This is a genomic window from Sphingobacterium sp. UBA1897, assembly GCF_002337775.1.
GTDB lineage: Bacteria > Bacteroidota > Bacteroidia > Sphingobacteriales > Sphingobacteriaceae > Sphingobacterium > Sphingobacterium siyangense.
The window spans coordinates 235,184-317,819 of the sequence record NZ_DDGR01000031.1 but is presented as its reverse complement, the minus strand read 5'-3'; the positions used below and the strand labels follow the sequence as shown (position 1 = coordinate 317,819).

Below are 82,636 nucleotides of genomic sequence, written 5' to 3'. Positions count from 1 at the left end.
TAGGGGCTTTTTATTTATGGTTTGCGATCCGCCATCAACAGTGTGGATGGCGTAAAAGGAAGCCAATGTACTTTTTTATTGACAATTTTGTTCCAGCTGGGCAGGCTGATCAACATTAAGTCATGGTCCCGCCAGGTATCACTGTTTAACTCTTTTTCCGTTATTGTGAGATGGTTGGGAACAAGTTGTTCCAATTGCCTCAATTTCTCCTTGAAGCTTTCATTGGTTTTCAGCACTTGATTCAGATCCCATACGATGATCTGAGCATCCGAATGCTGAATAAGGCGCTGTATGATTTCACATAGAAATTCATCATTTTTCAAAACAACAGGAACGATCACTCGCTTCGCCTTCACAAAGTCTTTATCAATTAAAATGCCTACCATTGCATTCACTTTGGCGTTGATCTGCTGATTTCTATCAAATGTCGTAAAGGGAGACTCGGCATTTGTAACCGTATGGAATAACTTTTCAGGATTTACAATCCGCGTAGTAAAATCTAAAAATCGCCCCAATAAACTCCCCTCATAGATGGATTCGCTGACACCCAAAAGTAATAAATCCTGATCGCGTTCATTGGAAGTTTGAACAATCTCACTATCGATATCACTAGAAATTTTAAATACTGTCTGAATAGGCTGTTCGAGTTGCTGAGCGACCTGCTTGATTTCACGAAAACTATCCAGTTCCTGGGTTTCCACCTCATAATGATGTAATTCGTTTGAAGGTTCAATATGTAATGCAGTAATTTCAGCATTCTTTTTCGATTTCAACGTTAAAGCATCAGCTAGATACAGTAGCGAAATCCCAGTATTACTTTTCGCAAAAGACAATAGAATCTTAAATTTCGATTTATCCTGGATATCTTCCTGCAATAAACTCTTCTTTGGTCGATAGAGAAAATTGATGAGATCTAAGGATGGCCCTGTCATAAAGGTGGTCACTAAGGCCATAACGACCATCATCGAAAATAATTCAGCACTTAAAACGCCAAGATCGTATCCAATATTGAGGACGATAAGTTCCATCAAACCCCGCGTATTCATTAACGCGCCGATACTCAAACTATCTTTCCAGCTTTGACCCACAAAACGCGCCGCCAACGTACTACCTGCAAATTTCCCAATAACCGCGACCAAAATAATACCAATGGTAATCATCCATAACTGAGGATCATTAAGTAGACCGATCTGCGTACGCAGTCCAGTATAGACAAAAAATAAAGGCAACAATAACAAAGTAGAGACATCTTCGATTTTTTCGATGAATGCTGTTCGGAATCGACTTCCTTCGGGCATGATTGCTCCCGCCATAAATGCACCAAAAAGTGCATGGATACCGATTACTTCGGTTGCATAAGCAGACAATAACAGCACAATAAAGAAAATAGCAACAACAGGTTTACTCAAAGCTTCCTTACTACCTTTCACCTCTCCTACGCGCATCAAAAATGGGCGCACGATCTTAATCATAATGAGCACATAAGCAACAGCAAGCCCTATTGTATACAACGCACTAGCGAAATCACCGGCTTTGACGATTGCAATTACGACAGCGAGTATACACCAAGCCGTAATGTCGTCTGCAGCCGCGCAGGTAATCGCCATTGCACCTAGCTTACTTTTTTGCAATCCCCTTTCTTGTATAATTCTGGCAAGGACAGGAAATGCTGTGATACTCATGGAAATACCAATAAACAAGCTATAGGATAGAAACTCTACATTTGTAGGTGGATGGAATAGGTATAAAAAATAAGCCAATGAAATTCCCAACGTAAATGGGATCACAATGCTTGCATGAGAAATGACAACAGCATCATGCGCTTTATTTCGCAGCACATTCAGATCCAGCTCCATTCCAATGATAAACATAAATAAGATTAGCCCAATTTGACTCAAAAACTGCAAATTACTGAGCGATTCTACAGGAAAAAGTGTATGCGAAAATTCAGGAAAATAGAGCCCCAGCAATGATGGTCCCAATATGATACCTGCGAGCATCTCTCCGATTACCACAGGCTGCTTAATCTTAATGCAAATCCAGCCCATAATACGTGCCGCGATAATGATCGTCACGATTTGAGCCAATAATATCGCTAGCGGATGCTGCAGACTATGGAATAAAGTTGATGTAAAATCCTTCCAGGCACCTTGACTTGTTTTCTCCCCACGCAGTAGCTCTGGAGCCTCTAGCTGTGCCCCCAAATGAATCATCCAATACATCACCCCAAGTAATGTACCAACTAAAACTACATAGAAAATTGTATTCCTATATTTCCTCATCTTCAATAGCAATTAAAATAAATATAATGACAATAGCATACTAAGTCCCGACCAATATTCTCTAAACAAGGAGGGATAAAATACAGTCTCAACAAAAATATAATTCTGTAAGAGTTTTAGTGCTTTTCAGTTGCTAGGTGGAAGGAAATATGTAATGAAACAAAAAAAAAATGTAATCAACTGAATTTCTCGAAAAACATTTTCTTGTACGATTCCCCCAAATTAAACAAAAGAGGCATATCTTGTTCGTCAAACAAGTTGCTTGTTATTTGATCAGCGGAGAAAAATTTAACGATCTTGGTTGCAATGATCTCTTTTTTATTGATGCGTATAAAGTCATGCTCAGGCAAAATCTCCATCAACTTATCGAAGCTTATATTTTTCAACAAAATGAACGAACCATCAGCCAAATAAACTGTTTTATCACGGCTGTCTACTTCAGCTATTTGAACATAGTTAATCTGATCGAAATACAATACCGTTTTTCCTTTATTCGTATTAAACTGTGCAAACGAGACAATTTCAGCTTTATTATTGATTATTTGTTCTACTTTCATAATGGCCTGCTGAAGACGTTGCAGAGATATTGGTTTACGCATGTAATCTACAGCATTAATATCAAAAGCATCGCTCGCATATTGTTTATATGCGGTAGAAAACACAATCGGAAAATCCTTGAGTTCTCTGGCTACATCAAATCCATTAAATTCCGGCATTTCAATATCCAGAATACAAAAATCAAAACTTAGTGAACGGTATTCTCTCAACAATGCTGCTGGTTCATTAAAGGTTTTCACCACCTCTACCCCTGGAATTTGCTCACAGAGCATTTTCAAGAACCTCAAGCTTGGTATTTCATCATCCAGAAGAACACATTTCAAACTTCTTTCAATCCGCATACAATCTGATTTGAAGGTGGGCACTATATACATCATTCTCTACAAACCTGCGCAGGTGATGTCTACCTGGATAGTACAACATGAGCCGTTCTTCCAACGTTTTGCTGCCTATTCCACTTTTGGCCTTTTGTAGGGGCGAACGTTTTGAAATTCGATTGCTCACAATGAGCTCCAGCAAACCATTCTTAAAGGTCAGCATGATAGAAATAAAAGAATCAGGGCCATGGAAATCTGCATGTTTAAATGCGTTTTCAATTAAATCCACAGAAATCAAAGGAACCAATGAAGGTGTATTCAATAAGGAACTATTTAGTTCATCAATATCAAACTTAACGCGTATATCAAATAAGGGACTCAGTTTTACCCTATTAATCTCAATGAGATTACGCGCAAAATCAATCTCTGCTTTAGGTGAAACGAGTTCATCTTCACTTTCATACAAAACGTAGTCCAATACCATGGCCAACTTGTCCATGGTATAATAGGTCTGATAGGCATGTGAAAGTATTCCGTTCAATGAATTTTTAAGCAAGTGGGGATTTAATTGGGCCCGATGGAAATCGTCAATCTTCTGATTGTCCATACGATTAAAAAGCTCCTTTTGTCGTTTATTTTCTACCTCAAGTTTCCTATATTTTTGTCTTAACAAGAGGTACAAACCCGATATTAAAGCAACAATTGCCAGCAATAACAGGATGATTATATTCGAGGTCTCAGTCGTCATGTTCATTTCAAACTTACTTAAAATTTCTATACCAATGAAAACGTCGTATTAGAAAATCCGAAATCCACATATAGACTTGTTCGATTACAATAAAATGAAATCCGGTGTTTTAAAGGCAATCTAACGACTATAAAATTTCCATATATTTATTACAAAAATTAACAGTTTCATTACAATTTAGTCATTTCAAAGCATTAATTTAAGATTATTATCCTTATATTGAGACTATTGTAATTAGCCGATCAAATGATTGTCTACGCTATTTTGGTTAAACCCGCCTGATTTTTAATCAGGCCTAATATGAAACACTATGGAAAAGCTCATTTTCGAAACTAATGCACAACATCCCAGTCTTGTAGACAAAATCAAACAAGCTGTTGAAAAACTGAATGGCATCCACGAATGGAAGATCGACTTGGATTCTATTTATAATCTGTTAACCATAGAAGGCATTCGACTCAACCCAACGGAAATCGAATCAGAACTGGCACTCCATGGAGTCGAGGCAAGCCGTCTATATGAGGAGTAGAAGTACGACCTTGTATAGCAAATAAAATAAGTTTCCAGGAAGCTATGTGGTTAAAAACACCCGAATTCAATAAGCGTGAGCTTCTTCCAGATAAAATTAAAGCAATCTTATCTGGAAGAAGCATCAAATCTTTTTAATAATCATTGCAGAGGCACCACCGCCACCATTGCATATCGCTGCCAGCCCTACTGATCCCCCCTCCTGTCTTAAGATGCTGCTTAGTGTTACAACAATTCTAGCGCCCGAACATCCCAATGGGTGCCCCAAAGATACCGCTCCTCCATAAACATTTACTTTGTTCATGGGTAAACCCAAAATTTGTGCATTCACCAAAGCCACCACGGAAAAAGCTTCATTATATTCAAAATAATCAATGTCTTCTAGTGTCAATCCCGCTTTTTTTAACACCTTTTCCGTGGCTACACTTGGTGTAGTCGTAAACCATTCCGGAGCCTGTTCAGCATCAGCATAAGCAATAATCTCTGCTAAGGGGACAAGTCCAAGTTCTTCCAATTTCTCGCCAGATATGAGCAGCACCGCAGCAGCCCCATCACTTATTGTCGATGCATTTGCGGCAGTTACAGTCCCCTCTTTTTTAAAGGCAGGCTTAAGCTCGGGTATCTTATCAAAATTGACCTGCGAAAACTCTTCGTCGCGCGAAACGACGACATCTCCTTTACGACTTTGTATCGTTATAGGTTGAACCTCGTTTAAAAACTTATTTTTTTGCCAAGCGTCCAGGCTTCTTTTATAGGAACTTATCGCATAAGCATCCTGTTCTTCACGGCCAATATGATATTTCTCGGCACACAACTCTGCAAACATTCCCATTGCATCATTCGAATAAGCATCGCTCAAACCATCACGTTGTAAACCATCAACCAGACTCTGAGCTCCAAATTTGGCTCCCCAACGCATACTATTCGTATAATATGGCACCCTACTCATGCTCTCCATCCCACCAGCAATCACTATATCAGCATCTCCCAATAGAATGCTTTGCGCAGCAACAGCTATTGCTTTCATTCCACTAGCACATACTTTATTAAGGGTCGTTGCAGCGGTATGATCCGACAAACCTGCTAACCGGGCTACCTGCCGGGCAGGCGCTTGTCCCAAATCAGCTTGCAAAACAGCACCAATAATAATCTCATCCACTATATCGCGGGAAATACCCGCCTCATCAACTACAGCCCCAACAACCTGGGCCGCAAGACTTGGCGCCGAAATAGATGACAAGGCACCACCAAAACTTCCAATTGGTGTGCGTTTCGCTGCAACGATAAATACACTCTTTGACATGATATAAAAAGTTTATAATTGTTCTGCTAAAATTTTGAGGGCTTATTGCTAGCATATCCCCAACAACCCTTCCTAATCTTAAAGATAAAAAATATAACAGATAACCCACAACAAGTCGGTTTTATTTTTTTTATCAAAACAGAATAAATAGAAAAAAAATAATGCAAAAACTTCCCTACTTAACCAATTGAACGAAAAATAAAGAATAAAAATTTGCAAAAAGCCAAGGCTTTTCGTTAAATTCGTTTAGATAACATCCTACTAGATGGTCATTCAAAAGACCGCCTTACATAAGATAACCAAAAGCAAGATAAACGATTATGCAGACAATCAAGTTTACAGCTGAGCATCAGATTTTTCGCGATACACTTCGCGCATTTATTCGAAAAGAAATTACACCTTACGTCGATGATTGGGAAAAACGGGGTGAGATCGACCGAAATGTGTGGAAGAAAATGGGTGATATGGGATTGATGGGACTCAATTATCCAGAAGTTTATGGTGGACTAGAGCTTGATTTTTATTATTCCTTGATACTCTGCGAAGAATTATCGTATTGTTTTTCTGGAGGATTTACCATTTCCGCACTTGTCATTCAGTTTATGTCGGCTCCATACCTACTGAAATATGGATCAGAAGATCTGAAAATACGCTATCTTAAACCAGTTATTGCCGGTGATATGGTCAGTGCTGTTGCTATTACTGAACCCGGGGCTGGTTCTGACGTAAAGCAGATCAAAACAACAGCTGTCCGGGATGGCGATTTTTATATTGTCAATGGATCTAAAACATTTATTACCAACGGTTATTACGGTGATTTCTTCATTACAGCAGTCAAAACTGCTTCTGATCAGGGAACAAAGGGTATAAGCTTATTACTTATTGACAGAAATGCAACTGGGGTCTCGTCAAGCAAAATCAATAAACTAGGCTGGCACGCCTCTGATACCGCCGAGCTAGGGTTTAATAACGTACGAGTCCCTATTTCTCATCTCATCGGCATGGAGGGAGAAGGATTTCGCTATTTAATGGATGGACTTCAATTGGAAAGGCTTACCGCAGCTATCCATAGTCTCGCTACCGCAGAATCCGCATTTCAGTATACACTTGATTATATCGCACAACGTGAAGCCTTTGGAAAAAAAATCCAGGAATTTCAAACAATACGGCACCGAATCGCACAAATGGCAGCAGATATCGCTACCACGAAAGCCTTTGTCTACCATTGTTGTGATCTCCAGGACCAAAACGAATATGCAGTCCAAGAATGTTCCATAGCGAAGCTACAAGCAAGTGAGCTCGCCGTCAATGTCGTAAACCAATGTCTCCAATTATTTGGTGGTTATGGGTTTACAGAAGATTATAAAATCGCACGTTTATATCGCGATGTCCGTGTCGGCACCATTATCGGGGGAACCTCAGAAATCATGCTTGAAATTATCGCGAAAATGACAATAGATCATGTGACTTATCGATCAGGAAAGTCCAAACAATAGAACGCTTTTTAAAAACTATCACCAAGCACAATGGATGAAAATAAATCTTATATGACCCACACGCTCTTTCGTGTAGAACAGGATAATCATCACATCATTACAATCCATCCGCTATCGACAGCAGCTCCCGCGCAGCTGGATATTATAGACTATCTCACGCAATTTGTTGATTTGGTTACGTTCATTCTTGAACAGGAAGATACCATAGGTGTCGTATACAGCTGCCCGATTCAAGACAAAGAAATCGAATATACGCAATTATTTGAGCAGTTTTCTTCAAGCCGCTCAAGACCTTCTGACTTATACAAGCTTACATCAAAAGTATTGCATTGGGAAACGTTTAAAAAACCCATTGTATCTATTATTTCAGACAATTGTACAGCTATTGCCCTAGCGACCATGCTATGGTCTAATTGTCGTATCGCCTCCGAAAAACTTCAGTTTGGCTTTCCGGAGAGTAAGTATGGCTTGTTTACAGCTTTTGGTACAACGATCTATTTACCAGCATTGATAGGTACTGAAAATGCCCTAAATCTGCTGACAAAAAGCAAACTTCTGAGCAGTGAAGAAGCGTATAAACTTGGGTTAATCAATGAATTGGCGCAGAAGCCCAGCGACAGCCTATCATTAGCAATAAACTGGATACTTAATCTACCCACTACCAATGCTGGCCATCACACAGAACAAACTGACGAACTGAATCCTGAAGCAATTCTTGCTATCCAAAAAAAAGCACGCGGTTTGTACCCCGGCACAAACGCAGTTATTGAATTATTAAGAAAAAACCCGTCATCTACAGCGGTTGAAGCTAGTGAAAGAGAAGCAATTTTATACCTGGAAGTCTTCAATTGCCCCGAACCACTCAGCATGGTCCGTACACTTCACTATGCTGTCCAATTGGCAAAATCACCCAATAGAATAAAACATCTCGACAACTATAAGTTAAATAAAATAGGTGTACTGGGCGCTGGGATGATGGGCTCGGGGATTGCTTATGAGGCCGCCCGAGCAGGAATAGAAGTTGCTTTAAAAGACGTTACACTTCCCCAAGCCGAACGGGGCAAAGCCTATTCTAGCCAGGTTTGTGAAAAATCATTGGCTTTAGGGGCCATGAACCCATCACAACGGGAGCAATTGCTTGCACGCATAAAACCAACTGACCAAGTCGATGACCTTAATGGATCTGACTGCATTATAGAAGCTGTATTTGAAGATTTCCACCTAAAGGCTGAGGTCACAAAAGAAAGCCTACCCTATTTAAACCAAAATGGCTTTTTCGCTACAAATACCACTTCGTTGCCTATTACTGAGCTTGCTAAAGCAAGCAATGATCCTAAAAAATTTATAGGAATGCATTTCTTTTCGCCTGTTGACCGCATGCCCCTTGTCGAAATCATCTGCGGTAAACAAACCGAGCAAAAAACCTTAGAGAAAGCACTTATCACAGCTTTACGCCTCAATAAAATTCCAATAGTCGTGCAGGATGGTCCGGGTTTTTTCACCTCGCGTATTTTCTTCAATTATTTACTCGAAGGTATTACAATGGTACTGGAAGGCATCTCACCGACACTGGTCGAAGAGGAAGCGATGGCTGCAGGATTTGCCGTGGGCCCATTGGCAGTATTGGATGAGATATCATTGGAATTGATGCTACACGTTTATGATCAATTACCCGGTCTGCATGCCAGCCAAAAACGCGCATATACCTACCTCAAAGGAATGGTCGATCAGGAACGAAAAGGAAAAAAATCGGGCGCTGGATTTTACGATTATGACGTTGAAACCAAAAAGAAAACCATTTGGAAAAACCCTGTAATTGCATCTGCAAAGGAAAATGTAACACCTTCAATTATCCGGAAACGTTTGTTGCATGTCATGGCATTGGATAGCTATCGATGTCTCGCAGAAGGCGTACTCAACCAACCCATCGATGGCGATATTGGTTCTATTTTAGGTGTAGGGTATGCATCCTATACAGGTGGAGTATTTGGACATATCGACCGTACAACGCTTCCTACTTTCATTGCTGAATGCGAAGACTTTCAGGCCAAAGGTGAGCAATGGGATATACCAGAATCTTTAAGAGAACTGGCAAAAAAGAATTTCAAATTTTACAGTGATTTTGACTCAAATTGGCGATAGATTAGTCAATCTATATTCTTTCGTCTAAAGAAGCGTACATAAGCTGTTTAAGTGCACTAAAGTATCAGGTAATCATAAAAACAACAAAACAAAAGGTTGCGACCTTAAAAAGAATATTCGGTATAGTTAACGCTGTAATAGAAACGAAAGCAGGGGTGACAAAACAAATAGTTTGATCACCCCGCCTCTCTATATCATTAGCGCACAAACAGATCCATCAGCTGCGAGACATCCTGTTCGAGAAAAGTATCGTAGTCCAAAGTAACTGTAAGTATTTCCTTTTGCTGTTTTTCAGAAAATACCCGCGCAAGATTTGTTTTGTATTTTTCGATTAATTTAGGAATTCCCTCCGCCCTCCTTCTTGGATGACCTATCGGATATTCAACGACCAATTCAGGCAATATTGTACCGTCAACCAGTTCTATTGTCAAAGCATTTGATATGGCACGTTTCTGTGGGTCGTGATAGTCAGCGGTGAATTGAGCATCTTCCACGCAGGAGATCTTATCGCGCAGTACATCAATTCTTGGATCCGAAGCGATATGATTTTCATAGTCATCAGCCGTCAAACGTCCAAAGATTAGAGGCACAGCAACCATATATTGAATACAGTGATCACGGTCGGCAGGATTATGCAAAGGCCCCTTTTTATCAATAATCCGGATAGCCGCTTCATGTGTACGAATGGTTACACGGGCGATATCTGAACTGCTTTTTCCAAATTCTTTCAGTTGTTGATGAAGTTGCATAGCCGCTTCGGCAGCTGTCTGTGCATGGAATTCTGCGGGAAATGAAATTTTGAAGAGAATATTTTCCATCACATAAGATCCATATCCCCGCTGAAACTTAAATGGATTCCCCTTAAAAGACACATCATAAAATCCCCATATTGGTGCTGTCAAAACAGATGGATAGCCCATTTCTCCAGTTTTTGCGATCAAGGCCAATCGGACAGCACGCGAAGTTGCATCGCCGGCTGCCCAAGATTTTCGGCTGCCGGTATTTGGCGCATGCCGATAAGTCCGTAGGGCTTGTCCATCAACAAAAGCCAAAGAAACCGCGTTGAGCAGCTCTTCTCTTGTGAGGCCAATGAGCCTACCTACGACCGCTGTTGAAGCTACCTTCACCAAAATAACATGGTCTAGCCCCACTTTATTAAACGAGTTTTCAAGTGCTAAGACACCTTGTATCTCATGGGCCATAATCATTGCCTCAAGAACCGTCCTAGCTTTCAGCGGTTTTTGCCCATTCGCAATATTCGTTCGGCTCAACCAATCTGCCACTGCTAAAATTCCCCCTAGATTATCGGATGGATGTCCCCATTCCGCTGCCAGCCAGGTATCATTAAAATCCAACCATCGAACAATCGTGCCGATATTGAATGCTGCCTGAACGGGATCCAATTGAAAATCTGTACCCGGCACCCGAGCACCGTTCGGCACAATGGTCCCGGCCACAACTGGCCCCAACAATTTGGTGCAGGCAGGATAGGTCAATGCTTCCAAGCCGCAGCCAATGGTGTCAAGAAAGCAGTAAAACGCCGTATTCCAAGCGACCTTTCCCTCAATTTTATAATTTAGGACATAGTCCACAATGTCCACTAAAACCTGATCCGGTTGTGGTCTTTCATTTGATATTGCTGAACTCATTCGTGTATTTCGTATAAGACTCTCGTTCTATTTATTAATATATTTCGTTTTTTCCTGCGCTAAGTTCTTCCTCAAAGCCCTCTGTTCAAAAGCACCTTTTAACGCCTTTTCCCGATCCAAAATTACCGTTCGGAAAGAGGTACAAACGGTCTGTCCTCAGGACCAACATAGTTTGCACTTGGTCGGATAATTTTTCCATCCTGACGTTGTTCGAAAACATGCGCTGACCAGCCTGTAATACGCGAGAGGACAAATAACGGGGTAAACATCTCTGTTGGAATGCCCATAATATGATAGGACACCGCAGAATACCAGTCCAGGTTCGGAAACATTTTCTTTTCTTCCCACATGACTTTTTCCAACCGCTCAGCGATCAGGTAGAGCGTCATGTCGCCCGCTTCTTCCGACAGCTCTTTTGCCACTTGTTTTATCACTTGATTTCTTGGATCCGAGATTGTGTATACAGGATGGCCAAAACCAATAATGACTTCTTTGTTTGCCAGTCGCTTCCGGATATCCGCTTCCGCCTCATCAGCATTTGCATAACGACTCTGAATTTCGAAAGCAACCTCATTGGCTCCGCCATGCTTAGGTCCACGTAGCGCACCTATCGCACCAGCGATGCAAGAATACATGTCTGATCCTGTACCAGCAATTACCCGAGCTGTGAATGTAGATGCATTAAACTCATGTTCGGCATATAAATTGAGTGAAATCTGCATCGCTCTTACCCAAGAAGACGATGGCGATTTTCCGTGTAGCAGATGCAAAAAATGCCCACCCAACGTTGCATCCGATGTCTCTACCTGCACCTCACGTCCATGCTGACTAAAATGATACCAGTACAGCAGTGCTGAGGCCATTGAAGCCATCAGGCGAGTAGCAATGTCACGGGCACCAGCAATGGGATGACTGTCTTTCTCGGGCGAAACACTGCCGAAAAAAGAAACATAAGTCCGTAAAACATCCATGGCATGTGCCGTCGATGGCAACTGCTTGAGGACCTGTTGAACAGTAATAGGCAGACCACGTTGACTGATCAGCTGACTTTGATAAGTGACGAGCTGGGCCTGTGTTGGTAGACTTCCATAAATAAGTAAATAAGCGACCTCTTCAAAACTTGCCTGATGCGCCAGATCTAAAATATCATAACCCCTATAATGCAGATCATTACCACTTTTTCCGACAGTGCTCAAAGCCGTATTACCAGCTGCTACACCAGAGAGTGCTACACTTTTTTTGGGCTTAAAACCTGTGCTGTTTGTCTCTTCCATCTGAATATAATTATTTGTTAAACAATTGATCCAATCGATTTTCATAGGCATAATAATCGATACTTCTGTATAACTCTTCTCTCGTCTGCATGTCGTCGATTACTTTAAGCTGCCCACCGTCTTCCCGAATGTGACGATAAACAGTTGTAGCCGCTTTATTAGCGGCGCGGAAAGCAGATAGTGGATAAAGGACAATAGAAACATCGGCTTGACGTAGTTCATTCAGGCTAAACAACGGTGTTTGTCCAAATTCGGTGATATTCGCCAAAATGGGAAGGCCAGTTGCCGCACTAAATTGAACGTATTGCTCCAAATGATGTACTGCTTCAGCAAAAATAAAGTCCGCTCCAGCTTCTTTATAAGCCACCGCTCTTTCCAAAGCAAGTTCAAGGCCTTCAGAAGCAAGTGCATCCGTACGTGCACCAATGGCAAAATGCTCGTCCGTTCGTGCATCCACGGCCGCCTTTAGGCGGTCAACCATTTCAGATCGCGAGACGAGCTCTTTCCCAGGCCGGTGACCACAACGTTTAGCCCCCACCTGATCCTCCATGTGAACTGCCGCCGCGCCCACTTTAATTAAAGACTTTATTGTACGTGCCACATTGAATGCCGAAGGACCGAAGCCAGTATCAATATCCACCAGCAAAGGAAGCTTACACACATTTGTAATGCGATCCACATCAATCAAAACATCCTGAAGTGTTGTAATCCCAAGATCTGGAATTCCAAGTGAACCTGCCGCAACACCGCCTCCAGAAAGATAAATAGCTTTAAAACCAGCCTGCTCAGCCAAAAGCGCATGATTAGCATTAATCGCTCCAACAATTTGTAATGGTTTTTCATTCTTGATCGCTTCCTTAAAAAGGAAGCCCGGGGATTTTATCATAATATCGAATTTGAAATTCCAAGCCCTATAGCCTTCTCTAGATACAGGCTACAGTGACTACTTAAGTTTACTTAGTCTGAAGGACGCCTTTTTAGGCCCTTCCTCTTAAAGATAGGAATTATCAATGCAATAAAACAAATTATTTTCTACATTCAAGGTAAATAACAGAAGAAAATACGGCAATACTCCCTATTAATTATAAATAAATTATTTCAGCGGCCAAAGCCTTCCCGCAGTCTGCTAAATGGCTTCAACAACCGTGTATTCTTTTTTGTAAAGGAGGATACATGATCAATCAAAAAGCCCCAACTTTTGATGTTGAGGCTTTATCCGACAAGTTAACAGGACTCCTTACTCCAAAGGGGAGGAAATTTTCCTCCAAACGAGCAAAAAAAAGCGGGATCTTTCGATACCCGCTCAATAAAGCATTTCAAACTAATTTTTACCGTTATTTTTAGCCCACCACAAGCGTTTTCCCCAATTATAATCCACAATTCCTTGCGCAGCTGCTGTAACGTTATCCTTATTATATAGGTATTCATTATTCGGATAAGGCAATCGCCATGGTTGATCTGTATGTGGCGTTGCTGAATTTTGAATTTTTGAAGGATAGTTGGTGCTAGGAATTCCCGTCCTTCTGTACAAACTCCAGGCTTCAAAATTTTCTTTAAACAAAGCGACCCACATATCCCAATAGATACGGTCCTTCGTTCCATCAAATTTTCCCGCTCCGGCCAAATAAGCATTCGCAGCTGATTCAGCAACCTCATTATCTTCCATAGAAAGCCTAACAGCTGTTTCATAGGCTGTTTGAGCCGTAATTCCAACATTATAACCCAATAATGCGGCTTCTGCCAACATGTAATAAGTTTCACAGGCTTTATAAAAAGGTACTGCCCCAGCAGGGTTATTGATATAATGGAGTCCAATCCATGAAATTGACGTTGATGGAGAAGGATTGGTCAACGAGCCATTAACAAAACCAACATATTTACCGGCATTATTTTTTTGAGCGATAGACTCAATCCGAGGGTCGTTCGTTTCCGTTAAATGATTGATAAAAATATCGAACATTCCCCAATTGTTGATGCGTTTACCGTAAATACCAGACTCATACCAAGGCTCCATATAGGGCAGCGTTCCAGGGAAAAACATTTGGCAACTCTCCGCATTGGTTTCAATGATTGGATATTTCGTTTTATTTCCAGCAATTTCCTCAATCGTAGATTTAGCCAAAGCCGGGGCAACAGAAGAAATACGTATTGCCATCCGTAAGCGCAGCGAATTACAAAACTTCTGCCACCTTAACATTTGTGTTTTTACATCCAGACTACCACTATTAGCCGGTCCATAGATCACGTCATAATTACCAACATCATCCGTTCCAATACCAGCTGCCAACTCATCAGCAATGGATTTAAGATCCGCCAATACTGCAGGAAAAACGTCCTCCTGTTTATCGTATTTGGCTTTTAATACCGAACCATCTTCTGGCCGACCTTTAAATGCCTCTGAATATGGAATATCACCCCATCCGTCCAATAAATAGGACCACATATAGTTATTCCAAATTCTTGCTATAGCCCTAGTATTTTTATACCCTTCAGCTTTATCATCTGTCTTTTTAAGCAAGTCTTTCATTTGGGTGATATTATAATAACAAGCGGCCCAACGATTGCCATAGGTATTATTTGTCGGAATCAATCCACTCAGGTTATCGGGATATTGAATTTTGACAATATATCCAGCAAATGTACCATAACCATCAACGTCGCCACCAAATTGGTCTCCGGCATTTCGCATCACGTTGACCAACATATTTTGTGGCGGAACATCATTTAATGCATCGGGATCCGTATTAATTTTCTCAAAATTCTTGGTACAACCTGTCACCAAAAGAACGGCTAATAAAGGCGTGTATTTTAATTTTTTAATAAAAGTATTCATAATCATAATTTTTTGAGGGTTCTATATCTTAAACTCTATCTGTCGATTAAAATGTAAAACCAAGTTTAAGACCTATACTTCTTGAGTTTGGAACACTGGCTTGCTCAAATCCTACACCTCTAGAATCGCTAGATACACCTCCGCCTTCCGGATCTAATCGCATCGTATTCGATTTATGCACCCAAAGCAACGCTAAATTGGTTCCTGTAACAGAGATATTAGCACGCTTAATCCCTTTTATTTTACTATACAAATGTTTGGGTAAATTATAAGAAATATAGGCCTCTCTTAATTTCAGAAAAGAACCATCAAAAACATACATTTCGGCAATGCCTCCATTTTCATACCAGTCTTGTGCTGAAGTCTCAATGGTATTTGCAACCCAGCCTCCTTTTCCGTCCGACATTGCAAACCGTTCGTTTTTCATCACGTCACGACCGGCAAGAATAGCACGTTCACGAATCCCGTCGGCAGCAGTAATTTCCGCTATACCCGTCGCATAACCATGGGACATTGTTTGTGACCAAATATCTCCCCCCTTACGGAAATCGAGCATAAAGCCGAATCTAAAATCTTTAAAGGTGAAGTCATTACGCATCGAAGCCAAGAAGTCCGGCACAGCATTACCAATCACTTGACCATCAAGTGGTGTAGAAACCAGACCGTTGGAACCCACTTTAATAGCACCTTTCATCGGTCCATCTGTTACACGATCATAACCTGGCCCAACCAAACTACCCCAAGGGTGCCCAACAGAAGCCATATTGGAAATACCCCAAGTCCAACCCTGCCTCAAATCATCCAAGTCTAATTCCGGGTAAAGTTCTATAATCTTATTTTTATCCTTTGAAAAGTTGACAGTCGTTGTCCAATTTAACCCATCTTCACGCTTCAGGATATCACCGCGTAATTGAACTTCAATCCCCTTGCTCCGAATTTCTCCCGCATTTAAGAAGATACTGCTGAATCCAACCACATTGGAGGTAGGTACAGAAAGTAATTGTTTTTTATTTACTTTTTGATAATAGGTAAGGTCCAAATGAAGACGGTCTTTGAATAAACCCAGCTCAGTACCAATTTCATAAGAAGTAATGGCTTCAGGTTCTAGGCCTTCAATCGCATAGACCATGCTTTTATACATTTGCGCCAGGTTATTATAAGCGTCTGTTTGTGCATAATAATAGTTTCCATTTTGATAAGGTTGTGTAGCGTTACCTACTTTCACCAGATTAAATCGCATTTTCCAAAAATTCAAATAATCACTTTTCAGACCTTCAAATGAAGCTGTTGGGATCCAGCTTAAACTTGCCGAAGGATAGAAAAAGGATTTCTTTAACGTTGAAGACCAATCATTCCGCGCTGTCAAATCTAAATACAATTGATCTTTCCAGCCCAAATTAGCCTGTCCATATACCGAATTGGAGCGGCCTTTTGAATGGTCCATAAAGGTGTAAGCATCACCAATTTTATTCGAAATGGTATAGACACCCAATACATTTAATCCTTTTGCACCTATTGTATTTGTTTCAAATTGATAATCCCGATAGTTGGCTCCCAAAATACCGGTTAAACTCAGATCGCCAAATTGTTTATTAAAATTTGCAATAAAATCTGCATTAAAATCAGAATTGCTATTTTTTATTTCATTGAACTTACCATCTTGGTTATCAAAGTTAAAATAGGTCGTTTCAAACATATGGGTATTATAGTAATCCAATCCTACACGCCCCTCGAATTTTAAAAAATCAAAAGGTTGATAATATAAGGAGGTCTTACCGAAAACACGATTCATCTTCATTGCATTGCGCGATTCATGCATCGTATAAAAAGGATTCATATGGTAAGCGGAATTCCAATTGTAATAGGTATAATTCCCTTGTGCATCTTTTTGATCCCAATTTTTTTTCAGGTCCTGCATATCCACCTGACGGCCAAACCAGATCAGGCCATTCATCGGATTGGCAGCATCATATCCCTGCGTGACCAAGTTGTTACTTTCTGTACGCGTAAAATTACTCATGATATCATAAGATACTTTATCACTGACCTTATATTCATTGTTCAGCTGCGCGGTATATTTTTTCTGATCTGTATTGGGAACCGTTCCCTTTTGATCCCTAAAGGAAATAGATGCGCGTGTAGACGATCGATCTGATTTGGAAAGTAATGAAACATTATGGTTTTGAGAAAAACCGGTTTGAAAGAACTCTCTAACATTGTTTTTATGTGAATTCCATGGGGTTGCCTGGCGTACACCATTCACAACCGGACTGTTAAACTGTGGTATCAACAAGCCAATGTCCATGCGAGGACCCCAAGATTCATCGATATTATCATTAACCCCAATGTTTCCTGTACCATCAACATAACTGAATGAATTCTGCGTTACATAATCCTGATAGGATAGATTTCCGCCAAATTTCTTAAAACTGTATTCATCCCCACGTGATCCCTGACCGTATAAATTTTGGTACTTCGGTAAATTGGCCGCCCTGTCGATGGAAAAATTTCCGTCGTACGAAATCTGCACTCCGTTTTCGGCGCGTTTTCCAGATTTTGTCGTAATCATAATAACGCCTGTACCAGCACGCATACCATATAATGCTGCAGCCCCACCTTTCAGTACGTTGATGCTTTCGATATCATCTGGATTAATGTCGTTTAAACCCGAACCGTAATCCACCCCAGTATACGTATTATCACCACTACGCTGAGAATTATTTGTAATAGGAATACCGTCCACTACAATAAGCGGCTGCTGATTTGCCTGCAACGATGTATTTCCACGAATTGAAATACGCGCTGAAGAACCTATCGCTCCACCAAATTGGTTCACCTGTACACCTGCAACTTTACCCGCCAATGCTCCTGTTAGGCTATGTTGCCCGGCATCTGTCAATTCTTTCGCTTTGACCTCCTGCGTGGCATAACCCAACGATTTTTTCTCTCTTGTGATACCTAATGCGGTAACCACGACTTCATCTAAATTCTCTGCTGAAGATTCTAATGTAACGTTTAAATTCGTTTGATTATTCAGTTGAAACTGCTTGGATTTGTAACCAACTGCAGTGACATTTAAAACTCCTCCACCTGTATATGTTAATGAAAATCCACCATCAATTCCTGTCTGCGTGCCGGCACCGCCTCGAATGGTTACCGATACTCCCGGTATTGGTTTGCCGTCCTGATCCAACACTTTGCCTTTAAGTGCTGTTTGGGCATAAAGCGCAGAACATACTAGTATATTGGATGCTAGTATTGCAATACTTCTTTTGTTCATAAGCTAGTCTCTGTTAGTTAGTTTAAAATGCTTTTATAAAATCTAATTTATGCAAATGTTAAAACAGAGCTCGCTATGATATTGACCAATATTACCCATATTTTAACCTCAAATGTTAAAATATTACAACCTCCGCACAATAAATCCATTTCATCCAGCTTGAACAAACAAACCGCAAGTAACTATTAAACAAGACAATACCACTAAAAAAAACAAACCCTTGCCAACATATTGGTAAGGGTTTTCGCTTGAGTAAAAACAATACAAATTACTTAATTTTCAATAAATTTCTGTCCAACAAAGACCCGTTTCGCCTGTCCCCGCGTCACCTCGATTTGGTTTTTCCATTTTTGTTCTTTGGCCGTTTTTAACTCAACACTTTCCAAATCCCGCAGACGTGCAGCCAAGCGCAGCATTGCGATCTCTTTATTCTGCAATTGCGATCTCGTATCCATCACCTGAACACTTATCCCTGTCGGAGCATGCGTCGCTCTAACGCCAGAACTTACTTTATTGACATGCTGTCCACCTGCACCGCTACTTCGCATCGTTTGGAAATATACATCCTTCACATCCAACACTTTTTCCTTTTCACCCGGATGATACGTTTTAACTTCGACAAACCAGTTCTTCCGTTTGTGTAAAGGACGAAAAGGGCTTTTACACACCCAACAGATTGTACCAATCCAATGATCAATCAATTGATCCATATCTTTTCCTCTCAATCTGACAATCAACGAACAGGGCAGTCCATCAACTTCTTCTGTTTCTATTTCCGTGACCTCAACTCCTACTCTACGACATTCAGAAGAGATTCTGTCGACTACCAACCTAACGGCCATATTACATTCCTTAGGACCTCGTCCCGAAGAAATTTGTAAATACCTTTCTTTCATAAACTTATTTGTCCATACGTACAATCTTCGGACTGAACGTTCCGAGAACAGTTACCAACTCTTGTTGTAATTGCATCACCCGATGAATATCTTTATACGCACGTGGTGATTCATCCAATGCGCCGCCAATCAATTCCACACCATGTGCTTCCAGATCTTTCAGCATAGCGCTTTTTGTCAAATTATTTTTGCAGGCAGATCTCGACATGACACGCCCAGCTCCATGGGATGCAGACTGTAAACTTAAGGGGTTTCCCGTTCCCTCCACAATGAACCCTGGCGCTGTCATCGAGCCGGGAATCACCCCTAGCACGCCCTTGCCTGCAGGTGTTGCTCCCTTCCGATGAACAATGCATTCCTCCCCATTCACGAATTCCTTCCATGCGAAATTATGATGATTTTCGATCGTTACCACGGGATTACCGCCAAGTGCTTTCGCCAAACGTCGGTGGATGTCTGCATGACAGGCCTGGGCATACTCTCCAGCCAAATTCATTGCCATCCAGTATTCTTGTCCTTCTTGGCTTGCTAAATCCAACCAGGCCAAATGTTGGACATGACGCGGTAATGGACATTGTTGCGCCGCAAGGCTTGTGTAATGCTTAGCGATATTCGCCCCCAAGCCTCGAGAGCCACTATGGGATAAAATCCCCAGATACTGTCCTGGATTTATCCCCCATTCCTCCCGCACGGTTTGAAGCTCAACAATGCCCAATTCGACAAAGTGATTTCCACTACCGGAAGTCCCAAATTGTCTGTAAGCTTTACCCAACAGGGATTTTAATAGTGGGATTTCCTGAAATTCAGTTCTACTGAAAACAACATGGTCATGCTTATCACGATGTGTGTCATTTAAACCAAATTTGGTATTTTCCTTCAATATATTTTTCAGTTGGAATTCCCTTCCTTTGAAATAACTACCCGGTAAATCGAATATCGACAGGCTCATCCGACAACCAATATCTACTCCTACACCATAGGGTATAACGGCATTTTCTGTGGCCAGTACTCCGCCGATGGGAAGTCCGTACCCTGTATGTGCATCCGGCATCAGTGCACCTTGCCTTGAAATAGGCAATCTCAGTGCATCATACAACTGTCTTTTTGCCTGCTCATCAATTTCATTTTCACCAAATATGCTAAATGGAGCACAATGTGAATGAAGCTGCTGCATGCGTACTTCAACAGGTTTAACAAGTCCTTCAGAGACCTTTCCCCATATTTTATGCCCCATAAATCGCTCCGGAGCTTCTATCAACTCAGTAAGTTCAAGAAGAATGGTTTCTTTATTTTCCTTCTTTCGATACCTTGTGATCAGCCCTAAAGCTGTATTAACTATATTATTTTGTGGGAAACCTATTTTTACTAGATCTTTTCCCGCTAATTTACTTCCCATTTTTATAAAAAATATAAATAATTAGCCATCAATTTCCTCTTGGAAATCGGCAGCATTGTTGAAAAAATTTCGGGAATATTCTTTTGGGGATTACGATTCTATTAAGCATTTTTTCTTAATGCACAGTCAATTACTCCTATAGAGTCGAACGCACCTGTTTTTCAAAAACGCTGCAGCCCTGAAGAGCTTTGACTATCTAAATAGAAACGAAAATCCGGAAAATTAAAAAGCCCGAATGAACTTCGGCTTTTTCATCTGTATAAATTGGTTTTTCAAAAGAAGTAAAGCGACCTGTTATTCACTCCAGCGGATTGAACAGACACGATGCACTCCTATTTCGAAGAATATCTTAAATAAAACGAAAAGCACGAAGATTGCTTTCGACAAATCCATTTGCCTTAAAAGCTTGCTGTGTTATTATTCTAGCGACCAACATATCTTTTCGTGTTTAAATTATTAAAATATTATTATCAAGTGCAAATATAAGTAAGTTCAGTTTAAAATAGCAAAATTAGCAAAAATTTAATCCGAGTTAAATGGAAGCGGATCCTTTAACACAAATTTAAAGTCGAGTGTCTTCTCGCCTCTGGTCACTCGAAAATGCATTTCCTTTCCCTCTTCTGATTTAAAAAGATTGTGAATTGACTCCAGGGAAAATGACGATGCAGCTCTACCATTGATCCGTACAACCTTATCTCCGGGTATTAGTCCTGCGATTGCCGCAGGCGAACCATCACGAACAGTCGCAATTTTGTACATATTTCGAAGTACAAAGCGATACTGTACGCTGTTACCCATTCTTACCTCTGTACCGCCATCTTTTTGCAGAACAACAGGTATTTCTTCTTTTTCGTATTTAATACCATCATGTATAATCTCCAAACCACTCATATTCAGATAATAAAAGCGATCAAAATCTTTATTCTTATGAAGATATATCGACTTGTTGGGATAATCGAATACGACCTTGAATCGGCGTAACAACTCGTTTCCAATGGAACCTATTCTTTCGCTCACAAATGTTGCATGCTGTAACGAACTCAATTCAGGATAGGCTACCAAGGGGTAATTCATTGTAAACGGCCCAAGTTCGAGCGATCGGATTCGATTTCTTTTTCCATAAATCTCACCGTTAAATCCCTGCCCTATGTAGTCATCAATAAACGGAGGCTTAATATCAAAATTGTTTAGCTTTGAAGGAATAAGCATTAAGGCATCGCTATTTCCCATATCGATCAATACACGACCATCAATAGAAACATCCCCCTGTTTAAAAGCAACCGAAGTATAGGGACGACTATTTAAAATATCCAGCGGCAAACGCTGCATCTTGTCAAGTCCCTTGGGTCGGTTCGCCTTGGCATATAAGGTAATACGATGTTTTTGAAAATCCATTTCCATCATTTGGTTTTCAAAAAAGCGACTTCCCATAATTCCATTAACTTCCACTCCTATCCGGGTAGAGATATCAATATGCGCATTTTGAAGAATATAGATCGGTTGATCTAAATCTTCATATACCCCAGCAATATTCACCTGATTATGTATGGATAAATAGCCATCCAACCCCTCTTCCCTGCCCAATCCCTGAAATTTATTAACAAAAACAGCGCTATCAATTGACTTTAATGTTTCGCCAAATATCATGGTTTCTTTAACCCCCGTATCCAACAGGAAGTTCATCATATATCCATTCACCTGTACAGGTATAATCACCAGGTTATGTACGAAAAGAAAAGGAATTTTAACATTCTTTTTTCCGTTTAAGACAAACCCCACTTGCCCATGAGTAATGAAAAAACACAGCAGTGCCAGCGATAAAAAAACTGTTTTCATCCAAGTTTATATTTGGTATTTCCAATTTAAACAAGAATATTCAGATTAAAGAACGTTTATAAAAAAAAGCCCATCTTATTACCAATTCTACGGTAGTCAATTTATCTTTCTTATCTACAAGTCTGGTTCAAGATTACACCTACTTTACCGTTTCTGTGCTATTTCTTTGCTGTTTTATTGCTGTTTTATCGTTAAAATACCAAAGAATAAACAAAGAAATACCAAAGAAACGGCAAACGAATACCGAGGAAGGTCTAATGAAAGTAGCTACAATAAGCGAAGAAACACCAAAGAACAAGCAATAGCTGCAGCACCTTAGAATCAAATAGTGACCAAATTAGATTTTTAGACAGTGCTTATTCAGTGCTTGCTCAGTGCTCGTTCAGTGATTGTTCAGTGATCATTCAGTACAAATTGAATAAGCACTGACTGATCACTGTCTAAAGAATGATTGAAAATTGTTATTAGATATAAGTTGATATTAGGATCTATCCGTTTTAGTATCTACCTTGATTAGCTATAATCCGGAACTTGAGGCGATCTTCAGGTCAGATGCAGCATAGACGCACAAAAAAAGCCTCTTTACAGTAAGTAAAGAGGCTTTTAGTACCCGGAGCCGGAGTCGAACCGGCACGGTTTCCCACTGGTGTTTGAGACCAGCGCGTCTACCAATTCCGCCATCCGGGCATATCCGTTTGGGATGATGCAAAAGTAGGTTTTTTATTGAAAAGGAGAAAACTTTTTGAACAAATTTTCAATGAAAACCAATATAGAACTGAAATTCAGTCGAATAATTTTTCATTAGTTACTCAAAAAACTTGCTTTAACCGTGATATTAGCTGTTTTTTTTCTTGAGGTTGTATTAAATGCACCGCCAGAAGAGTACTCTTCGTTGTCGTTTTGTCCTGTTATCTGAAAAATTCCGAGATCGGCCTTTACCAGATTACCTAATCCGGCATTCGATTCCTTTGCAATATTTTCTGCACGTTGATGTGCATTTTTTGAAGCCTGTGAAATAAGTTCTAATTTCAGATCCTCTAGCTTGGAGTAATAATAATTGGGGGTGCTGGAGCTAAGTTCTATCCCTTTGGAAATTAATGTCGATATTTCTCGTGACGCATTGTCCACTTTATTTAAGTCTTTGGATTCGACACTTACGGCCTGCGATAATGTATAACCGGAAAAAGTATTATAACCATTCCCCTTTCCATCTGTATGATATTCGAAATCTTTGGCAATATTAACGGCCTCGAAACGGATTTCGTCGGCTTTAACCCCTTGTTGCACTAAAAAATCCCGCACCAAATCACGATCTGTGGCCAGTTGTGCTGAAGCAGCACTCAATTCATAATTCTTTCGGCTAAAAGTAGCACTCCATTTGACTAGATCAGATTCGAAATCTTTTTTGGCATTACCATTAACAGTGATTGTCTGCGTCGATTTAAACTTATAACGATAAGCTGTACCCAATATCCAGGTGCCAAGCAAGAGCACAGCGCCCATTATAATCGAAATAATAACAGCGGATGATGATTTCATAACCAGTTTTTTATGTTTACGTAACAATGAATATACCAAAAAATCGATGTTTATTTATTTTTTATGAATAAATTGCGACAAAAAGGTTTAAAATATGAATAAGAAAAGTATCTGTATTCCATTTTGTTTTCTGGCAGCATTCGCTGCCCATGCACAAAAGAAACCATTGGATCATACGGTATATGATAGTTGGCAAAGCGTATCATCGCCCTATATCAGTAAATCGGGAAAATTTGTCCTGTTCCAGGTCGTTCCACAAGAAGGCGATAATAAGCTTTTTCTAAAAACCAAAGAAAACAAAGAACTCATTCAAATTCCCCGTGGATATAATGGAAAACTGACAGATACCGAAAACCATCTGCTAAGTTTGGTCAAAGCGCCATTCGCCGTAACCCGAGAAGCCAAAATCAAAAAGAAGAAAGCCGAAGAACTCCCAAAAGATTCATTGGCGATCTACAATTTAACAACTTCATCCCTTGTCAAATTTGCGCAGGTAAAATCCTACAAAATTGCCGATCAAAACAACAATTTCGTCTCTTTTCTTTTCGACAAGGAAATAAATGAGAAATCTGAAACAAAAGCGGTTAATGATGCCACATCAGCAAAGAAAAGCAGCGATAAAAAGAAAAAAACGGTTGCAACGCTTGCTTTATATGATTTAAATTCCGGTGATTCGGTACAATTTTCATCCGTAGATCAATACGAATGGAATAAAAACGGATCAAAAATTGTTTTTTCAAAAAAAACGGATTCGAAAGATAGCCTGTCAAAAGAATCTGGAGTCTACCTCTACGAAATAGCAACTAAAAAGCTTAAAAAAATATCAAATGGAAAAGGCAATTATAAAAATTTCAAATTTGATGAATCAGGCAATCAGCTCGCTTACCTAGGGGATCTCTCCAATGAAAAGGCATTGCTGAAAAATTATAATTTATATTACTATTCAAATGGTATAGATACAGCCCAATATCTTGCAACAAAAACCAGCAATGGTATACCTAAAAACTGGGCTGTTAGCGGGGATGGGGATATCCGTTTCAGCAAAAATGGAGAGAAGTTATTTTTCGGCATAGCACCAATACCGCGTGTTAAAGACACCACTTTGGTTGATTTTGAGCATGCTAAAGTAGACGTTTGGAACTGGCAAGACGATTATTTACAACCCATGCAGTTGGTAAATTTAAAGAAAGACCTTGCAAGAAACTTCTTAGCGGTCACTTACCCCAAATACAACCGTAACATTATCCCCCTGACGGATCAAACATTCAACTCCACCGCACTTACACCGGACGGAAATGAAGAGTATATCTTAGCGCGTACTGATTTTGGCAAGCGCATCGCAAGCCAATGGGAAGGTAGAACAAGAGATGACATCTATCTGGTTTCGACAAAAACAGGAAATAAAGAGTTAATCCTTTCAGACTTTTCGGGAAATGCAATCTTAAGTCCTGACGCAAAATACATCGTATATTTCGACCAAGATAAAGGAACCTGGAATTCCTATCAGGTTAGTTCAAAGAAAAAGACAGTTCTAAACGACGGTATACCTGCGTCCTTTGCGGACGAAGAAAATGATATGCCTACCTCAGCACAAGGATACGGCATGGCAGCATGGAGCCCAGACTTTAAAGGGATTTACGTCAATTCGAGATATGATATCTGGTATTTTAACTTGGACGGTTCCAGCAAATCCATCTTGACGAACGGCTATGGAGCTGCATCACAGACAACTTTCCGCTACTTGCCTTTAAAAAGAGAAGAGGATCGCGAACAAGCCACTACACTTGACTATAAAAAGGGTGGTTTTCTAACGTCTTTTGACAATAAAACCAAAGAGTCTGGTTTCTACCAGTTCAAGGGACAGCATAGCGATCCTAAAAGTCTTTTGGTAGAAGCAAAAACGTTCAAGAATATCAGCTCTTCGGCAGATCAACAAACGATCCTGTACAGTAAAGAGGATTATATGAATTCACCTAATATCTACACCAATACCATCAAGTTCAAAGACGAATTACAGCTATCCAATATTAACCCCCAACAGGCTAATTACAATTGGGGTACAGCAGAACTTGTTCATTGGACAACGCCTGAAGGAAATCAGGCGGAGGGAATTCTTTATAAACCAGAAAATTTTGATCCTGCAAAAAAATATCCCATTATAGCTTACTTCTATGAAAAGCTTTCCGATGGATTATATACATATCAACCTCCTGCCCCTACACCATCACGTTTGAACATCCCCTATTTTGTAAGTAACGAATACCTTGTATTTGCACCAAATATAAGCTACAAAACAGGTCACCCTGGTCAATCAGCGGAAGAATACATCAATTCGGGGATGAGATACCTCGCTCAGAATGCATGGGTTGATAGTACGAAAATGGGAATACAGGGTCAAAGTTGGGGCGGCTATCAAGTGGCTCACCTCATTACGCGGACCAACATGTATGCTGCAGCTTGGACTGGCGCTCCTGTTGTCAACATGACATCTGCCTATGGCGGAATACGCTGGCAGACCGGTATGTCGCGTCAATTCCAATACGAACATACACAAAGCCGCATCGGAAAAACCCTATGGGAAGCTCCGGAACTGTACATCGAAAATTCACCTTTATTCCATTTGGATAAAGTTAAAACTCCCGTTGTCATTATGGCCAATGACAATGATGGGGCCGTACCATGGTATCAAGGCATTGAAATGTTTACTGCATTGCGCCGATTAAACAAACCTGTATGGATGCTGAATTATAATGGTGACGAACATAACCTCATACTCCGACAAAACCGCAAGGATATACAAATTCGGGAACAGCAATTCTTCGATCATTTCCTAAAAGGTGCCCCCGCCCCTGCTTGGATGAAGAAAGGAGTACCTGCCACCGAAAAAGGAATAGACTGGGGATTCGAATTGTAATACAAAACAATAAAAAAGGTGTGATTTATACAAATCACACCTTTTTTATTAGCCAAAAACCATAATTTTTGAATTATTTCACAAAAAACATCAAAAAAAATTTCAGTTTTCAATAAAAACACAATATTTTTGAAAAACAAAATCAACAAAACTGTAATTTAACTACAAAATACAAATGTCGAACCTAAGATTCAAAGCAGTAGAAGCAGCAGGCTCACGCCAAATTGCTTCATTTGAAAAAGTTGAAACTAAAAAAGCAACTGACATCTACGGAAAGAATGTTTTTTCCGTAAACAAAATGAAAGACTACCTTCCTAAAAATTCATACAAGGAGTTAGTTGCATCCATTGAAGAGGGACAGATTATTTCAAGAGATTTGGCTGAACACATTTCACAGGCCATGAAAACTTGGGCACTTAACCACGGCGTTTCTCACTACACACACTGGTTTCAACCGCTGACAGGTTCGACTGCTGAAAAACATGATGCTTTTTTTGAGCCAGACGAAAACGGTGAAGCAATTGAAAAATTTACAGCTGACGCATTAGTTCAACAAGAACCCGATGCATCTTCTTTCCCAAATGGTGGTATCCGTAATACGTTCGAAGCTAGAGGTTATACAGCTTGGGATCCATCTTCTCCTGCCTTCATTTACGAAACAGGCGCTGGTAAAACATTATGTATTCCAACAGTTTTTGTTTCCTATACGGGTGAATCATTAGACTATAAAGCTCCTTTATTGAAAGCGATCAACGCAGTAGATAAAGCTGCAACAGATGTTGCTCAATATTTTGATAAATCGGTCACTAAAGTAAACGCTTCTCTTGGTATTGAACAAGAGTATTTCTTGGTTGACCTTTCCTTATATAATGCTCGTCCAGATCTTCAGTTAACTGGCCGTACGTTATTTGGCCATATGTCGGCAAAAGGCCAACAATTGGAAGACCACTATTTTGGTGCTATTCCAGAGCGCGTATTAGCTTACATGGTGGATTTGGAAAATGAGGCTTTAAAATTAGGTATTCCTTTAAAGACTCGTCACAACGAAGTTGCACCTTCTCAATTTGAATGTGCTCCAATGTACGAAGAAATCAACTTGGCTATCGATCACAACCAATTGTTGATGAATGTCATGGAACAAGTTGCTTTAAGACACAACTTCAAAGTATTGTTGCATGAAAAACCATACTCCGGTGTCAACGGATCTGGTAAACACAACAACTGGTCTTTAATCACAAATACCGGTGTAAATTTATTATCTCCTGGAAAAACGCCTAAAAACAATTTGATGTTCTTGACTTTCTTTGTCAACACCATTAAAGCTGTTTATGAATATGCTGATTTGATGCGCGCTTCTATCGCTAGTGCAAGCAACGATCACCGCCTAGGTGCAAATGAGGCTCCACCAGCAATTATTTCAATTTTCTTAGGTTCTCAATTGGATGAGCTTTTGGAAGAAGTTGAATCTGCTCGTGTTGCTAAAAAAGTAAAAGCAGAGGCAAACTTATGGCATGGTATCCCTAAAGTTCCTGAGTTAAAATTGGACAATACAGACCGGAACCGTACCTCACCATTTGCTTTTACTGGTAACAAGTTTGAATTCCGTGCTGTTGGTTCTTCTGCAAACTCTGCTTTACCGATGACCGTGTTGAATGCAATCGTTGCAGCACAATTGATCGAGTTCAAAACGGAAGTAGATAAACAAATCAAAAAAGGCATTAAAAAGGATCTTGCGATCTTAAATGTTGTCCGCAAATACATCAAAGATTCAAAAGCAATCCGTTTCGAAGGCAATGGATATAGCGAAGAGTGGGAAAAAGAAGCTGAGGCACGTGGTCTTTCTAACATCAAATCTACGCCTAAAGCATTAGATGTTTATGTAAAAGAAGAATCTTTAGCCCTGTTTGAATCACTAGGTATTTATACTAAACGTGAATCAGAAGCTCGCCACGAAATCTTGCTTGAAAACTTCTATAAAAAATTACAAATTGAGGCGCGTGTCATCGAAGAGATGGTTAACAACCAAATTGCTCCTGCATGTTTCATTTATCAAAACGAATTGATTGAAAATGTCAAAGGATTGAAAGACCTTGGTCTAGCGCAGGCGGCGTTCAGCTCTCAATTGAACTTTGTAGAACGTATTTCAACACACGTAAATACCATTCTGGAGCAAGCTGAAGCAATGCGTCAGGAACGTAAAAAAGCAAACCAAATTGATGACGTACGTGAAAGATCAATCGCTTACGATGAATCGGTTAAACCATATTTCGATGTGATCCGTTATCATGTCAACAAATTGGAGAAAATTGTTGATGACAAAAAATGGCCTCTTCCAAAATTGAGAGAGATCTTATTTTTAAGTTAAGATAACTTCCCTAAAACAAAAAGAGCCTGCGATATCGCAGGCTCTTTTTGTTTTAGGGAAACGTTCGCTATCTCTCGCTCCTTCTCTCCCCATACAACAGTAGCTCCTATTTTTTTAATCGATTATCTTCATCATTATTACCAGCCTTCTTATTGACTGACTTAATATTCATATTACCAAAACGATAAGAAACTGACAATCGGATAACCCGACTATCATATCCATTTCGTATACGATAGTATCCATTTTCCTGATAACTCGACAATCTGCGCTGACCTCTTGTATTCAACACATCATTTACAGCCAACTTCACATTCAATTTTTTGTCGAGAAATGTTTTTCCAGCCCCTAGATCGATACCATAGTAAGACTGAAAACTAAATACCCCATAAACTGCTGGCGAAAAATAATTGGCTGTCAGCTCCAGATTTGTTGTTTCCCCAATTCGAATATCATGATTGGAACTTACCTGGAAAGATAACTTTTCCAATTGGCGTTGCGCTCCGGAGTGCTCATCAAAACTAAACTTATTATAAAAAGCGCTGGCATTGTTAGAAATACTCCACCATTTAAAAAGCTTAACTGGTATATTGACATTCATGTTGTAATAATCAAAATAAGCCAGGTTTCGGTCTGTCTGTGCAATAGCTTTGGTCTCCGAATTGCTTTCTATGACCTGGGTGATGGCATCGTTGGTCCTCTTGTAGCCCAAACTCAATAAATAGCGATCTTTAAAAGTATAATTTACTTCATACGAATTAGTATATTGTGGATTTAAATAAGGGTTGCCATACTGATACGTGTATTGATCCAAATAATACACAAAGGGATTCAATGACCCATAATCAGGGCGGTCAATACGCCTGCTATAACTCGCACCAAGCTTGTGATTATCATTAATCTGTTGCTGTACAAATATTGATGGGAAAAAATCGGTATAGGTCCGTTTTGTTTGTTGCCCTAGCGTAACTGAATTTCCCAGGGAGCTCGTATTTTCAACACGTAGTCCAGTTTGTACCGAAAACTTTCCGAACGATTTATTTAGGCTGAAATAAGCTGCAGCTATATTTTCATTATACAAAAACTGATTACTTTGACCATTATTTTGCACAAACTCGCCTTGCTGATCCTGATCTTCATACAACAAATTATTATCTGTTTTTACGCGGCTATATTTTAGGCCCGCCTCAAGTTTCGTCGTTTTATTAAAAGGATGCGCAAAATCGGTTTTAAAAACTAATATTTTTGTCTTAGAAAGCATATCATTCCGGAAAATATTCGGTGATTTAAATTCCGCCCAATTTGCGTCAAAAAAACGGTTTCCAACAGTGCTATTGTCATTATTTTTCGAATATGAATAATCCCCATTAGCGGTCAATTCAGTCCCTAAGGTATCAAATGTCTTTTTATAGTTAAGATTATAAGTGAGGTAATGGTATTTAAAATCTGACAAATTGCTTCCTAATACAATCGAATCAAGCTTTCCTTTTTGAGAGGCGATCAGATTGCTTCCCTCGCGTGTTGAATGGCCATTACTTACGTTACCGTTAACCACAAATCCAATGACCTCCTCTTTCCCCAGGTTAAAATCTGCCGCAAATTTGAAATTATGGCCTCGATAACGGAATTTCGAATAAGAATCCGAATTAAAAAAAGTCGTCCCGGTTTTGGTATCTACAGCCCTATCGATATCTAAATCATTAAATCCTAAGGCATTTGCGTAGTTATAGGAAGAAAATAAGTTCACCCAATTGTTACGATGGTTTATTAAAAAGCCACCATCCGCCTTTGTATATTTACCCTGCCCTAAATTGAGGTTTAAACTAACATTACTTCCAAATTGCGTATTCTTCTTTGTCTTAATATTAATAATTCCTGCATTCCCTGCGGCATCGTATTTTGCGGGTGGATTGGTCAGTACTTCGATCGACGCTATTGCATTGGAAGCCGTATTTTCCAATAATCGCGATACTTCATCAGCAGAAAGATAAGTAGGCTTACCATCAATCATGATAATCACATTACTTTTTCCACGTAGATTGATCTTTTTGTTGTCTAAAGTTACTCCTGGAACCTTCTGCAGGAGCTCCAATGCATTATTCCCTGTTGCCAAAATACTGTTTTCGACATTGAGGACAACTTTATCGAGATGACTTTCAATCAATGGCTTCTTACCGATCACCTGCGCCTCACTCAACACTTTACTTTCCACTTGTAAACGAATCGTATCCAGCACCTTGAGATCTCCCGTACTTACGACCATTTCAGCAGAACGATAAACAGCATACCCTACCGTGGACACCTGTAGGCTATACTTGCCCTCGGGAATCGCAGATAACACAATTTCTCCATTTTCGTTGGATAAAGTTCCTTTTAACAAGATATCATTGGGCTTCCGAAATAGTGAAATATTTGCAGCCACAATAGGCTGGTTGTCTTGTCCAACAACGACTGTACGTAATCTTCCGCCGTCAGACTGTGCTGAAACGGGTCCGGCAATAGAAAACAGGAATAAAATAAGAGAAAATAAGAGCAATTTAATTTTTTGTGGTTTCATAATGTAATTTCTTTAGGCTATCGATTAGATAGTCAACTTCATAATAATGACAACAAACCTCGTGTATTCATTACACGTTGACTAGTAGAAATAGATAGATCGTCCGATTCACTCGGTAGACAACCAAATAACATCGGTAAACCATATCCCTCACTGATCGATGCTAAAGCCGATACAATCATCCCAGCTAATCTTGAATCTCCAAAAAGCACAGCGCAAGAAAAGCACATCGAATCAAAATAAAAATTCAAAAAATAAACAAAAATCAAAACAAATAAATTGTATACAAAAAATATTAAGCATAATATTTGTATTTTTACACAGAAAATTAGTAAACTGATTAATGAGCACTGTATCATTGAAGAAAAGATTCTACCGTATTTATATCCTTATGATACGATTTATGCATGGCGAGCATTCTGGAGACGCATTACGTAATGTTTCCATCAGCATCTTGCCAAGTTTAGCGATCTACTTATTGGGAGCGCAAGCGAGCACGGCAATTGGAATCGGTGTCGGATCGTTATTAACAACACTCACAGATCCTCCTGGAAACAGAAAGGATAAACTTTCTTCTGCTCTCGTATGTATTCCCACCTTTTTCGTTGCATCATTGTTTACAGCGATTGTATTTCCGTATCATTGGCCCTTGGTTATATTGCTAGCGGCGGCCGGTTTTATATGTACGTTATACGGTATTTTTGGAGCTCGTTATGCTGCAATTGGAAACATGACATTGATTCTCATGAGTTTTGTGATCGGAATGGCCCCGCAACACCCCCTTGCAGTTAGTTTACAGATTACAACAGGATCCATTATATATTACTTTTTTAGCCTTTTACAGGCCTATATACAACCTTATCGCTCGCTAAAACATGCGATGGCCAATGGTTTTCATGGATTATCCCAATTTCTATTGATACGATCCCAGTCTTACGATCCCGATATTCCTTTGAATATAACGTACAGTCGCGTAGGCAAAATTCATGGCCAGATCAGCGAACAGCAGGAAAAAATCAGGTCGCTTCTTTTTCGAGAAAAAAAAATCATAAGCCAACAGTGGCATAAAAGCAATTATTGGCTCAGTCAAGTTTATGGGTTAATTGACCTCCATGAGTTAATTATTGCACTTGATCACGATTATGATGCGATTCGCAAAAACCTTGCAGACACGGGCAGCCTCCCTTTAATCCGTCAAACAATCAAATTATTAGCTTTAGAAATTGATAGCTTTTCACAACCTAACAAGAGGTTTCGGTATGCACATCAATTATATCACAATAACTTTAAAATTAATGCCCTCTTACAGGATTTAAAAGAAATTCAAGAAGAGCAGGCCGGTCAAGCAAAAAGTATATTATGTTCGATCATAAGCAACATCGAAGCAATTATTGAAGTGCTCAACCGAATTCAGGTGGCTTTTTATCAAAATCAGGAAATCCAGGATAAGATTGACAGCAGTGAGTACCAACAATTTATCAATCGACCTTTGCGCAATCTTGCTGATCTAAAAAGTAAACTCCATCTGAATAACCCGCTTTTTCGATTTGCCGTTCGGATGGCTCTTCTTTTTGGAACAGGCGCATTGATCGGTATTTTATTTTTAGATTTTAAATATACCTATTGGATCTTACTGACGATCGCTATTGTTGCCAGACCAGCATTTTCAATGACAAAAAAGCGTAATATAGAGCGTATTGTAGGCACATTCTCGGGTATAATCGTTGGCATATTCTGCTTAATTGCTATTCATTTTCTCCCGGCTCTTCTTACCATAGCTGCATTAGGTCTTTTCGGATTCTTTTTATTCAATCGATCTAATTATATGGTCAGTGTCATCTTTATTACCTTGGGAATTGTAATTGCGCTCAATTTGTTTGAAGGCAATATCAATCTCATTTTAGGCAGCCGAATACTTTTCACACTCATTGGAGCATTCTTGGCTATAGCAGGTTATTTCTTGATCCCCGTACGCCAGAGCACAGGCATGGTTCAGCTGGCAAAAGAAGTATCCCTTTACAACGAACATTATTTCCAGATCATCAATAACCGTCTGTCGGACGAGAGACAAAGTTCGTTTGATATACGACTGGCTAGAAAAAAAGCGCAGACTGCCATGGCCCTGTTTTCAGACGCTATCAATCAAATGAAAAAAGAACCCGAACACAAATGGATGGATTGGTCACATATACACCATTTTCAGGCACTCTCTTATCAGGTCAACTCCCATTTGGTGGGTCTTTCGCTATCGTTAAACAAAAAGACGAATCACCACCTGACGTATGATATCCATAGTAGAATTGATGCACTTAAACCTCTTTTAACAGATTTAAATCAAATTGCAGAACGGATCAACTTAAAGAAATCGTAATACCCGATTGGCAGTTACTTATCAAGTTTCATCGGACAATATGCGATCCGATCGGTATGTTATTCAAAATTCCTTTAACTAAAAAACAGCTTTTCTTTTGCTTTAATAAAAAAAGAGTTTATATTTGTATCGTCTTCGAAAGAAGATTTCTAATCAACACCTCCCTTAATCAGTAGGTCTTGATTTATAAAGAAGTGGCGAGAGACTGGCTCAATGACCCACTGGCAACCTTCAATTTGTTTGAAAAGGTGCCAATTCCTGTCCAAAACAATATCGTTTTGGAGCATATAAATAACATAAGACAATGATTATTAAACTACTGAAGTCCATTAAAAATTCAGGTTCAACACAAGTGAGCCGCACGATAAGCGAAAGTGTAAGCCATCATACAACTGTATTGATGCGAATGCGTATGCATATGCACTTCCACGCTTGTTAAGAATCATTTCCTTTTTCTTGGATAAAGATTTAACAGACCCTTCAAGGAGGTGTGTATGCTTCTCTTTTTACTTAGCAATTTCTTTTTGAACCCTTAAAATCTGATATATTATGTCTTCAAACAAAAATTTAAAATTCGAAACTCTTCAGGTTCACGCTGGCCAAGTCGCTGACCCTACTACGGGATCTAGAGCAGTTCCTATATATCAAACAACATCTTTTGTATTTGAAAATGCCGAACACGGCGCAAACTTATTTGCATTAAAGCAGTTCGGCAATATTTATACACGGATTATGAATCCTACCACGGATGTTTTCGAACAACGTATTGCGGCACTGGAAGGTGGAGTCGCGGCTGTTGCTGTCGCATCTGGCCAGGCGGCACAGTTTATTGCATTAAATAATATCTTGGAAAGTGGTGACAATTTTGTTGCCGGATCCAACTTATACGGCGGTACATTCAACCAGTTTAAAGTTTCTTTTAAACGTCTGGGCATCGAAGCTCGATTTGCAACGGACGCCGAGGCAGATAAAATTGAAGCCCTCATTGATGATAAAACAAAGGCCATCTATGTTGAAACAATTGGAAACCCAAGTTTCAATATTCCAGACTTTGAGAAAATTGCTGCAGTAGCAAAAAAATATGACTTACCGTTAATCGTCGATAATACTTTTGGAGCTGGGGGATATTTATTTAAACCTTTGGAGTATGGTGCGAATGTGGTGGTTGAATCGGCTACTAAATGGATCGGTGGACATGGTACAAGCATTGGTGGTGTCATCGTCGACGGCGGAAACTACAATTGGGGCAATGGAAAATACCCTCAATTTTCCGAACCATCTGAAGGCTATCATGGCTTAGTTTTTTCCGAAGTTTTCGGTGAAGGCGGACCGTTTGGAAATATTCAATTTGCCATTCGGGCACGTGTGGAAGGGCTTCGGGATTTCGGACCAGCACTCTCCCCTTTCAATTCATTCTTATTACTACAAGGACTTGAAACCCTGTCTTTGCGGGTGCAACGCCATGTAGACAACACTTTAGAGATAGCTAAATGGCTTGAGGCGCATCCACAGGTAGAAAAAGTAAACTATCCGGGCTTAAAAAGCTCTCCGAGCTTCGCTAACGCACAAAAATACCTTAAAAATGGCTATGGTGCAGTGCTTTCTTTCCAGCTCAAAGGTGACGCAGCACAAAAGGCCAATAGCTTTATCGACAGCTTAGAATTGATCAGTCACCTGGCCAACGTCGGTGATACGAAGTCATTGATTATCCATCCAGCAGCGACTACTCACCAACAATTGAGTGATGAAGATCAAGCCAATGCTGGAGTGTTCAAAGGTTTATTACGTCTTTCTGTAGGAATAGAACATATTGATGACATCAAAGCTGATTTACAACAAGCTTTTGATAAAATTAAATAATCAGATTTTTTCGGCTTAAACTTAAACGTAAAATGAGTAAGCATATTTATCTGCACCCGGAGCCTTTTGTATTTGAAAATGGAAGAGAGCTTACTGATTTACAAATCAGTTATGAAACATTTGGCAAACCCAACGCTGATCGCAGTAATGTGATCTGGGTTTGCCATGCACTAACGGCCAATGCAGATGTACTGGATTGGTGGTCAGGTCTTTTTGGAACAGGTGAATTATTTGATTCAAACGATTATTATATTATCTGCGCCAATGTCATAGGATCAGCATATAATAGCAGTAATCCGCTATCTGTAAACCCAGCTACTGGACAGCCTTACTACCTATCTTTTCCTGAATTTACAGTAAGAGATTTGATCAACGCACATCAATTTCTTGCAGACCACCTGGATATCAAACAAATAGAGATCCTTATTGGGGGCTCATTGGGCGGTCAACAAGCATTGGAATGGGCCGTATCACACAGTATAGCCATCAACCATCTAATCGTCGTTGGAACAAATGCCGTCCATTCACCATGGGGTATTGCATTCAATGAAAGTCAACGTCTTGCCATTACTACTGATCGAACCTTTTATGCGAATCATCCCGATGGCGGAGCTAAGGGTCTAAAAGTTGCACGCGCTATGGCACTGTTGTCTTACCGCAACTATACAACGTATGCCAACACACAAAAGGAGGATGATAACGAAAAACTCGATCATTATAAAGCATCCTCCTATCAAAACTATCAGGGTGAAAAATTGGTAAAACGCTATAATGCGTACAGCTATTACTTCCTAACCAAAGCAATGGACAGCCATAATTTAGGTCGTGGAAGAAAATCTATCGAATCCGCTTTAGCGAGCATCGACTGTCCAACTTTAGTGCTGAGCGTCAATACAGATTTGTTGTTTCCTCCACAAGAGCAACAATTCATCGCTCAACATATTCCGAATGCCCACTATCAGGAGATCGAATCTACTTATGGCCACGATGGGTTTTTGATCGAAACAAAAAAACTCACGAAAATCATCAGCAGCTTTCTGCGGAAACAAAAAGAATACATCAACGAATTAGTATAAGAGAATAAATAATATATAAGAGAATTTAAGAAGAGATATGAGTAATAAATTAACAATAGGGATGTTTGGGTTTGGTGTAGTAGGCCAAGGTCTTTACGATATCATCAAAACCAAAAACCTTAATCTGGAGATCAAGAAATTTGTCATTAAAAACGGAGATAAAAAGCGCTCGCTACCAGCAGATCTATTTTCTACCGATGCCGAAACAATTTTAGGTGACCCAGAAATTAATACTGTTGTCGAACTAATAGATGATGCCGAAGCAGCCTATCAACTAACTGTTCGTGCCTTGAAATCGGGAAAAAATGTGGTATCTGCCAATAAAAAAATGATTGCAAGCCATTTGGAAGAGCTGGTTGATATCCAACATGAATACGGCACCAGTTTATTGTATGAAGGTGCCGTTTGCGGAAGTATTCCCATTATACGGAATTTAGAAGAGTACTATGACAATGAATTACTTCATTCTGTCAGCGGTATTTTTAATGGATCTTCTAACTATATTTTATCTAAAGTTTTCAATGAAAACCAGCAATATACAGACGCTTTAAAGAAAGCGCAAGAACTTGGTTTTGCAGAGACAGATCCAACCCTTGATGTAGGTGGATTTGACCCAAAATTTAAAGTATGTATTGTTGCTTCCCATGCGTACGGAATCTATATCAAACCAGACGATGTCTTTAATATTGGTATTGACAAATTGGGACAACAAGATATTCGTTTTGCTAAAGAAAAGAACCTCAAGATCAAATTGATACCAACAGCAAAAGAGATCGACGGCAACAAAGTTGTACTTTATGTATTACCACGCCTAGTAGGCAAAGACAGCATGCTCTATAATGTGGAAAATGAGAACAATGGTGTATTGGTAAAAGCGGCCTTTGCAGACGAACAATTTTTCTATGGCAAAGGAGCCGGCGGCCACCCGACGGGTTCTGCTGTACTATCGGATATCGCTGCCCTTCGCTATGGATACCGTTATGAATATAAAAAACATTTAGAATCCAGCACATTAAATTATAGCCAAGATTATTTAATTAAGGTTTATTTGAGATACACCGATGATACACTGATTGAAAAGTTAAATTTCAGTGAAATCACAGAACGATATTACGCACCAGATTTCAAATATGTCATAGGGCATATTAATCTTCAACAAATCGCAGCTCACAAAGCCGATTTGGATCAAGAGGGCAATTTTATTGCTGAAATCGCGTAGGCAATCAACAAACCAACCTACCTTGAAAATAGCCCCGAATGGGGCTATTTTTTTATTGCTTAAATCTAGTTGCCTTTCAACTTGAGGTCTAAAATCCCACCTTCTACCAGGCGTTCAAAAGGAAGCTGCCAACCTTTCCACGGGCGGTTATTCAACCGAACCTGATCAACAATATAACTATTGGGTTGCTCCTTCTTCACCTGAATGATAAATTTATTTTTTCTTAATTTCTCCGGTAATTTTATCGTTACCCGATCGAAAAGTGGCGAGCCAATCTGAAGCGCGGGCTTCTCGGTGGTGAGACTTCGCACATCGAATAGACCAATACTCGACAAGACATACCATGCTCCAAGCTGTCCTTGGTCTTCGTCTTGTCCGTAGCCATAGCCATGTATTGCATCATTACCATAAAACTCATTGCAAATTGCCCGTACCCATTTCTGACTTAAATCAGGTCTACCAGAAAAATAGAATAGCCAGGAGATATGCAGGTTTGGTTGATTACCATGATTATAAAGACTTTCAATCCCTGCGAAAGCGTCAATTTGTGTACCACCTCCAAACACATTCTTCTGCGACACCGTAAAAATACTATCCAACCGTTGATTAAACAGGTCCTTTCCAACCAGTTTAACCAATTCTTGTGGGACATGCGGAACATAGAAGGTATACTGCCAAGCATTTCCCTCCTGAAATCCACGCCATGGTTCATAAGGGTTAAAGTTTGAAATAAATCGTCCAGTAGTATCCTTTGGTCGCATAAACTTCGTCGTGATATCGTACAGATTGCGCCATCCATCGGATAATCCCTGAAATTTAATGTAGTCTTTTTGATGCCCCAATGATTTTGCAAACTGTGCGGCTGCAGCAGCAGAAAAAGCATATTCCAAGGTATGCGAAGCACCAAATGGAGATCCATTGGTCATTAATTCGGGACTACCATTATCATCTTTTATATAGGGTGAATAGCCCTTGCGAACGAAAACTCCTACATCTAACTTTCCTGCTCCAGGCAGACGGCCCTTCGCTTCCAATTCATTTTTACGCACCGCGGCATAGGCAAGATTTACATCATAGTCACGAATACCCACATTATACGCCGCTGCAATTGCCAAACCTGTAAAATTAGTCCCTACACCCGAAACGTATTTACTGTTGGCAATACCGTCTCCTAACCAACCTGCATCGCGATAGACTAACAATTGACTCTGAATCCAGTCGTTGTAATAGTCCGGATACGCAATGGACCATAACTGTGTCAAATTCCAAAATGCACCCCAGATCGCATCGGTATTATAATGATGATGAATAGGTTTCCCCTGTTTATTTAGAGCAATCTGCCCTACCGAGCCATCATTTTTGGGGTATGCACCATTGACGTCGCTTGCAAGCCCACGACCAAGTAAAGCATGATACAATCCAGTATAAAATTTAATGCGGTCGTCCACTTTGCCCCCTTCCACCAAAATTCTTCCCAGTTCGCTATTCCAGGTTTGCAAGGCATTTTTCTTTGCCGTATCAAACGACATATCTTTTGCTTCTTTAAGCAAATTCAGTTGCGCATTTTCCACAGATGTATAAGACAAACCGGTCTTGACTTCGATAGATTCCCCTACCTGGGTATCAAATTTCAGGAACAAGCCAGCCCCTTTTCCCTTTATACGACTATGTTGATCGAAAGTTGTGGAATCTCTAAATGTCCCAAAAGATTTAGGCTGTTTGTTTATCTCCGCGAAGAAAAACATCTTAACGTGAGCACCCTGCTGATATTTTTGTACGTATACAGGGTTGGTAACCACATATCCCCAGACGTGCTTTTTGTCATAATTCACTTCAGCATCAACGACCGGGCCACTTTCCCCCATAACATGGCCAATATCGAAAATAAGGTTGGCTTCTTCAGTTTTTGGAAAAGTATACCGATGAAAACCGACGCGCTTGGTTGCAGTGAGCTCCGCAAGTATATTATAATCTTTTAACTTGACGCGGTAATAGCCAGAAGTAGCAAACTCATCTTTCTTATCGAAAGCAGAACGATAGCCGCTTTGTGGACGATCAAGTTGACCAGGAGTTGTCTTCAATTTTCCAACGGACGGTGCAAATACCACTCCGCCTACTTGGAATTCGTGAAAATTAGCGAATCCTTCTATTGACCCATGCCTATCATCGTACCCCACAGCTTCCCAGCCTGACTTGTTCCCATAGCTTCCATTTGTGCTCGGAGCGAGCTTAGCCATTCCAAAAGGTACTGCTGCTGGTGTATAAAAGAAATACCGGCTATGAACGGATCCAATATTAGGTTTTACAAAAACGGTCAAATCTGTTTTTTGCTGTGCAAAAACAGCCGTCGTACTAACAAATAAACTACAAAAATAATAAATGATACGCTTTACCATTGTTCTCAATTAGGTTCTACAGCAAACTTACAAAAAAAATGACTATGTATAAACATTAGCTCTATTTTGTTACGCGATTTAACTACGGAAAAGGCCTCACCATAATGCCCAAATTTGTAAAATTTTAAATACTAACCAAATAAAACGTTATTAAAGCTTAAATACTGACATTTTTCCATAACTTTGATTGTACATACATACTAAAAATATAACCAGTAAATAAATTCAAAAAACACACATTGGACGGCTGATCTTCGATCAAAAGCCCTGAAGTAGATGAAAATTACAATAAAACCACAATGAAAAAAAACACCCTATTTTTTAGTCTAATACTTCTGTTACTCGGAACCCAACTAGCTGCACAACAAACAAAACCCGACGGTATAACTCAACTTAAGTTGGCAAAAAGCATTCTCGCGGATCAAAACTTAAAATATGTCGACAGCCTTGCCCGAGAGGTCATCAAAGAAGGTTTCAATGCTGGAAGTGGCTACTCACAGATTTGGGCCAGGGATCTCAATACATTTATTGAAACCGCCTTGGAAGAGCGGTCCCAAGCGGACATTAGAGGGGCCATTTTAGTATTCTTTCAGATGCAACAGCCTAATGGTGAAATGGTAGACGGCTATGTCCTTAAGAAGGATTTTACCTGGCACGATGACACACCTTATTATTCAGAAAATGCGCCAGGCCATGTTGGATTTAAAAATACAGTAGAAACAGACCAGGAAACGTCACTCATCCAACTGCTCGGTAAATATATCCGGAACACAAAGGATTACAGTATCCTGGAGGAGTCTATCGGTGGAATTTCTGTCAAAGATCGCATCCAACTCATGTTGGATTATTTGAAAAGAGAACGGTTCAACCACAAGTATCAATTGCTTTGGGGTGCGATGACGGCAGATTGGGGAGATGTACAACCCAACGATAGCTTTGGTTGTGACTGGAATGAACTCTCCAATGAGGCGATCGATATTTATGACAATGCGATGTTTATTATTGCATTGCAGACATTGATTGATATTCAGCCCAACTCTCCGAAGGTGACAGAATGGAAGGGATTAAAAAAGAGTCTCGAAACAAACAGTAGACGTCATTTATGGGATAAGAAAAAACAAAAATTCATCCCTCATATCTACCCTAAGACATCTCCTATCCCAAAAGGATTTGATGAAAATACGATTCATTATCATGGGGGCACCGCCATCGCGATAGAAGCCGGCTTACTTTCCCTTTCAGAAATAAAAACAGTTAATACGCAAATGCTGGAAAACGTGCGGTTATCTGGCATGCCGAGTATTGGATTGACCTTATACCCGACCTATCCGGTTGGATTTTTCATCGGAGGAATGGCTCAGCCTTACCAATACCAAAATGGTGGTGATTGGACTTGGTTCGGCGGACGGATGATCCAGCAACTCGTTTCAAACGGTTTTTATCAAGAAGCCTATGCAGAACTTCAACCGATGATCGATCGGGTTGTGAAAAACAAAGGATTTTACGAATGGTATGGTCAAAATAACGTCCCTAGCGGATCAGGAAAATTCAAAGGTTCAGCAGGAGTGCTCAGTAAAGCAATAGCGCTCCTAGAAAACTGGGCAGAAACTACCGTAGAAAAGAATCATTAAAAGAAAAGAATAAATACATTAGCTATTCACTCGTCCTATCATCCTTTTTGACTGGATAATAGGATGAGTGAATTACTTAATAATCTCTTCTGCTTTCAACAGTATAGGTAAAACTTTCCGCACGGTAGAACCCTAAATTATATTCAATTGGCTTTCCAGATTGGTCAAATACAAACCGCTTGCGGGACAAAATAGGATCACCGATATTAATCTCCAATTTATCCGCTATAAATTTATTTGCAGCCATTGCATCCAGTTCTTCCTGAGAAAGATCTGCAACGACATGATAATCGGCTTCTAAGATTTCATATAGAGGCCGCTTAAAATCTTCATCGCCGTTTAAACCTATACGTGGATGGAAATAAGAGATAAAATAAACAAATGGGTCATCTTTCTTTCCTCTCAGACGTTCTAGTTTTAACAGCTTCTGATCCTCATCTACATTAAAAAACTTCGAAACAGCTTTATCCGGAACAACCCAGCTGACGTGAAGTTCAAAATTCTTCACCTCAATCCCACGATTTTTCATCTCTTGTGAGAAACTCAACCAATTTTTGGATTTTGAACTGAATTTAGAACTAGCCACCTTCGTTCCTATCCCCTTCTTTCTAATTAGCAGCTCCTCATATACCAGTTTATTGATCGCTAAACGCAAAGTAGAACGGGAAATTGCCAATCTTTTTGCTAATTCAATTTCATTGGGTAATAATTTCCCCTCTATATATTCAGGCTGCTTAATTAATTCGCGTAACAAATTCTCAGCTTGTATATGCAGCGGAACAGGACTTTTATGATCTATTTTTAAATTCATCATTTGGATTGCTTGTGCTAAAATAAGATTTTTTGCATAATTAAAAAAATAGATATATGTTTGTATGTATATACATATTAATATAAACCGCAGATGTCAAAGAGATTTATCATCATTTTATGTATCGTTTCACTTGGAGGACTCCTTTTCGGTTTCGATATGGCTGTAATTGCCGGTGCTTTGCCGTTGGTGAAGCAATTTTTCGGGCTATCTCCTGCTCAAGAGGGCGTTTTTGTCAGTTCAGCTTTGCTAGGCTGTATTGTTGGTGTATTTTTCACAGGACCATTAACAGATAAATACGGCCGAAAACCAGCCTTTGTTACTGCGGCCCTGCTTTTTTTATTCTCAGCAATTGGCTGTGGATTCAGTCCTTCTTACAGCATATTGATTGCGAGTAGAAGCATTGGGGGCCTGGGTGTTGGAATAGCCTCAATTGTTGTGCCCTTATATCTCGCGGAAATATCGCCAAGCAAATTTAGAGGAAGATCAGTCACCTGTTACCAGCTCGCTATTACATTCGGTATCTTATTTGCCTATATCAGCAATTACCTGATTCTTGAATATACCTCCGCCCAGCAAAATGAACTGTGGCGAACTATGTTTTTAGTTGGCGCAATACCGGCTTTATTGTTATGCATTGGAGTTTACTTTATTCCTGAAAGTCCGCGTTGGCTTTCTAAAAATGGACGAGACACTGAAGTTGCAGCGATCAGTGCCACATTAGGACTATCGGATATACAAGAGGTCAGCCATGTTTCCTCGAAAGGAAATCTACGTGATCTGTTCTCTCCTATTTATCGCAAGGCCTTTCTATTGGGCTTATTCCTCCCTTTATTTTCACAGCTCAGTGGAATCAACGCAATTGTTTATTATGGTCCGAGCATATTGCTTGAATCAGGTATTTCATTAAACAATTCCTATCATGCCCAGTTATTCTTTGGAGCCGCCAATGTGCTATTTACTTTCTTCGCAATCTGGAAGGTTGATAATTGGGGCAGACGTCCCTTATATCTTTTGGGGACTGTAGGTGCTACCCTGAGTTTGCTGGTTACTGGTTATCTTTTTAATCAAGGTCAAGTCAATAATATCGCATTGATTATCGCGATACTTTCCTTCTTATTTTTCTTTGCTTTTTCCATTGGCCCACTAAAATTTGTCGTCGCAGCCGAAATTTTCCCTAATGCCATCCGGGCTCGTGCCATGGGTATCAGTATTATGGTGATGTGGATTTCCGATGCGATCGTGGGGCAACTAACGCCTATTCTTCTCGCTTCCTGGGGCGCCCGCTATACGTTCTGGTTGTTTGCATTTTTCTGTGCCATCGCATTCCTTGTTGTACTTGGATTTCTTCCAGAAACGAAGGGCAAACCTTTGGAGGAGATCGAAAAATTCTGGATTGAAAAACACAACAAAAAATCAACAGACAAGTAAACAAAAAGCTATTTATTCAACATCATTCATTTGCAATAAAAATTACATCAATATGTATTCTAATACTCAAACAAAACCTTTTCAGTACGAAATCGCTCCGACGTTTCCAGTCCAAGGAAACTTATCAAATTCTTACCAAGATCTTGTTGCACATCTCATTACGCATAATATACATAGCATTGATGGTTTTGTAGGTGTTAACTGGGGCACAATCATCCCCAACCTAAAGCAAGAATTTGAAAAACAGGGCATAGCCACACGATTTATTGCGATGGATTCTGCCTTAAAATCGGAATCAGCCATCCAGGATATTGTCTCCCCCTACCTAGGCGGCAATGACCCATTGTTCGGAAAAAAGGCCGGGATTCAGCTCATTGAATACTTTGATACTAAAAAGCTAACGGATTTTCAAACAATACTAGCGAACTCCAATTCAAAACAAGGTGAATATACCATCTTTTATGGTCCTGGAGCATCATTAGTTGATACGTCTAGTCAACTGATGTTTATTGATCTGCCCAAAAATGTGCTTATTCAACGCATGCGTGCTGGCGAAGCTTTAAATTTAGGCTGTTCAACACAAACCAATCAAAAGGAAACCTATAAGCGTTATTATTTTGTCGACTGGGAAATATTGAACCGACATAAAAGATCCATTCTGTCCCGTGTCGAAATTCTTGCCGATCAACAATCATCACACAACTTACCATGGATTACAGGGAAAGATCTACACAATACTTTGCAGGCCATGTCCAAAAATTACTTCCGCGTACGACCAACTTTTGAACCCGGAGTATGGGGTGGACAGTGGATGAAAGAGCACCTTACGGGCATCGATCAGGATGTCAAAAACTATGCGTGGTCCTTCGAAATGATTGTCCCAGAAAATGGTATTTTGCTCGAAGCAGATGGACATACTCTCGAAATTTCATTCGATCAATTGATGTTTCAAGAAAGTGCCAATGTACTCGGTCATGCACAGCAACGTTTCGATGTTGAATTCCCAATACGCTTCAATTTCCTGGATACCTTTGATGGCGGCAACCTATCCATTCAATGTCACCCCAGTCCAGCTTATGCAAAAGCAGAATTTGGAGAAAACTTCACACAGGACGAATCATATTATATCGTTGATAGAAAAGAAGACGCGCAAGTGTATCTGGGCTTTCAGCAAACAATTGATGCAGACAAATTTCGCTCAGCTTTAGAAGAGAGCTTCCATAGCGGAATAGCTATGGATATCGAGCAATACGTTCAAAAATTCGAATCCAAGAAACACCAGTTATATTTGATTCCACATGGTACCGTACATTCTTCCGGCGTGAACAATCTCGTACTCGAAATCAGTGCAACACCTTATAATTATACCTTTAAAATGTACGACTGGGTGCGTCCCGATTTAGATGGGAAACCACGTCCATTAAATATCGATAGAGCATTCGCTAACCTCAATTTTAGCCGGAAAGGTGATGTCGTAAAAAACACACTGCTATCTCAGCCCAGTGAAAAAGTCCTTGATGCGCAAACAACAAGAATACATTTGCCAACGCATGAAGATCATTTCTACGATGTTTTTAGATACGAATTCGATCAGAATGTTTCGATTGAAACGCAGGGACAGTGTCATATCATGATGCTTGTCGAGGGCGAGGCAATTGAGCTGACGACAGCAAATGGCATGAAAAGGGTCTTCCATTATGCCGAGACTTTTGCCGTTCCTGCTGCTGCTGGGTCCTATACATTGCGTAATTTAGGAAACGGTAAGGCCAAGGTTATCCAATCTTTTGTCAAAGAATCCAAATGTTAATCAAACCATTTATTATAAACAAACAGCACAATGAGAACTATATTTTTTGCATTATCTTCATCGCTCCTATTACTGTCCTGCCAAAACGCGGGCAGTAAAGTTTCTACGAACAATTTACAAGACAGCATCCAAAAAGATAGCAGTTTCCATATTGTCAAAGATATGGCTACGAACATCATCAAAAGCGGATTCAATGCGGGGGATGGATACAGTGAGGTATGGATTAGAGATTACAACACATTTATCACCTTAGCAACAAAAGTACATCCCCATGAACAGATCAAAGATCAATTGGCTTTGTTCTTTAAACTACAAGGTTCTGATGGTAATATTGCCGACGGTTTTGTCAAAAAGTCCAGCTTAAAAAATGGCGTATCGGACTATTACACAATCACCAGCTCCTTGGCTCCTGATTATGCTGCACATAAAAACACCGTTGAAACAGACCAGGAATCTTCTTTAATTCAAGCGGTACACAAATATATCGTTGCTACTAAAGACAAAGCTTTTCTCAATGAAAAAATTGGTGATACAACTGTAAAGGATCGCATGGAACATGCTTTGCAATTTTTATTGGACAAACGTTATAATGATACTTATGGTTTACTTTGGGGTGCAACCACGGTTGATTGGGGCGACGTTCAACCCGAGCATGACTGGGGTGTACATCTAGATGAAAATTCGCATATTGCTTTGGACATCTACGACAATGCGATGTTTTTGATCGCCCTTGACAACTACATGGATCTACTTCCTGAGAAAAAAGAAAAATGGGGAAAAATCAGAGCTTCCATAGCAAGTAACACCATGAAACACCTTTGGGATGAAAAGAACCAAAAGTTTATTCCCCATATTTATATCAAAGGCTCTCCATTTGCAGCTGATTTTGATGAAAATCAAATCTATTATCATGGAGGAACAGCTATCGCTATTGAGGCAAATTTACTCAGCAAAGAGCAAATAAAAGTTTCATTGGATAAAATGATTAAAAATGTAAAAGACGCTGGTGCGGCAACAATTGGACTCACCGTGTACCCAACTTATCCTGCAGGTTCATTTAAAAACAAGGGCATGTATCCGTATGGTTATCAAAATGGTGGGGACTGGACCTGGTTCGGTGGGCGTATGATTCAGCAGCTCGTTAAAAATGGTTTTCAACAGGAAGCTTATGAGCAAATACAGCCGATGCTTGCCCGTGTTATCAAAAATAAAGGTTTTTATGAATGGTACACAAAAGATAATAAACCAGAAGGTTCAGGAACTTTTAGAGGTGAAGCAGGCGTGCTTTACGATGCTATCGAATTACTAGAACATGCTGGCACGAAATAAAAACAGCTTATCGCGATGTAAAAAGAGCAGCAGGAAATTTCCTGCTGCTCTTTTTTCTGAAAGTGTCTAATCTTATTGGCCAGAAAGAACCTTCAGTTTGCTTTCATTGCTGTTGGTGCCTACGAAGTCATGAAGGTTTTATTTGAAATCGTCACCTTAGCATTCCTATTTTATATTACGCTAAAGCCTTTTCCGCATTCTCCTTTGTATACTCGTTTCCTATCCGCTAAAATATCCTGTTTATTTTCCTTAAATTACTTGTCTATGTCGCCAAGTTGTTAAATTGTACAAGAGCATTCCATTTGGATCGCGGATTTTCATCGTGTAGCCGCCAGGTCCAATAACAGCTCAAAACCTGATTGTATCGGTTTCAATAAAAGGCAAACTATAATTACCAGTATCTGCCTTAATCTTAGCATTCAACTGCTTTATTGCAGCGACTTCCTGATTTAGCGTCTTATAGAGATAGAGGTTCTTTAAACTCGGAAGCTCGTTCAGTTTTGATAGACCTTTTGATGTAACTTTTGTGCCTGTCAGATTCAAATACGTTAATTTTGACAGGCCTTTCAGCTGGCTCAATCCAGCATCGGAAATTTTTGTATTTTCCAGATGTAGACGGGAAAGAATGGGCATTGCCGAAAGTGTTGAAAAAGCAAGATCTGTAACAGCCGTATTTCCTAATTTCAGCTGTACAATATTATCCTTAATGGCCAACAACTCCTGTAGGTCCTTGTCATTAAATTGAGGATAATTAATCGCATTAACCAACACGAAGTTATTATCTCTTGCAACTTGGATGATCTTAATCCCCTTAGCCTGCCAAGCATCAACTTTATCTTTTGGCAAAGAAGGTGCTGCTGGTAGATCAGCATACAATACAGCAGACTCCTCTTTTTCTCCTGTTTCCAATTTTTTCAACAAATGAGCTATTTCCTCCGTTTGTGGTATTTCATGCACTTTTTTATCAAAATTGGCTCCTTGATCAATCCACCAGGCAATCAATTTTATCTGATCAGCAGTTATCGGTGTACGGCCTTTAGGGGGCATACGTTTCTTATGTCCCTCGGGCAACACCAATCGGGCATATAATTCACTCTTTTTCGAATCATTTGCATTTAGTACTGTACCGTTCTCTCCTCCTTTTAACAAATTCTCTTTTGTATCCAATGCCAGCCCCCCTTCCTGCTTTCTTTGCCCGTGGCAGCTTTGACAACGCTGTTTTAGAATAGGTTGAATAATTCCCTTATAGGCTTCTGCTTCCTGCGCATTTTGAACGATAAGAACCTCCTCTTTAGCTTCCTCCGTTTTAAACAGCTTTTTAAGTGCTACTGGCATCGCTTCCACAAAGTAACCCTTTCCATGTGTCAGTGTTCCACCGTAGTGTCCGGTCACCCCAATTAAGAGCACCAGGATGAAAAAAAGCCAAAAGCGAAATGCACCAGAAGATTCTTTACGATAAAGAAACCAAAGCCATAAACTACTGATAGCCACGGCAATTCCCAGCCACTTGTGATAGCTCAGGACATCCTCCTCATAACCTCCATTTCGTGAAAGCAGATAACCCGATAAAGCAGCTACTATAGCAGCGATAGTCCCTAGGAATAAGGAGAGCTTAATAGCAGGCAAATACATATCACCGTCTTTAAACCGAGTCCTAATTGCCATAACAAAAGCCAACAATAATATGCCGATCGGTAAATGGACCAAAAGCGGGTGAAATCGTCCCAAAAAGCCCAATAATTCATCAAAGAAAACTATCATTCTTTATATCTGTCTTTGAGTAAATGCAACATATAAACATTGATTGACCATTGATCGGCCACCGGTTGTTGTGTAAATGGTAATGTGGGTAAATAACCCGCTGGACCAAACTCGGTCGTTATGGTCAATAACTTCACCCCATTTTCCTTGTGCTTAGCAACAACTTTATCCCACCAGGTCAAATGTTGTGCAACGATACTCTTCCATTCAGGAGCCGCAGGGTCATTGACTTGTGGTCCTTCAGGATGCCCAATTCGTGCATGAATGTGCTCCGTTCTGGAAAGTGCTTTTGTTACAGCCTCGGGCTGATCAGAAAGCATTGATTCGTGCACATTGCACCAATGCGAGATATCCAATGCAAGTTGTAAGGTCGGAATCTTCTCTAAATATTCTTTTGTCACATGAGCTGCAAAACTAAATCTTCCGCGATGAGTCTCATGATAAACGGGGATATGGTACTTATTTTTAGCTGCATCAGCAAGCTCAATCAATGTTTTATTCTGCTCAAACGAGTAATAATCTTTACCTGTATGGCAATTGATATAATCGGGTTTCAGCTGTGCTGCTTCATCCAAATTACGCTTAAAACTTTGTTTATATTCCTCGTAAGTTCCGCCTGATCCGCCTGAAAGCAATCCTAAACTCAATCCATATTTATATAATGCATCAATCATCTCCTTGCGCTCATTTGGACTACCAGGCAACCAGGATTCAACACCATCGTAACCAGCATTTTTCACCCGGAGACAGAACGCATCCCAGGAATCGCTATTTCCCCAATTGGTGCAATAATATTTAATGTGTAACTGCTGGGCAGTCATGGATAGAAAACTGCTCATAAATAAAATTAATACTAGAAATTGTTTCATATTTTTAAATTATAGCTTGAATAAGTTCACCCTCCACATCTGTCAATCGGAATGGCCTTCCTTGAAAATCGTAAGTAAATTTCTCATGATCAAAACCCAAAAGGTGGAGCATAGTCGCATGGACATCGTGTACAGAACTGCGCCCCTCTACCCCCGCGAACCCGATATCATCGGTTTGACCGTAACTTATGCCATTACGAACTCCCCCGCCTGCCATCCAGATGGTATAGGCGTCTGTATGATGATCGCGTCCCAGGAATGGCATATCGCTGTTGTCCCTATTTTCTTGCATCGGTGTACGTCCAAATTCCCCTCCCCACACGACTAGTGTTTCTTCCAGCAAACCACGTTGTTTTAGATCCATAATCAATGCGGTCATTGGTCGATCTATCTCCCGGCATTTATTTTTAAAGCCAAGATCAATCGAATCTGCGGGATTTGTACCGTGACTGTCCCAACCCCAATCAAATAACTGAACGAATCGTACCCCCTGTTCTACGAGTTTCCGAGCCAAGAGGCAATTATTGGCAAACGATTCTTTACCCGGCTCAGTTCCGTACAATTCGTGAATATAAGCAGGTTCATTATTGATGTCCATCACTTCAGGAACTGCAACCTGCATTTTATAAGCCATCTCATATTGTGCAATCCGCGACAAGGTTTCTGGGTCTCTAAAGGTATCGTATTCTGTTTTGTTGACGTTATTTATGGCATCAATCAAATCACGCTTCATATCCCTTCCCATCCCTTCAGGATCGGCAATATATAATACGGGATCACCTTTTGAACGACATTGAACGCCCTGGTATACCGATGGTAAAAATCCACTTCCCCAGACACTTTTTCCTGCATCCGGTGTTTTACCTCCCGATGTTAACACAACAAATCCGGGTAAATTGCTATTTTCAGATCCCAGGCCATAAGTTACCCATGAACCAATGCTTGGCCGGCCGAGACGGGCACTTCCCGTATGCATAAACAATTGCGCTGGACCGTGATTGAACTGATCGGTATGCACGGCCTTCAGAAAACTCACTTCATCAACAACTTTACTAAAGTGAGGCAAATGATCTGATACCCAAGCTCCACTTGCTCCATACTGTTTAAAAGTAGCCTGTGGCCCCAACATTTTTGGAACCCCACGAATAAAGGCAAATTTCTTTCCTGCGAGCAAGGACTCCGGGCAAGGTTGATTATGTAATTTCTGCAATGCAGGCTTGTAATCAAATAACTCCAATTGCGACGGAGCACCGGCCATATGCAGATAAATTACACTTTTAGCCTTACCAGGAAAATGAGGAGGCTTGGGTACCAGCGGATTGAGAGCATTCAGATCCAACTTTTCTGCTGATTTTGACTGTCCCCATCCATTACAACTCGTCAGCAAACTACCCAAAGCAATACCTCCGATACCTGCCACACAATCCTTTAGGAAATGTCTTCTTGTGACAGCCTGCAATTCAAATTGTTGCGCTTCTTTTATTAGCTTATTTAGATCTTTCATCTGACTATCATTACGTATGAACGGGCTGTGTCGCTAATTTTGTAGTTCGCAGCTTTAGCTCATTTCGGTTTATATTCTTATTATTTCATAGGCCTTACCCTTCTTAACAAGAGACTTCGTTTTCATACGAAAGCCCTTATTCAGAAGTTTCAGTCCATATTTATGATTTCGTTAAAAATTCGTCCAGATTCAACACGGCATTGGCAACAAGCATGTAGGCAGCTTTTGAAGGCAGGACCTTTACATTGCTTTTTGCTAAATCTTCATTCAAAAATTTGGCTGCCGAATCAGGCTTTTTGCTGAAATCAATCAACGCTTTTTGATAAAGATGTTCCAGCTCTTTGAGTTTCTTTTCATCGGCATCCTTCAACATTGCACGTTTATAACCGACACGGATACCATTTCTAAGGTTTCCATTTCCCTCCTTTTCCATAATAGCCCCCAAATGTTTAGCCGCTTCGAGGTAAACAGGATCGTTTAATGTAGCGAGCGCTTGTAGCGGTGTATTGGTACGGATACGGTCGACCAAACAAACCTCCCGACTAGAAGCATCGAAAGAAACAAAGGAAGGATAGGGACTCGTACGCTTTAAAAACGTATAGATGCCTCTTCGGTATTGATCTTCTCCAGCACTTTTCACCCAGGACTCACCGCTATATACAGTCATCCATACCCCATCCGGTTGGTATGGCATTACACTTGGTCCGTACATTTTATTGCTGAGCAATCCACTTACGGCTAAAGCCTGATCACGAATCTGTTCGGCAGATAATCTAAAGCGAGGTCCCCTTGCCAAATAATAATTCTGTGGATCCTTTTCAAAATTGGAATTGTTCAAGCTAGAGGACTGCTTATAAGTTCCGGATAATACCATCTCGCGGATCAATTTTTTAACGCTCCACTTTTTGGTATTCATCAGATCTAGGGCAAGATAATCTAGTAATTCTCGGTGAATCGGCGGAATACTCTGTGTGCCCATATCTCCCAATGGTTCAACAAGCCCCCGACCAAATAGTTGAGCCCATACGCGATTAACTAAAGTTCGCGCTGTCAATGGGTTTTCCTTGCTGACAATCCACTGCGCAAACCCCAAACGATTGCGTTGAGCCCCCTTCGGGAAACTATTCAGTGATGCCGGAACTGTAGGCTGCACTTCCGCACCTAGCGACAGGCGGTTACCACGTATAAATACGTTTGTCTTACGATGCATGTCTTTGGGATTTTCAATCATGATTGGTACTCCCTCAGGTTGCATGTTGACCAACTGGAGAAAAGTCTTTTGAAAATTCATATTATCCAGTGACTTTTCATGTGGAAAGTTCTCGCGAAATGCAAACCATTCAATCATGCAGATCGGCTGTCCATGAGCGACAGATGGATTCTTGAAAACCAGATATAAGTCATGTACACCACGAGTCGCACTTATGGGAGACTGAATAACCTGTCTTCCATTCGTACTCGGCAAATCAATAACGGCAAGTATTGGTCCGCTAAGTTTATCCAAGTGAATTTCCAATTTTCCACCTACCGCACCTGTCCAGAAATTCATGAAGAATTGCTGTTTATTATCCAGGTTTATTGCCCTTAATCGAGCCGATCCTCCAGTTCGCACCCCCAACCATTTCGTATCATAAAGCGCACCATCTACGATTTGGTCGCTGTAATGCGCATGGACTTTGGGCTCAAGGGTGTGAAGGAATAGATCTGTTGATTTTACCAAGCTTGCATTTCCTGTCGTCGACAACCACCTCTTTATACTGTCAATTCGCTTTTCATCCTGTGTAGTATAAAAACGCAGTTTAGGATGATCACCTTGGGTATCTTCATCTCTGGTGTTGTTAAAAAAAGCTAACGATTTATAATATTCTTCAAATTTAAACGGATCATAAGTATGACTATGACATTGCACGCATTCGAAGGTCGTACTCAACCATACTTGATAAGTTGTATTTAAACGATCCAAAACCGCAGCCATCCGAAATTCCTCGCTATCGGTCCCGCCTTCATCATTATTCATGGTATTGCGATGGAAGGCGGTTGCGATAAGCTGATCCTTGGTTGGCTCCGGCAGCAAATCCCCGGCAAGCTGTTCAATCGTAAATTCATCATAAGGCATGTCCTTGTTTAAGGCCTTGATGACCCAGTCCCGATAAGTCCATATCGTGCGCGAGCCATCCTTTTCGTAGCCCTTCGTATCGGCATATCGTGCCATATCCAACCACCAACTCGCCCACTTTTCGCCATATTTCTGAGAAGCCAACAGACTGTCTACCCGCCGGGTATAAGCATCATCACGCTGGTCTGCTTCAAAGGCTTGAATCTCCGCCAACGAGGGTGGGATACCAATTAGATCCAAATACACTCTTCGGAGCAACAATGCTTTATCGGCTTCATCTGCAAAGGACAATTTCTTCTCCTTCATCTTATCCAAAACAAAAAAATCTATCGTATTGTTCACCCCTTTGGGCTTTACACCAAATATACTGAGCAACGAAAAAGGTTTAGGGACCTCCGTTTCCTTAGGTGTTGTATAGGCCCAATGCTCTCCCCACTTAGCTCCTTCATCGATCCATCTTTTGAGTATATCAATTTCATCGTCATTCAGTTTAGGGGCATTGTAAGGCATACGCAATTCAGGATCATCGGAAATCAGTCTCTTTACCAGTTCACTGTGTTCGCCATCGCCACGAATAATTGCTGATTTGCCTGACTCGGCTTTGGCGAATGCCTCATTTTCAAAAAGAAAACTTAAACCACCATTTTTTTTAACCCCACCATGGCACGTGATACAATGTTTATTCAATATCGGTTTAACATCAGCGCTAAAATCAACTGGCTCTTTTTTTCCAAAAGTCAAAATGCTTGTACCAATAAGCACAAGCGCCAATAATATTAGCACCAAAATCTTTTTTTTCATAGCCTGGGGATATATCTATTCTGTATTATTTTAGGTTTATGCACTAAACGAAATGAATAATGATTATTTTCTTCGTTAAGTGGAGCCGAAACTATTCCATAAATGTGCTCGTTTCGAGTAGGATAAAATTAGAGAACAACACTGGATTATACTAAAACTAGATTAACAGAAACATAAACAATATTACCCCTTGCCCTTGCGAGATTTTCTGGACACTATAGACCCACCTGCTCAAAAGGTTGATTTAAGACAGCATAACGTACTTTCCTTGGTTAAACAGCAGACAATAAAACAACACTTTTGCGACATATTTATTCGAATCAAAAAGTATAACAATTTCGATACGAATTAACTTTTTTAGTTTTCTGCACTGCATACAACCACCGCTAAATCTGCTATTAAAATGATTTCAACAGGCTCAAGGGCATCGCATAGATAAAATAGTATGCAAAAAAGTAACAATAGTGTCAGTATCTCCCCTTCCAGAGTTTTAAATTTACAAGCTAACCCTTTCAATTATGAAATATCTTTATTTAATACTCTTCTGTTCGTTTACAGTGTTCTCTTTCGGTCAACCGACACCGGACAACAACCTCCATTTCGATCAGTTAGCTTCGCGGTGGGATGAAGCCATTCCGTTGGGAAATGGTCAATTGGGTGCACTGATTTGGAAAAAAGATAATACGATTCGATTTTCACTTGATCGCGCAGATCTATGGGATGAAAGAAAGGCCTTTGCAATAGAAAACCACAATTTCAATTGGGTCCAACAACAAATAAAAAACAACAGCTATGGCATTGTACAAGAGTGGGGAGACGCTCCTTACGATAGATCCCCCTATCCCACCAAGCTTCCAGCAGCGTCGCTGTTCTTTGACTTAGCGAAATTTGGCCCTGTCGTTTCGAACGTACTTGACCTGGAACAGGCCACCAATATTCTTAAATTCAAAGATGGTCGGATATTAAGAACCTTCATACACGCCTATAAACCCTTTGGCTATTTTGAAATTACAGGAAACAATGTGAGTGAACTTGTTCCTCAATTAATTCCCCATCAATATGAAAATAGCGCAAACAAAGATGAAAACAAAAGCGTTGTAGAAGGTCAAGATTTAGCAAGATTAGGATATAAGCAAGGAAATATAACCAGAACCAGCAATTACGAAGTGCTGCACCAAAAAACTTATGACAATCATTTTTTTGAAGTTGTATTGAGATGGGAAAAAATATCAGCTAAAAAACTGATTGGATATTGGACAATCGTCAACGATCAAAGGGCAAACCCTTCTGAACTTTCCCTCAAAAAATACACCGAAGAACAAGTAAGCCATTTGCATTGGTGGTCAAACTATTGGTCCAAATCAAGTATAACTATTCCTGAAAAAAATCTTGAAAAGCAATATTATCTTGATATGTACAAGCTCGGTGCTGTCGCAAGAGAAGGCGCTCCAGCAATTACGCTTCAGGCCGTCTGGACGGCAGATAATGGTGGCCTCCCCCCTTGGAAAGGAGACTTTCACAATGACCTTAACACCCAATTGAGCTATTGGCCAGCCTATTCGGGGAATAGATTAGCCGAAGCCAAAAGCTATACAGATTGGCTCTGGAAGATCCGCAAAAAAAACCGCGACTTTACAAAGCAATATTTCGGTGTCGATGGGCTGAATGTACCCGGTGTCCTTACTTTAAATGGAGACCCTATGGGTGGATGGATTCAGTATTCTCTTTCTCCTACGATTGGTGCATGGGCGGCCCAACATTTTTATTGGCAATGGAAATATAGTATGGATAAAACCTTTCTAAGAGAACAAGCCTATCCCTATATCATTGCGTCTGCGACTTACCTTAAGAATATAACCACATTAAAAAATGGACTCCGTTACCTGCCTTTGAGTAGCAGTCCCGAATACAACGACAATAGTGTATCAGCGTGGTTTGACAACTGGACCAATTTCGACCTTAGCTTAGCGCATTTTCTATTCCAGGCTGCTACTGAGGTGAGCACAGCAATGGGAAAACCGCAAGAAGCGCAAGCTTGGTTAAAATGTAAGGCCCAACTACCTCATTATGCGACGGATAAAAGCGGACTACAAGTTGCTGTAAATCTTCCAATGAAACATTCCCATCGGCATATGTCTCCCTATATGGCAATTTATCCATTGGATTTATTAGACATCAATAATCCGCAGGAAAAAGAGCTCATCGAAAGTTCCCTAGATCATATTGAAAAACTGGGTACCCGTGCGTGGGTAGGTTATTCCTTTGCATGGATGGCTTGTTTACACGCGCGAGCTAAACAAGGAAAGGAAGCCGTTAGCAATCTTCAAAAATTTGCACAGAACTTTTGTTCCACCAATTCCTTTCATCTGAATGGCGACCAGAAAGGTGGGCAATATTCAGACTTTACGTATCGACCATTTACGTTGGAAGGCAACTTTGCATTTGCGCAAGGAATACACGAATTGCTCATTCAGAGCAAGAATAACTATGTAGAAATCTTTCCAGCCTTACCTGCTGAATGGGCAACAGCATCTTTCAAAAATTTAAGAACGATGGGCGGATTTATCGTAAGCGCTGAGAAAAAAGGAGATAAAATCGTTATGCTGAAAATAACTGCGACCGAAGATGGTACCTTTCGAATTTTTGAACCCAAGACGCTCATGCATGTCAGTACGAAAAAGACCTTACAGAAAGATAACACCATACAATATGTGAAACTAAAAAAGGGGCAAACAGTAAACTTATGTAGTCTATAAAGGCGGTCCCTATGTAAGTTGGAGGCAACTATAAAAAAAGCGTTTCAACCAAGTGTTGAAACGCTTTTTTTAATACTGTTCTGCAATTTATGCGAGTTCAATCAAAAATTCCTCTTTCGGAAGTCTAAATTTTTTCAGCTTCAGCAACCAATCTTGTTCTTCCATCCGATAGCCTAAAGGAAGCATAACTGCACTCTTCAATCCCAGTTTATCTAAACCAAGAAGTTCATCCAATTCGGCATTTGAAAAACCCTCCATTGGAGTTGCATCAACGCCTAATTCTGCAGCCTGAGCAATTGCCAGACCAAAAGCAATATAGGCTTGTTTAGCCGCATGGGCTGCTTGTTGCTCACCGGATAGGCTCGATAACTGTGCTTTCAATCTATTTTTATACTCGTCAGTGGTGTCTAAAGGTAAACCTCTCAACGCATTCATCTTGTCGAAGGTATTATCAATACGTTCGTCCGTATAGCTATCCCATCCTGCGAAGACCAATAAATGTGAGCTATCAGCAACAATTTGTTGCCCCCAAGCCACAGGTACAATTTTTTCTTTTAATTCCTGATTCGTAATCACAATCACACGGAACTGTTGAAGTCCAGACGAGCTCGGAGCCATACGTGCTGCCTCCAAAATCTTATCCAAATCTTCCTGAGCGACCTTTTTTGTAGGGTCGTATTTTTTTGTGGCATAACGCCATTCTAGGGTATCTAATAAAGCCATTTTATTCTAATTTAAATGATCAATAGCAACATCATAAAGTTATGTAAAGATACATAAAAAAATAAATGTCTAAACATCAAAACAAAGGACTAAAACAATAAAAACTAGGGCAAAAACACATTGCTTTTCGGCATTTGTTATTAGACTTTTAATGCCCAAACACAGTATATTTACTTGTAATCGCAAGCAAATGCCTATTTTATTCAATTTTATTAAGACCTTTGTACTGGTTTATATCCGATTAAAACAAAATGACCTTCAATCATTTGTTCCCGGTAGTTATAAATAACAAAATAAAAAACAGAGCTCACCTGCTCCACAATAAAAACATCAGCGATGTCTATAACGAATGAAACAGAACTAACAGGCATACAAAAAGCGAGCGATGCCGTTGCCATCACCTTAAAAGCTATGATAGCACATGCTCAAGTGGGTATGTCCACGAAAGAGCTTGACGAATATGGAGCCGAAATATTAAAAAGCATGGGTGCGAATTCTGCTCCCGCTCTTACCTATGGTTTCCCAGGCTACACCTGTATCAGTATAAACAACGAGTTTTGCCACGGAATACCTACTGCAGAAAGACTATTGCAAGAAGGTGATTTGATCAATATCGATGTATCTGCCGAACTGGATGGGTATTGGGCCGATAATGGTTGTTCCTTTGTTATAGGAAAGGACATATTTCAACACGAAAAATTAGTAAAAGCTTCAAAAGAAATTCTTCAAAAAGCAATCAATAATATTCGTGGTGGTGTGAAAATAGCCGATATTGGGCATCTAATAGAAACTGAAGCGAAAAAAAGAGGCTATAAAGTCATCAAGAACCTTGGCGGACATGGTGTAGGAAAAAGTCTACACGAGGAACCCGATGAATTGCTTAACTATAAAAATCGCTTCGACCAACGAAGATTTCGAAAAAATACCGTTGTTGCTATTGAAACCTTTATTTCAACGACCTCCACATACGCGACCGAACTCAACGACGGCTGGACAATGGTTGGGGACAAAGGTGGATTCATGGCGCAACATGAACATACAATTCTCATTACCGATGGCGCTCCTGTTATATTAACGGCACAGAATGCAATTTACTAAGCAGGAATAAGAAGACACCTATAGGTCTTTTCGAACAAGTTATTGAAAGCTGTCGAAAAGACCTATTTTCTTTAAAACAAGACCTCAAGCTTGCGGTGGCGTACATAGTCCCTTCATCTCAGAACTAGAGGTTGTTATAAAAATTAAGGGGCCTCTCATAACGAGAAAACCCCCAAATAATATATTTTTATGGCTAAATAATTTTTGTCAATACCAAAGACTAATCTTACTGGATAAATGGCTACAGCAGTAAAAGTAGCGTATTTTTCCCAACAAAAAAGTGATGAAAATCACTTTTACCAAAAATTTTATTTCCATTTTCAAAATTCAGCTTCTCTCATAACATCCCCCCCAACTCATCTATTCTCCTTGAACTGTTCTGATTACTGTTTTGATTACTGTTTTGAAAAATACCCAATAACAGAAAACCTTTTTACCATTCAAACACTTCGCCTCCAATCCTTATTCCCTGCTTAGTTGCGGCAATGAACATGAGGCTAAAACGGTACGATAATATTTGTATTTAGGCTGGTGTAACGTATAAAGTTTAGTATTTTTGGTTCATTAAAGTAATCTAGATTGAGAACAATAAAATTCCATAAGGGTGAATGCGGTGTTGAGTTTTTGTTGAATGTCCTCAATGAAAAAGAAACGGATTATACACATCAAGATACTTACCATAAAGATTTTTTTGAAATTCTATTTTTCAAAAAAGCCAAAGGTAGATTAATATTGGGGCAAGAGATCCTCTCCTTGTCCGACAATTCAATCATCTTTATTTCGGCTTTTCAAAAACATACCTGGGAACTGGATCCAGAACACCTTGAATTTACAACATTGATTTTTCAGGAAGACTTTTTGAATGATTTCTTTTCAGATAAACTATTCACATATAAACTATTATATTTCTACCAGCTTAGTTATGTTCCCCAAATTATAGCAGATGACACACATATGTCAAAATTCTGTGGTCTTCTTGCCGAAATTAAACTTGAACTTATCGAAACCCAAGCAGATAGTGCCCATATTATCCGTTCTTTACTTTATTACCTATTGCAGACTTTAAACCGAAAATATGCCCGCTTGAATAAGCTGCCAAACCAAAAAGCGGAAAATAACTTCGCCTATCAATTTAAAGAACTTATGGAACAGTTCATTCGGGAAAAACAACGGGTAAACGAATATGCGACACTCATGGGAATAAGTAGGATTACGTTAAATCAGGCCGTTAAAGCACAGTTTAATACCACAGCGACACACCTACTTCGGCAGCGTTTACTATTCGAGATTCAGGACCTTCTTATCCATTCTGACCATTCCGTTAATCAAATTGCTTTTGACCTTAACTTTTCAGAACCCAATCATTTAATGCGGTTTTTCAAAACTCAAACTGGAAAAACCATTGGTGCATTTATTCAGGAATTCAAAAAATAGATGTTGAATTACATATACAAATTGACGTTATGAAAATCGAGCCGTGCAGATCGGCAACCACATGGCCCAACTTTCATTGAAATCAATGGCGTTCCAAGTACGTCTCGGTGTCCTGAACCTCCGCATAAAAGAATGCCAATGCTGCAAGAAATGCATGCTGAACCTCCAGTGCACCAACTACTGAGCCATTGATCTCAAGATCGCGCGTCGCACAGGCATCATCAATTACCGTACATGGAAAGCCCAAATCGACAGCAGCACGTACCGTGGCATCAATACACATATGGGTCATCATGCCTACGACAACAAGTTCCTCGATCTTATTTTTGCGAAGGTAATCCAATAATTCTGTCTCTCTAAAGCTGTTGGGAAAATGTTTACGTATGACAAGCTCATTTGGCATTGGACTTACGCTTTCATGAATTTCGGCAGCTCTTGTACCATCAATAAAGAATGGCATTGCTTTGGGATCTGAAGAAATATGTTGGATATGAACCACTGGCAATTTTCTTCGCCTAAATTGGTCGATCACTCTTCTTGCATTCTTACCTGCTTTCAACGGATCGACAAGTTCCATTCCGCCATCTTCAAAATACTCATTTTGAATATCAATGACTATTAACGCGCTATTGCTCATCTATTTTATGAATTAAGTTTACACAAAATTAAGGTGGACATGGCGGCGATGAACTACCAATAAATCACCAAATACTACCATTTTGATAAGAGCGACAAGATGGGATCAACTAGGAAGTGATGTAAATGTTTTACATAATTTCGATCAAAAAATCACCAACAAAAGCTAACTTCGCTGCATATACAGATCACAGAGAGGTGATAATTGCAATAATAGATAGCATGGCATTGAAAGAATTACAACACAGCAAAATATATGGCGCAGATAACGGTGGCACTCCATTAATTGTTCTGCATGGGCTTTTTGGTATGGCAGACAACTGGGGATCCTTTGGTCGTAGTTTCGGAGAGAAAAGACAGGTACATTTACTCGATCTTCGTAATCACGGACGAAGTTTCCATAGTGAAGATATGTCGGTGGAAGTTATGGTAGAAGATCTGCTGGCCTATATAACATCCATTGGAGCAGATAAAGTCCTCCTATTGGGCCATTCTTTGGGCGGAAAAGTAGCGATGCAATTTGCTATTGATCATCCCGGAAAAATTGAAAAACTGATCATCGCTGATATAGCCCCAAAAGCTTATCCGCCACATCACGAGGATATCTTCGATGCGCTATCTGCTGTGGATATCACAACACTGGATAACAGGAAAGATGTACAAGTAAAGATTGAACACTATTTGAGTGATCCGGGAGTTATCCAATTTTTATTGAAAAATGTATATATCAGAGAAGATCGGAAATTAGATTGGCGCTTTAATCTGGATGTTTTAAAAAATAAATATACGGAGTTCATCACTGTCGGGGTAAAATCGGGAATATTCAACGGTCCCACATTATTTCTACCTGGAGAGAAATCAAGATATATATTACCTGAAGATAAAATTAAGATCAGGGAACAATTTCCTAATGCCGTGTTTAAAACAATTCCCAATGCCGGTCACTGGGTTCAAGCCGAAAATCCACAGGCATTTGACGCATTTGTTGCCGAGTTTTTAGATCAATAAAATTAGATACATTGAATGTCCGCTCCTACTTGTTGGTCCTTAAAACCGCTCGTAAGGAGCAGACATTCAATACCATTATTTCAACGCCTTTGCGTAGGTCTTTATCGCACGATCACGGGCAAACTGATGGTCAACAATAGGCTTACAATAGTCTAAAGTGTTTAATTCAGGAACCCATTGTTTTATATATTCCTGATTTTTATCGAACTTCTCAGCCTGGAGCGTCGGATTAAAAACCCTAAAATACGGGGCTGCGTCACAACCACTGCCTGCGGCCCATTGCCAGTTACCATTGTTGGCTGACAGCTCATAATCATTTAGTTTTTGTGCAAAGTAGGCCTCCCCCCATCTCCAGTCAATCAAAAGATGCTTACAAAGAAAACTGGCTACGACCATTCGTACGCGATTGTGCATATAACCCGAACTATTCAATTGGCGCATACCCGCATCGACCATAGGATATCCGGTCTCTCCGTTGCACCATTGCTGGAATTCAACTTCGTCGTTTCGCCATTGTATGGCATCGTATTGCTTTCTAAAGGACTCCGTAACAACATGTGGATAGTGATAGAGTATCTGCATAAAAAATTCACGCCAGATCAATTCAGACAACCAGGTCGCATTGTGTTTTAAAGCAAAAGTAACACATTGACGAACACTGATTGTTCCAAAACGAAGTGCGATCCCCAATTTGGTTGTGCCCATTAATGCCGGATAATCGCGGGTGGTATCATAATGGTCAATAATCGTCGCATTCAGCTCTGGTTCTTCAAAAATAAGGTCAGTCTCCAGAAATCCTAAATTCGCCAAAGAAATAATCTGCTGATGGTTCTGCTGAAAGAAAAATCCCGTTGTGTAGGTATTGGAAAGATGGTCCTCAGGACGTAATTTCTCCCGCCATTTTTTTGCATACGGCGTATAAACCGTATAGGGTGTTCCATCATTCTTTAAAATATCTCCTTTATCGAAAATAACCTGATCTTTCACAGCTTTGAAGGGAATTCCCCTAGCTGTACAAAGCTCGAAAATTTCTTTGTCCCGACGAATTGCTTTCGGTTCATAATCCCGATTACAATAGATTCCCTGCACATCGAATTTTTCAATCAACTCCCTGTAGATAGCGATGGGTTTACCGTAGAACGTATTCAAAGTTGCACCACTTTCCCCGAGTAGGGTATTGATACGGGTTAAAGCCTGATGGATGTAATGAAGACGTCGATCCCTCCTATCCTCCAATTGCTTCAAAATTTCTTCGTCAAATATGAATATAGGTAATACAGGATAGCCCGAAGCTAAGGCGCGAGTAAGCCCAGCATTATCATCCAGACGTAGATCCCGACGAAACCAAAATACAATAATTTTATCTTTTTCCATAAAAACGACCAATAGTTGAATTCACTACCCCATATTAACAATTTTAAAGGGTAAAAGGTTAGCTCAATAATTAGGTGAAAATACCTATATAAACAAACTGAACCATCAAAGGTACTCGAAATTCCCCTTGATGGTTCAGCATTGAATAATTTTCTTGTGCTAGTTTTTCAAACTCGCCATGTCAATAACAAACCTGTATTTAACATCGCTTTTCAATAGTCTATCATAGGCATGATTGATATCCTGCATTTTAATCAGCTCTATATCGGATATAATATTGTGTTTACCACAAAAATCTAGCATCTCCTGTGTTTCGGCTATCCCTCCGATCATAGAACCTGAAAAACTCTTACGTGTTGGAATCAGACTAAAAGGAGCCACAGGAAGTGGATGCTCCGGAGCACCAACGAGAGTCAAAGAACCATCTCGTTTCAATAAACTTAAATAGGCATTAATATCATGTTGTGCCGAAACACAGTCCAAAATGAAATGTAATGTTCCTGCATGTTCCTTCATTTGTTCTACATCAGTTGACAAGATCACTTCGTCAGCACCCAAACGTTTGGCGTCATCAACTTTAGAAGCAGACGTTGTAATAACAACGACCTGCGCTCCCATTGCTTTCGCGATTTTGACTCCCATGTGTCCCAAGCCACCTATACCAACTATACCAACTTTTTTTCCTGGTCCCACATTCCAATGCCTCAAAGGTGAATAAGTGGTAATTCCAGCACATAATAAAGGTGCTGTCGCTGCGAGATCCAAATTTTCAGGAATGTGGAGCACAAAATCCTGATCTACTACAACACGTTCAGAATAACCACCAAATGTCTGTTTATTAAGGTGCTTATCGTGTCCGTTGTATGTTTGGATATTTCCATTTTCACAATATTGTTCCAATCCTTCCTTACAACTTTCACATTCGCGACAACTATCGACCATACAGCCTACACCGGCCAAATCGCCAACTTTAAACTTGGTTACAGCGGATCCAACTTTAGTAATTCGACCCACAATTTCATGACCGGGTACATTCGGATAAACGGTTCCGCCCCATTCATTTCGCGCTGTATGTAAATCCGAATGGCAAACTCCACAAAATAAGATATCAATCTCGACATCTTTATCCGTCACTTCACGGCGTTCAATATCCATCTGTTTTAGATCAGCCGTTGGTGCGCTTGTTCCAAAAGCTCTAATTGAAAATGTACTCATACTTGATAAAATTGTTGTTTTCTGTTTTAAATAAATGCATAAAATTCCTATGATACAACACAGATTCCATCCGCACGATAAAATTAACCAATGGATGTAAAAAATGTTTTGAAGGAACGATAGCAAAAGTAAAAAGTAACTTTCAGAATGATTTTGCTACAAAGCTCAAATTCACATTTCTTTACGGCTCATTGCACCTTACTTCAACAGCTGTAATAAGCTAGCTTTGTAAATCGGACAGACTAATCAGTATCCTCGACTTGCACAAATTGCATTGCCAAGCCCTGTTTCTGGCAAATATTCAGAATAGAAAATTCCAGTCGGGTACTAATCCGCAGGACAAGCAAAAATTGCTGGTCATCCAACAATAAATCAATATTTTTTATCTCCGGGAAACTTTGATAGAGAAAATGATAAATCTCGCTGGCTTTCCACTTCAGCTTACGAGATAAAGAATAAACAACTTTATACATATTTAGATTATTTCAAAATTTTAACGGCAATTTGTTGTAATTGGTGGTTCAAAAAACGCATCTGTTTCAGTTCCTCAAAATCACGGGCTAGTCGAACCTTTTTATTTTCATTTTCCAGTGCAAGAGCTAGGCTATCCAAGCGCTCCACATCATTGTGTATCAATAAATAACAATCAATATCTGGATCCAACAACCCCATCATTTCAGGGCGGATTGTTTCCTCTGTCTCCACCATAACCAAAACGCATCTTTCTGATGCAAAGCTATTTACCGACTTTCCTACTTTCGCATTTAACACCATAGTTGTAATCCTGTTTATTGTCTGTATAAAAAAAATCGATCAATCAAAATAGACATATTTTGTATTTTTGTCGAAACCAGTTTCAAAAAAAGAACAATAAATATATATCCTTACTGTTCAAAATAATTACTTCGCGCTACACTCAGAATTGCTAGCGTAGTCCCTTAACACATATACTTGTCAACCAGGAAAGCCTAGCTTCAAAATCTGGAAAACGATCAAAAAGTAAAACTTCCTGCTCAAAACAACGTGATGTTGTCACTAACATTTCGGATAAAAACAGGATATCCTTTTCCTCTAAGGCCTGAATTTCTTTTTTCCTAACGGCTAATTCAATCATTTCACGAATCAACTTAATCTCGTCGTCCAGCATGTAACGTGTTTTCGAAACCATCAAGGCCGGATCGGATTTCATATCTTCGAATGCGAGATGAAAACGTTTCGTAATTAAATTAATCTGACGTAGTTTTGCTTGTAAAAAACCGACTAAATTATCTTCCAGTGAAGCGTCCCTGTTATAAGTTCTACTAGCGACCTCAAACACTTGCTGACATAGATACTCTGCAATCGCATCAAAGACATCCATTTTACTGGTAAAATAGTAATATAAGGTGCTCCGCCCCTTTCCACAAGCTTTTGAAATATCCTGCATAGAAACCCTTGCAAATCCATATGTTTCAAACACTTTCATGGATGATAAGATAATTTCCTCTTTAATATTTTCCTGTTGACCTGTCATTACTCGACAAATCTACAAAAAATGTCGAAAAACCAACTCCCCCAGCCAATTTTTTTTGCTAGGCGTTATAGACGCCATTTTCCTGATCCAGCAAAGGAATTTGCTCCACAGGTTCAATTTTATTCATTTCTCTAGGGTTAAGTGATAAATGGTTCATACCATTTCTCCATATTTTTATTGCATTTTTATCTTCTACGGGATAAATATTATAGATTAAATTTGATTTCAATGCTTTTCGATGGAAATGGACTACGTTTTATGTATAATCTTAGTCAGGTGACTTACATCGGTCAGCCCAAATTCAGCAGCAATTTCCTTTAAGGTAACTCTTCCTACTGCTATTCGTTGACGTATTAATGTACTGCGGTAGTTTTGAATATAGTCCCGTAAGGTAATCCCTGCCTGACGTTTAAAATAAATACCGAGATAATCGTTGGCAATATTAAAGTGCTCCGCCATCATTTGTATCCGCAGACAGTTGGGATCGTAAATATTTTTATGAATATAGCAAAACATAGCCTGCAGATCGCGACTTTTGGTACTACTACGACGCAATTCAGGCATATTTCGCTGCAGAACATGTGCAATACTGAATAATTGCAACCAAATAAGTTCCTGATTTCCGATTTGATCTTTCTTAAATAAAAGGAGTATATCAAAGATCTGTTCTATCACCATCTTATCTTCCCCCGCTAATTGAAACCCCATCTGATGGGTTTCTCTACTTTTTATGATATATTCCAGCTGTTGTATTGCGGGCGTAGCACCCGAAGTGTCACGACCAAGGTAGGCGTCGGTAAATTTAAGATAAACAAAATGTGTGAGTTGTTCGATTTCAAAATAATGCTGATCATCTGGCCCAAGTAGAAAGATCGTTCCTGCCCCGTAGGGAAATGAATGTCCATTAACGATATGTCGTCCGACACCCTCCCGAATAAAAATAAACTCGTAATGATTGTGATTGTGTTCAGGATGGTTCCATTCGAGCATCTTAAATCCTGAAATAAGCACCGGTTCAAACTGACGATAACGTTTCATTTCAGAAATATACATAATTATGTTGGATTTTTACATTAAACCCCACTAGGCTTCCAACTAACTTTGGCTTTATAAATAATAGACAAAGATGAAGACTAGAAAAAACACCGCTTTAGTTGTGGGTGCCAATGGCGTCATAGGCAACAATCTCATAGACTACCTTGAAAAGACGGAAGAATGGGAAATTATAGGTTTATCAAGACGAACAAATGCCGATCGGAATAAGGTTCGTTTTATCGCTGTAGATTTATTAGATATAGCCGATTGTATCAAAAAACTAGGCAACTTGGATTCAGTGACTCATATTTACTATGTTGTATATCAGGATAGACCGACCTGGGCTGAGCTGGTAGAGCCCAATATGAGAATGCTAAGCAATGTTTTGACTGTGGTGGAACCAATAGCAAGTAATCTTCAACACATCAGCTTAATGCAGGGGTATAAAGTATACGGTGCTCATTTGGGCCCTTTCAAGACACCGGCCAAAGAATCAGATGCCGGACATATGCCGCCTGAATTCAATACCAGTCAACAGCAATACCTCGAACAACTGCAAAAAGGTAAGAAATGGACTTGGTCGGCGATCCGTCCGTCCGTTGTTGGTGGAACGGCTCCCAATAATCCGATGAATTTAGCGTTACTCATTGCTGTATATGCATCTATCTCAAAAGAACTCGGTATTCCGCTTCGGTTTCCAGGAAAAATTGGCGCTTTTCAGACATTGATGGAAATGACCGATTCAACACTATTAGCCAAAGCAACGGTATGGGCCTCGACCAATCCACAAGCGGCCAATCAAGCCTTCAACATTAACAATGGCGATCTCTTCCGCTGGAAGGAACTATGGCCCAAATTAGCAGCCTATTTTGATATGCAAAGTGCTGACCCGATCCCGCTATCGCTCGAAACAATGATGGCAGATAAGGAGCCTGTATGGCAAAAATTAAAAGAAGAGCATGCATTAAGCTATAACTATGCGCAGGTTTCAGCTTGGCCTTTTGGCGACTTTGTCTTTTCTTGGGATTATGATTTTTTTGCCGATGGCACAAAGGCAAGACGGCTCGGTTTCCATGAATTTATCGATACTGAACAAATGTTTTATCAGCTCTTTGACGAAATGCGTGAAAAAAGAATAATTCCATAATAGCAAAGACTAAATTTTACCGTCTATTTTTGTAACTTACCTAGCTCAAGCACAACCTTTACTTCATTACAAATTCATCCGGCATCATTTTATCGACTCATAGTCAAAAGGATAGCGGATATTTTGATAAAACAAGCAATATGAATACAAAAAAAGCCTTTGTAGTAGGATCAGGAAAACTGGCAAACGCAATACTGGAAGCAGATTATTCCATTCCCAATGTAGAAATTTCACCTTGGCAACCATCCATTACAACGACATCTCCATCTATTGTTATACATGCCGGATCGGGCCGGGAGTTACAAGATTGTCTTGATTTTTGCGCACGTACGGGTTCGGTATTAATTGAACTGTCGACGGGCCTAGAGACCGAAAAGCTCGAGACAGCTTTTCCACTTGTCATTTGCCCGAATACCTCCATACTTTTGCTAAAAACGCTCCATATGCTTCAACAATTTGGACATAATTTCAAAGACTATGAAATATCTATTATAGAGTCTCATCAGGCCTCCAAGAATACTGAACCAGGTACAGCTTATCATATCGCCAACTCTTTACAGGTCGCTCATGAGCGTGTTGTCTCTATTCGCGATGCGAAAACGCAGGCTTATAAAATCAATATTCCCGTTGCCTACTTAGAAAAGCATGCCTACCATCAGATTGTGATCAAAGATAAAAATGATGAAATTAAAATTGAGACCAAGGTCCTCGGACATGATTCTTATTCAAATGGTGTCAAAAAAATCCTTGAAGCATGTGTCAAGAATAAATTGGACAATAGAAGGCATACGGTGTTGGATTTGGTAGCTATGGGGCTACTTTAGTTAAAACTTTCAATTTAGAAAGTAGGTTTCTATAAGAGGAGTAAAAGAAAATCCATTTGGTTTTCTTCGAAGCCACAACAATTTATAAAATGGGATTTGGGGCCAATTTTTTCATTGTTTTTATTTTTCTACCACTGCTGGTAATTTTAATGTTATGCGGAATTTTCACAGAAAGACGCTTCTTTGGTTACGCAATTTTATCTCTCATCGGTGGCGCAATTCTACTTTTTTCTTTGTCTCAACTTTTTCAATGGATCGCTAGCCCAAAAATCTTAAAAAAAGAAGATTATTATGGGACTTATCATATAAAACGTGACCTATTCCCAGGAAAACAAACTGACTGGCAATACGATAGGTACAATTTTGTCATAAAGGATAACGATTCGATTTATTTCAACGTCGTAAGTGCAGGTAAAGTATCCAAAGTTTATAAGGGCAAGATCGAAACAGTTAGTCCTTATGAATCCGCACGCTTAAAGCTGTGGATGGACTCTCCCACTCATCATATTCTTGCGTCAGATCCAACGGTGTACCGAAGTCCTTTAGGCTTCTATTTGGTATTTTATTCGTCGAAATATAACAACGTTTTTTTTGAAAAAGACTGACATTCAAGCGTTATTTAACATGACAAGATATTTTCTCTATGTACAGATCACTGTCCTAAGTAATATGTATAAAAAAACACCATAAATTGGTGTTTTTTTATTTTATAATAAATATAGGATTAGTTTGCCGGCGGCTATTTCCCTTTTGATCTTAGCAATAGTTTTGACAAATATCGCCGCACGGGGATATCATATAACTTCAAACAGCCGTATGCAAGCACAATACTTCCGATCACAACAGCTGCTGCTCCCGGCAGAGATTCTTCAAAACTCAGATTTTCATTCTTGACCCAAGCATAGTATAGATAAATAAAGGGATAATGTACCATATATAAAGGATAGGATATATCGCCTAAAAACTTGCAAAGCCAACTTGTAATACCGCTTTCTCCCTTGCCAGATGCTCCTAAAACAACAAGCAAAGGGAAAACAACAACACAACATAACGTGTCGTACAGACCATTCATCCATAAATGCTCAGCCCCGCCAATGCGCGGCATAGCCAAAAGAGGTACTAAGATCAAACTACAAATCCAAAATGCCCCCTTGATCTTTAAAGATTTAAATATCCTCGATAGAAATAGACCCGCTGTAAAAGAAAATAAAAGTCGAAGTGAACCTGCCGTAAATTCTGTTCCTGTGAGTGAAAAACCGGCACAGATATCTCCCAAGGGTCCCAATATCGCAAATGCAGCCAAACCTATTCCGAATAAAATAACGAGTCCGGCTAACGCTTTGGTCGAAAATCTTCGAATGACCAATGCATACAGGATATTACCGATGTATTCAAAAAACAACGACCAGCTTGGTCCATTTAATGGAAACATCTCCCCAAGCCCTCTCACCTCATGCCCTGGAATGGCAGGAATTAACAAGGCATTCAATAGGGTCGCGATTGCCAGCGAAGAAAATGTCACTTTGGTCACATCCCAAACAGAACAACCCTGAAAATAGAACATAACCGCTCCAATGATCGCTCCCATAACAACCATCGGATGTAAACGTATTATTCTTCGTTTGATAAATTCTTTTGTTGTCATCGTCTTCCAGCGATCATCATAAGCATAGCCCACAACAAACCCTGAAAGCATAAAGAAAAAGTCGACCGCCAAATAACCATGATTAATTCGCTGATCTAAATGGCTCGTTGCAAAGGCTTCAAAAATATGAAAGCAAACCACGGTAATAGCTGCGACTCCACGTAACCCATCAAGTACAGCATAATGTGGTTTGGTATCTGCATAAGCGGAAGTCGGTATTTGAGTATCTGACATAAAAATAAAACGATTTGATTGATTTTTTTACAAGGAAGTAAATATAAACAAATTCGCTTATGCAGGTTTGTAACAAGTTTGACGGTTACCCATTATCTACATCTGTCATTTGATAATGGGAATATAATCCGGTAAGTAAACCTGCTCTTTTTGCATATTTTGGATGTAAATTTTAGAATAAATTTCCAAACGGATATCGGTGATGTCTGTAGTCGTCGGCTTGTCGTCTTCATCTTCTCCAAACGAAAAAATCTGTTCTTCCCTTCTATTTTTTTTATGTAAAAAATAGTAAAAGTCTTTATTTTCCCAACCTTTTATACCACTTCCCGCATCATCTTGAAGATTCAATTTTGTAAACGTCTTCTGTAGATAGTTGTAAATATTTTGAAAATCATCTTTATTTTTTGAAGTCTTCATTGCATATAGATAAGCAAATTCACCATTTTTATCCTCTGCCACAGTCAAGGCTGGAAAAGAAACTCCGTTTAATATCGCTATGGTATCCTTTTCTTCATTGTATGAAACAGTTGTATAACGATAACCGAAATCTTTAACTGGCTTTAATTTCCGTGTTCCCCAAGCTGCGGTAGACTCGATATAAAATAATGTTGGCAGACTCCCTTCTGAATTAAAAATAGCAAGCGTATCCTTTTTAAATATGGCGGTTTCAAAGACTTCTTTCAACTCTTTCTTATCCATACTTTTAACGTCCGCATGCAGCAACTCTTCACTCCTTTTTATTTTGGGGCCATAAAATTTGGATGCATTAAAGGTCCTATCCAATTTTTCAAGTATCACCCGATCCGGATTTTGCGATTGACAGGAATACAGCATACCAGATAAAAGGATCAGACAGCATACACTATAATATAGAAAATGAAACGGCTTCATCGGAATTGTCATTCAAATTATTTTTTGGGTTATGATCTTTACTTTGCCGTAAAGATCTTCAAACTAAAATAAATTTGTATTCATTTGCAAATGAAATTGTGCGGGATTAACACCTTTTGACTTTTTAGAAGTGCAGCGCAATCCAAAAGTACATCGTCGTACCTCGTTCGCTTTGGATCCACGTTGAGTCCACCTTAATAAAGGGCTGTCACTCCAAGAGAATGTCGGATTCATCTCGGATTCACAGGGACTGTGATACGGCTCTGTCCCAATGCAGGTAGCTATCGGGCTAGAACAGAGGCTCACGGGCTGTCAAAGAAGAAATTATGTAAATTGGGCTTCTAAGTTACGAGTCAGACTATAAAACGTATTTTTGCATATAAAAATCAATTTATCTATGTTTGAAATATACAAATTGTGTTAATTTAAATAGATAAAGAACAAGCAAGCGTATATTATGTTTAAAAAGGTATTTTCTTTAGTTTTCTGCTGTTTATCTACAGCCATTTTTTTCAAAGCATCTGCACAAGATTTCAAGCTTTCCTCTTTACCAAGTCAGTATCAAAAACCGGTCAAAAATGCACTAAAAGCTGCCGGCACGAATCGTAATGAATTGGAAAAAGCACTAGAGAAATTGCCCAAAGAAATGCGTGAAGGCGCGGCTTTTCTCATAGCTTATATGCCTAAGAATGATTTAACGACGATTAAGAGTGATCATCTTATCCATAATATTGAAAAGGCTTACCAGGCAAGATCAACGTTTTCCTGGGCTAAGGAAATTCCAGATTCTATTTTTCTAAATGAGGTATTGCCCTATCGTGTATTTTCTGAAGATCTAGACGACTGGCGTGGTGATTTCTACGATCGTTTCTCAAAATATGTAACAAATAGCAAAACGATGAAAGATGCCATTGTAGCCATAAATAAGAATATCAGAGATGAAGTAAAAGTCGATTACAACACCCAACGAAAAAAAGCAGATCAAAATCCATCTGAATCGATAAGCCAAGGGATGGCATCTTGTACCGGATTATCCATTTTACTGATCGATGCATTGCGATCAGTAGGTATACCGGCCCGGATTGCAGGTACACCAAACTGGCATGACAATCGTGGTAACCACAGTTGGGTCGAGGTATGGATTAATGGTAAATGGTATTTTACTGAATATTATCCGGACAAAGACCTAAATTACAGCTGGTTTTTGGCCGACGCAGGGAAAGCCGATCCGAATAGCAAGGAACATTCCATTTATGCGGCTTCCTACAAACCGGCAGCTACCTCATTCCCAGCATGGAGCGAAACAGAAGTATATGCAGATAATGTTTCCCAGCGCTATATTGATCTATTCAATCAGCAATATAGCCAACAATTGAACGACAAATCTTACACCCGTCTAAACGTAACCATGTATCTCAGTAACGATCAATGTCAACCGGAAGGCAGAACAAAATGCAATGTAGATATCTTTCAAGGAAATGATCAAATTGGCGGTGGTTCGACCGCAACTAAACTGCAGGATGCGAATGATTATTTAACATTTATCGTGAAAAAAAATCAGTCTTATACCTTGAGGTACAGCAATAAAAATGGGCCCACCGAAAAGAAAGTAACTGTAAAAGATGAGCCTTTAAATGTGATATTATACTTCAATTAATATAGATTATTATTTCGTACGTTATCATCCCCAACCAAAGTTCCAGCAACCTGAAAACCAATTAGCATTTAAATTATGAAAAATATTTTTGACAAAACAGTGAGTGATGAAGTGATAGCACGGATTCAAAATCTTAATCCAGACAGCAGTGCCCAATGGGGTAAAATGACGGTCGATCAAATGTTAGCCCACTGCAATGTGACCTATGAATTGATCTATGAAGACAAGCATCCTAAGCCTACTGGATTAAAGAAACTACTACTAAAATGGTTTGTAAAGAATCTGGTGGTCAATGAAAAACCTTATAAGAGAAATAACCCTACAGCTACAGAGTTTCTGGTAACATCCAGACGTGATTTCGAGATCGAGCAACGTAGGTTAATCGATTACATTAGAAAAACGCTGGAATTGGGCGAAAACTATTTTGATGGGAGGGAGTCCCATTCTTTCGGCAAGCTGAAAAGCTGGGAGTGGAACAACATGTTTTATAAACACCTGGATCATCATTTGACACAATTTGCCGTCTAATTAATCTCAGTTGCCAACTGGATCGCCAGGCGCAGAAGTGCCCTGACGATCCAGTTAAGGTTATCGCCACCAATGATAATAGTTATGCATGCCGTCGTATTCAAATCCACACCTCGGATAAAGACTATTACCGATAATATTTGTTTTCTCGGTCTCAAGCATCAGACCACAAGCTCCAGTCTCGTCACACCAGACTTTACTCCGATCTATAAGCCGAACCGAAAGACCTTTACTCCGATGATCAGGATGCACAAATAGATCACTCAACAACCACTGTCGCTGCAATTTAGTATAATGAAACAATTTATAAAGCTGAACAAAACCAACAGCTTGTTCGCCCTGAATTGCCAAAAAGATTTCTGACTCTCCGTACAAAAATCGCTCCCTCAAAAATTCTTTGGCCTTTTCCAAATCCGATTCCTGTCTGTAGAAAATCCGATAAAGATTGAATAACGCTGCTGCTTGATCAAGATCCTCAAGACTTGCCTTTCTAATGTTATAATTCATTTCATTAAATAGTTTGATTTATAGTGCAAATGTATCGCAACTCTTTCGTGTCGACCTCATCCAGATAGCAGATGTACAGTGGTCCAATCTTCCGTAACATGGATTTCGATGCGACCAATAAACAAGTTCATAATAATTTCAAAAACAGACTTCATGCCTTTATAACAATAGTTGTCGAATTATAAATGCTTTTGAACGAATTGTAAGTCTTCTATACGGTCAATTTATAAGGTCCCTATATTTAGATATGAAAAGGAGAAAATTAGCAGCCACAGACAATGAAACCTTTATCAATTATTACCTACCCAATTGGCGATCCATTATCATCGGTAGTATCTTGATTTTAATGGGGTTATCTACATGTTTCATCGGTTATCATCCGAATGATTCATTTAAAGAGAATTTCAGTGCCATGGTACTTGACTTTAAAGATGTATTTCGCTTTTTAGTCTCATTATTTATGCTGTTGTTCCACTTATCTTTTATTATCGGCGGCTTCCTTCTTCTAAAGAGCAGCAGGAAGGTCATCCGAGCCCGGACAGATAAAAAAGGATTGTATTTTAAACGGATCGAAAAAAAGACCGGGAGTATGTGGGCTTTGGCAGATTTGGATGCGCTGGTATTCGTGCCCTACATTCAAATCGTTAATATCCGCATTATTGAAAGCAATTGGTTGGGTCCTAGACTTGAGCTTGAGACTTTTCAAGGTAAAGAAATCCTTACCATGTTGAACGTATCGAGCCGAAAACAAAAAGAGCAAATTTGCCAAACTGTGAAAGAATATGGCATTTAATGGAGATGTGGTCTACCCTCTCCTGTTTAAACAAGTAAAGTTTACTAAAATCGGAAAAACCTGATTCTAGTAAACTTTTACTTTGAACGATTTGCTGGTATAATTTATAATCAATCGTTGTGCAACAACTGATCGACATAGTCTCTGATCTCTTGTGGTAGCATAAGATAAACCGATGTTTTCAGATTTGCTTTACTTGGTTCCCCATCGATGAAAATATTCTTAAATCCATCATTGAGCCATTTCCCCTCATCTTCTAGATATCCATGATATTTGCTGTCTAAATTCTCAATAATATTGTTATTGTTTCCCATGTTTTCCGTCATTTATTCTATGTAATCTGCATCTAAAATATTCGACAGGGAAACATCAACTTTGGTGCCACACCTCCTTAAAATTCTAAAATTCATCTGTCAGAAAGCATATTTTAAGTTTTCTTAACATTTACCTATTCTAGCAACGCAAAAACATTAAACATTAAATATCAACACATTACAGACAAACAAAAAAATAACTTAATTTGCTTTAGTTGATATTATTCGTGATTTTTAATGGTGAATACCGTACTTTTGTATTTTAACGTTTATAACCCTATTCTTTATGATATTAATAGCAGTCTTACTTCCTTGGTTATCATTTTTCTTACGCGGTAAGATTCTAAGTGGCATTCTCTGTTTGATCCTACAGATGACCATACTGGGTTGGATACCCGCAGCCATTTGGGCGGTTGCATCTCGTGTTGACGGAAAAAACGAACAGCGCATACGTAAGATGGAACGTAATATGCGTAATTATCGATAAACCTTTGGCGCGAACTTATTCGATTGAACAGGTATCAATTGGGTTCCAAAAAATGCTGTATTTGTCCTAGTGTAAAATCGATCAGTTGGTCATTGACATCGCTATTAAAATCAGCCATCATATAGTTCCCATGATTAGCCGGTAAAATAAGCAGTCGAGCATGAGGAATCTGCTGTTGCATGGCAGCTAGATGTGTCGTTTTTACAACATCTTGGTCTCCCCCTATCAAAAATACCTGACAGGTCAAAAGCCTTAAGGATTCCGTTTCGAAGTCTTTAAAGTTTATCATGCGCTGGCTATCTTTTTCATACATATTTCGAAATTTCTCCGGATCTGGATTCAGCTTCATAAAGTTCTCTTTGAGAAAAGGTGGTATATCGTTAATTGTTGAAGCTTCCATACTTTCAAAAAAACCATCTAAAAGTCCCTCTCTTTTGGTATTTCCCGATGCTGCAATCAGCTTTTCCACCTTGTCCGGATACATCGTCGCAAATTTCAAAACTGTTGTCGCTCCATTACTAAAGCCAAAAAATGATGCTTTTGCGATAGAAAAGAAGTCAAGAACAGCCGAAATATCTTTCGCATCCTGCTCGAAGGTTTCGGGGGTGGTTCTGTGTTCGGATCTTCCATGATTTTGCAGGTCTATCACAATCAACTGGTACTGATCATGCAATCTTTTTATTGTCTCTTCAAAATCAGAGAATCCAGAGGAACCTCCGCCATGAATCAATACTAAAGGCCTTCCTGTGCCGAATATTTCGTAGTAAAGTTTTATTCCATTAGCAGGTGCATAACCGCTTTTCGATTCTATTTCACGCATAATTTATTCTATAAAGTCTATATTTCTGTCAGTAGCAACACGCTTCTACAACGATTTGTTTTCTATAAATTTTTTAAAACTTAGCAAGACCCCATCGGTAAAAGACTGTTGTAGGTCCAAAGGTGTAAACGTATCAGGTTCGAAAGTTTCCCGGATAATCGTATTGTTATCAATCGCTTGAAATTCAACAACACAGGTTCTCCCTCCACTGGTACTTTCAATATACTCCATCCAAATAATCTCATCGTATACTCCTACATAATCAAATCCCTCGCGGCTATTTTTTTGTTCCATTCTAAAATTAAACATCCCGCCCTCTCTAAAATCAATATGAACAGCAGGACAGTGCCAATCGTCAAATGGAATATTCCATTGCATAATTGCATCAGCATCATTCCAGTATTTCCAAACATCGGCTAGTTGTTTTTCAACTAAAATAACCGAAACCAAATTTTTGACAGGACGATCTTTATGTTTCATAGGATGTTTTAAATGATAAGAATACTTTTGTCTATCTACATTGGTTTAAAATCATTCCGTCCAATGTTCTGATACAAAAGATCACATTGCGCGGCACCACAATATTAATAAACTATACAGAAATTCGACTTGTCCTATGACAATATTGACTTACGCTGCACACATTTTTCTGCGATACCGCGGAGCTGCACCTATAGCTAAGGAAAGGATGAAAGCCTACCGTAAAAGGTCGATTAAAGAATAAACAGACGACTGTGGTATATTTATTGTGTGAATATCATGAAATATATAAAAACCGATTCAAATGAGAAAACTAGCATTTATAGTCATGAGCCTTGTTACTTTTACATCTTGTAACAATGCCCCCAAGAACAGCGAATCCAAAGAAACAGCTGGCCAAGGTAAGGAAGAAGCAACTCCATCGATCGGCGGCAGCAAGGATGAGCACGGTTGTTTAGTCGCGGCAGGACAAACTTGGAGTGAGATCAAACAAGGGTGTATTCAGGTCTTCAATGTTGGCTTACGCCTAAATCCAACGGAGAAAGAAGAAGGAAAAGCTGTCATTAGTGCCTTTGTTGTCCTTAGCGAGGATAAATCAAAGCTAGAATTATTTTTACCTGATGACAGTAAAAAAACCATTATCCTGGATAAAGTCGAAAACGACATTTACCAAAAGGATAACTATAAATATGATGCTAAAAAATCAGCGCTTTACGTGAATAATACGATCAAGTACACAGGTGATGTTGAGTAGCCTAGAAAGATTGAACTATTGGCACAATTTGTACTACATAAGGCCCTGAGTAATGATTCCCTATCATTTTATTCTCATTCACCGTAATATGATATTGGCCAACATCTTTAAATCTATAGGCAAGCTCTTGGCCAAAGGGGCCATCAGCAGAACCATCGGGCAGAAAAAGCTGACTAATTCGTACATTGGCTGTATCCGTGGGAGTTTTTATTTTGATAAGAACCGAATCCGCCTGATGGACTGAAATGAAAATAGTATCCGTTTTCCCTGATACCATACTCATTTCCTTAGATCTGCCACCACCAAAAAAGGTTACGTTAGAAGGTAAATCCTGTGCCTTGTGCTTAGATTCATTTGTACTGGACTGTGGCGGGCGCTGAGGTAATTGACAAGCGCCATACAGAAAAACTACCAACACATTCATGATCAATAATTGTAATTTACCCATAACGTTTTACTTAGGATAACAAAAGCTATTAAAATACGGTTTTAGTTACGCCAACTTTTTCTATACAAATCAAACGTTGATACTGGATTCTTTATACCCCTACCACTTTATCGGTTATCTCGTTTTATGAACTTCCTCCAGCATTTCAGTAATACACTGCATGAATAATTCATGGCCTTTCACGGGGTCATAAATGAACCCATGGCCACCAGCCTTCAGTGTCCGAAGATGCCAAGCCGGTGATTTTCGGCTAGCGTAGACAGCACTGATCTTCGCTATTGGATAGATGGTATCGTCAGCCGTGTGAAAAGAATATATTGGTCTATCGCTGTGTAGCCGTTCCCAATCGATCGGCTCAATAACGAGTTCACAATCGGCAGATAATGTGAAGAAGGCACTAAATGGTGTATTACTTTGAGCGGCAAACCAATAAACGGCTGTACCACCATTAGACATTCCACCGAGGTAAATTTCTTTGCTATTCAGTAAATAGTTTAGTTTGACTTCTTCGGTAATTGCTAACACCTGTTGAAAGGCAGAACGTTGTCGTACCCAACCGTACGATTTTTTTCCAAATGGATAAATTACAACAAATCCCAAATGATCTGCCAATTTAAAAATCGGCTCATCCGCTACACTTGGGTCCTCGAACTGGAACTCAGTGACACTTGAGACACCACCATGTAAGTAGACGATAGCTCTTACGTTGTTTTTATCTTTAAGCTCCGCAGGTAGATAGACCAAATATGGTACAAGACTATCGCCCATTTGATTCCAATATAAAACAAAGCCTGATTTGACCACCTCACCTGCCCCCCTTGAACTATTGTATTGAATCTTTTTTAACCACTCACGTTTAGCCTCAGCTTGTCGCTTTTTCAACTGCGCTACCTGTGTTGATAGCCGATCCAATTGATTTTGATAGGCAATTTGTTTTTTTAAATTTTGAAATTCCTCGGCCGATGAAAAATACCGGTACTCATCATCAGTTATTCCAAGTCCCAGCTTAATTCCTTCCTCAAACCACGCTATTGCCAAGTCCACACTGTCTACATTCGCCGCTGCCACCATCGCGTTGGCGTAATCATATTTTCCTATCGAATCTTTCTGTATAAAAGCAGCTTTAAAATCGTTCAGAGCAGCTTGGTAGCGCTTGTCCTTCAAATTTTCCCCCGCACTTTCCATTAATAATGAATAGGATGACATATTAGCCAAACGCATCTTCGCTTGTGGAATCTGAGACTGAGACCTCCCAATTGCAATTACGAAACAAAACACAAACACAAGAGAACCAGCATTAATTAACGTACTCATCATCTGAAAGTCTTTATAAAATCTCAATCATAAAAATTAAATGTCGAACCAAAGTAATCTAATTAGATCTCGAACACGAATTGTTCAAACGTCTTAAATATAGATGGCAATAGGGACTTCTCTTAATCTATTTCGGTGAAACAAAGAAAATCATCGGTGAATAATCATCTGATGGGGATAAGCGAAGGCACACCTAATTTCCTAATTCATAAGTTACATCGTCCACAAACTCCATTTTGATTTAATTGCATGTGGATTTAGTTCCCGTATTTTTTGATAAAAAACATAGAAATTTCTATTCCAGAGGGAATAGTTATGCGTAAAACTGAAAATGGACTGTCCCTTACTATCCAATTGAACGACAACTTGCCAGATATAGTGATTATTAATTTGAGTCGATGTCCTACGAAGTTCAATGATATCCACTAACCTAAAGGATCTACCTGCCCCGCCTCTTCGACCGACAGCGTAGAAATAATTTTCATCAAAAAAATAATCTTCGTCACTTAACAGATTATCTTCTATACCAAATAGAAAGGGTCGTGACGACAGTTTTCTTAATTTATCTGTTTCAAAATGATCATTCATCTCATAGCTTTTTTTAACACCGTATATATAATTTTTAGTTACATTTTTCTTATAGACTTGTGTCAACACGACAACGATCAACACACAACTGATAACCAAAACAATGCCTTTAAAATTCATTTATTCCAATAAAAAAGGAAATTAACTGACACAAATTACATAGAACGTAGGAATTCCCCCTTCATCTTTCTCGATAGCATCTAATCTTTTGAGATAGCTATGGGAGCGGATTTCTTTCTGAGCGATTTGTTGTTCCAATTGATAGCGCAAATCCAAAGCCGTAAAATGTAGTGGATGTGAAGGCCACATGAGACAACACTCAGACGGAATGATTACCATTCCACCATGCGACATTATTCCAGGGACTTCCTTTCTTTTCTTTAAGATACCCAATATACCTTTTCAAGTAAGATTTCCCAATTTTACTGTTTAACCCAACTTGATCTTCTCCTTCCATAAAATGGTCGGAAAATAGCAACCAATCACTAAAATGCTTTTTCGCATATACTGACAACTTTTTGAGAACATCTAATGCCACAGGTTTTGATAGATATCCAACGTCCGTTGCGGATGTCGTAATATGACTTGCTACAGCAACAACAAAGGCATTCACCCCTACTTTGGAGATATCCCAAACGGCTGTATCGATTTTGCCGTTTTTTTCTTCCAATGCGGTCCCTGTCTTTTCTATTCCAAGTAAGGTAAAATATGAGCTCAACATTTCAAGACAGCTGTCTGTATCTGTTATACCAAAATCTCTTTTTAATAATTTGATAAAATCACTTCTATATTGATCAATTTTGGGATAATTTCCAAATTGATATAAGTGAATCGGATAATTTCCATCATCTCCAGTACTTCCGAATACCGTAAACCAGTCCCCAAAAACAATGACTCTAAATGCGGCTCCTAATGCATTACCAAACTGTTCTTCATAAGGAATATCCAGAAGTATATTGTTATCAATTGCTAAACTATCCTCCCTTTTTTTCTCTTCGGCTTTCAAAGTCAGTTCATCTTTGGCTTCATGCACACCTTCCTTTGCCGCATTCAATAATTCTCTTAAAAATTTAAACATAACGGTATTGATATTAACTACTTAAAAGAAATCTTACTTACTATATTTTGCTACAAGCGCATAATCATAGGGGATTCTCATGGACAAGTCGCGTGCTTGCCAAATATCTCCTTCAGACGCCTGGTAAAAATCATAGGCATTTTTCAAGAAATTTTCACCGTTTGGAGCCTCCACCCAACTTTTCTTCTCTCGATTGTAAAGTAAAATCATACAACTCACGCAACGATAATTACCTGCTGTTTTTGGGTTTTCAAAACAAGTTCCAACTTTAATATTAATCTTCTGATTGATTATCACATCGGTCAATTTACGATCCGTGAGATGAATTAATGCGATTTGTGCATCCTCATGATCCGGTGGTAACTTCGCTATTACTAATCGTCCAAAATCTGTCTTTCTAATTTTTTCGATTTCTAAAGCCCTAAATTCTGGCGATATGC

65 protein-coding genes, 1 tRNA gene and 1 riboswitch (1 of these 67 only partly in view) are annotated in these 82,636 nt (G+C 39.6%); of the genes, 25 read left to right on the top strand and 41 right to left on the bottom strand.

The annotated features are described in order from the left end of the window. Nucleotides 1–14 precede the first annotated feature (14 nt). The 3 genes from B4N43_RS22035 to B4N43_RS22025 form a co-directional block, all read right to left on the bottom strand. A complete protein-coding gene (locus tag B4N43_RS22035; protein WP_286736214.1) occupies nt 15–2,282 on the bottom strand; it encodes a cation:proton antiporter in 2,268 nt (755 codons plus the stop codon). A gap of 176 nt (nt 2,283–2,458) precedes the next feature. Next, the gene (locus B4N43_RS22030; RefSeq protein ID WP_075993168.1) at nt 2,459–3,181 is read right to left on the bottom strand and encodes a LytR/AlgR family response regulator transcription factor; all 723 of its coding nucleotides are present in this window, start codon (nt 3,179–3,181) and stop codon (nt 2,459–2,461) included. Next, nucleotides 3,171–3,911: a histidine kinase gene (locus tag B4N43_RS22025; RefSeq protein ID WP_088162023.1), complete on the bottom strand. Its 741-nt coding sequence runs from the start codon at nt 3,909–3,911 to the stop codon at nt 3,171–3,173. Before B4N43_RS22025 ends, B4N43_RS22030 begins: the two co-directional genes overlap by 11 nt. A gap of 304 nt (nt 3,912–4,215) precedes the next feature. Between B4N43_RS22025 and B4N43_RS22020 the strand changes: the two genes are divergently transcribed. Beyond that, nucleotides 4,216–4,434: a hypothetical protein gene (locus tag B4N43_RS22020; RefSeq protein WP_046672939.1), complete on the top strand. Its 219-nt coding sequence runs from the start codon at nt 4,216–4,218 to the stop codon at nt 4,432–4,434. 123 nt (nt 4,435–4,557) lie between these two features. Here the strand turns inward: B4N43_RS22020 and B4N43_RS22015 are convergent, their stop codons facing one another. Beyond that, the gene (locus tag B4N43_RS22015; RefSeq protein ID WP_088162024.1) at nt 4,558–5,736 is read right to left on the bottom strand and encodes a thiolase family protein; all 1,179 of its coding nucleotides are present in this window, start codon (nt 5,734–5,736) and stop codon (nt 4,558–4,560) included. 320 nt (nt 5,737–6,056) lie between these two features. Between B4N43_RS22015 and B4N43_RS22010 the strand changes: the two genes are divergently transcribed. Together B4N43_RS22010 and B4N43_RS22005 are read left to right on the top strand one after the other, a co-directional pair. Next, nucleotides 6,057–7,232 carry an acyl-CoA dehydrogenase family protein gene (locus tag B4N43_RS22010; protein WP_286736213.1) on the top strand — a complete coding sequence of 392 codons (1,176 nt, stop codon included), beginning with the start codon at nt 6,057–6,059 and terminating at the stop codon, nt 7,230–7,232. A gap of 30 nt (nt 7,233–7,262) precedes the next feature. Next, a complete protein-coding gene (locus B4N43_RS22005) occupies nt 7,263–9,374 on the top strand; it encodes a 3-hydroxyacyl-CoA dehydrogenase NAD-binding domain-containing protein (RefSeq protein ID WP_286736212.1) in 2,112 nt (703 codons plus the stop codon). Nucleotides 9,375–9,571: 197 nt separating this feature from the next. Here B4N43_RS22005 and B4N43_RS22000 read toward each other — a convergent pair whose 3' ends face one another. The 10 genes from B4N43_RS22000 to B4N43_RS21955 form a co-directional block, all read right to left on the bottom strand. Then, entirely contained in the window at nt 9,572–11,023 is a 1,452-nt protein-coding gene (locus B4N43_RS22000) for a bifunctional 2-methylcitrate dehydratase/aconitate hydratase (protein WP_286736211.1), read from the bottom strand. Nucleotides 11,024–11,145: 122 nt separating this feature from the next. Beyond that, nucleotides 11,146–12,297, bottom strand: coding sequence for a bifunctional 2-methylcitrate synthase/citrate synthase (gene prpC, locus B4N43_RS21995; RefSeq protein WP_145327105.1), 1,152 nt, complete (start codon nt 12,295–12,297; stop codon nt 11,146–11,148). Between the two features lie 10 nt (nt 12,298–12,307). Then, nucleotides 12,308–13,183, bottom strand: a complete 876-nt coding sequence (gene prpB, locus B4N43_RS21990) for a methylisocitrate lyase (RefSeq protein ID WP_286736210.1) — start codon at nt 13,181–13,183, stop codon at nt 12,308–12,310. A 435-nt stretch (nt 13,184–13,618) separates the two neighbouring features. Then, complete coding sequence (locus tag B4N43_RS21985) at nt 13,619–15,130, bottom strand: SusD/RagB family nutrient-binding outer membrane lipoprotein (protein WP_286736209.1); 1,512 nt, start codon at nt 15,128–15,130, stop codon at nt 13,619–13,621. A 46-nt stretch (nt 15,131–15,176) separates the two neighbouring features. After that, nucleotides 15,177–18,410 (bottom strand): SusC/RagA family TonB-linked outer membrane protein, encoded by a 3,234-nt coding sequence (locus B4N43_RS21980; protein ID WP_286736208.1) that lies wholly within the window; start codon nt 18,408–18,410, stop codon nt 15,177–15,179. A 272-nt stretch (nt 18,411–18,682) separates the two neighbouring features. Further along, complete coding sequence (gene prfH, locus B4N43_RS21975) at nt 18,683–19,306, bottom strand: peptide chain release factor H (RefSeq protein ID WP_286736207.1); 624 nt, start codon at nt 19,304–19,306, stop codon at nt 18,683–18,685. A gap of 4 nt (nt 19,307–19,310) precedes the next feature. After that, on the bottom strand, nt 19,311–20,702 hold the full coding sequence (locus B4N43_RS21970; RefSeq protein WP_286736206.1) for an RtcB family protein: 1,392 nt from the start codon (nt 20,700–20,702) through the stop codon (nt 19,311–19,313). 522 nt (nt 20,703–21,224) lie between these two features. Then, complete coding sequence (locus B4N43_RS21965) at nt 21,225–22,538, bottom strand: PDZ domain-containing protein (RefSeq protein WP_286736205.1); 1,314 nt, start codon at nt 22,536–22,538, stop codon at nt 21,225–21,227. A 607-nt stretch (nt 22,539–23,145) separates the two neighbouring features. After that, nucleotides 23,146–23,225 (bottom strand) — tRNA-Leu (locus B4N43_RS21960). Nucleotides 23,226–23,339: 114 nt separating this feature from the next. Then, complete coding sequence (locus B4N43_RS21955) at nt 23,340–24,077, bottom strand: SIMPL domain-containing protein (protein WP_088162030.1); 738 nt, start codon at nt 24,075–24,077, stop codon at nt 23,340–23,342. Nucleotides 24,078–24,171: 94 nt separating this feature from the next. On the opposite strand from B4N43_RS21955, the gene B4N43_RS21950 reads away from it, so the two are divergent. Both B4N43_RS21950 and B4N43_RS21945 read left to right on the top strand, forming a co-directional pair. Beyond that, nucleotides 24,172–26,991: a S9 family peptidase gene (locus B4N43_RS21950; RefSeq protein ID WP_286736204.1), complete on the top strand. Its 2,820-nt coding sequence runs from the start codon at nt 24,172–24,174 to the stop codon at nt 26,989–26,991. Nucleotides 26,992–27,166: 175 nt separating this feature from the next. Then, nucleotides 27,167–29,356, top strand: coding sequence for a glutamine synthetase III (locus B4N43_RS21945; RefSeq protein ID WP_088162032.1), 2,190 nt, complete (start codon nt 27,167–27,169; stop codon nt 29,354–29,356). 106 nt (nt 29,357–29,462) lie between these two features. On the opposite strand, the gene B4N43_RS21940 is transcribed toward B4N43_RS21945, so the two are convergent. After that, the gene (locus B4N43_RS21940) at nt 29,463–31,913 is read right to left on the bottom strand and encodes a TonB-dependent receptor (protein WP_286736203.1); all 2,451 of its coding nucleotides are present in this window, start codon (nt 31,911–31,913) and stop codon (nt 29,463–29,465) included. 343 nt (nt 31,914–32,256) lie between these two features. On the opposite strand from B4N43_RS21940, the gene B4N43_RS21935 reads away from it, so the two are divergent. The 4 genes from B4N43_RS21935 (at nt 32,257) to B4N43_RS21920 (ending at nt 38,439) form a co-directional block, all read left to right on the top strand. Continuing rightward, nucleotides 32,257–34,284, top strand: coding sequence for an FUSC family protein (locus tag B4N43_RS21935; protein ID WP_286736202.1), 2,028 nt, complete (start codon nt 32,257–32,259; stop codon nt 34,282–34,284). Between the two features lie 181 nt (nt 34,285–34,465). Then, nucleotides 34,466–34,578: riboswitch (SAM riboswitch) on the top strand. A gap of 255 nt (nt 34,579–34,833) precedes the next feature. Further along, nucleotides 34,834–36,144, top strand: a complete 1,311-nt coding sequence (locus B4N43_RS21930; RefSeq protein WP_088162035.1) for an O-acetylhomoserine aminocarboxypropyltransferase/cysteine synthase family protein — start codon at nt 34,834–34,836, stop codon at nt 36,142–36,144. Between the two features lie 32 nt (nt 36,145–36,176). Continuing rightward, a complete protein-coding gene (locus B4N43_RS21925) occupies nt 36,177–37,220 on the top strand; it encodes a homoserine O-acetyltransferase family protein (protein ID WP_286736201.1) in 1,044 nt (347 codons plus the stop codon). A 37-nt stretch (nt 37,221–37,257) separates the two neighbouring features. Next, nucleotides 37,258–38,439, top strand: coding sequence for a homoserine dehydrogenase (locus B4N43_RS21920; protein WP_286736200.1), 1,182 nt, complete (start codon nt 37,258–37,260; stop codon nt 38,437–38,439). A 65-nt stretch (nt 38,440–38,504) separates the two neighbouring features. Here the strand turns inward: B4N43_RS21920 and B4N43_RS21915 are convergent, their stop codons facing one another. Beyond that, a complete protein-coding gene (locus tag B4N43_RS21915; protein WP_286736199.1) occupies nt 38,505–40,835 on the bottom strand; it encodes a GH92 family glycosyl hydrolase in 2,331 nt (776 codons plus the stop codon). A 299-nt stretch (nt 40,836–41,134) separates the two neighbouring features. On the opposite strand from B4N43_RS21915, the gene B4N43_RS21910 reads away from it, so the two are divergent. Continuing rightward, complete coding sequence (locus B4N43_RS21910; RefSeq protein ID WP_286736198.1) at nt 41,135–42,466, top strand: hypothetical protein; 1,332 nt, start codon at nt 41,135–41,137, stop codon at nt 42,464–42,466. Nucleotides 42,467–42,542: 76 nt separating this feature from the next. On the opposite strand, the gene B4N43_RS21905 is transcribed toward B4N43_RS21910, so the two are convergent. Further along, a complete protein-coding gene (locus B4N43_RS21905; protein ID WP_232475551.1) occupies nt 42,543–43,280 on the bottom strand; it encodes a GntR family transcriptional regulator in 738 nt (245 codons plus the stop codon). A gap of 90 nt (nt 43,281–43,370) precedes the next feature. On the opposite strand from B4N43_RS21905, the gene B4N43_RS21900 reads away from it, so the two are divergent. From B4N43_RS21900 to B4N43_RS21890, 3 genes are read left to right on the top strand one after another with little or no spacing between them, the layout of a single operon-like run. Beyond that, nucleotides 43,371–44,708, top strand: a complete 1,338-nt coding sequence (locus B4N43_RS21900) for a sugar porter family MFS transporter (protein WP_286736197.1) — start codon at nt 43,371–43,373, stop codon at nt 44,706–44,708. A gap of 52 nt (nt 44,709–44,760) precedes the next feature. Then, nucleotides 44,761–46,515 carry a class I mannose-6-phosphate isomerase gene (locus B4N43_RS21895; protein WP_286736196.1) on the top strand — a complete coding sequence of 585 codons (1,755 nt, stop codon included), beginning with the start codon at nt 44,761–44,763 and terminating at the stop codon, nt 46,513–46,515. A 30-nt stretch (nt 46,516–46,545) separates the two neighbouring features. Continuing rightward, entirely contained in the window at nt 46,546–47,844 is a 1,299-nt protein-coding gene (locus B4N43_RS21890; RefSeq protein WP_088162041.1) for an amylo-alpha-1,6-glucosidase, read from the top strand. 348 nt (nt 47,845–48,192) lie between these two features. Here B4N43_RS21890 and B4N43_RS21885 read toward each other — a convergent pair whose 3' ends face one another. The 4 genes from B4N43_RS21885 to B4N43_RS21870 form a co-directional block, all read right to left on the bottom strand. Then, nucleotides 48,193–49,605 carry a c-type cytochrome domain-containing protein gene (locus B4N43_RS21885; protein WP_286736195.1) on the bottom strand — a complete coding sequence of 471 codons (1,413 nt, stop codon included), beginning with the start codon at nt 49,603–49,605 and terminating at the stop codon, nt 48,193–48,195. Then, nucleotides 49,602–50,474, bottom strand: coding sequence for a sugar phosphate isomerase/epimerase family protein (locus B4N43_RS21880; protein WP_286736194.1), 873 nt, complete (start codon nt 50,472–50,474; stop codon nt 49,602–49,604). Before B4N43_RS21880 ends, B4N43_RS21885 begins: the two co-directional genes overlap by 4 nt. A gap of 4 nt (nt 50,475–50,478) precedes the next feature. After that, on the bottom strand, nt 50,479–51,978 hold the full coding sequence (locus B4N43_RS21875) for a DUF1501 domain-containing protein (RefSeq protein WP_145327095.1): 1,500 nt from the start codon (nt 51,976–51,978) through the stop codon (nt 50,479–50,481). A gap of 160 nt (nt 51,979–52,138) precedes the next feature. Then, nucleotides 52,139–54,895 carry a DUF1553 domain-containing protein gene (locus tag B4N43_RS21870; RefSeq protein ID WP_286736193.1) on the bottom strand — a complete coding sequence of 919 codons (2,757 nt, stop codon included), beginning with the start codon at nt 54,893–54,895 and terminating at the stop codon, nt 52,139–52,141. Between the two features lie 518 nt (nt 54,896–55,413). Here B4N43_RS21870 and B4N43_RS21865 point away from each other — a divergent pair. Further along, nucleotides 55,414–57,651 (top strand): glycosyl hydrolase family 95 catalytic domain-containing protein, encoded by a 2,238-nt coding sequence (locus tag B4N43_RS21865; protein WP_286736192.1) that lies wholly within the window; start codon nt 55,414–55,416, stop codon nt 57,649–57,651. Nucleotides 57,652–57,738: 87 nt separating this feature from the next. Here B4N43_RS21865 and B4N43_RS21860 read toward each other — a convergent pair whose 3' ends face one another. Next, on the bottom strand, nt 57,739–58,374 hold the full coding sequence (locus B4N43_RS21860) for an NAD(P)H-dependent oxidoreductase (protein ID WP_159730838.1): 636 nt from the start codon (nt 58,372–58,374) through the stop codon (nt 57,739–57,741). Nucleotides 58,375–58,710: 336 nt separating this feature from the next. Between B4N43_RS21860 and map the strand changes: the two genes are divergently transcribed. Together map and B4N43_RS21850 are read left to right on the top strand one after the other, a co-directional pair. Then, a complete protein-coding gene (gene map / locus B4N43_RS21855; RefSeq protein ID WP_088162047.1) occupies nt 58,711–59,472 on the top strand; it encodes a type I methionyl aminopeptidase in 762 nt (253 codons plus the stop codon). Between the two features lie 579 nt (nt 59,473–60,051). Continuing rightward, nucleotides 60,052–60,906, top strand: a complete 855-nt coding sequence (locus B4N43_RS21850) for a helix-turn-helix domain-containing protein (protein WP_198385930.1) — start codon at nt 60,052–60,054, stop codon at nt 60,904–60,906. A gap of 82 nt (nt 60,907–60,988) precedes the next feature. On the opposite strand, the gene B4N43_RS21845 is transcribed toward B4N43_RS21850, so the two are convergent. After that, nucleotides 60,989–61,543, bottom strand: a complete 555-nt coding sequence (locus B4N43_RS21845) for a cysteine hydrolase family protein (RefSeq protein ID WP_286736191.1) — start codon at nt 61,541–61,543, stop codon at nt 60,989–60,991. A gap of 221 nt (nt 61,544–61,764) precedes the next feature. Here B4N43_RS21845 and B4N43_RS21840 point away from each other — a divergent pair, with 221 nt between their 5' ends. After that, entirely contained in the window at nt 61,765–62,550 is a 786-nt protein-coding gene (locus tag B4N43_RS21840) for an alpha/beta fold hydrolase (RefSeq protein ID WP_088162049.1), read from the top strand. A gap of 75 nt (nt 62,551–62,625) precedes the next feature. On the opposite strand, the gene B4N43_RS21835 is transcribed toward B4N43_RS21840, so the two are convergent. From B4N43_RS21835 to B4N43_RS21810, 6 genes are all read right to left on the bottom strand, one after another. Next, the gene (locus B4N43_RS21835; RefSeq protein WP_286736190.1) at nt 62,626–63,924 is read right to left on the bottom strand and encodes a cryptochrome/photolyase family protein; all 1,299 of its coding nucleotides are present in this window, start codon (nt 63,922–63,924) and stop codon (nt 62,626–62,628) included. 159 nt (nt 63,925–64,083) lie between these two features. Next, nucleotides 64,084–65,139 (bottom strand): NAD(P)-dependent alcohol dehydrogenase, encoded by a 1,056-nt coding sequence (locus B4N43_RS21830; protein ID WP_088162051.1) that lies wholly within the window; start codon nt 65,137–65,139, stop codon nt 64,084–64,086. Nucleotides 65,140–65,381: 242 nt separating this feature from the next. Next, nucleotides 65,382–65,612, bottom strand: coding sequence for a hypothetical protein (locus tag B4N43_RS21825; RefSeq protein ID WP_046674596.1), 231 nt, complete (start codon nt 65,610–65,612; stop codon nt 65,382–65,384). A 7-nt stretch (nt 65,613–65,619) separates the two neighbouring features. Next, nucleotides 65,620–65,913: a hypothetical protein gene (locus B4N43_RS21820; protein WP_286736189.1), complete on the bottom strand. Its 294-nt coding sequence runs from the start codon at nt 65,911–65,913 to the stop codon at nt 65,620–65,622. Between the two features lie 151 nt (nt 65,914–66,064). Next, the gene (locus B4N43_RS21815) at nt 66,065–66,652 is read right to left on the bottom strand and encodes a TetR/AcrR family transcriptional regulator (protein WP_120332759.1); all 588 of its coding nucleotides are present in this window, start codon (nt 66,650–66,652) and stop codon (nt 66,065–66,067) included. 249 nt (nt 66,653–66,901) lie between these two features. Further along, on the bottom strand, nt 66,902–67,705 hold the full coding sequence (locus tag B4N43_RS21810; RefSeq protein WP_286736188.1) for an AraC family transcriptional regulator: 804 nt from the start codon (nt 67,703–67,705) through the stop codon (nt 66,902–66,904). Nucleotides 67,706–67,778: 73 nt separating this feature from the next. Between B4N43_RS21810 and B4N43_RS21805 the strand changes: the two genes are divergently transcribed. From B4N43_RS21805 to B4N43_RS21795, 3 genes are all read left to right on the top strand, one after another. Then, nucleotides 67,779–68,834 (top strand): SDR family oxidoreductase, encoded by a 1,056-nt coding sequence (locus tag B4N43_RS21805; RefSeq protein WP_286736187.1) that lies wholly within the window; start codon nt 67,779–67,781, stop codon nt 68,832–68,834. 140 nt (nt 68,835–68,974) lie between these two features. Next, nucleotides 68,975–69,658: a dihydrodipicolinate reductase C-terminal domain-containing protein gene (locus B4N43_RS21800; RefSeq protein WP_159730851.1), complete on the top strand. Its 684-nt coding sequence runs from the start codon at nt 68,975–68,977 to the stop codon at nt 69,656–69,658. A gap of 149 nt (nt 69,659–69,807) precedes the next feature. Next, nucleotides 69,808–70,263 (top strand): hypothetical protein, encoded by a 456-nt coding sequence (locus B4N43_RS21795; protein ID WP_286736186.1) that lies wholly within the window; start codon nt 69,808–69,810, stop codon nt 70,261–70,263. A gap of 134 nt (nt 70,264–70,397) precedes the next feature. Here B4N43_RS21795 and B4N43_RS21790 read toward each other — a convergent pair whose 3' ends face one another. After that, entirely contained in the window at nt 70,398–71,537 is a 1,140-nt protein-coding gene (locus B4N43_RS21790; RefSeq protein ID WP_286736185.1) for an acyltransferase family protein, read from the bottom strand. A gap of 105 nt (nt 71,538–71,642) precedes the next feature. Beyond that, on the bottom strand, nt 71,643–72,440 hold the full coding sequence (locus B4N43_RS21785) for a hypothetical protein (RefSeq protein WP_286736184.1): 798 nt from the start codon (nt 72,438–72,440) through the stop codon (nt 71,643–71,645). A gap of 445 nt (nt 72,441–72,885) precedes the next feature. Here B4N43_RS21785 and B4N43_RS21780 point away from each other — a divergent pair, with 445 nt between their 5' ends. After that, nucleotides 72,886–74,085, top strand: a complete 1,200-nt coding sequence (locus B4N43_RS21780) for a transglutaminase-like domain-containing protein (protein ID WP_286736183.1) — start codon at nt 72,886–72,888, stop codon at nt 74,083–74,085. A 75-nt stretch (nt 74,086–74,160) separates the two neighbouring features. Further along, nucleotides 74,161–74,613 (top strand): DUF1569 domain-containing protein, encoded by a 453-nt coding sequence (locus tag B4N43_RS21775; RefSeq protein ID WP_286736182.1) that lies wholly within the window; start codon nt 74,161–74,163, stop codon nt 74,611–74,613. Nucleotides 74,614–74,673: 60 nt separating this feature from the next. On the opposite strand, the gene B4N43_RS21770 is transcribed toward B4N43_RS21775, so the two are convergent. Next, nucleotides 74,674–75,120, bottom strand: a complete 447-nt coding sequence (locus B4N43_RS21770) for a GNAT family N-acetyltransferase (RefSeq protein WP_286736181.1) — start codon at nt 75,118–75,120, stop codon at nt 74,674–74,676. Between the two features lie 247 nt (nt 75,121–75,367). On the opposite strand from B4N43_RS21770, the gene B4N43_RS21765 reads away from it, so the two are divergent. Beyond that, nucleotides 75,368–75,913: a hypothetical protein gene (locus tag B4N43_RS21765; RefSeq protein ID WP_286736180.1), complete on the top strand. Its 546-nt coding sequence runs from the start codon at nt 75,368–75,370 to the stop codon at nt 75,911–75,913. A 110-nt stretch (nt 75,914–76,023) separates the two neighbouring features. Here B4N43_RS21765 and B4N43_RS21760 read toward each other — a convergent pair whose 3' ends face one another. Then, nucleotides 76,024–76,227 carry a hypothetical protein gene (locus B4N43_RS21760; protein ID WP_147420839.1) on the bottom strand — a complete coding sequence of 68 codons (204 nt, stop codon included), beginning with the start codon at nt 76,225–76,227 and terminating at the stop codon, nt 76,024–76,026. A 286-nt stretch (nt 76,228–76,513) separates the two neighbouring features. Here B4N43_RS21760 and B4N43_RS21755 point away from each other — a divergent pair, with 286 nt between their 5' ends. Then, complete coding sequence (locus B4N43_RS21755; protein ID WP_075994862.1) at nt 76,514–76,714, top strand: YqaE/Pmp3 family membrane protein; 201 nt, start codon at nt 76,514–76,516, stop codon at nt 76,712–76,714. Between the two features lie 34 nt (nt 76,715–76,748). Here B4N43_RS21755 and B4N43_RS21750 read toward each other — a convergent pair whose 3' ends face one another. Next, a complete protein-coding gene (locus B4N43_RS21750; protein WP_286736179.1) occupies nt 76,749–77,534 on the bottom strand; it encodes an alpha/beta fold hydrolase in 786 nt (261 codons plus the stop codon). Between the two features lie 45 nt (nt 77,535–77,579). Next, nucleotides 77,580–78,014, bottom strand: coding sequence for an SRPBCC domain-containing protein (locus B4N43_RS21745; protein WP_088162064.1), 435 nt, complete (start codon nt 78,012–78,014; stop codon nt 77,580–77,582). Nucleotides 78,015–78,318: 304 nt separating this feature from the next. Here B4N43_RS21745 and B4N43_RS21740 point away from each other — a divergent pair, with 304 nt between their 5' ends. Then, nucleotides 78,319–78,768, top strand: coding sequence for a hypothetical protein (locus B4N43_RS21740; protein ID WP_145327082.1), 450 nt, complete (start codon nt 78,319–78,321; stop codon nt 78,766–78,768). Between the two features lies 1 nt (nt 78,769). Here the strand turns inward: B4N43_RS21740 and B4N43_RS21735 are convergent, their stop codons facing one another. The 6 genes from B4N43_RS21735 to B4N43_RS21710 form a co-directional block, all read right to left on the bottom strand. Continuing rightward, a complete protein-coding gene (locus B4N43_RS21735; protein WP_286736178.1) occupies nt 78,770–79,216 on the bottom strand; it encodes a hypothetical protein in 447 nt (148 codons plus the stop codon). A gap of 114 nt (nt 79,217–79,330) precedes the next feature. Continuing rightward, the gene (locus tag B4N43_RS21730; RefSeq protein WP_286736177.1) at nt 79,331–80,533 is read right to left on the bottom strand and encodes a hypothetical protein; all 1,203 of its coding nucleotides are present in this window, start codon (nt 80,531–80,533) and stop codon (nt 79,331–79,333) included. A gap of 210 nt (nt 80,534–80,743) precedes the next feature. Then, nucleotides 80,744–81,238, bottom strand: coding sequence for a hypothetical protein (locus B4N43_RS21725; protein WP_088162068.1), 495 nt, complete (start codon nt 81,236–81,238; stop codon nt 80,744–80,746). A 21-nt stretch (nt 81,239–81,259) separates the two neighbouring features. Then, nucleotides 81,260–81,427: a hypothetical protein gene (locus tag B4N43_RS21720; protein WP_286736176.1), complete on the bottom strand. Its 168-nt coding sequence runs from the start codon at nt 81,425–81,427 to the stop codon at nt 81,260–81,262. 10 nt (nt 81,428–81,437) lie between these two features. After that, nucleotides 81,438–82,196, bottom strand: coding sequence for a DUF1266 domain-containing protein (locus B4N43_RS21715; protein ID WP_088162069.1), 759 nt, complete (start codon nt 82,194–82,196; stop codon nt 81,438–81,440). Between the two features lie 33 nt (nt 82,197–82,229). Then, nucleotides 82,230–82,636, bottom strand: the 3' portion of a protein-coding gene (locus B4N43_RS21710) for a hypothetical protein (RefSeq protein ID WP_286736175.1). It continues 241 nt past the right edge of the window; 407 of the gene's 648 nt are visible here — the last part of the coding sequence; its start codon lies off the right edge, out of view — the gene reads right to left on this strand; the stop codon is at nt 82,230–82,232.

What these genes read in the sequence shown, in the direction of transcription:
- B4N43_RS21780 (WP_286736183.1), top strand. Translation starts at nt 72,886, where the DNA reads ATGTTTAAAAAGGTATTTTCTTTAGTTTTCTGCTGTTTATCTACAGCC.
- B4N43_RS21860 (WP_159730838.1), bottom strand. Translation starts at nt 58,374, where the DNA reads ATGGCTTTATTAGATACCCTAGAATGGCGTTATGCCACAAAAAAATAC.
- map (WP_088162047.1), top strand. Translation starts at nt 58,711, where the DNA reads ATGTCTATAACGAATGAAACAGAACTAACAGGCATACAAAAAGCGAGC.
- B4N43_RS21870 (WP_286736193.1), bottom strand. Translation starts at nt 54,895, where the DNA reads ATGAAAAAAAAGATTTTGGTGCTAATATTATTGGCGCTTGTGCTTATT.
- B4N43_RS21805 (WP_286736187.1), top strand. Translation starts at nt 67,779, where the DNA reads ATGAAGACTAGAAAAAACACCGCTTTAGTTGTGGGTGCCAATGGCGTC.
- B4N43_RS21970 (WP_286736206.1), bottom strand. Translation starts at nt 20,702, where the DNA reads ATGGGAAGTAAATTAGCGGGAAAAGATCTAGTAAAAATAGGTTTCCCA.
- B4N43_RS21885 (WP_286736195.1), bottom strand. Translation starts at nt 49,605, where the DNA reads ATGATAGTTTTCTTTGATGAATTATTGGGCTTTTTGGGACGATTTCAC.
- B4N43_RS21865 (WP_286736192.1), top strand. Translation starts at nt 55,414, where the DNA reads ATGAAATATCTTTATTTAATACTCTTCTGTTCGTTTACAGTGTTCTCT.
- B4N43_RS22005 (WP_286736212.1), top strand. Translation starts at nt 7,263, where the DNA reads ATGGATGAAAATAAATCTTATATGACCCACACGCTCTTTCGTGTAGAA.
- B4N43_RS21920 (WP_286736200.1), top strand. Translation starts at nt 37,258, where the DNA reads ATGAGTAATAAATTAACAATAGGGATGTTTGGGTTTGGTGTAGTAGGC.
- B4N43_RS21715 (WP_088162069.1), bottom strand. Translation starts at nt 82,196, where the DNA reads ATGTTTAAATTTTTAAGAGAATTATTGAATGCGGCAAAGGAAGGTGTG.
- B4N43_RS21765 (WP_286736180.1), top strand. Translation starts at nt 75,368, where the DNA reads ATGAAAAGGAGAAAATTAGCAGCCACAGACAATGAAACCTTTATCAAT.
- B4N43_RS21940 (WP_286736203.1), bottom strand. Translation starts at nt 31,913, where the DNA reads ATGAAACCACAAAAAATTAAATTGCTCTTATTTTCTCTTATTTTATTC.
- B4N43_RS21730 (WP_286736177.1), bottom strand. Translation starts at nt 80,533, where the DNA reads ATGATGAGTACGTTAATTAATGCTGGTTCTCTTGTGTTTGTGTTTTGT.
- B4N43_RS21815 (WP_120332759.1), bottom strand. Translation starts at nt 66,652, where the DNA reads ATGACAGGTCAACAGGAAAATATTAAAGAGGAAATTATCTTATCATCC.
- B4N43_RS21750 (WP_286736179.1), bottom strand. Translation starts at nt 77,534, where the DNA reads ATGCGTGAAATAGAATCGAAAAGCGGTTATGCACCTGCTAATGGAATA.
- B4N43_RS21760 (WP_147420839.1), bottom strand. Translation starts at nt 76,227, where the DNA reads ATGGGAAACAATAACAATATTATTGAGAATTTAGACAGCAAATATCAT.
- B4N43_RS21925 (WP_286736201.1), top strand. Translation starts at nt 36,177, where the DNA reads ATGAGTAAGCATATTTATCTGCACCCGGAGCCTTTTGTATTTGAAAAT.
- B4N43_RS21840 (WP_088162049.1), top strand. Translation starts at nt 61,765, where the DNA reads ATGGCATTGAAAGAATTACAACACAGCAAAATATATGGCGCAGATAAC.
- B4N43_RS21845 (WP_286736191.1), bottom strand. Translation starts at nt 61,543, where the DNA reads ATGAGCAATAGCGCGTTAATAGTCATTGATATTCAAAATGAGTATTTT.
- B4N43_RS22035 (WP_286736214.1), bottom strand. Translation starts at nt 2,282, where the DNA reads ATGAGGAAATATAGGAATACAATTTTCTATGTAGTTTTAGTTGGTACA.
- B4N43_RS21740 (WP_145327082.1), top strand. Translation starts at nt 78,319, where the DNA reads ATGAGAAAACTAGCATTTATAGTCATGAGCCTTGTTACTTTTACATCT.
- prpC (WP_145327105.1), bottom strand. Translation starts at nt 12,297, where the DNA reads ATGGAAGAGACAAACAGCACAGGTTTTAAGCCCAAAAAAAGTGTAGCA.
- prfH (WP_286736207.1), bottom strand. Translation starts at nt 19,306, where the DNA reads ATGAAAGAAAGGTATTTACAAATTTCTTCGGGACGAGGTCCTAAGGAA.
- B4N43_RS21725 (WP_088162068.1), bottom strand. Translation starts at nt 81,238, where the DNA reads ATGAATTTTAAAGGCATTGTTTTGGTTATCAGTTGTGTGTTGATCGTT.
- B4N43_RS21745 (WP_088162064.1), bottom strand. Translation starts at nt 78,014, where the DNA reads ATGAAACATAAAGATCGTCCTGTCAAAAATTTGGTTTCGGTTATTTTA.
- B4N43_RS21835 (WP_286736190.1), bottom strand. Translation starts at nt 63,924, where the DNA reads ATGGAAAAAGATAAAATTATTGTATTTTGGTTTCGTCGGGATCTACGT.
- B4N43_RS21965 (WP_286736205.1), bottom strand. Translation starts at nt 22,538, where the DNA reads ATGAAAACAGTTTTTTTATCGCTGGCACTGCTGTGTTTTTTCATTACT.
- B4N43_RS21880 (WP_286736194.1), bottom strand. Translation starts at nt 50,474, where the DNA reads ATGAAACAATTTCTAGTATTAATTTTATTTATGAGCAGTTTTCTATCC.
- B4N43_RS21910 (WP_286736198.1), top strand. Translation starts at nt 41,135, where the DNA reads ATGAAAAAAAACACCCTATTTTTTAGTCTAATACTTCTGTTACTCGGA.
- B4N43_RS21895 (WP_286736196.1), top strand. Translation starts at nt 44,761, where the DNA reads ATGTATTCTAATACTCAAACAAAACCTTTTCAGTACGAAATCGCTCCG.
- B4N43_RS22000 (WP_286736211.1), bottom strand. Translation starts at nt 11,023, where the DNA reads ATGAGTTCAGCAATATCAAATGAAAGACCACAACCGGATCAGGTTTTA.
- B4N43_RS22030 (WP_075993168.1), bottom strand. Translation starts at nt 3,181, where the DNA reads ATGCGGATTGAAAGAAGTTTGAAATGTGTTCTTCTGGATGATGAAATA.
- B4N43_RS21875 (WP_145327095.1), bottom strand. Translation starts at nt 51,978, where the DNA reads ATGAAAGATCTAAATAAGCTAATAAAAGAAGCGCAACAATTTGAATTG.
- B4N43_RS21955 (WP_088162030.1), bottom strand. Translation starts at nt 24,077, where the DNA reads ATGAAATCATCATCCGCTGTTATTATTTCGATTATAATGGGCGCTGTG.
- B4N43_RS22010 (WP_286736213.1), top strand. Translation starts at nt 6,057, where the DNA reads ATGCAGACAATCAAGTTTACAGCTGAGCATCAGATTTTTCGCGATACA.
- B4N43_RS21770 (WP_286736181.1), bottom strand. Translation starts at nt 75,120, where the DNA reads ATGAATTATAACATTAGAAAGGCAAGTCTTGAGGATCTTGATCAAGCA.
- B4N43_RS21935 (WP_286736202.1), top strand. Translation starts at nt 32,257, where the DNA reads ATGAGCACTGTATCATTGAAGAAAAGATTCTACCGTATTTATATCCTT.
- B4N43_RS21890 (WP_088162041.1), top strand. Translation starts at nt 46,546, where the DNA reads ATGAGAACTATATTTTTTGCATTATCTTCATCGCTCCTATTACTGTCC.
- B4N43_RS21720 (WP_286736176.1), bottom strand. Translation starts at nt 81,427, where the DNA reads ATGTGGCCTTCACATCCACTACATTTTACGGCTTTGGATTTGCGCTAT.
- B4N43_RS22015 (WP_088162024.1), bottom strand. Translation starts at nt 5,736, where the DNA reads ATGTCAAAGAGTGTATTTATCGTTGCAGCGAAACGCACACCAATTGGA.
- B4N43_RS21795 (WP_286736186.1), top strand. Translation starts at nt 69,808, where the DNA reads ATGTTATGCGGAATTTTCACAGAAAGACGCTTCTTTGGTTACGCAATT.
- B4N43_RS21825 (WP_046674596.1), bottom strand. Translation starts at nt 65,612, where the DNA reads ATGTATAAAGTTGTTTATTCTTTATCTCGTAAGCTGAAGTGGAAAGCC.
- B4N43_RS21775 (WP_286736182.1), top strand. Translation starts at nt 74,161, where the DNA reads ATGAAAAATATTTTTGACAAAACAGTGAGTGATGAAGTGATAGCACGG.
- prpB (WP_286736210.1), bottom strand. Translation starts at nt 13,183, where the DNA reads ATGATAAAATCCCCGGGCTTCCTTTTTAAGGAAGCGATCAAGAATGAA.
- B4N43_RS22020 (WP_046672939.1), top strand. Translation starts at nt 4,216, where the DNA reads ATGGAAAAGCTCATTTTCGAAACTAATGCACAACATCCCAGTCTTGTA.
- B4N43_RS21905 (WP_232475551.1), bottom strand. Translation starts at nt 43,280, where the DNA reads ATGATGAATTTAAAAATAGATCATAAAAGTCCTGTTCCGCTGCATATA.
- B4N43_RS21785 (WP_286736184.1), bottom strand. Translation starts at nt 72,440, where the DNA reads ATGACAATTCCGATGAAGCCGTTTCATTTTCTATATTATAGTGTATGC.
- B4N43_RS21800 (WP_159730851.1), top strand. Translation starts at nt 68,975, where the DNA reads ATGAATACAAAAAAAGCCTTTGTAGTAGGATCAGGAAAACTGGCAAAC.
- B4N43_RS22025 (WP_088162023.1), bottom strand. Translation starts at nt 3,911, where the DNA reads ATGAACATGACGACTGAGACCTCGAATATAATCATCCTGTTATTGCTG.
- B4N43_RS21830 (WP_088162051.1), bottom strand. Translation starts at nt 65,139, where the DNA reads ATGAGTACATTTTCAATTAGAGCTTTTGGAACAAGCGCACCAACGGCT.
- B4N43_RS21755 (WP_075994862.1), top strand. Translation starts at nt 76,514, where the DNA reads ATGATATTAATAGCAGTCTTACTTCCTTGGTTATCATTTTTCTTACGC.
- B4N43_RS21930 (WP_088162035.1), top strand. Translation starts at nt 34,834, where the DNA reads ATGTCTTCAAACAAAAATTTAAAATTCGAAACTCTTCAGGTTCACGCT.
- B4N43_RS21820 (WP_286736189.1), bottom strand. Translation starts at nt 65,913, where the DNA reads ATGGTGTTAAATGCGAAAGTAGGAAAGTCGGTAAATAGCTTTGCATCA.
- B4N43_RS21790 (WP_286736185.1), bottom strand. Translation starts at nt 71,537, where the DNA reads ATGTCAGATACTCAAATACCGACTTCCGCTTATGCAGATACCAAACCA.
- B4N43_RS21915 (WP_286736199.1), bottom strand. Translation starts at nt 40,835, where the DNA reads ATGGTAAAGCGTATCATTTATTATTTTTGTAGTTTATTTGTTAGTACG.
- B4N43_RS21900 (WP_286736197.1), top strand. Translation starts at nt 43,371, where the DNA reads ATGTCAAAGAGATTTATCATCATTTTATGTATCGTTTCACTTGGAGGA.
- B4N43_RS21810 (WP_286736188.1), bottom strand. Translation starts at nt 67,705, where the DNA reads ATGTATATTTCTGAAATGAAACGTTATCGTCAGTTTGAACCGGTGCTT.
- B4N43_RS21945 (WP_088162032.1), top strand. Translation starts at nt 27,167, where the DNA reads ATGTCGAACCTAAGATTCAAAGCAGTAGAAGCAGCAGGCTCACGCCAA.
- B4N43_RS21980 (WP_286736208.1), bottom strand. Translation starts at nt 18,410, where the DNA reads ATGAACAAAAGAAGTATTGCAATACTAGCATCCAATATACTAGTATGT.
- B4N43_RS21985 (WP_286736209.1), bottom strand. Translation starts at nt 15,130, where the DNA reads ATGAATACTTTTATTAAAAAATTAAAATACACGCCTTTATTAGCCGTT.
- B4N43_RS21950 (WP_286736204.1), top strand. Translation starts at nt 24,172, where the DNA reads ATGAATAAGAAAAGTATCTGTATTCCATTTTGTTTTCTGGCAGCATTC.
- B4N43_RS21735 (WP_286736178.1), bottom strand. Translation starts at nt 79,216, where the DNA reads ATGGGTAAATTACAATTATTGATCATGAATGTGTTGGTAGTTTTTCTG.